Origin of the sequence: Xenorhabdus siamensis, assembly GCF_037996745.1 — a bacterium.
Lineage (GTDB): Bacteria > Pseudomonadota > Gammaproteobacteria > Enterobacterales > Enterobacteriaceae > Xenorhabdus > Xenorhabdus indica.
In genome coordinates this window covers 1-115,343 of record NZ_JBBMXE010000001.1, presented here as the reverse complement: position 1 = coordinate 115,343, position 115,343 = coordinate 1, and the positions used below count along the sequence as shown (strand labels likewise).

The window sequence follows — 115,343 nt, the reverse complement described above, 5'->3', positions numbered from 1 at the left end:
GCGCGAGGTTCGAAGAAGATAGACCAGTGGTGTAATTGTAGCTTCCAGCTAACGTCAATATCTTCGGTAATCATATCATTGCTCCAATAGCCGACATCAGCAAGGGCGCGGCGATTAAAGGCGGCAACAACGCCAGAAACGGTAAATACCTGACCATAAACCCGTTGGGTACGCTTGATTAAGCCAATGATAGAAGAAAACTCACCTACTTGAATTCGGCCAATCAAGGTGGAGCGGGTACGGACACGAGGGTTGCCTGTGACCGCACCAACACGAGGGTGATCGATCATGGGTTTTACCATCCATACTGCTGCGTCGCGATCTAGCAGAGCATCGCCGTCAATACAGACCAGATAATCACTGTTGGCAGCGGCAGCTCCTGCTTGAAGCGCTGTAGCTTTTCCCTGATTTTGTTCTAAGTGTATTACTTTCAAGGCGCTATGCTGTTTGGCCATCTCATTGAGTTCATGGGCAGTACTGTCGGTTGAACCATCATTGATTGCGATCACTTCAATATGGGGATAACGCTGGTTTAATGCTGCCTGTAATGTTTCGCGTACATTTGGCCCTTCGTTATAGCAAGGGATCAAAATAGATATCAGGGGTTCCCCCTCTAAGTGGGGAGGGACATCGTTTTTTTTCCAGTGTCTTTCACGGTAGAACCAGAAATAAATCCCTCCTGAGATCCAGATAGCAGACATGAATAATGGCCAGAAAAACACAAAGTGCAGCATAACCTGACCTGTAAAGGTTATGGCGATACCGACCGGAATGCTCAATACAATGCAGAGCACAATAAAAGCAAGAATACGATCAATCATTAAGTGGATACCATTCTGGAGAAAGAACAGGACGGATTTTGTTCATTTCTGGTTGATTATTAAGAAAGTCATCAGGGTAGTAACCAAAATTTTGTGCGCCATTCAGTTGTAATTGACGCATCCATTCAGCCATTTGTTCGCCTGATATCGCTCTTTTATTTAATGGTTTTCGCCAGTCAACAGCCTGAAGCTCAAAAACTGTTTTATCCAGTGCTTCCGGGCGTTGAGCAACAGTTTTCACTAAACGGGATAGCCACTGATTGCTTTCTGATAGCGGTATTTTTTCCATTAATGGCATTGCCATTGGTGCAACCCAATCATAATGGGCAAGAAAATCATCCAGATTTTGAGCAAACCACTCTTCACTCTCTGGCTCCAGAATAGGCAGGGCGAAAATATTACGTGCTGTTTTTACCTGATAACCACGGACTGATTTAACAGTTTGAGTCAATTCTTGCGTGAACTCAGTCAGATATCGGCTCTTGAAACGGCTCCAACGGGCAAACTGTTCCGGATCCTGACGAATTTCGGCAACAGATGCCGGAAAACCAGCCTGTTGATAAACGTTAATTGCGTCAGGACTGGCATCTTCAAAGTCTGACATGACAGCATCATCGTGATACAACACACCCTGAAATATGGAATGAGCAGCTAAGTCCTGGTAAATCTCTTTAATCCTCCGGCGGTTTTCCGCGTTATAAGGAGATAAACGACGATATTGTGTTTTACTCACAGATAACTCACTGTTCTCTTCGTTATAGCTTGTTACGCGAGGTAGTGAAGGTTCTAATTCAAATGCCAGAACTGGCATCCACGCATAAACATCAATATTCAACCGGCTGTGTAATTGCCAGGAAACCCGGTTAAATAAATCTGCCCGCATCGGTAGCCAGCGGTTAGGGAAATAAAGCTCATAGATATTGCCATCGCCTTTAGGATCGGCAAATGCTTGCAGAAAGACAGCATTAACACGGAGATCAGCAACACGTTGTACTAGCTGATCGAGATTGCGCGCTTGTTGAATAGGGTCAGGATCATACACATAATCCAGATCAATATGGGCAATGCGTAAGATGCGTTTATTTTGAACCTGAATCACTTGCTCAGCGAACTCTTTTAACGTTGGGTTATTAGTGAGCAATATGCGTGGAATGTTATTTAAGTTTTCTGCCTTGGCCAGTCCATTGCCGAGTGTCAGTGCCATTTTATAACCATGACGTTTGGCAATATCCAGAGTAACGCCGCTATCAATGCCGTAAGGCCAAACCCAGACGCGTGGTTTTTTGCCTGTGGCAGAAACGATTCGCTGTGTGATTGTGGCGACATCCTGTTCCATGCGTTGACGGAATTTCTGATCGCTTTCATATTTACCTGTTTTGGGATCATAGATTCGGATAGCGGCGGCTGGCTCGGTATTACCTTGTGGGTTACCAATAGCACCATAGTGGTGTTGATAGGTATGAGAAGCAATCTCCACCAAACCAGAACGGGACATCTCCGCAATTTGTTCCCAGGTCGTAAAGCGTTCCCGTGATACCTTCAAGCCACCAAAATTTACTGGCTTTCCTGCGGGAACATCAACCCAAATGCCGACTGGTGCCAGAATTGCAGGCCAGTTATAGGCTTTCAGCAAGGGAAAAACTCGGTGATAAAAACTGCTGTAGCCATCATCAAAAGTGAGCAGCACCGCTTTTGGGGGTAATGGGGTTCCTCCCTGATTGGCAACGAGGATCTGATCAACGGTAATAGGTTGATAGCCATTTGCGCGTAGCCAGGCAAATTGTTCGTTTAGCGCACTGGTACGAACTGACATAAATCGTTGATCAGCTCCGTCATCTTCAACATCATGGTAAGCCAGTACGACGAAACCATTATGAGGCCAGGGGCGCTCATTCATGGACAAAGGGCGCTCCGCTGGTGGAACGAACTCTGGTTTTTCAGCATAGGCCATTATACTGAGTTGTGGAATAAACAGGCTAACCAGTAAAGCTGAAATCATTAACCAATAGCGAATTACGTTGAAAGTCATAAAAAATCCTTTAGAACCGATAGATCAAATCAAAAGCAGCTTGCAGGTTTTTTTCACGTTTACCGTCATAAGGGCGTTTATCCAGCGTGATCCTCACGCCTGCATCCACAACATCATTCCACTTAATACGTTGCCCATAACTCACAGTCGTTATCAGACCCCCGCCATACCCGTTCTGCCAGTATTCACCGATACCAGCCGTGAGCTGCTGACTCCAAACGGTTTGGTAATGCCGATACATGATGTGGTCGGCTTCCAATGCCGGCAGGAAAGTAAGATCATTTTTTGGATTGAAATAAGGGGTATTTTGTTTGCTGTTATGCGTCGTACTGATTTCCAGTGTGGCATCGAGTTTCAGGTAAGGTGCTGTGTAGATGCGTTGCATACCGTCAATCGCATATGCAAAGCGATTATTGCCATCAGAAAAAAATGAAGGGGCAAAACGAGCTGTCCACTGGCTGCGCTCACTGTGTCTCCAACGGGTATAAAGTTGCCCGCCATTAGCGTAGATCTTATTGGTTAATGCCCGTAAAGGAGTATGACGAGCCAGTCGTTCTGCTGAACCTCCCAGACGCCATTGGTCATTTAAATCATACCATCCGGCAAAACGCAGACCGACTTTATTGCCGTGACGATAATTACGGCCAGAAACTTCGCCTTCCAGCCAAATATCCCGTGCCCGCCATTCGATACCCCCACGTAAATCGCGGTTTAAACCACGGCCTTCACTGAATTGGCTGCGGTTATAAGCACCGCCAGCAAACAAGCGCCAATTATCATGAATAGGCGGGCTATAAATGACAAGATCAATGTCTGAACTACGTTTACCACTCGTAGGACTGTCCGAATCAATACCCTGATTAACTTTGACACGCAGTTCTGACATGTGATGAACATTGCGCAGACGATTAAAACGTTTGGCCGGCATATTTTCAGGGGCACGGGTGATAACATCATCAGACAGCAGATCGACTTGTCGCCATTCTTGTAATGCTAAAGCGGTATAGCCTTGCTGAATTTCCAATGACAAATTACGGTGATCAAGACCCTCGATTTGTTTCAGTTCACTTTCTGCCTGACGTGGCCAACCACGATCCAGCCAGACGGCAGCCAGATCAATACGTAATTTCTGATTACCAGGAGCGGTACGAGCCAAATGTGTAAAACGTCTTTCTGCTTCGGGAAGATCTTCATGCAGTTGGGCTGATTCAGCCAAAAACTGTTGTCCTTGCAACCAGTTATCGTTAGGTACCCGGATTGGAGAGCCGTAAACATTCGTCATATAAGCATTACGTTGCTTGATATTAGTTGCCAGTTGTTGAGCTTCATTAAGGTGTTCACTCTCCACATCAGCATAAAAAAGAACGCTATCATCTTCCTGTGTAATATGGTGCATTGGTGTTTTTTTATCTGGATATTTTCCATTTGGATAATTCAGTGGACGCAGGATATCCCTTGCTTTATCTGGCTGACGAAGATTCAGATAGGCAGATGCAGCCCATTTATGCGCATAATTCGGTATAACGACGTTTTTTTCTGTCTGGGAAAGTTGTTGCAGGCGTAAATACTCTTCAATGAGTTCCTGAGTCTGGAAACGGGCAAGCAGTGCGCCGAGGCGATCAATACGGACACGTCGATAGTCTTGCTGGGCATCCGGCTGTTTCCGCCATTGATTGAGCATATGTTCATAGCGGGCAAGTGCTCGATCAGCGATATCAAAGCGTTCTTTTTCACTACGGTTGGGGATCATTGCAAGGCGAACTAACTCTGCCGCAGCGTCAGCTTCCAGTTTGCGTTGTTGGCCAGGGGATAAGTGTAATTGTGTGGTGTGTTTTTGTTCCAGTAGCCAGGCCGGACCATTCACCTGATTGTTTTTCAGACTGAACAGATAATCATGGATTATGGCCTTATCTTTGGGGAAATGTTCATGGGCGATAGTGAGCATCTGCATGGCATCCCATGAGCGCCCGGCGGCTTGATCTACATAGGCCATTAAACGGTAATTAGCGGCACTGGGTTGATGGGACAGTAAATTTTTTGCCAGGCGACGGGCTTCACTGTCTCGCCTGGCATCTGCCAACGTCATAATCAAGCCCGCTTTTATAGCGTGGTTGTGTTTTTCAAGAATTGAAGCCAGATGCCATAATTGAATGGCTTGATTCCACTGGCGCTGATTGCGATAAGCGCGTGCGGCAGCGGCGATCCCTCTGGCTGGTAATTCCATAGCATGATAGCGTTGCCAAAGATTAATCACTTCATTGTCATGACCCGCCCAGCTTGCGATTTGTAACCAATCAGCTACCTGAGAAGGAGAGAGTTTCCGCCGTTTTTCTTCTTGACGAATATATTCAAGTATGGGGATGGTATTGCCACTTCTGGCTTGTTGAATTAATGCATCATAATCCGCTGTCGCGGTCTCTGTTGTTATTAGGCAACTTAGTGATATGAATAACGATAACAGACTATACCGATATCTAAGAAAGCCTATCGGCCTAAAATAAAGATATAACACGGCATCCCCTTTTTATACTGCTTATTTATTTAAAAAACAGCAGAATCAGACGAAATAAAATTGAATTTTGATTAGGAAAAGCATTTTGTTTCTTCATTTTGGAAGAGGCAAAATAATACGTATTGTGTGACTTTATATCAATGGGTATTTTGTGAAAAACAATAGACGGAACATCAAGGAATATTGTTTCTTGATTTTATTATAAGATTAATAAGTAATACCTTATTGTTATTTATTTATATAAAATAAAGGTATTATATTTTAAGTTATTGTTTTTAATTATTTTTGGGAGTTTTCTTATAGTATTTTCAATTTAATATTTATGAGTGAAATTAACCACAATAAAAAATGTTAATTATGAGTGTGAATATTTTTCATTTCTGATATTTTGGGTGATTATTATCGGTGGGTGATTTGTTTTTTAAAAATTACTTTTGGGTTTTAAGAGTGATTTTATTATCTTTTTGTAAATAAGAATTATATTTTAGGTTTTTAGTGGGATGAAATTCATAAAAATTAAATTAGTCATTTTTCTGATAACTAATTTTGGTATGTTAGCCTTGCGTTGTTTATTTTTAGAAATAATATTCTATCGGTGTCAGTAATATCATATATGATGTTGATTTGTTTAAGTAAAATGTAATTTTATTGATTTGAGCAATAAAAATAGACAATAAAACAGTAAAAATGGTGAAGTTATCGTTAGATACTCAGATCAAAACCAATCGCATAAACAACCAGATAAACAATAAGTACTTTAATAATTTCTGCCGACTCGTATAATTTTGCGTTTTATTAGGTTATTAATGGGGGAAGTTTGTGGATCAGATTGCCAATATTATCGCTGATATATGCAAAATTCTTAATACCAAAAATGTTAGCGAAGTTGGTATTCAGTCGTTCTGCTTTTCGCTTCCAGCAATCAGTGATACTGATTGACTGGAATGGCTGGCAGTTCAACCTCATTATTCACAGTTCAAACCACATTCCAGACATCGTATGCAGCGGTATTGAATGTAACTCGGCAAATGAATAAGTTCTTGGAATAATGTCAATTACATGGCATTTCTTTGAGCTATAACAAAGAAGGCGTTTTTAAGAGAATAAGCGTGAAGAATGTCTTATATAATTTATCCTATTTTTAAAAGAAGTTTTTAAACACTCTATGTCAAACAGCGCACTGAACCGTCGTTGGGCGGAACTTTTACTGGAAGCACTGACTCGTCATGGTCTGCGTCATGTCTGTATTGCCCCTGGTTCTCGTTCCACACCATTGACACTTTCCGTTGTAAAAAAAGCGGCCGCAGAGAACGGTAAACTGATATGTCATACCCACTTTGATGAAAGAGGGCTTGGTCATCTGGCGCTAGGGTTGGCAAAAGCAAGTCAGGAACCCGTTGCTGTTATTGTGACGTCAGGAACCGCAGTGGCTAACCTGTATCCTTCTCTGATTGAGGCCGGATTAACCGGTGAGCGCTTAGTTTTTCTCACTGCGGACAGGCCACCGGAATTAATCGATTGTGGTGCGAATCAGGCTATTCGCCAGAGTAATATTTTTGCCTCACATCCGGCTCAAACACTTTCTCTACCACGACCGACTACCGATATTTCAGCCAGTTGGCTGGTTTCTATCGTTGATAATGCGATGTCAAATTTGAAGCAAGGAGGGTTGCATATCAATTGCCCTTTTGCTGAGCCGTTATATGGTGACGATGAAAAATATCAGGCATGGCTGCAAACGCTAGGTAATTGGTGGCAAGGCCACCAGCCGTGGCTTAAGCAATCAGTCACGCATGTTATTGCCAAAGTAGCGGATTGGGATTGCTGGCGGAAGAAACGCGGTATTGTACTGGCAGGAAGAATGGGAGCCGAAGAAGGGAAACTTGTTGCACAGTGGGCGAAAGAAATGGGCTGGCCATTGATTGGAGATGTGTTGTCTCAAACAGGTCAGCCTTTGCCTTACGCTGATTTATGGCTGAACCATCCCTGTACGCAGGAAATTCTGGCAAAAGGGCAGTTGGTTATTCAGTTTGGCTCCAGTCTGACCGGAAAAAGATTATTGCAGTGGCAGGCCAAATGTCAGCCAGAAGAGTATTGGATTATTGATCCTATAATGGGAAGGCTTGATCCCGCTAATCATCAGGGACGCAAGTTTACCTGTTATGTGGCTGATTGGTTACGGGAGCATCCCGCTCAAACAGAGATGCATAAGGTTTTTGAGACGGAGGTTCTTGGGACGAAAGTTGTTGAGACGAAAGTTTCTTGGGCGAATGAACTGGAAATTTGGTCTGAAAAAGCATTCGGCTGTATTAGCGCACAACTGGATGGAAAATTCAGTGAGGCCGCGGTTGCTCATCAGCTACATCAATTATTACCGCAGCAAGGGCAGTTATTTGTCGGCAATAGTTTGATTGTCCGTTTGATTGATGCATTAGGACAACTCCCTGTGGGTTATCCGGTTTACAGCAATCGTGGTGCAAGTGGAATTGATGGGTTAATAGCGACTTCTGTCGGTGTGCAACGGGCGACCAGTAAACCGACTTTAGCGATTATTGGCGATATTTCCGCGCTTTATGATTTGAATAGCTTAGCTTTATTGCGGGAAAGCGCTTCACCTATGGTGTTGTTTATCGTAAATAATAATGGCGGCCAAATTTTTTCATTACTGCCTACGCCACAGGAAACACGCCAGCGTTTTTACTGTATGCCGCAAAATATCAATTTTAACCACGCTGCCGCCATGTTTGGCTTGAATTATCGCGCGCCACAAAGCTGGTCTGAATTGAAACAGTCGGTTGAACAGGCATGGCAGCGGAAAACAGCAACAATTATTGAACTAATCGTGACAGATAACGAAGGTGCGGTATGCCTGCAAGAGTTGCTGAAACAGGTGACTGAACTATGAAATTAGCCGGTCAGATAGTCAATGCAGAGGTAGTTAATGTAGATCGAAAAAACACATGGTTGGTTTGGTTGCATGGTCTGTTGGGATGTGGCAATGAATGGTTGCCCATTGTAAATGACTGTAACCAATATGCTTCTTTAGTGATTGATTTACCTGGTCATGGTGATTCTGCCGATATTACGGCTGTGGATGGTTTTGCAGAGATGAGTAAGCTATTGAACGAAACTTTGCTTGCATACCAGATCCATGATTACTGGCTAATCGGCTACTCACTTGGTGGGCGGCTTGCTATGTACTATACAGTTCAAAACCAGGCAGTTCAAAACCAGGCAACTCAAAACCATACGATTCACAGTCACCAAAAAGGATTAAGGGGAATAGTGGTAGAAGGGGGAAATCCGGGGCTGTTTTCTCAGCAGGAGCGCGATGCCAGATTGTTGCAATGACAGGCATTGGGCCCAACGTTTTCGTGAAGAATCCATGTCGGCAGTTTTGGCTGACTGGTATCAACAACCTGTGTTTGCTGATTTGTCACCGGAACAGCGCCTCCGTTTTATTCATCTCCGCAGCCGAAACAGAGGCTGTAGTATTGCCGACATGTTAGAAAGTACCTCACTTGGGTACCAGCCTTGGTTAGTGCCTGCTTTACAAAAACTGGCAGTGCCTTTTATTTATTTATGTGGTGAACACGATCAGAAATTTAAAGAAATAGTGAAGCAGTATGCATTGCCATCAAAAATAATTCCCCAGGCTGGACATAATGTTCACAGCAGCAATCCTGCGGATTTTTCTGCCGCAGTGAACCATTTTTTATCACTTTTTGGTTAAGGAAGTTCAATAATGCTCTATCCAAGCGAAGAAAAATTATATTTCCCGATTGAATGGCAAGATTATTCCAGCGGGTTTGAAGATATTCTTTATCATAAATCTCCAGACGGTATTGCCAAAATCACAATTAATCGTCCGCAAGTGCGTAATGCTTTCCGTCCTCTGACCGTTAAAGAGATGATTCAGGCACTGGCTGATGCCCGTTATGACGATAGCATTGGCACAATTATCCTGACAGGAATGGGAGAAAAAGCATTCTGTGCGGGAGGCGATCAGAAGATCCGTGGCGATTATGGTGGTTATAGAGATGAAGGTGGAGCACATCATCTGAACGTATTAGATTTTCAACGCCAAATCCGTACCTGCCCAAAACCAGTTGTTGCTATGGTTGCCGGATATGCTATCGGTGGAGGGCATGTATTACATCTGATGTGTGATCTGACCATTGCAGCAGATAATGCAATTTTTGGTCAGACAGGCCCCAAAGTGGGTTCATTTGATGGTGGCTGGGGAGCATCTTATATGGCGCGGATTGTGGGGCAGAAAAAAGCCCGTGAAATCTGGTTCCTGTGCCGCCAATACAATGCTCAGGAAGCGCTTGATATGGGGCTGGTCAATACTGTTGTTCCTTATGCTGAGCTGGAAAAAGAAACAGTACGCTGGTGCCGTGAAATGTTGGAAAACAGTCCAATGGCATTGCGTTGCCTGAAAGCTGCATTGAATGCGGATTGCGATGGTCAGGCTGGTTTGCAGGAGTTAGCGGGAAATGCCACCATGTTGTTCTATATGACTGAGGAAGGGCAGGAAGGACGTAATGCATTCAATGAAAAACGTCACCCTGATTTCAGTAAATTTAAACGTAATCCATAATGCGTACAGCAACCTTATATCAATACAGCCTGCCTATGGAGGCAGGTGTTATCTTACGTTACCAGCGTCTGAAAACCCGTGATGGTTTTTTAGTGCATGTGCAGGAAAATGGTAACCATGGTTGGGGAGAAATTGCCCCATTGCCGGAATTCAGTCACGAAACGCTTGAACAAGCCGGCTGTGCTGCGGTGGAATGGTTAACACGCTGGTGTCAAAACGAAACAGGGCAAAATAAAGAACCAGAGCAGAGTGAATTACCTTCTGTCGCATTTGGTATCAGTTGTGCTCTTGCTGAATTACAGGGCGAACTTCCTACAGAGGCCAATTATCACAAAGCACCATTATGTACGGGGGATCCTGATGATGTGATCTTGCGTCTGGGAAAAATAGCCGGGCGGAAAATGGCTAAGGTGAAAGTCGGGCTTTATGAAGCCGTACGGGATGGCATGGTAGTTAATCTCTTACTGGAAGCATTACCCGATCTACAACTGAGGCTGGATGCCAATCGCAGTTGGACGCGCGCGAAAGCTGATGGATTTGCGAAGTATGTTAATCCCGATTATCGGCAGCGTATTGCTTTTCTGGAAGAGCCTTGTAGAACCCGTGAAGACTCACTGGCATTTGCTCGTGAGACAGGTATTGCCATTGCATGGGATGAAAGTGTTCGTGAAGCAGGTTTCACAGTAGAAGCCTGGGAAGGTGTTACAGCTATCATCATTAAACCGACGTTGGTGGGGAGTATTGCCCGTTGTCGTCAATGGGTCACTGAGGCTCATCAAGCCGGGTTGGATGCGGTGATAAGTTCAAGTATTGAAAGCAGTTTTGGTCTGACACAACTGGCCCGTTTAGCATATTGGCTAACACCAGAGACACTGCCAGGGCTGGATACGCTCGATCTGATTCAATCGCAACTTATCCGTTGCTGGCCAGACAGTGATATTCCTTGTATGGAATTAGATGAACTGGAAGTGATGTGGAGTTATGAATTCATTAGTGTCGTTTAATCAATGGCCATGGCATCACTGGGCGGTCTGTTATCCAGAAAAACAGGCAATTTGGTTGTGTGACAACGCAGTAACCTGGCAGGAATTGGCAACAAAAATTGACACTATTGCGGATTGCTTCCGGCGACAGGGGGTATCACAAGGTGATGGTGTGCTCCTAAGAGGCAAGAACAGCGCAGATCTCTTGTTGTGTTATCTTGCTGTTCTGCAATGCGGTGCAAGAGCCTTGCCGCTCAATCCTCAGCTTCCTGAATCGTTGTTAATAGAATTACTTCCTCACCTAAATCTGGCATTTGTGGCTGATTTTACCGGCTTACCTATATCGGTCATTCAGGCAACGGAACTCAACTGGCAAGCAGAGTTTACATTTATGTCCGGTAAAAAAGTGTCCGGTGAAAAAATGTCAGGTAAATGTGTTTCATGGGATATCAATCGTCCGGCCAGCATGATCCTGACTTCAGGATCTTCCGGGTTGCCCAAAGCAGTGGTGCATTCTATTGGTGCTCACCTTGCCAGTGCACAGGGCGTCCTTTCACGCATAGATTTCCAGCCAGATCATCGTTGGTTGCTGTCGTTGCCACTATTTCATGTCTCTGGTCAGGGAATACTTTGGCGCTGGTTATTGAAAGGCGCAGAATTGGTGTTGCGGGATATGTACTCGCTGGATAAAGCCTTATCGGGTTGCACGCATGCTTCATTAGTACCGACTCAACTGTGGCGCTGGCTTTCCCAACCTCGTAACTATGAGCTGACTTTGAAAGATGTGTTATTAGGCGGGGCAATGATACCGTTGGAACTTATTCAACAAGCTGAGCAACTTGGGATACGCTGTTGGTGCGGTTATGGATTGACTGAAATGGCATCAACAGTCTGTGCAAAACGCGCAGATGGCTTAGCGGGAGTAGGAACGCCGTTACCGGGAAAAGAGATCCGTTTGTTGGATGAGGAAATACAGATCCGGGCAGACAGTATCGCTATGGGTTATTGGTTTGATGGGAAGTTAAAACCATTAGCCAAAGAAGCAGGCTGGTTTTCCACCCGTGATCGGGGTGTTTTTAAACAGGGCGAATTGTGTATTTTGGGACGTTTTGATAATCAATTTTTCAGCGGTGGTGAAGGTATTCAACCGGAAGATATTGAACGTATTATTAATCTGCATCCTCAAATCCAACAAAGTTTTGTTGTTCCGGTGCCTGACACTGAATTTGGGCATCGGCCTGTTGCAGTGATCGAAACAAACGATTCTCAACTTACAAAAACACTTATTAATTGGCTTTCTAATAAACTTGCTACATTCCAACGACCTGTAGCTTGTTATTTGTTACCGGAACATTTGAAAAATGGCGGGATAAAAACTTCACGTCAACAGATCAAAGAATGGGTACTGAAACGATCCAGTGTTTACATATCTTGATGAATCTAAATAGTTTATTACATTCATAATCTATAGTGTTTATTGGATTTAAGTAAAATGGCTCACGAATATTAATATTAGCAACTACCATAATTACTGATTGAGAAGAGATATATATGAAAGGTTTTATTGCTATCAGTGCAGCCAGCTTGCTCTTTGTGGCAGGTACTGCAAATGCAATTTCTGTGAATATAGAAGCAGGAAAACACTATACCAGCACATCTGCGGGGATTGGTGATAAAAATGCGGGATTGTCCCTCAATGGAAATTGGACTCGCAGTGATCATAATGGCCAGTTAGGGAGCTTGGGGGCTGCTTTTGCTTTGCCAATTGGCCCGATAACAGCAAGTGTTGGTGGTAAGGCTCTCTACTTGTCACCAAAAGTGGGGAAAGATGGCACTGCATTGGCTGGTGGTGTTGGTCTCAGTTGGGAAGTAATGCCTTCTTTGTCATTATACGGTGAGGCTTATGGTGCTCCATCGGGTTTAACTTCTGGCATTGATTCTTATACTGAAGCAACTGGTGGCATCCGTTATACTCTCTTTAAACCAATAACCATTAATGCTGGTTATCGGGTTATTGATTTGAAAGGAAAAAATGGAAATCGCAATAATAAAGTATCAGACGGTTTTTACATTGGAGTGGGTGCGAGTTTCTAACATATTTTAAATTAGGGTTATCCGCACCATTAAAGGTGCGGATAATTTTATTTACCCCACTTCTGGCAGTATACCAGTGACAATCCCAATCTGAATGGCAATTACAGTAAGGCCACAAAGAAAAACCAATATCAATGCGGGGTTGCCACCTTTGACACGATATCCACCCTGATTTTCTTCACGGCTGCGCCAAACCAACAGGCAAGGAAGCAACAGAGCCAGAATAGACAGAGCAACAGCAGCGAATGTCAGCGCCATAACAAAGTTAGGGTAAAACAGGGCGCAAAGCATGGGGGGAATAAAAGTCATCAAACCAGTTTGCAAACGTCCTTTGGCGTGGTTACGGCGTTTTAGCAGATCAGCAAGATAATCAAACAAACCGAGTGAAACCCCAAGGAATGATGTTGCCAGTGCAAGGTCGGCAAACAGGTGGACAGCAAGTTCTACTTTTGGTGAGGCAACAACTTCTCTGACTGCTTGCAATAAGCCGTTTAAACCAGATTGTTGTGCAAGAATACCGACAAAGGTGTTGGAGGAAATGGCTCCAAGAGTAACCAATTGCCACAGGATGTAAGCGCCTAACGGGATAGCACTACCGATGATAAATATCTTCCGGAGCTTATTTGTATCTCCTTTCATATAGGAAACAATACTTGGCACACTTCCGTGAAATCCGAACGAAGTAAAAATCACCGGAATAGCAGATAGTACAAGACCTTTTTCTATTGGCATGGATATTAAGTTGATTTTATCAACATGAGGCATCATTACACCTAGTACAACTAGCAGAAAAATGATTTTGGCGGTAAACAGTAGGCGATTAATTAAATCAACAGATTGCGTGCTGATACAGACTACACCTCCGGCAACTATCGTAAACACGATGATCCCGGTAGAGACAGTAATTGTTTTATCCATCCAGGCGGAAAGGCTGACAGCCAACAATTCACCTGCGCCACTGATATAGGCTGTTGTCAGGGCATACATCAGAAATAGCATACTGAAACTTGTTAACGCCTGTCCGCCGATCCCCAAATAGCGTTTGGCAATGGTGCCTAAGCCTGTATTGAATTGATTATGTTGATAAACTTCTACCAGCAGAAGTGCAGTGTAACTCATCAATGCCCATAAAGTGATTAACATGGCGAGTGTTGTTCCAAAACCTACACCTGCCGCAGCCAATGGCATTGCTAGCATCCCAGCTCCAATCGTCGTCCCGGCGACGATAAAAATACTGCCAATAGTACGATTCTTCACGTGATCCTCGTCTCTGAATATGTTGGAAAAATAGTTATAAGACAGGCAGGGTAAAGGATTGATTTATGGCTGTCAAACTTATAGTACACAAGATGTAAATAAATAATTACACTTTATGCCAGTGGAAAGAAAACAGTGAAAATGGATAATTTCTTATCGTTATTTGTGGGAGCATGATTTGGATGGAAAAGGGTAGTATTTTGGCGGAAAGATGAATTTCAAAGGTAGTTATTATCTTAACTTGTCATAATCGGGTTGCTACTGCTTTATATATCTGCTCGATAGTTCATCCTTGTTGCTAAAATAATTAGCTCTGGGATCCCTGTGTTTTTAGCCTTATGTTTGCATTTCGTCAGTGTTCGGTTGAAAAATTGAACCTGATAAAGAAATTAGAAAAAACAAAAAAGAAAAAACCCGTTATCCTGAGATAACGGGTTATTCTTATATGGTGCCGGCTACCGGAGTCGAACTGGTGACCTACTGATTACAAGTCAGTAAGTTTAACTTTAATATATTGATTTAATTGAACATCATCACTCTATAATTCACTGTTGTGACATGTAAATACCTGATAATGGCACAATATTGACATATGGTGTGCCACAAAAATGACACACGACTCGGATACGATAATAGGGCAAGGAAGAGATAGATAACGCTTCTCTGATTCGGCCTGTTGCTGTAGCTCCTCCGGTGTCGGCGGGGGGGTATTAACCAGCTTCGGGTATCCGTCTTTACCTGGTGCCCACCGTTTTCCGGCAGGGGCATTGATAAAACTTAGGTACTCTTCCTCACTGATTTCAACCCCATCGTCCGGCCACGAACCCGCATCAATATAACGTTGCTTAAAATCAACAGGGTAAAATGAGTTCGTTGTTGTGCTATAAACATATTCCAATGGCATTTAACACCCCACGACATAAATCATTGGTTGGTATTCGCGTCCGTGCCCTCTGCTATCCACTATCTGTAACGCAATGGTAACCGACGACTGGTCCCATCTGATAACTTGCCAAAATCCGTCAGCGAAATGATCAAGTCCACTGATTTTAGTCGACACTTGAACATTCAAAATGCGTGTTGGAAACTGTATGGGTAATGCAACCCGCATTGAACCTTCACCTGTTGCGGGATCTCCCGTTATCCATGCCGTTATGACCCCCGTATTGGGATTTTTAATCCAGCCTGCGGAATTCAACGAGACAGAATCACTCACCACTTGCGAAAACCATCCCTGCCATGTATGCCCCTTATCCCACGATTGCCGAACAGCGACTTCCCCGGCGTGTGATGTATAACGCTGGGTAATGATTGAATGATCACCCTGCACTTCCAGTATACCGAAGTTATACAATCCAACAGGAAAATCGGGAACCTCGTCAACACGTGGAATATTTACGATTGCGAATCCCGTTGATGAAAAATGCTGAAAATGATGTTCACTATTCACGACTCCCAATGCATTAACACTGACGGCAGAGACATCATGTGCCATTAATTGGATATCTGCGGTCAAGGATTTTCCATTAATTTTCCGGCTATTGGGCACCGCGTTGCGTGCCAGTTCGACGGTTTTTTCTAAACCGAGGTTGTTCACAAACGCCACTTTATCCTGAATATCCGCGCCGTTCTGGACTTTAGACAAACGCATATCCGCATTGTCATTCGCCTTGCTTGCTAAGTCGAATACGGTCTTCACTGCCTTTGGTGTTGCAGCCTGCGATTCATTGGGGCTGTCAGTTGCATTACTGAGTTGAACAATACCTTTTTGGGTGACCGAGGCGTCGTTTATATGAACCGTTGAAGCCATGTCGTAAACCGCTTTGACTGCCTTAGATGTCGCAGCTATGTTTTCTGCGTTACTGTCTATCGCATTACTCAGCTTTGTTATACCTGCCGTGTTCAATGACGCCGCGGGTACAGAGGATTCTACTGTTGTCTGTAACGCACTCATTAATCCCGCTTGCAAGTTTTTCAAGTTACCGTCATCTAACACATCCTTACCTGTGGTTTCTGCAATAAACTGTGCCACTACCGTAGCTATAGCGCTTGCCTGCCGCCACACTTTGTTAAGTTCCTGTGACTTCGCAACCCCGGAACCGAACCCATTAGTGCGTGCAGCCAGCCTTGCATATTCCGCATTGGAAAGTACATTCGCGCCGTCTGCTATCCCGAACGGCAGAAACTCATTCTTTACCATGGTTTCCTCATAGTGTTATCGCCCGTTGACTGTGGGCGTCACGTGAATTGAAAGAAAAAGATTTTGTTGAAGATAAAAAACGAAATGGAGGAAAGGTCAGTTTCGTGCTTATTTTGGCGGTTCGGGCCATGCGATATCGGGGGCAGTGGAACAGTCTACCCGGTTGAGCAGGACACGGTATTTTTTCCATATTCTGAGCTTTGTAACTTCTTCCTCTGTTTGCATCTCTAAATCAACCGCATCTTGAAGCGGCGCTATCTTTGTAGTTGCTTCCGCAATGCGTGTTTGTTTTTTGCTTTCCGCTTGTGCGATTAATTGCTCATGCGAGGGAGGCGGAATATCCGCCCACTCAGGCAACCCTTTTTTGTTGGCTACTCTCACTTTTCCATCATTGCTTCTTGAAAACTCAAGAAAAACATCCTCACCGACCACCTTTGCATCATCCGGACCCTGCATCAATATAATTCTGTTCCATAAAGACAGGGTAAAAAGAATTGGTTTTTGCACTATAATAGTAATCCATGATTAGTATCCTATCGCTATAATCTGGGGGGCGCAAAGGCCTTGTTCGCCTGTACCGAACCATTGCGGAAACAGGGTGACGCTAAAGTTCGTTGTACTTACCGTTTGAAACATGGTGTCTGAATGTATGTTGCCATTGCCGACGGTGCTGACAGTTGCTATCAGAAGCCGATTTGGAAAAGGAATGGGTAACGGCAGCGTAAAAGGCCCTTTCGCCTCCGTTTCACCGTACCTATCCCCATTTACCCACTGGATGATGAGTCCGGTATCACCACATTTCCACCATCCTGATGCTGGCGTACCCGCGGTATTTTTCCTCCCCACTAGCGGAACCCATTCCCACCATGTATGCCCATTATCCCACGATTGCCGCATTGCTACTTGTCCGTGATGTGACGAGTAACGCTGGGAAATAACGATACCTCCATTCTGCGTTTCCAGGATACCGTGTCCGTACAAATAACCCGAAGAAATTAGGGGGAAATCTGAAACAGAAGATGTATCGGGAACCTCTACTTTATAGAAGCCGCTGGATAAGCAATCCTGAAAACGGCCGCCATTACCTATTGTGCCCAGCGCATTAACACTGACGGCAGAGACATCACGTGCCATTAATTGGATATCTGTGGTCAAGGATTTTCCATTAATTTTCCGGCTATTGGGCACGGCATCACTGGCCTGATTGACCGTATCCCGTAAGCCCAGATTATCCACAAACGCCCCCTTATCCGGGATATCCGCCCCGTTCTGCGCTTTGTCGAGGCGGCGGTTGGCGTTGTCGTTGGCATTAACCGCATTTTGATTTGCGGTGTTGGCATTGGTGAGCGCATTTTCGGCTTCTTTCAATGCCTGATTTGCAGTAGCAGAGACCTGCCGTACCGCTTTCGGTGTCGCCGCCATATTCTCTGCATGGCTATCTGTGGCATTACTCAACTTCGTAATGCCGGCTGTGGTAAGTGATGCAGCGGGGACATTAGCGTTAACCGTTTCCCTTATCGCATCGAGTAACCCGGCCTGTAGCGTCTGTAAGTTGCCATCGTCTAACACGTCTTTACCTGTCGTTTCCACAATAAACTGTGCGACAGTGGCTGCAATGACGGACGCCTGCCGCCAGACCTTATTCAGTTCCTGTGATTTCGCTACACCCGAATTGAATCCGTTAGTACGGGAAGCCAGTTTGCTGTACTCGTCGTTGGTTAAGACGTTTGCCCCGTCTGCAATGCCAAAAGGCAGAAATTCGTTTTTTGCCATAGTGTCCTCATAATCTGACGGCCCATCCGCCGGTATCAAAACCCGCGATCACGTCATGTTGAATGTCAAAGCCAAACAGCCCACAATGGGCTGAATTAATGTAATTATTTACGCGTACCGCTTCCGGCTTGATATTCAGGTAGCCTTGCCGGATAACGGCTTTAATAACTTCCGGAATAACACCCCCGGTCATAAACACATCCATTGTCATATTCTGGTTATCCACGAAAAACAACGTGGTCTTGCTGTCCGGTAATATCCGCTGATAGATGCTTTCCAGCATTTCACCGGAACCGTCCCAGTGATTGGCTTCAATTTTCACCCGCAGCAAGGTGCGGTAAGTTTCATCATCCAGTTCAGTAAAACCGCTGTCACTGTCATATTTTCGTTTCCAGCTTCCCTGATCGAACCCCACTGCCTCGGTATCCAGCGAAAAATACACACCGACAATCGGGGTCTTCACATAACGCGACAGACCTATCCATTCCCCGACTGCATCCAGTTGTACACCGACAGCCTTGTCCAGCGAGAACGCTTCGTTAAGTTGCAGGGTGGACTGGGTAATGTCTGACATTAAACGGGTGATGAGATTAACGTGGGCGACGAATTTAGGTGAATCGCGGTGTTGCGGGGTGATGAGTTTTAAGTAATCTCTCATGTTATCACCAGTTTGATACTTTCCGGTCGGCAGGTCACGGCCTCATTGAAACGGGTTTTCAGGTTACCGGTGACCGCGCTTTCCGCCGTGCGCCCGATTTTGATGTCTGTAATATCGTAGGTCTTGCCTTCTTCATCACCGGATAAGTTAGCCGGCGTAAACAACCTGGTCAGATAAACACTGTCCCCGATATGTATCGCGTTAATGTGATCGGCTACGGCTGTTTTAATCCGGTCACCGACCAGTGTGGTGTAACCGTCAAAAGGTATAAGATGAATTTCAATAAAAACAGCCACGTCTGCCGGACGGGAAAAGCGTATCGGGTGGGGGATTTGGTGGCGGTCAGCCACTTTAATCACCGTATCCCCGAACGTGCCACCGCCTGGCGTTTTCTTCAGGGCTATAGTCCTGGCAATCGTCGTCGCATCCCCCCCATCCACAATGAGCGCGATAGCGTGGCCGGGTATGCCGTACTCATTAGTCTGCCCGGTGTCATTTTCAAAACCCCTTAAGCGGGAAACACCGGGTATCAGGCTAATCGCCCCTAACATCCCATCCAGTACGGTACGCGAGGGCAGCGCCACCGATTTACGCTGACGTATTCGCAAGTCTGCATCGGTTTCAATGGTGCGGCCAGGTGTCGCCACGGAATGGTTGGTTACTTTCTGCCAGCCTCGTGTGGGCGTCCCTATCTCAGCAATATCCCCAATGGCGGCAGTAATTGATCCCTGAGTTTGACAGGTCGCGGTGACCGTCACGGTGCCGTGGGTGCCGACAGTGACTATATCCGGCAGTCGCCATGAATACCCCTGCACATCGCGTACCATACCATTTTTGATGACCGTACCGACCTGACCGATAAGTTCCACATCACAGGTTGACCGGGTTGAACTGTGCCGCGACATACCATTAATGGCGACATTGTTTGAGAGTGCCGCACCTGTCGCTGTTGAGGGACTGAACGAATTATAAGTGGCAATAACCGTATTGTTTGCATCATGGATAGCCTGCGCGTAAATTGCCAGCATCTGCCCGTCTTTACTGTCCGGATCAAGGTACGCATCCTCACCGTAAATCTGGCGAAAATAGCCTGTCAGCCGTTCTAATATGGCCGGGTAATCAGGCGCAGTGATGCCGCTCGCGGTAATTCTGGCCGCAAGCCCTAACGTATCGAAATTAAGCATAAGTTACCGCTCGCTGGTGACTGTGGTTCTGCCGTAACGGGTGTTAAGCGTGGCTGTAAGAGTGATTTTCCGGGTAGTGGGGTGACGCAGGGCCTCCAGAGTGATAATTTCTGTCACGCCCTCAGTACCCAGAATACGCTCCTGAAGCGCCAGTGCACTGGTGTAATTTTTCGCTAACACGGCCTCCCGGTAAGGTGTGCCTTCTTCCACATCCAAAAACCAGTCCCCGCGCCATAAATTCAGCCGGGTTTTAACGGCCTGTGCGACGGCTTCCGGGGAATCAATCAGAAACGTGTTATCGCCCTGACCGAAGCTGTAATCGCCGTCTATATCTTCCCGCCGATATCGCATTATTGCGGCCCTCCTGTGGTGTCACCGCCTGATTTAACGCCGCCGTGCGTGTGGCTCATCAGGCTGATACCGCCTGCGGTAACATCGTTTCTGACTTTTACCGGGCCATTCATCGTCGCTTCACCCCCATTAGATCCCATGCCTTGTGACAGATTGCCGTTAATGATCACATTGCCATTTAACACAATGGTCGGTGAAGTGATCTCCGTGCCTTTGTTAGCGGTGGCGGTCAGTTTGCCGGGGGTTTTGACCGTGATGTTATGGTTATCAGGGTTCAGTTCAATAAATGCCGCGCCATCATCCGTACGCAATTGAGCAGACTGAGTACTGATATTACTGATTCTCTGCGCCTGAGACTGCGGGCCAACAATGGCAAAGCCATCAGATAAGTGATGCTGGCGCGGGTCTACGGGTTCCTGTATCCCGCCGTTCTGCCACCAGTAATCAATGCAGCGGTCCGCAAACACCACCAGGCACTCATCACCCGGCTTAATTGGAAATGTCAGCGTCACCCCGCCACCGCGAGGAAAGATTACCGGGACATCCACCAGCAACGGTAATGCCACTGACTCGGTATTTCCTTCACTGTCAGTCACTTTCCAGCGTATCGCGGGTTGTGCTGTCACGGTCACGGCATCGGGATCGAATGACTGGATAATGCAGGGAATAGAGACATATAACCCTGAACTGACCGACTCTTGCATCAGTAAGAACGGCGTCTCAGGGTGATTCATACGTTCAAAATGAGTGATCATTATCGGGTATCCGTAGCTAGTGCTGCCTGAGTCATAAGTGTTTGGTCTGATTTAGCGACGCAAATTAAATCCATGTAGTACGCCTTCTCGCGGGTATCGCCGAAGTAGCTGACGTTTATCACGACATAATCGCCATCAGTATCAAAGGCGGCGGGGATCTCGTTAGGGGCGTTACTCGATGCGATAGCACCCGTAGACTTCCCTGTTTCATTAATCGAATTATTATCCAGCCGGATTAAAGTACCGGGGCGGATTTTCGGGTTAATCAGGCATTTCACATTGATGCCTGCACCAATCGTCTGTTCGGGCATCCCGATTAGCCCGGTATTGTGATTCAACACCACCGCCTCGGTGAGATAGACTCTCTTCGGGATAACGTGACACTGACCGTCCTCATAACGCCATTCGGCATTATTCTGTTTGGCGAAAATATTCATTTCGTCGCGGTGCATACCGAAAATAACCTTACCCCGTGGCGCTACGTTCAACTGAAATTCCGGGCGCATCCCAAACGTAATGCCGTACTTTTCAATATCCCGCATCAATAGCCTGTCTATATCCTGCTGCGTATAACCCGCCGATATGGTGATATTAACCGTCGCATTATTGTATGCCTGATCGCCATCCCCGGCCTGTATCACTACATAGGTATCGGTCGGGCTGTCACGTCCGGTATAGGTGTACTGGATTTGCCCGGAAAATATCTGACCTGAGTTGTCTTTGTACCCGGCTGAGAACTGAATAATCTTGTACTCGTTCTTGCGGATCTTGTTGCGTGTTTCATCGTTCAGGTTATAGATTTTGAAGATACCGGTTGCCGGGTAGGCAAAAGAGGGGCGGGTAATATTGAATTTAATTTTCAGTTCCGAGAGGTCAAGGCCTTCCCCTTTCTCATCCGCCACAATCAGCTTGCACTCGCGAATCCATTGTTTTGACATAGTGACTCCGTATATAAAGAAAAGCCCCATCACGGGGCTTTCTCTTGGTTGCTCTCTTTCTTTACCACTACAACAAACGCATGGATCAGCGCGACTATAAAAAGCAAAGAGCCATACACCCACCAGATGAAAAAACTTCGCCCTCTGGAGTTAGCTAGCGCCGCTGGAATGAGACCGAGCAAAGCTAGCATTAAGATGTCCGCGAGAGAAAAACCTGTCATATATCAATCATCCTTCTTAGCACTGCCAGTTATCATACTTACTGCACGAGCGATGCAATACGGAACTACAGCACATGCAACCGCAACGGCAGCGCCCGCAGCTTCTTGCGGGGCACTTTCAGCCACGGTTAATGCTGGTATCAACCCTATCATTGCACCCGCAACCGAACAAATAATTACCGCAAGCCATAATATACGCATTCTTGATATTCCATTTATAGTTACTGATTTATGAAGTATAGCTTGTCGTTTTTACCTAACTCTTCCCTGTTTGTCTCATTTTTTGGATTATCACTGTAAAAAATTAATGAACCGTTAAAACCTAAATAGCGGTGCTGTTCCAGAATATCCACGCCGAAAACTAGCGGCAACCCTGATACAATCGGCTCGCTATTTGGGTGCATGATGTCCAACACCCATCCGGCACAATTCCGCCACTGTAACCGCATTCGGTAACTGATACCGCCTAGCTGGATATCGAATTGTTGATTTTCAGTGTGTAAAGGTATCTCAACAAGATTCATTGGCTTCCTCCCAACCAGTCGCCCAGTTTTTCGAACTTATCTTTGAACCATTGTCCGCCACCGCCTGTACTTTTATCTAACTTAACTGCCAGACTCTCTTTCTGTTTTGGTACGACTGGTGTCTTGGTTCCTTTATCAGCAACAGGGCCAGTCTCCAGTGGCGCTTTCATTCGCTCCGGTGGTACTGTAACCCCTTTGACCGTTTTCGTTTCAACAATAATCACTTCACGCAGGGTCAAAGTGACCATCAGGACGTTTTCAGAAGTTTTATCCGTAGTCACTTCTATGGCACGGATCAGCATATTTTTATACTGGCGCTTCCCTGTGGTGACGTTGAACGGCTGCTTTGAGGCTTTCAATGCTAGTAACTGCTGATAGACGGCTTTGGGGCTTGAACCAAGTGAACCACTTTCACCCAGATCAAATATGTCAATCAGCGAGCCGCCACCCGCAAAGCCCAGTTCCATTGTTACCTCTGACGGCTTGTCATACGCATGATCACTGATAGCGGCTCCTCGTTGTACCGGGTGCTCGGTAATTTCAGCAGTATCCTGGTGCTTTTCTGAAATCACCACACTGGGAACTATCATTCCAATTTTTCTCGTCCCCTGAGAAAATAACATTGATAAAATATCCATCAGCCCACCTTCGTTTGCAGATTGCGTACCAGTATGGCGTTACTGCGCTGTACCGTTTCGCCCGTTAACGCCGCCGCTTCATACGGTGACTGAACCCCGGTGACATGAATATTGTAAGTGGGGGCAATCGTTGTTTGGTTCTGTGCCAGTGATTGTGCCGCCCGCAGATATTCCGGTGTATAACTGCTATGACTCAGCATATTCTGGATATTAGGCATGGCGTTCTCAAACATGCTCAGATCGAAATCAATCCCTTTATTACCGGGTTTAGGTGCTCTTGCCATGTGACCTTTAACGCGAGGAAGGTAGTTCCGAGTTTCTTCCGGTAGGTTACTGATACCATACTTAAGAACCTTTCCTATACCCCAGTTATACGCAGCCAGCATTCCATCTACACTACCCGTCTGCTTAAATAACTGACTAAGATACCGAGCCGCAGCTTCTGCTGATTTATACGGATCAAAAACATCATTACCTATTAACCCTTGTTCTTTGGCTGTATCAGGCATAAACTGGAACATCCCCTGAGCTTGCTTGCCAGACCTTGTAACCTTACCAATCGCGTTAGGGTTTCCCGACGATTCAGTCATAGCGATACCATGTAACAGACCGGGTTTATGACCATATTTCTTTTCTAGCATAGCAAAATAGCCGGACATTGATTCGAGCAGTGGCTTTCCCTTCAGCGATGTTTTCTTATCATCTTTTCCTTTGCCTGAAGCAAATTGCTCATCAAGAATTTTATTGGCTTCATCTAGTGTGAGTTCTTTGCTCTGAACTTTGAGTCGTAGTTGGTCTAGGTATGGATCCCCTGTTGGGATATCTATGGTTGTATCCGTGAAGCGATATCCCTTATGTTGATTGGCCCATTTATTCTCTACACCTAATGCCTGTCCAACATCACCTACTGTTCGCTTAATACCTTTAGTGGCAGAATTCAAAGAAGATTCGGCGCTGGCTTTTATATTGTCCCAATCCGAAACCACATACGCGCCATAAGCTAACAAACCTGCTCTTCGTAACAACTTGGTTAAACCGCTTGAACTTACTGCTTTGGTTACTTTCCCTAACGTACCTAATATACTGGTTAACCATTTACCAGCGAAGAATATCGCAAATCCCCAAAAGATATTTTCCCATCCGCCGACCGAATCCTTAATCTCTAACAGCCAGTCTTTAATTTGCTTAATACCTTCCTCTAGCTGCTTAAGCGTACCTTCCCATTTACTCCAGTCAATCAGGCTTTTACCGCCTTCTTGCCATGTTTTGTAGTCGTCATAGAGTAAGAATAAAGCAGCTAATAACGCGGTAATAATACCGATAGGCGAGAATAGGAATTTCTGGTTCAACGCCCACCAAGCAACAGCGATTGCGCCAAAGACTTTAATCAGGTCTTTACTGCCATCGTCTAATCTTTGCCACCAATTGATAATATCCTGTATGCCTTGCACACCCCGGTAGACCATTTGCCCCAGCACTTCGGACATGGCGAGGATGGCTTTCGTTACGGACATAATGACTTTTTCAATAGTGGGCCATTTATCCAATATGAGTTTGGTGAGCTTTTCTATGCTGGGCGTTAAGACTCTCGACAGTTCCCCGCCGATTTTATCCTTACCTGTACCAATGACCGTTTTTAGCTTGTAAAACTCAGTCATAAAGGCGTTGGCATGTTTCGCGGCGGAAGTAGGGTTATAGCCCATCGTGCGCATGATTTGACGGTAGTCAGCCGCATAGCCACCCATACCACGGCGCATAGCAAGCATGGTATTTTCATCAATACCGAGCATATTCGCGTACTGATTGGCCCGGTAGTTTGGCATCCCTGATAAGCGCTCCCCCACCAGCGCGACTAACGAAGCCGTATCCCTGAGCTGTCCGTTGGTATCACGGGTCTGGATACCCATATTACGCAGGAAGCCTTCACCGCCCGGATTGTTACGTAAGAACCGGGCTACATTCTCCAGAGAAGCGTTCAGCCCCTCGACCGTCCCCCCTGCCTGTGTCACGGCATAACCTAACGTCTTGATTTGTTCCGCTGCACCGCCTGTGCGTTGTGCCTGCCAGTAAAGCTTATCCAGATTGGCCGCCACCTGCGCCGTAAAGCCCACGACTGCCAGTGCCGCACTTTCCACGGCAGCACCCAGTTTTAAAGCATTGGCGGTAACCCCGGACAGCACCGCACTGAATTTTTTTGAGTCAGATTCTTTGACATCAAAACCGAGTGAGATCAAAAATTCTTTAATCACTTCTGCGTTAGTGTTGCTCATCTCTCCACCGTGCTATCAGGGCCTCATTTTCAGCGTCTACATCCAGCGCATCATTCATCAGGGCGATATCGGCCAGATCGATATCCCCGTTCTTTAATGACTGAAAAGTACACATACCGTGGCGAACCGGACGCATCAGGTAATAGCGTCCGTCAGGAAGGGTTTCTAAATCGAGACTGGGTTGTCCGGGAATGACGCTTCGCTCTCTGGCAGAACGGGAAAAAAATTCCCCAGTGCATCCTTAATCACCTGACCGACGATTCGCAGTAATTCCATGCCGTTGATGTCATCAAACATCAGTTGCCCGCCTGCATAGACGGCTGACCAGACACCCCCGGCTTCCCGGCTCACGACCGAGAGACAGATATCGTTAATCTCATAGCGGGACTCTTTCCCCAGTGAGCGGATACCCCCCACCAGCGGCGTGATCAGATCGGCCATATCCTCCAGCGAGAAGATGGGTTTGCCGTCTTCATCCACACCGGAAGGTTTCAGGTTTTCCCAGATGCCTTTTAGTGCCGGCACCACCGGGATTAATGCCACCGCTAAATCCTGTTGCTGAAAGGCGTTTAGTTTACCCGCGCGGTATTTTTTACCGCTGATTTCGAATTCCATATTATCCCCTGTTAAAATGTACCCAAGATGGTATCGATTTTGCCGCAGTCAAATACCCAACTGTGCGTGTTACCGACTTTGGCGTTGGAAATATCCGGTATTTTCTGGAACGCAACAGAACGTGCGGCGATGGTGTCCCCAGAGACTTTGTTACGAATCAGTATCGCGTTATTGCCCCATGTGGCTGACGAGAACTGCTGCGCGTTATACATCATCATCAGTCTGGCATTGGCGGGTGATGTTTTCAGTAAGGTTACGGTAATCGTGCCCCCTTTGCCTGCATGTAAAGAGTGCATCACTTCACCGTCTGCACCAATGGTCATGGTGTTTTTGGCTTCAATCATCGCCACCACGATCCCCTCTTCTGAGGTCGCCGCACCATTCCCCAGATCGACCGAACCCCCGACTCCGGTTATCGTGGCGGACACGTCGATAAATGAATAAGTATTCGCCATGTTATTACCTGTTTACGTTAATAATGACATCAGCGAAGTGCACCGCACCCGCCAGTTTGATAGCGCATTGAATCACCGGGGCTTTACGTTTTTCGCGTTCGGCCTGTACCTGTTCCGCAATTGGCTGCGCGTAGGTGTAATAGCCTTTGGTCAGCATCTCGCCGCGATTCAGTGCCCCGAAGCTGTCGCCGCCCCAGACCCCCGGCGCAATCAGACCGTTAGTGACTCCCTGCGACAAAGATTGTTCGACGTTCACCAGCAGTTGGGTCACGCCCTCATCGGTCTGGGGAATTTTGGTGGTACTGGTGTACATCAGGTTATACAGGTTGGTCTGGACATAGTTTTGTAACCAGTCCAGCCCGTGACGCTCGTCAATGAACGTGCCATTTGCCATCACCCCCTCCTGCACAATCGCGGTGTCGTTGTTGTAATGGACAAAGACGTTACCGTTTTTGGTTTTCAGTGCATTGGCCTGTGTTGCTGTCAGCAGTTCAGCCCGGATCGCCGGTTCCTGTTTAAATTTTAGGGTGATAGTGGTGTTATTGCCCTGAAAGTTGACCGTAAACAGGCGGCCAAACAGAGACGCAATAGCATAAGGCTGTGAAGAGTATTGCCAGAGAGTACGGCTCAGGAAAGCGCCCTTAAGCTGAGAGCCTATGTCCGTATCCACATCCGTATCCAGTACATCGGTTTTGGTGACCGTGTGGCCGTAAATACGGGCAACCGAAGCTGACTCAATATAACGCCCCACCTTCATCACATCGCTGTCAGACAGGGTATTGTCGGCAATCACCAGTCCGTACCAGGCGCTTGAGGTTTCACCCAGAATTTTGACGGCGTGTTCAATGGGTTCCGGGTTGGTCGGGTCAATCGCTGTCGCGCCAGAATCGGCATCCAGTTTCAGCAGATCACCGATATAAGCGCCACTGTCAGCACGGGTGACATAACCCAGTCTGCCCGACATTTGCAGTGAAACAGTGAAACGAGACGATATGCTGTCCCAGCGCACGGTAGCGTTTTTCAGCTTCTCGGCTACGCGTTCAGCGACGCCATGCAAATTGGTTTCTTTGCTGAAATCAATGCCGGTGATCGTGGTGTCTTTGCCGTCAATGACCAGTCTGAATGAACCGTCAGTCATCACCGTAAAGCGGCTCATTTCTTGTTCAGTCCGGTTGAGTACCGCACCGCGTAAAGCCGCCAGTACCTGTTCTTTCGCCCATCGCCCGATATACAAATCGACGGGTTGCGGTGACTGAGAATAATACAGTGTGGCCGCCTGATACTCTGGGGTATCCATGCCGAAATCGGCGCCCACCCCTTCGATATCGGTGTAGTAACGCAGCCGTTCGTGAGCGTTAATCACGTCACTGGATCCGACAATCAACAGCGAACCAAAATTCCGGCCCGATGCTGCACGGGGTGCCATGTTAATTTTGACATTAACAATGCTGGTAATGGGTAAGCCCTGCATAGGGGTTAATCTCCAAAGAATTTCACGGGTGTTTCCACCAGCGATTTGATGCTATATTCGCGCACGATTTTTCGGCGTAACGTCACGGTTACGTCATAACGGCGCTGCCATTGGTTGTTGATAAGCTCAGGTGCGGGCTGTATCCGTCCGCAATGCTGAAAGGTCAGCCCTGTCCGCGATAACTCATCATTGTTCTGGGTGATAAACAGGCCATCGCGGAACTGGGTCGCAATACGCTGTCCCGAAGGACCATAAAAACAACACAGGATACTGAGGGTTTCGTGTGACCATTGCTCGTGATGCTGATCGCTCAACTGAATGGCGGCGGGATTGGCTTCTTCCCGGATAGTCATAATGCCAAACGCACACCAGCTACTGCCTGCCGGGGGAATTTGCGGCTGTGGGTCAGTCCAGCGCGGGAATACCGTTTTAGCAGGTAATCCTGATACCGCCCGTATCCAGCGGCTGAGCACCCGCTCCAGTGCCTCATCATAATCTGGTGACGCACTGACAGGGGTCAAATACCCCGGCGTGTTACTGACGTTGCTCAACAGGTATCCCTCCGTCAAAATTCATGAGCTCACAATGAGCTTGAACAAAGCCCGATCCATACGCGGTGTAGGGGTCAACGAACGTCACCCGGTATTGCCGGCCCTGATAGGTGACGATATCGGCATCCAGTCCGGGTTGCCCCTGTGTCAGGCGAAATTGCGTCACAATCAGAATAGCCCCGCTAATCGTCTGCCCGGCTTCCATGCGGCGAGCCTCCAGCGCCCGATCGACTGTCACTACCCCCGCAAAGGGAATAGCCTGTGCGGTATTGGTGGTAATTCCGTCATCATCTGTGGTCTGGGTATTCCGGTGACACACCAGCGAGGTATCGACAAAATCCGGATCAAGCAGGATATCGCTTACATCAAGGAATGGCATTATTCCCCCTTATTTCTGATTACATAGGTGATGGATTTCAGTAAGCTGCCAGTGTCATAGAGCGGCTTCTCACCGGGCATATCTTTTGCTTTGCGGCGTTGCAAAGTGGCCTCAGAGAGAGGGTGCAGCCGATCACCGTCGCTGATAACCTTCTTTGCCCCATTGGAGGCCACCATACCCGCCCGTTCCATTTCCCGCTGTGCCGCCTCAAACTTCCCGATAATGCCGTGTTCTGCCGCCGCTTTAAGATGCTCAGTGATTACAGATTGTGTATCCTCAATGCCCATTTCCAGAAAGGGCCTCGGCGGTAAGGTCACGGTCTTGCCGCCTAGCTTGACCGTGCCGCCTGTCGATTGCAGATAACCAATTTCAGCGTTATTGATTACCTCTCCCTTGCCCCGCTCTGAACGATTGGACGGGATACCCACCAGCACATCCATCTTGCTCAGTTGATTTAAGGCGGATAACACCGCGGCGGCATTGTCCTTTGTGATTTTGAGTCCGCTCATAACAGTTGCCTCCCGCCTGCCCCGAACATTGACCACCACCAATAGAATTCACGCCCGTAAGCGGTGTTATTCCAGAACCCGGCATCAGGGTTAATGACCCCCGATGTGTCATAACTTACTGAAACCTTATCGACGGATTTCGATGAGACGATGCCACCACCCGCACTGTTTACGCCGCCACCCATCGCTGAACGGGCAATAGCTTTACCTCGCAGCTCAACGTAATGAGCCGTGAAGAGTTCAGCTAAGTAAACAAACTGGTCGCCGTGCCTGTCTTGGTCTAGCAGGATGTCAGCCTGTCCGAGATAGAACTGAATAGCGGTATCGGGGTAACGAGTGGGATCGGTAAATTCAGGGAAGTCAGTACGGAATTGCTCAACTGTCGGCAGAAGACTGTTTTTTGCCATTGGTCTTCCCCTTCTTATCATCCTGCTTTTCAGTGTCATCCAACGAAGTAGCGTAATAAGAAAAGGCCCAATGCTGAATCACGTCATCGTCAAACGCATGAATGCCCGGCGATAACTCCACATCCTGACCACTTGGAAAACTCAGTGTGGCATGCTGTGTCACCATATATCGTTTCATAGGAACCTCAGTAAAGGCGGGAATACCCGCCATTTGTTACGCTACAGGGATATCCAGATAGGCGATGGTATTCGCATAAGGAACCTCAACCTGACCCAGTTTGCCGTAGTACGTGGTTAACTGATGCAGACCGCGATATTCCAATGGAGTACTCAGTAAAGGTACCATCGGGAAGCGGATATATTTCTCTTCCTGCGTATAGGCGATCATGCGGTTTGCGCCACCTGCGCCACGCTTGGAAGCCCACTTCATGGAAACAATCTCCAATGGGTTACCGTTTTCCTGAAACGCGATACAGTTAATTTTCACGTACTCCAGTACGGAAATGTTACCGGCTTCTGAGATTTTCATGCTTGCTAACAGACCGAACAACTCAGGGGCCAGACCAACTTTGCTGGGGCACAGTGCATACCCCGAAGCAACCCACGCATCCGTTAACAGCACGTTGAAATCAGCCACGATATCATCAGGCTTACTGTTCTTTGTCCATGCCGCCGCTGCCGCACGAGGCTTAACCTGCGTGAGATTCAACAGCCCTGTTACGCCTAAATCGGCATCCCCGATGTAAACCTGTTCATCCACGTCCATATTCCACTTAAGCAGCATGGCTTCGTATTTCTGTGAGTCGATAGGGCGACCGACCTGTTGCGCCGCTGCCAGCTCTGGCAATGTCCAGCCCAGCTCCATACCCCACAAGGTGAGTGGCTGCGGTGTTTTCTCAATGCTCAGACTGATGCCGGGTATCGCCGTGGAGTTCTTGCCAATCCAGTTTTTACCGTGCGGGTTAATTCCCCCGGTCGCGGCAAGGTCGGAGTTTGTGAAGGAACTGACTTCATCAGCAATGGATACATCACTGCGCAGTGGCATATCCCGCGTCCACTTGTAGGATACCAAAGGCAGATTCAGTGTCTGATCGAGGCGCTCCAACTCTCCAATCAGAAAGATACCCGCAGAATCTACGGTAGCTTTATCAATAGTAAACATAGTAATCCTTAGATGTTGTAGGCAATTTCAATCGTGCCAGTGGCATCACCCGGCCCCATGATTTGAGCCTTGGGTAATTCGGGGGTGTTGGTGGCGGTAGCATCCGGTGTTAAGACAAATGACCCTAGCGGACTGTCTTTTTGCTCACCTGCGACTCGGACATATACCTTGCCGCCTTTCTTGGCCTTTTCTGCCGAACCTTTCACAGTAACGGTCATATAACCGCGTTTCAGGATATCGCCGGTAATGCCAGATTTGACGCCCAGATATGCCATATCAGATTGTGATTGCACGGGGTAAGGGCGTACCAGAATGCCTGCAACTTGTTCTACGCTGTCCCCGTCTTCTAATGGGACGAACTTATCGCCGTGGTATTTCCCCACCAGCCCGTAATGAGCAAATACTTTTACTGTGTCGAGCAAAGCGGGTTCGGTGGTCAAATCGCGCAAACGGGTGACCGCACCGGGGATACCCATCGGCATCCGGGTTAAATATGCTGTTCCTGCCATTGTTGTTACCTTATCAGTTGCGTTTCCAGAATTCGGCGTACTTCTTATTCAGTTCAGCCGGTGTACTGTAACGTGCGGCGCTATCTCGCGTCGGGGTTAGGGGTTTGATGTGGTTTTTTGCCTTATTGACGGCAACTGCGCCATTGAAGACCGCATCAACCGTAGCTTTCGGCACCTTACTGTAATCTTGAATGCCGAATGATTTCATGTAGGCACTGTCGCCAGTGCGGATAGCATGGTTCAGCACCTGACGTTTCAGGCCCTTATCGCCTGTGGGTTTAAAGCCCGGACAGATGATTTCCGCATCCGCAATAATGTAACGACGGTAAGCGGCATCACCAGTGACTTTCCGGTCTTCCTCTTCGTCTTCATCCCCTGTTTGTTTATCAGGGTCATCAGTATTGCTATCGCCCGTTTTACTGCCCAAAGCCTCAACCTTAGCAATTAGCGCCTTGCCCCATTCCGGGATATCGTCATCGCCCGTGGCTTTCTCCGGCTCTTTCGGGGTATCGTCGGTAGTTGTCCGCTCAGCCGTGGGTAATGCTGTAGCCTGTGCGGGCGTATTCATATTGATAGTGACGCCCGGAATCGACGCCATGCCATCAGAGGGCAACTCCGGGGCGTTGTCAGCCAGTTGTGCCAATGTATTACTATCATTGGTTTTCAGGGCATTCACGACTTGCTTTAGCCAGTCTTTCATACTCGTTTTACCTTTCTTAGTGGTGGGGGCTGAATCCCCGATTGAACAACGGGAACCCGCACGCCCTTTATCAACAATAGCGAGGTGGTTTCCGGTGATATGATATTGTTTACCCTTGCCGGGTGAGATTTGTTTGTACTGGGCATCATAGCCACAACTGACCTCAGTGATACCTGCCTTGACTGCATCAATGGCTTCCTGACGTTTAATCAGGGCATCCGCTATCAGTAAATCCGCCTTATCGCCCGTACCTCGCCGGACGTTCTGGATATGACCATGGGCCAGTGCTGAGAAGTTGGACGGGTTGACGAACACAATATTTTTGTCTGCGTCCTCTGGGTGTCCCAGTGTGACCGCGACCCCCTCAAAAGAGGCCATCGTTGCCGGTGAGAACACTTCATCTTCGGTGCGGTAAACGGTGACCAGTCCATCAAAGCCCCCTTCAAGGCCGATTTCTTCCGGCAAATAGGTTTGTGCCCCTGTACGTGCAATGGGGACGTCCTTACAGAGCAGTGAGCCATCCGCCATCTCATAGCGGGTTTCGCCCAGTTGCGTAGTGAAAAAGTATTTCATGCTATGTTCTCGGTGCGGGTACGTGAACTTCCGGCCAGCATTTGCAGTTAGGCAAACAGCCCGCATGTCCTGTCATGCCGTCCAGCGTGGGCGGATCTTCCCATCGCACAAATTTATCGCGCATCTTCTTGTGTGATGGTCGGGTGCCTGCGCCTTCAATGCGCCACCAATACCCTTCGGAACCGATGGATAGCGCTCTTGCCTGCGTTAATGCGCCCGTGGCTCTGCCGATTTCGGTACGGGCGATCATGCGTGCCCGTCCGGCTGCTACCACGCCGGATTGCATAATCATCTGGTAGAGGGCGGCGGGTCGCTCACCATTGATCACCGCCTGAATGGCGCGAGTCTGAATATCCCTGACCCGTTCAGCCGCTTCCAGCGGTAACGACTTCATGAGTTGAATCTGACGATAGACAATATCCTGTGCCACCTGACCGATCGGGGTGTTGCCGACCACATCACGTAATCCTGCGGAAATGGCATTAGAAACTGAGCGCCATTGGTCCCACTCTTCCCTTTCGACCTGCAAGAACATCTTATTCCCGACTAAATACGCCCAGTCATCAAGGGCCTGTGAATACTCAATCAGACGCCCGATTATCTGGTCAGCGCTGGCCTGTGAACCATCGTAAGAGTCCTTGACCAGATTGTTTATCTGGCCGGCTATCGCCAACAGGCTGTTGTGATACTTCATTTCCGAGTGGCGGCGCTGTGCCGGTTTCAGATTCAAACTCCGCATACTGCGTTTTTGCTTCCTCGATATCCTCATCAGTGATTGATCCTCCTATGCCGATGATATCCGCCAGATTACGTAAATCTGACATGGCGGCATGTATCGGCAATATTTGTCTGTCCACCAGTGTACCGATGGCAGTAGCAACGTTGTTTGCCATTGTGGAGCGGTCAGTATCTGACATCTCCCACAGCTTGTTAAATTCGAAGGTGAAGTCATCCGGCAACGGTTCGCCAAACAGTGAACGGTGGGAAATATCCAGCAACCAGCGAAGAGGGCGACGCAATCTCCGCTCCTGCAAGGTATTCACCCGGCTGTAGTAGTTCTCCAAGTCGCCATCGCCGGTACTGAACCCAGACGGGGACTGTCCAAACAATCTCACTAATGGAATACCCGTTGCTCCAGAGACCTGTTCGGCAAAGCGCAGAATGACATCCGCAATACCTGCGAATGAATAGCTGTGAGTCTGGAATTCGTCCTCTTCATCCATGATGGTCATGCCTTCGATGGTCTGGAATTCCCGTATCATATCAATATGTCTCATCAGGCCATCTTCCAGTGTGCCGCCTGTGGCGAGGATTGTACGTAATCCCTTAATACTGTAGGTACGCAAGTGAGCCTTGTGTATCAACTGGGTTGTGCCTACCGTGGCAGTATCAAATGCTTGTATGCGCTCATAGATCCGTTCAACAACTGACATTCCCCAACCATTCTCGGTTCTCGCCTGTTGCCGAGGTAAGGTTTCCCCCTCCATACGAATGATGCGGGAGTAATGGATTTGCCACTGTGGTAGCCCTTGCTGGTCACCGATCACGGTATAAAACTTGGGCTTACCAAAATAAGGCCCGTACTCATCAATCAGGTCATTGTATGAAGGGGTTACTGTCCAGCGGTCGAGGCACATCACGCCTTTGAACTGGCCTTCCTTGATGGTTTCCAGGTTGAGCGGTGTTGCCATGTCCTGACCATCAATCATCAGCACCAGCAAGGCACCCCCGTAAAGCCGGGACCATTTCAGGGTGTTATTGAGTTCATCCCACAGACCGATATCTTCCCACAGGGTTTCAAGTTGCCCTTTGGCATCCGGTTTCATGCGGGAACTGATCGTAATCCCCTTGCGGGTCATATCATCCGCCATCGCATCCACCGCCGCCCCCACAAGAAAGGAACTGCGATAAGCAAACTCAATTTGTGTTCGGTTGCGGGAAACGTAGCCCGGTAAATAGGTTCCCCCGGTCTGAATGTTGGGGGTATAGCTCCCCAGTTTGGCAGTAAAGTTATTATACCCGTCAGCATTCCTAACGGGCTTTTGTGCGCCGTTACGGCGTTGTTTACGGGCCATCTCTACCTCATAGATAATTTGTTAAAAACCGGGCCTATTTAACATAATGGCACTTATGCGCACCGCCGATTTTCAACTCAAGCAAAATGTCATCTCAAGCAGGTAAAATCCTTACTCTTCTGCCTGATTTTAGGGTGATTATTTGTGACTGATTTGTTAACAAAATCCCGAAAACTATTTCGAGGGGATTTGGGGGTGAAAGGCTTATTTATCCCTGTTTTCCTATTGCAGCCCAAATACCTAAATCGCCCACACTGGTAATGTAACCATCCAGTGAATAGCGTACCGCATCCCAACAGTGGTTATGCTTATCCAATACCACTGGCAAGACTTCCCCCGTCAGACGATCAGTCTTGTAGGAATACAGCCTGGCTTCTTCCAGCATATGCTTACAGCGTGGGTGAATAATAATTTCCTCAAACCCTTTCAGATAGGTGATGCCATCCTCGACACTGCCGGGCCATTTCGTCGCGCCATCAATCACAAATCCCTGCCTCGACAGATAGCTGATCGTCTCCGGCCGGCTATTATCGCCGTGAATAGGCCACTTACGGGATAGTGGTATGGAGTCGTAGAACTGAGGCAACTCATCCAACTCCACTCCGACCCCGTAGGCCTCATATTCGATATACAGCTTGCGGTCGAGGATAAAGCACCGGATTAACGTACTGGGGTCGTTGGCAAAGCCGAAGTCAGCGCCAAAGAACAATCGGTCAGCCTGCTTCCACAGATCATCCGGGAATATGGCTTCACGGTACTTGCCAGAGAAGATAACCGCCTCACTAATGGATTTAGGCAACCCTAACCAAATATGCTCATAGGCTTCATAATCTACCCGCTTGCAGTACTCCATTTCATGCCGGAGTACATCGGGGAAGAATGAATTGTCGTTGTAATTCACCTTACGGATAATAACGCCACCATCAGGTGGATCGGACTCATGGCGCTTCATTAGCTGATAGGTCGGGTCTTCTTCTTCCCGTGGGTTATAGGATACCCACACTTCCGATTGACTGGCGCGCACGGTGGGACCGAGGATATCCCAACTGTCCTGAGAAACGGTCTGCGCTTCCTCCACCCAACAGATACGGATACCGTGCATCGATTTGATGCTGTTAATGTTGTTACGCAATCCCTTAAAGGTGAAGCGAGTGCCGTTCAGCCCTTCAATCTCATTATTCTTGACCCGGTAGAAATGGGATAAGCCGAGGCTGTATATCTCCGATTCCAGTAAGGCCAGTACCGAATCATTGATGGAGTTCTGGAACTCACGCGCACAGAGAATGGTCATGGGTTCAATCGCACCCAACAATACCAATGCGCGGGCAATCTCAACTGATTTACCCCCGCCACGACCGCCATAAGTCCAGCGCCAGCGTACCGAACCGACTGTTTGGTCATACAGTACACCCGGCACCCAGTCACTACTGAACGCATAGAGGACGCCACTGATTATTGTTGGGTTGTCACCTTTCCCGTGCGCAGTTTATCCATGTACGCAGCCCACGCATCAGGCGGGCAGTTTGCCGGGGTAACAATGCAGACCTTACCGTAACTCAATCCCGCCAGATCAACATTCACCTCAGTTTTGTTAGAAGACATGTCAATGCCAGTCAGTTGTGCAGCGTTCTTGATATTCGGTGCAACCTGTCCGAATTTTTTGGCGCCCAGCGCTGCTTTGGCTGATTTAAAAGAAAGGTCAGCAAGGTCTTTCGCTGTGAAGGACACTAGCAGCGCCGCTTCTTGTCTCAGATCCCGAATACGTCTGCGCACATCCGGTCTGCGCATCAGGACAGCGGCTTGCGCATCAGCCCGGTTAGGTGAATAACCTGCGCAAATGGCCGCCTCTTTCTGCGGCATACCCTGAACGATGTTATGCGCAAACTGTTCATGTTGTTGCTTCAAAACACTGTCGTTTTCTTGCGCTTCTTCCTGCGCAGCTTGCGTATGAGTATTTTGCGCAATATTGGAAGTCTTCTCTGCTTGCGCAGTTTTGCGCACTCCATTTTGCGCAGCGGGTTTTCTTATATATCTACGCGCAGTTGCATATTTTAGTCCCTGCGCTTCACACCACTCTTTAGGAGTGACGCCCGTTTTGGCATGTTCGGCGAGGAACTGGTTTTGTAATGCTCCCCAGTCCGGTTTAGCCATTGTCCTGTTCCTTACTCATTAACATGGAATAGCCCTCCGATAAGAGGGCTATGCGATGGAAACAAAACCACCTCATTTAGCATAATCAACTGCGCTGGTTGATATAATCCCGACAATTTTTGCACGGTGGTTATATAAAATGCTGAAAAAACATTCAGAATGTAACTTATCGTCCAATATTCGCAATTTCCTGTTTACCGCCTCCAATCAACTCGAAACCCATCCGACCGAGGTCATCAATCAACTTTTCGGCTTTATCGAGGGTAACCAAGTCATCTTGTCGTTTTCTTAACCTGCGCCCTGCATCAGAGGAGTCTTCGTCAGATGTCCTTCTTGCCAGAACAAGCATGTCTTGCAGTTGTTGGATAGTAAATCCGAAGCCAGATTTAGCTTCCAGTTCCGTCATGTGGTCGAACACTTGAGCTTGCAGCTCATAGCTGTAACTCATTGCCATCAGACAGGCTTCACGTTTGGGGAATCGATAGCATGGAAGCTCTCGACCAGTGCTATCTTTGTACTGAGCCGAAAATTTGGCTGAGTGTTCTTCCCCTAATACTTTCGGGACTTTCTGCAAAATGCTTATGTTGCAATCGAGTGTATTTCTTACAGGGAAACGTTAATCCTTCCGCCTCAGCTTTTGCCTTGCGGTCAGCGTTAATGTAATCCACCATCTCCAGACTGGTCATGGTAGGTGCTTCTGTGACAGGCAAGTTTGTTTTCTTGGTTGTTATTAACGTCATAGGGTTTAGTTCCTTTTAGTGATAAACCTTGCGCTCAGGAATAACCAGCCCAAAGAGGGTTAACCAGACCACTACTGGTATTCCTCAAGGCTTATCCTGAAAGGTTCTTTGGTGTTTATGCTTCGAGCGAGAAGCGGTGAAATTCAGAAATAAAAATGCCACCAGCCGTGTGCGTTGGGTACGCGATGGGAACGGGTGGCAGCATGCGTTATTCCTGTAGCCACTCAGGGAATGGGTACGGGAATAAAAGGCCTGCTTTTAGCCACATCAGGCGAGGTGGTTTCCTGCTTTCCACAGTCAAGGAAAACTGATAAGTTGGTTATTCCACAGTCAAGTGAGGAATGCTATTAATGAGCAAGATTGGTTTTAAGTGTCCTGGCTGCCGTAAGGATCTCGTTGTACGCTCCAGAATCGATATCAAGAAGGTAGACGATATCAACGGCACCAAGTGCTCTTCTTGTGGTAGAACAATTAGTAAAGATGATATTGCTAAACAGGTTGGTGATCTCGTTAAGAATCGACTCAGGGATGCCTTCAAGAAAAACGGTTTTTAGTTCATCTAGTTTTTTATCTAACTCGCTGGTATCAAACTTTATTGATGCCAGTATTGGTGCTTTCATTTCTCCCTCCTGCATTCAGTCTTTATATAATCCTGCAAGTACTTAACCTGTCGCTCGTTCTCCGCCATCATTTCTCTGAGACGGTAATAATCTTGTCGAGCTGATTCGGTAAGTTGTGGGGTTCCTGCATCGCCCACGCTGGAGGAGGTAACGGTTTCAGACACGGGACAGGTGGCTTTGATGCGCAGCTTGCGACGGCCAGCGGCAACATCAGCCCGAAGAGTGTCAATTTCAGTCCTGGCATGGGCGAGTTCCTGCGTGTGTTGGGTGTCGAGTTCGTGGAGTTGTTTGATGCGCTCTTGCTGCTTATTTATCACAATGACCTGTTCGTCATACAGTCGCTTTAACCTACGGTATTCTTCGGCCTTGTCCTGATACTCACTGTAGTAGAACCAGAGCAGGCCAGAGACAATCACCAAAGCACCGAGAGTGAAGTATTGGCTGTTGAGTTTCATCACTATGAATTTAACCTTATTTGCTCTTCTATCAGTGGGTTGCGATAGTTTTTATCGAAAATGCCTTTTAACGCCTGTTTTCTTTGTTCACGATCCCACCCCATTGAAATAAGAACGGTATTTGCCCGCTGTAATTCAGTAATGGCTTTAATCTGCCACTCAGTCAGGTAATCCCTGATTGCTTCGCTTTTACCAATGTCATTGGTCTTCTTAAACTTGGCTGATTTCATGCCAAGCACGATGTCATTAATCAGGTCGGCTTCATTACTGTAATGAAAATGCTCCGTTTCTTTCCCATCCTGTTTCCGGCTATTTTTGATAGCATCGGTCATAGGCCGATACTCGACTCTGGCTCTTTCCCGTTCCAGTTGAATTTGAGATTCTTTTGTTGCCTTTTCACGAAACTTAATGAAACTGTCAACCAAGCGCACTTGTCCATCACGGGCTTTTTCGCCACCAATGAACGGCATAGCAATCAAGAAGCCACGTTCAGTTAACTCATAGCAGGGTAATTCTTTGTTTTGTTTGCTGATATATGAGGAGGGCTTGAAATCAAGCTCTCCTAAATGACTGCTTTCTATCAATCCCCTCACGCTCTGTAAGACGTTTTTATGATCTCTACCAAACTCATTAGCGATAACATCTGTTGTGACTACAGGCTGGCCGTTGGATTTTTTAACTAAAAGTCTCATCTTGCGTCTTTCCTATAGAAATAAGAGCCTGCTGACGTAGAAATATCGCCTCATGAAAGGTCGCCACCTGGCGATATCTCTCAGGCTCTATTTCTATAAGCTCATGATTGGATTTAGCGCACGTCAGTACGCAGATAAAAGAAGCCCCGCATTTGCGAGGCTCAGGATTCAGAGTAAGCTGTAGGCTTTTTCAAACGTTGCCTCAGAATACGGTTGCCTGCCGTTCTCGTGCCGGATAATGGCTTTTGATAGTCCAATCAGCGTCGGTTTATTCACTTCAATCTTTTCGAACTGATCTACATTGAGTGCCTTAGCCACACTGTTAATATAGGCAGTGGTGTTATTTTCCGAGTCTGGCGCATAGCGGTTGATGATTTTAGAGACGCTGTTGTGCCCGCCTTTATGGTAATTACACAGCAACTTCATCAGTGCCCGAATACCATATTCCGGTGATTCAAATCGGCAGAACCGCTTTTCAATCTTCGGGTCATGCTGCAATTGACCTTGCCACTTATTCTTCGGGTTATGATCAATATTGCCGGGGTTGTTATTGCGAATGCCTCTGGTCATCAGATTCTTCCCCTTTGTTGGTCAGCTCTTACGAATAATTTGATTACTCGATAGCGACTCTCAAAGTTAAATAATGCGCACAAGTACTCGGAATAACGAATTTCTTCACGGGTATCCTTATCGTTACGCCAATAACCACGCCATTTACGCAATAACCAGCGGCGACGATTTTGCTGTATAAGTTCTTTCGCATAATGAAAGCTCGCACCGAATACTGATTCACTGTTTTGGCTCGTCAATTTTTACCCCCGCCCTTTTCTCTGCCATCTTACGCAGCAATTGACCAATGAAGTCTGTACCCAAATAACCAATCACCACACTGCCGATGTAGGCCAAGTCGGGATTCAGACCAATCAGATTTAATACATCACGAATGAACCAAGCGAACATGGCACAAATAAAGGCGTCGATAGAGACCTTTACCCAGCCGACACCGTTGTAGCGACCTCGGAAAAATGCCATTGTTCCGGCGAGGGCAGCGCCGATGCCTTGCTCTTTTATCGAGGCAAGCAAGTCTCCGGCTTGTACCCATAAATCAGGATTTTCTTTCATCTTCATAATCCACCCCATTGAGATAATGGGCGTCCGTGGGGTGAACGAGGGTTACCCCGGTGAGTTGTTGTTAATAGGGAAGGCTTAAAAGTTAAGCGGGTTTACTCATGTTCTTATCATAAACAACGATTCAACTGATTTTGTCGTTGTGCCCGATTGATGATTCGCACTCAGGCTACTGGTTAAACCCGTTGACCAAAGGCAATCAAAATCATCCGGTGCGGTATATTCGCTGACAAAGACCGTACAGCGGTTTGATAACTCACGAACCCAATTCCAGAACTCAGCCGTGTTAAAGGCATCGCGGTATTGCCGCGTGTTCGCATAAGGCGGGTCGCAGTAGACAACTGCGCCATCCGGTATATTCAGCGCCTTGTAATCACTGCATAATAATTGCACGCCATCCAGATCACTTATCTGCCGCTGAATATTGTTGATAGCCTCCGCTTGATAATCACGAATACCCCCGGATTTGATCTGCGTGACTCCCGCGAACCCATCGAACCACTTACCCGAATAACTACAATTAAACCCGACCCAGCCAGTTAAGTGAGGAATGTCGGTTTTATTGTCTTTTATCGCGTAATACTGCTCGCGGGATACCTGCTCCGGCGGTTGCCAGCCGGATAACAAGGCTCCCCACATTGCCATCAGGTATTCATGTTTATCCGCAGCAATAACAGGTCCAGCATGTTTGGTGTTGATGTAACTCGCCATGTTCATACCACCAGCGAATGGCTCAACATAAACCGTATCTGTCGTTAAATGCTCCAGAATGAAGGGGGCGATATGTTTCGCGATACGGGATTTACTCCCCATGTATTTCACCGTTTCGCCTCCCTCTCTTGTGGTTCGTCCAGAAAACAAAAAGCCCCGCGAGTGCGAGGCCTTGAATTGTTACCGGTTACGGTCGGCTGGATCAGGTAATTTCCGCATTCACCCCACAGAACTTTATCATATAGGCGTCTGGTGTCCTTGCTCTTTCGCTTCTTGCGAAGAGCATACCTAAAATATACACTTCCATAACTTATTTTCAAGTTATTTTCGAAATATTTTTTATTTCCACTCCTTTTCCTATGCGCTCTTTAGCTATTTCGTCCTGTAACACCATATAGACTTTTGCATGAAATAAACTAATGCACCATTTCACCCGATCAATGCATTGCTTAATGGTCAGCCACGGTGCGATATCACTCTGCATATAATTTGCGCCCAGAAAACAAAAAGGCCGCCGTAGCGACCTTGAATTTATTCCGTTATCGGATAGTTTTATCTGGATAATATTTCGGACAAAGATAAGCATTGCTCTGTAGTTAATTCAAATGTCACTATTTTATTTCCCATATGTGACACCTGTATTTCCTTACCTTCACCGCTGTCAGATATGATATTCAGCTCATAAATCGATGGCTTACAAAGTGTAATTCCATCTTCTTTTAAAACTGTCTTATTAACGAGGTTACTCATGGGAATACTCTCCGAGTTAAATAATCTGTTAGATTCGATCCCTTTATGGAAAAGACTCAAATCCGTACCCGATGAAGTGGAGCAGCTAAAACAACGTGTTGCTGAACTTGAAGCCTACATACAGGCGAAACCTGGTGATAAATGCCCTAAATGCGGAATGATGAACTATAGCCTTGATAGAACAGAACTCGATCCTACATTCCACGATTTAGGCGTCCAAAGGGATGTATATTTGTGTTCAAAATGTGGTTATGAAACATTCAAGCAACGCTAAATTAGAAATCTCCCTTATTTAGGGGGATTTTAGTCATCACAAAAGGCCACGCATTGCCCAGCCTTAACTGTATGAATTTGTTCCGTTACCGGATTTCCGGTATCGCGATTTGAGCTAATCGACATCTTTCATGGGTGTTCTCTATACCAATCCGAGGTGTTGCTCGAAATGGTCAAGATTGCATGTAATGCATTGATTTAAAAAGATATAGGGTGTTGACCGATACTGCTTGAGTTGTAAACGCTAAGTTGACAACGGGTAGATATAAAAAAACCCCGCCGGAGCGAGGTCTGAAATTAATAAGTTGTGTGACATTGCTATCACTCTTATCACAATAGCAGTATTTTTACGTACGTAAAGTCATTTTAAAAATTACTGCATAATTGGTTTTGGTTGATGTTCACTGGCTCTATCTGAACATATTTGTCCATTTCCAATGTGACATCTAGCATCATTAGCATCCCTTCAATGACCCCCTCGGCTTTTTGTAATTTCTTCCCAATGTACCCATCAGAACAATGATGCTCATACGCCAATTGCATAAACGTCTTACCGAATACGTAATAGTCGAAGAGCAAATCATGCGCATCACTATTTTGCTGGTTTAGCTTTGCCATACAGTTTGAAATAATTATTCCGTCATCCTCACAACACTGAGTACGGGATTTGATTTTGTTAGGTATTAATCCCTTGAACCCGGCAGCAATGGGCGGCCAGTCAACACTCTCGCTATTATCCGCTGCCCATGCGCCCCATCGCTCCATGACTAATTGAATATCACGCATTATGCTACCTCCCGCGCTCGCAATTCCTTGAGCCTCTGTCTGTACTCCTCCTTAATGACCTTACATTCCTCAATCGTCCAGCGGTGACGATCATGGTTGGATTCGACGGCTTCTACCTCTGCCAGACCAATACGGCTGATTAACTCCACCCTGTAAGGAACAATATTCCCGGATTTATGCTGGTTACAGACAATGCATTGGCGATGAATATTACGTTCATCAAACCTCAATTGAGGGGCTGCTAATGTGGTTCGATAATGACCAGCATCCCATTGAGAAGATACAAACGTGCCACACGAGACACACGGCAAATCGCGGTCTCGTTCTCTGATATAGGCATTTACGGCTCGTTGGGCTTGTTGTATCCAGTAACTGCGGGGTTTTACTGCTAACTTGCGGGATTTGAGTTTATCGCGGGCTAACTTTTGCTTAATTTCATTATCTTTCTTTCGTCGTCGTTCCAGTTCCTCTCGCTTTCTCTGCTCTAACTTTTTTCCTCTGGTTATTGCACACTGGATTGAGCAGGTATTTTGTAATTGCCGTTCTGGTTGATACTGCTCGCCACATTCTTTACATTTCCTTTCCCTTAATCTTGCCACCTTATCCCCCTAAAGCCAGTCCGATAATTAGCATTGCAGCCACCCAAAACCCGATGAATATGAGGTATTTCACTGTTCTTTCCTTCTTCCCATCCAATTTCTAACAGTCATCCCGCACTGCTCTCTACAATAGAACTCCTCACCATAAACAATAACCTTGTGAGCCCAATTGAGTGATTTCTTACTACCTATTAATCCAGCGGAAGCAATAACAATACCGCCAATAAAAACTCGTAACCGTTTGAAACGAATCGAATCGTTAATTTCTGGATATTTCACCGTTCCTGCTCCTGTTTGAGTTTCATATACTCGCTGTCATCTGGCACTGTCACGAAACAACCAATACCCACAGCCCACTGTTCAACCTGCTCCATGAATCGAAACATCTCGCCAGTGTCCAGTTTGGATGTCTGGCGGAGTGTCCTAACACGCTCAGGCTCCTGAGTTCTGGCATCAATGCGCTCCACAACCTCGTAGCCGAGAAATGTGTGTTTCATCATCTCTTTAACTTCATCTGGTGAAAATTTCGCCCCGTTAGATTTCAGATAACGACTAATCTCGCCAAACCACATATGTGCAGTCGCGTTCTGAGATAACGAGCGTTTGTTTTTCCACGGTTTGATGATGAGTCGGTGAGGTTGGTTTGTTGCGAGAACTTCTTTGAGTTGTTGCCATGCGGCTTGTTTGGTTGATTCATGGAAGATAAAATCACATTCCATCTAACCTCCTATAATCCCTCGAAAATAGCATCCTCTTCTTGCCATTTCAGTAGATCACCCTTAGTACATCGCGGGTGACACGGCGGCTCAACTCTCGATTTGTAACCCGCCCACCAATACCAACCGCTGCGATGCTCTGCTGTGCCGCATTTTTTACAGATGTGAACCCGACATATTGTTGACCATTGGTAATTATGGCCTGCTGAATTGTTCAGTCGTTCAATTGCATTTCTACCCATCGTTATTTGCCCTCTGGTTCCATACCTTGACCGCATCGCTCTTCAGCATCTTGCCAACAACCTGAGCAGGACAATCTTCACAATAAATCAGGGTGTGCCTTTTCCCGTCTGTGTAGAACCAACTCCAGTCTATGTTTTTACTACCACAAAATGGACACGGCTTAAGTTCGTCTGTCATTTTGCCTCCAGTAGCTCATCCCACTTAATCCGCAATGCTCTGACTCTCAGTGCACACGCTTCCATTTCATCAAGTAGTGAAAATATAAGCTCAAAATCATATTGTTGTTTCATCTCAAAAGTCCTTATGGTGGGGTTTCAAATTGAATTTACGCCTGATTTCAGCAAGATGATTCAGAGCGCGTTCTTTGCTGGTCGGAATATGTGATTTAGTCAGCTGAATTCTGGGTTCTGGTATTTTTTCGCCTGCCAGAATCCGCTTCGCCATCGCCTTTAATTCATGACTACAGAGTTTTTTTACATCTGAATTGGTTAGGTTCTGATATATCATCTCAGAATAAATTTTTGTCACCATCCAGTAACAGGCGTTGGACTGCCATTGATAATCCCCCCAGCCACGACGCTTACAGTAATCACGGAACATGTCGTACAGCTCATCTTCGGTGGGCAGACCAACTGCGATAGCCTCTCCCTGTTTGCACCATTTCACGAACAGTCCGGGCGAAGGCCAGAACGGGGATTCATTAGCACGAGCCTGACGCATTCCCGCAGACAGTTGCTCTTTGGTGCGAATACCATTCTCAGCGAAGGCGGCGATCCATTGTTGTTTAGCTAACGTTTCGTCCGATTCGTTTCGTAGATTAGTTTGCGTCGCAGCAGGAAAAATCTGTTTCAGTTGTCTAAATAACGCATTAACCAATCGCTCGGCATTCTCGTTCACCACTGGCTGGTTGTTCGGCTGACGATCCTCTGACAGTCGAGACAATGCCGCACCATCACGATTAGCGATGGCGTTAACCAGATTGTGATTCATAGAAAGTCCTCCCATGCCTCAGCAGTGTTCCAGTTGCTGGCTGACTCTGCGTTGGGGTTGGTGATCTGCTTCCGGCTGAATTGCTGGTTGTTCTGGTAATTCAATTTCTGACTGGCAGTAATAAACCAGTTTTTCGGCTTGCCAGCCTGAAATTCGATATCCAGCCGTTGCAGTTGAATATCCAGATCGATGTGAGGAAAAATCTTTTTCCAGTTGTCATAGTCTTTTTGCCTGAGTTTTATTACTTCCCCCTTGAACGAATATTGACCTTCCCTACGAGGAGCTTTAGCGACTTTCGCTATTGTTTTAATAGGTTCATTGACTGGATCAAAAGAGTGACTGGTTCTGGGTGCAGAATTTTCACTAGGGGGTGGTGCAACAGTTTCACTAGGGGGGTGCAATTCTTTCACTACCCCTAGTGCAGAATTTTCACTAGGGGGTGAATTTTTTGCACCATCTAAATCTAAGATATAAACATTAGACGAATTCCCTTTCTCACCCGTCCGGTAAACTTTTTTCACCAGACCTTGCTGGCATAAATCATCAATATGGTTAATGACACTTCTGCGGCTTATTTCACACTGATCAGCGATATGCTGGTAAGAGGGAAAACATTCGCCTTTATCATTGGCATTATCAGCCAGCTTAAGTAATACCAGCTTCCTTGAAGGATTACCGACTTTCATCTGCATGGCCTTAGCCATTAAAATCATGCTCATTTTTCTTATTCCTTGATTGTGACCTTCACCAAGGCTTGTAATTATTCAAGTACGTAAAATTCCTAAAGTGAAATTTCGTTTAATAAATAAATAAAAATATCAACTATCCTGAGATAGATGATGATTAATAAACACGAGCTGGCATCATGATGATCAGCCTTTACGGGCGTAACTCCCCGATTGCCTGAGTTTTACTCGGCGCGATTTCAGTTTGCTAGGGTCACACCAGCAGCCTGTCGTGAGGGTAGATTGTTAAAGATCAATAAATCAGGCGACAGACTCGCCAAATAGTTCAGATAAATCAGGTCGTAATTGATGCGCTGGAATTACTCCATTTGTTGCACGCTCAATACGAATGGCATTTGTGGCAGATGGTTTTCTATGTCCATGTAACCAAGCCCAAACTGAAGGTTGTTTAACGTTACATATGTCAGCCAGTGCTTTCTGACTGCCAACCATGCCAATAGCCTTCTCGATCAATTTATTTGTCATAAATAACCTCAGCTTTTGGAATACGCAAAATAATAGCTAAAGATATTTTAAAAGTAAACCTTTGGTTATTTGACGATGTATAGTCTAAGCTATAAATTGTGCAATTATGAATAAAATGACATTTGCAGAACGGCTAAAACTAGCCATGAAAGAACGTGGATTTACTCAGGCTTCACTCGCTGAGGCTGTTGGCATGTCCCAACCTAGCATTTGGAAGCTGACATCTGGTAAGGCTAGTAGATCTCGGCATATAGTTGAAATTGCGAAAACCCTAATGGTTGACCCAGAGTGGTTAACAACCGGCAGTGGATCAATGATGACTAACGCAGAAGAACAAATAAATAATGATGAATACACGTCACAAAATAATAAAGTAATAAAACAATTCAATAGCAAAATAACCTCGCGCTCTTATAAAGTTGATCTATTGGATATTCAAACGAGCGCGGGGCCCAGTGTAATGGTGAATTCTGAATTTATTGAAACTATATGCTCTATTGAGTATACCGACGACGAAGCTAGAAGGATATTTGGCGGAATACCCGCTGAATCGATAAGAATGCTAACCGTCAGTGGAGACTCAATGTCTGGAACATTTGAGCCAAAAGATCAAATTTTTGTAGATATAACAAAGAATTATTTTGATGGTGACGGTATATATATTTTTATATTTGAGAGCGAACTTTTTATTAAAAGATTGCAGCGCCAGTATAAAAAACTAGCAATAATATCTGATAATCAAAAATATGAAACTTGGTATCTTAGTGAAGAGGAGGCTCAAGAATTATTTATACAAGGAAAGGTAATGGTAAGCCAATCAATAAATTATAGATATCACGGCTAGAACCACACAGAATTAACCGAGTAGCCCCGAAAGGGGCTTTTTTGTACCCAAAAATCCGACGCATATCACATATCTATATTCCAATAAAAAAATATTACCTTACCTATCAATCAATTAATACATTTCTCTATTTTTTTTATAACCTAAGCTATTTACATAAAAAATAACTTTAGCTATATTACTCCCATCAAAGGCACAAAGCCAACGATAAAGCACCACCCGCTCTTTAACAACATAGACCCACGACAGGCAACTGATAAGCCCTAGCAAATCGAAATAGCGCCGGGAATGATTCTTAGGCAATCGGGAAGCGCAGGAGCGAATTACCCCGTAAAGGCGTACTCATCAGAATGCAATGTCGTTATCAACCAAAAGGAAAACTAATCATGCTTTAGCAAAGCGGATAGACCGCAAGCGTAATGCTTTGATGATGCGGTAGTGACGCATCCCTGAGTAGCCAAATGGTTAGCCTGTGTAGCGACGGGTCAAGGTTCATAGATTACAAATAGCTCCGATAAGCAGCAAGAAAGCCAGACTTGCATCGGTTATAGCTGAAAGAAGGCACTCAAGGGCATGAGCGCGACCACTGCGAGAGTGTGGTTCAAAGTGCAGTTGGCTTTGAGGTGTGGTGTTCATCGCCATAGCATCAAAACCAATTAACGGGGAAACATTTATGTACAAAGATCATGTGTATGGGAACTTCGATAAACTGGAAAGTGCTATTGATAACGCGATTAATCAGGCGCAGAAGCAACTACAAAAGCAACGGAAAAAAGCATTCTGGTCGAACCGCGAACCCAAATCACGCATTACCAAACAGGAACGCGACACTATTAACGCATTAACCAGCTTCATTACGGCAGTTAGCGACGCTCCATCTAAAAAATCAGTTTCAACCAAAACTAAATCCCGCCGTAGATCGGAGTCGGGTGAGGTTACTGCGAGGGTATAAAGATGAAAGATAAAAAAGTATTACAAATAAACATCATTAAAACTGATATTGGTAAGTGTTTTATTGCCAGTGGTGATAATCCTAATTATAATCATCATTATATGCAAATAGATAAATTATTTTTTGATGGTCAGAAACCTAAACGAACCTTTAGAGAAGGTTGGTTCGAAATATCATCATATCCAAAAAAAGTAGAAAGACTGATTACTGGTGAAAAACAAAATAAACGATTTAAATTAAAAGATAAAGAAATTGTAAATTCAAAGTTACCATTAGAAATTATGTATAGTGATATTCATAAATTTGATGAATCTATATTAGATTCTCTTTATTCTATAACTTATGATATTGTTCCAGATTATTTATTATCAATTGATGTTGAATTTAATTTATTATGTGAGGTTGATAATTTTAAAGATGCTCCTGAATTTAATTATCCAGCGGGTAAAAAAATGGATTTTTTAAACAATCAATATAATGTAACAAATTTGAATATAAAACATTCTCTTGTAGATCGTATTATTCTCCCTGCCCCATTATTAGCTAATAGTCCATGTGAAATATCATCAAAAGAGATGTATGATCTTGTACGTCAGCACGTTAAGGATAATATAAATCCAGAGCTTGCTAGAATAACTAGTGATTATGATTTCTGTTTTGAGGTTAAAAAGATAATACCCTTACTCGAACCTCACACATACTCTTATCGTGATGTTTTTGCCAGAACTAAAAAGCAAAGACAGAAGCTGCATTTCAAGACAGTAAAATCAAAAGATATATCCATTTACGAAATGACTCACGAACAACAGAACTACAAGGGCTACACAGCCATCAAGGGTTTCTCTGCAAGTAATGAGTGGGAACTAAAAGAAATGATTGATAATTTCTTATCGGAGTTGATGAACACTATCAATGCACCGATTGAACAGTGCCCTCATTGCAACGGAACGGGTTATCTACAAAACGAAAAGTAGTAACCAGCTCATTTCCGAGTGGGCTGTGGTGAGTTAATTATTACAGTGAGAAATTGGATCTGGAGATAAATATGACCAAACACCTTAATATTTTAAAAGCATCACTCGCGAAAAAAGAAACACTATTCTATGAACGACTGCAAGATCACTTCGATACAGTAAAACTAGCTAACGGGCAGCCGCTTAACGATAAACGCAATGGAAGAGCTACACTCAATAAGTGGGAAAAGCAAAGCGATTCTTTGCGAAATCTGAATGAGAGTATTCAGAAGACAAAAGAAGCAATTGAGAGAGAAGAAAACAAAATAGCATCCGCTAAATTAGTTAATCTTCCTGCATACATTGAAAACGCAATTGAGGCAGGATTAATCACTCAGTGGCGTAAACATCCAAGATTCTTTTTTGTTAATGGTGTGAAAGGAGCGCGCATTGTTTTAGATGAAAAAACGGGTGTTATCGCCTATCGATATTTAAGCAAGGTTTCTAAAGAAGAATATCCAATGTTCAGAGACGTATTCAATAGCTTATATAAGCAAGCCACTGAGCACCGGAAAAGTAAAGAGCCTAATTAACCAGCCTCGCCAACGCGGGGCTTTTTATTACCTGAATATGGGAAAACAATAATGACCGAATTTACACTAACAATAAAATTGATATCAGATGGCAGCGACGAAGTAAAATTGAGCACTAAAAGTAATTTGCAAGGCTCGCCTTCCGTATATTTTGCGCTGTTTATTAGATCATTTAAGGAACAAGTACAAAACAGTTTGCAGGGGAAAGCAGAAGTTGCCTCAGAAATAGCGCAGTTAAGCCAGCGAATTATCAATTGTGATTGCGATGATACTGAATAACAGGAGGGTTTATGGAGTGGATTAAATGCAGTGATAGGTTGCCTGATTTAGATACTCCAATTTTTGGAGGTTGGTTTTATAACGGCCATTTCTATTGGGATTGCTATGTCAGAGTGTATGTCGATGATGCTGAGGGCTGGATTTGGGCTCGTGTTGAATATATAGGTTCCGATGAATGGTTGTGTGACGATGAATATCAAATTACCCACTGGATGCCATTACCAGAACCACCGAAAGGAGCATAGTGATGTTAAGTAATAAAAAACAGGAACTCGTTTCAAATGCTTCTAATTATTTTAATGAACTGGGTATTAATCACACCATTGATGTTTGTGGAACTATAACGATACAAACAAAGCGGGGGAAAGTTATTTATTACCCAACAAAAGATAAAATCCAATATAAAGAAAAAGTAACCAAAGGCAGAATCAATAACGTTAAAAATTTGGTCGAGTCACTATAATTATCCGGCGAAATAGCCCCGTCAAAGAATAAACTGGATGAGATGACATTACGTGATTATTTTGCAGCTAAGGCAATGCCTGCAATTATTCATCGTTACGATGGTATGAGCTTTGGTGGGGATAAAAATGCACCTGAATATATAGAGCTAGCCGAAGACGCATATTTCATTGCAGATTGGATGTTAAAAGTACGGGAGAATAACGATGACTAAACACATTCACGCCGATTTAATATCTGAGTACGCAAGGTTGGCTCAGATTACCGATAAGCCGTGGGAGCATTTTGAAGTGCGTTATCTTGATAGATGGATTCCTATGTATAGTAAGGAAACTTTCCTTTCATCCAAAAAATACAGATTAAAACCCTCAACTATCGAAATCGGGAAATATGATGTTCCTGAGCCAGTTAGAGAGCCGCTGGAAGAATGTGACGAATACTATTGTCCTGATATAAATACATTTGGAACGCCAGACGCAGATTCTCATTGTTGGGGAGAAAGCATTGGTAATGATATGGCTAGATTATCCAGCGGCCTAATCCACCTCGACCGCGAATCTGCCGAACTGCACGCTAAGGCACTAATTTCTCTGACTGCAAAATGATTCCCGATAGTTTCTATTACTAATTTCCTCAATCGGTAAACCCTACAGCATTTCCATCATCACTCTGTATTCACAATAAGAGGCCAACAAAATGACAAATGAATTAGTCGTTATCGATCAGGCAACGGCGCTAGACTTATTCACTACGCCTGACAAAGTACAGCAGGTAATTGAACACATCAAACAAAAATCCAACGAAGAGCGTATTGGATTGAGCACTGATGTATCCGTCGCAAAAAATAGAAAAGCCCTTACATCGCTTGCCTACAAAGTCACGCAAACAAAAACCTACATCGACAAAGTCGGGAAAGAAGTTGTTGACGAATTAAAGGCGTTGCCGAAAAAGGTCGATGTCGCACGTAAATTATTTCGTGATGAATTGGATGCATTGAGTGATGATATTCGTCGGCCTGTCACCGAGTGGGAAGAGGCTGAAATATCGAGAATTAAAGCCGAGGAACTGGCTAAACAGATCGCGCTGGATTATGAAGATGCGTTGCAAATGAATGAGCTGTATGACCTGAGAAAAGCAGAGGAAGAACGCAAACGCAAAGAACACGAAGAAGAACTCAAGCGCCAAGCAGCAGAACAAGCGCGAATTGAAACTGAACAGAAAGCACAGCGTGAAATTGAAGAAGCAAGACAGGCAGCGGAACGCGCTGAACGTGAAAAACAGGAAGCCATTGAACGGGCGCTCCGTGAAGCCAAGGAAGCACAGGAGCGTGCTGAAAGGGGAAAGCAGGCTGCTGTTGAAGCGGAACGGCGGAAATTAGAAGAGGAAGAAAAAGCACGTCTGGCAGACATTGAGCGTCAGAAACAGGAAGAGCTAAACCGTCAGGCCGATAAATCACATCGGAAGGCAATAAATAACCAAGCCATGCAAGATTTAATTGCCGCTGGCATACCTGAAGAATATGCCAAGGCTTGCGTAGTAGCTATCGCCCAAGGCTCTGTGCAAAACGTCAAAATCACCTACTAACCCCTTACTCGCCAACACCAGAAAATAACAAATCGTTTTTACTAACGAAGGGTTTTTACATGCGTAATAACATGCACGATGAATGCGCGGTTGTCCCCGCAAAACCACAAGCTATCAGAAATCGGCGCGCAAGGAAGCGCCGTATCGCCTTATTCCTTATTTCAATTGTTGTGTTTATTCCGGTTTAACGGAGGTCAAGATGAAAGTATTAACACCAGCGGTTATTACCCGACAGTACTGTGCCGGGATAAATGAAGTTTCGTTCCCTGATGGAATTAACCGTATTGATGGAAGGCTGGAAGAAATCCTCAACGCCAGTCAATGGTCAATGAATGAGTTAACAGAGTATCTCATTGAAGGAGACTTATTGGACAGCTTCATGGAAGAGCTAGAAAAATTACGGAAGAAAGTAGCATGAGATACGACACTAATGAAACCTATTGGGATAACCGCCGTAATGAAACCGACGATATTATTACGGCGGCAGCCTGTCAGGAAAGGATCGAAAAAGAATTCGACGACGAAGTTGAGAAAATTGTCTTAAGTTTTATCGACAACTCGCTACCTGAGGGGGCTGGCAAAGTACTTAACCCTATCTTCAAAAATAACCCGTCTGCGTGGGATATTTACGTAGAGGCCTTAAATAAAATCGTGTTGATAGGTCTGGAGGATAAATTAATAGGGAGGGCAGCATGATACCCGGTATTTATTACGACATATCCAATGAGGACTATCACAAGGGCGAAGGGGTGAGTAAGTCGCAGTTAGATATTATCGAACAGGCCCCCGCCGAACTGATATGGCAACGGTCTGCCCCTGTTGATGAGGAAAAAACAAAATCGCTGGATATTGGAACGGCTTTGCACTGTCTATTACTAGAACCCGATGAATTTGAAAATCGTTTCGCCATTGAGCCTGAACTTGATAGGCGCACAAAATCGGGCAAGGAGGAGGCGCAAACATTTAATCTGGCTAATCAGGGCAAGATAATTCTGACTCACGAAGAAAACAGAAAACTACTGATTATGCGTGACAGTGCAATGGCGCACCCAATAGCTAAATGGTGTCTGGAGTCCGTCGGTCGAGCAGAAAGCAGCATTTACTGGAATGACAACGAAACAGGTGTTTTGTGCCGCAGCAGACCAGATAAACTTATCGAAGCTCATCACTGGATAGTTGACGTGAAAAGCACCGCTGACATGGAAAAGTTCGAGAGAGATTTTTACAAATACCGCTACCACGTACAGGATTCATTTTATTCTGATGGTTACAAAGATTTGACCGGAGAAATGCCAACATTTGTTTTTCTTGCTGTCAGCACCTCAGTCAATTGCGGTCGTTATCCCGTCAGAATTTACATTATGGATGAGCAAGCCAAATCAGCAGGACGTGCAGCCTACCAGAAAAACCTGACAACCTATGCCGAGTGTCTCAGGACAGATGAATGGCCAGGCATTAGAACATTATCACTGCCTTATTATGCTAAGGAGTTAAGAAATGAGTAATACACCGCCATTAGCGCAAGCTGATTTACAGAAAGCTCAGTCGCAGACCAAAGTTGCAACCACCAAGGATCAGGAGCTCATTCAGTTTATCAACAAACCCAGTATGAAGGCGCAACTTGCGGCTGCTTTGCCTCGCCATATCGCACCGGACAGGATGATAAGAATTGTCACCACTGAAATAAGAAAAACACCCGCACTGGCTAATTGTGATATGCAAAGCTTTATCGGGGCAGTCGTCCAATGTTCTCAGTTGGGATTAGAACCCGGTAATGCACTGGGTCATGCCTATATTTTACCATTTGATAAAAAACAAAAAGAAGGTAATCGGTGGGTAACTGTCAGAACTGACGCTCAGTTAATTATTGGCTACCGGGGAATGATTGATCTGGCTCGTCGCTCCGGTCAGATAGTCAGTATTTCCGCTCGCACAGTCAGGAGTAGCGATAAATTTCATTTTGAATATGGACTCAGTGAAAATTTAACACATGTTCCGGGTGAAGATGAGGATGCGCCAATCACTCATGTTTACGCAGTAGCCCGGCTAAAAGATAGTGGTGTTCAGTTTGAAGTCATGACGTTTAACCAAATTGAGAAAGTCAGAACGCAAAGTAAGGCCGGCAGCAATGGGCCGTGGGTATCTCATTGGGAAGAAATGGCGAAAAAAACCGTGATTCGTCGCCTATTTAAATATCTACCTGTGTCTATTGAAATGCAAAAAGCTGTCGTTCTGGATGAAAAAGCAGAAGCGAATATCGATCAAGAGCATGCTGCAATCTTTGAAGGTGAATTCGAAGAGGTACAACAAAATGACCGAGGAACCGAATAAACATTTTGAAGGCAAGCCATGTAAATACGGGCATACATTGCGATATATAAAACACAACAGATGCAGATGGTGAAAAAGTATGGTACGCCCTATTTCGGAGGGGCATTTTGTACAGACAGACTAAAACTTAGGCCGTTTAGAGATTATTGCAATGATAATTTTGGGAGGAATAATTATCAGACATGGATAGGTATTCGGGCAGATGAGCCGCGGCGATTAACTCGTAAAGATGGCGTGAGTTATCTGGCTGATATTTCAGACTTTGACAAACAGGATATTTTAGATTGGTGGAAGAAGCAGATATTTGATTTGTCAACGCCAGAACATTTAGGGAATTGCATGTTCTGCATCAAAAAGAGTATTAAAAAATTAGGGCTAGCCTGCCAAGATGAGCCGGGGCTAAAATTATTTTTTGAACATACGTGTATTACCCCTTCTTATGTAAGGGACGGTCATAGGAAAACCCCCAAAGAAATCATGTATCGAGGGCATATGTCTCTGGATGGAATAGCCCGAATGTATTCAAATACAGATTATCAAAATCTGTATCGGGAAATGGTTGCGGCTAAGCGTTTTGATACCGGTTCCTGTTCTGAGTCCTGCGAAATATTCAGTTAAGTCTATTTTAACCCCAACTCTATAACTGCTCTGCTGTGCGGCGGGAGGTTTATTATGTCTGAAAAAATAGTTATGTACGACTCACCAGAAGCGGCACAAATTAAAACCGTTACTGGTTGGGTGTGTCGTGATGGTCGATTTTGGGCTAATGATGAACATATGGCCCGTTATTCTGGCTCGACTCATCACAAATGCAAAAACAATCCAGAACATCCCGTCGTTCGCAAAGGAGGTTATTGCGAACCCTGCTGGGAGAACCAGCTGGAAGCAAAGTTTAATGCAATGAAGCGTAAGCAGTGGGATTGGAATACACCACTTGTTATTTTCGGCACTGACCAATATTTCTGGGATTCAGATGATCTCTATGACTATTGTGACGAGCATGAAACAACCCCTTCAGAATTACAGCTCGTTATCTGTGAACCGAATTACCCCGATGAAATAAACGGTGAGGACTATTTTTCTGACATTTTGCCAGAAGATGGCGAATTGCCGCATGAATTACGACAGGCCTTCGATACCCTGAATGCTGTTATTCGTAGTAGCAATCCGTTGTCATGGTCAGAGGGCCGATATGCAGCAATAGTTTCTGACTCTAAGGAGGCTGTTCATGCAATACACCCCGTGGAACCCTAACCCCAAAGCAATTCAGCGGGTCAATGATCAATTGCCAATCCCAACTAAATGTCACTACTGTCACGGATTGGTCACCATAGCCCATTACGAAGAAGTGTTTGGGCGTATCCAGAATAACAACAAATGGCCCTGGTTATATCTGTGCACTTCATGCGGTGCACGAGTCGGTATGCACCCTTACACCGATATTCCATTGGGCTATTTGGCAGATGAACAGACACGGATAGCCAGGCAAAGCAGCAAGGAAAAATTTGAACAAATGCGGCAAATCAGGAACTGGGAACGCCCGGATGCGTACCGATGGTTAGCATGGCAATTAGGTATCAGTTTCAACAAGTGTCACTTCGGCTGGTTCGATACTGAAATGTGCGAGAAGGCAGCGAATATATGCAGGGGGTTTAAATGAGTAATTATTGTGTAAATTGCGGAACCAATAAACGCGGCAGTAAATATTGCCCCGGCTGTCAGGAAGAGGCCTATATCTATAACGAACAATATTTGCAGCGTGAAGAAGATTATTATATCGAGTTCAGCGATGAATTTATGGATAAGGTTAAACAGCAAGAAACTGAGCAATTGACAGATAAAATTAAATATACAGGTGATAATAATGAGCAATGATGTGATTGAGTTGGCGCGGGAAATGAAGCGGCGTAGTGAGGCGGTATTATCAGCATACGCTTGCTTTATGAGATCAAACAGCGATGCTGATAGATGTAAATTCCAAGCAGAGAATGATTATCTTGATTTAATGATAGCACCCAGGAAGTTAATCGCACTTTGCGAGGCGGTAGAAAAGCTCGCTGAATATGAAAATATGGAGCCTGTGGCGTGGAAATATAATATTAGAATTATGGATGAGCTATATGCTGAGATTAGCGAAATTAATCCACAGGAAATAGATTGGATGGGAGTTGAAGATATTATACCTCTCTATCGCCACCCAAACAAATAACGAGAATAGCCATGAATAAAGAATTAATTGAATTCAGAGCAGAGATAGAAATAACTGATTTCCCCAAGAACAAAGATGGTCAAGGGGTAGCGTATGGGAAAATATTTCATGACAGCAAGAAAGCATTCCCTGATGGCAGTGAAATAATTACTACGTTAGTTCAGAACACCGAAACTTATGAAGCTGACGGATATATCAAAACCCAGAATTCAGTTTATAAGATACGTCACTCAAACAAATAACGAGAATATAGCTATGAAACAAGTCCAAGCAATGACGACTTTAGTATTGATTGATGGAGTAACTTATCAAATAGTGTTACCAGAACATATTATCGCAATACAAGCCAAACAAGCATTAATGATAGCTCAAGAGTTTGGCGGTCTCGTTGCTCCATGTAATTTTGCAAATATTGAACCTATGAAAGTAGTTGGGTTGCCATTTAATTGGTAATTAGCAACAAGGATATGGAGAATGAAGACGGACTTCGGAGGCAGTAATACTCCCAAAGAACTGCGTGACCTCTGGCAAACTCCACTTCCGTTATTTAAAGCACTCAACCTCGAATTTAAATTTACTCTTGATGCGGCTGCTTCTGATCAAAATACCCTGTGCGTTCATTATCTCACAGAGCGAGATAATGCACTGGAGTGTGATTGGGAAAGTAACGGCGCTATCTGGTGCAATCCCCCTTATTCCAATATTAAGCCGTGGGTAGAAAAAGCCGCTATCGAGTGCCAGAAGCAATTACAGCCAGTCGTGATGTTGGTTCCCTCTGACACCTCAGTCGGCTGGTTTAAACTGGCATTAGAAACAGTGGATGAGGTCAGATTAATAACGGGTGGAAGAATTTCATTTATTAACGCAGAAACACAAAAGCCAGTGAATGGAAATAACAAAGGTTCATTATTGTTAATCTGGAGATCATTCACTAAACCACGCGGAACAATAACAACTGTTGGCCGGGATTATTTACTTAATGTCGGTCACGAACTATTGAGGAAAATAGCATGAACACACCAAAAATAAAAATCGAAATGACCAGAACCGCAGCGGAAGAATTTACAATTCCACTCTACACCGTCCCAAGTGAAATGCTGGCAGATTTTGTGACAGATAAGATAGTACCAGGCTTGCAGCAAATGGGATTCCCAGAATCGGATATCGAAGTACTCATCACCAATGACTAACGAATTCGAGAATGCAAGGAGGAAGGTGGCGAGGGATTGCCTCAAGGAACTGAAAAAACTCAAACGCCGCACTGATCAGCAAACCAACGAAACACTCACCAAATACCTTTCTCGATTTGAAATCGTAATGTCCAACTATCAAAAGAGTAAGTTCCTGCCAGTGATGTGGCTGAGATATTACGTCGATATGATTGATAAGGAGATGAAATGAAATTCATCATTCGCAGTGCTGTTACGCCATTAGAAAGGCAAGCAGCTAAGGCTGCGTTATCAGAGTATAAAAATAAATATGGCAATTACGGATTATATAAAAAATAGAAACGTACGTTGTTTTAGTAGACGGGAGTAAGTACCCAATAGAGATTTTTAATGGCAATAAGTCGTATGTAGCAACGGTTGTAAACAAAAAGAGAAGGCTATGTCAGATAAAGGAGGTGTGACGTGGATTTAAATGATGAGGTTTTCGATACCAAACATGCTGCTGATTTTTTGAAAAAATCGGTAAGACAGGTAAGAAAGCTTATACATGATAAAAGACTAAAAGCAGCTAAAACTGGCAAGAAAGGAGGAGGTGAGTATGAAATTTTAAAGTCCTCCTGTCTTGAATACGTGATAAATAATCATCACAATGCAGATATGAGTGATGATTGTTCAGTTAAATCAAAGGAGGGATTTGAATGTCAATCATACAACGCAATGGCCTATGGCACTGTGATTTCGTTTCCCCAAGCGGAAAGCGAATTAGGCGCTCTCTTGGAACAGAGGACAAGAAGCAAGCGCAGGAACTGCACGACCAGCTAAAAGCTGAAATGTGGAGAGTAGAAAAATTAGGTGATTACCCGAAAGTAACGTTTGATGAAGCTTGCCTGAGGTGGTTGCAAGAGAAGGAACATAAAAAATCATTGGATGATGATAAAAGTAAGATAGAGTTTTTTTTGTCTTATTTTTCCGGCTGGCAGTTATCAAATATCACTGAGATTGAGATCCTGGCTGCAACAGCCAAGATGACCAATAGAAAATACAAGGAGGTTTGGGATAAAAAATCTGCATCAGCAAAACGTAACGGGATATCAATAGGGCCGTATAAAAGCAAGCCTGCGTCTCAAGCAACAAAGGCGAGGTATCTTTCTTTTTTACGCTCTTTATTCCGTGCAGCGGTCAACGAATGGAAGTGGTTAGGAAGGGCGCCTAATATCAAAGTTCGTCAAAAAAAGGAGATCAGGGTGAGATGGCTTACGCAAGAGGAAGCCGCGAGACTAATAAAATGTATGCCTGATATCATGAAACCTGTTGTCATTTTTGCACTAGCCACAGGGCTTAGGCGTTCAAACATTTTAAATCTGGAATGGTCACAAATTGATTTACAAAGAAAAGTCGCGTGGATACACCCAGAGGACACTAAAGGCGGTAAAGCGATAGGTGTTGCCCTAAATGATACCGCATGCAAGGTGCTACGGGATCAAATAGGGAAACACAATCGCTGGGTTTTTGTTCACACCAAAGCATGGCATAGATCTGATGGAACTCCTACAGCTGAGGTCAGAAAAATGCGGGTTGATGACAATACAGCATGGAAAACAGGGTTGCGTCGAGCGGGTATTGAAAATTTCCGATTCCATGACCTGCGTCACACATGGGCAAGCTGGCTTGTTCAGGCTGGAGTGCCTTTGAGTGCATTGCAGGAAATGGGGGGGTGGGAGTCAATTGAGATGGTGAGAAGGTATGCGCATTTAGCCCCTAATCATTTGACAGAGCACGCTAAAAAGATCGATGCCCTGATAGTCAGTCATGACACAAATATGACACAAGCGACTATCAGGGTATTCGGGTCAACGTCATAACACGTTGATTTTATATGGTGCCGGCTACCGGAGTCGAACTGGTGACCTACTGATTACAAGTCAGTTGCTCTACCAACTGAGCTAAGCCGGCGAAATTTGGCGGAAGGATAGAGATTCGAACTCTAGGATGGTTTCCCATCGGCGGTTTTCAAGACCGCTGCCTTCGACCGCTCGGCCATCCTTCCATGGCGCGAGATTATGCCTATATCTCTGGTATGTGTCTAGCCCTTAAAAAGGAAAAATTATGATTTTTTTACTGGTTGCTCAATCTTCGAACGCTAATGGCCTTTTTATCCGCTAACCTGCTAGTATTATCACAGCTCAATAAATTAGTTAACTTCGAATTGATTTAAAATTAACCATAAATATATCCACATTAAAGGCAGCCATCCAAAGAATGTATAAACAAGCATCTATTAAGCCATCTGTCGTTCCCCGTTTTTACGCGCTGTTTATTATTTTGCTTTTTACTTCCCTATTTTTATTCGGGTATAACTATTTTGACAGTTGGCTGACGGAGAAAAAATATGCTATCAGTAGTGTAACGGCCAAGATGCGATTGCAGATCGAAGATTATCGTTATCATGCTGGTCGTATCTTTGAACAGTCTAATATTCAGCTATCCTCCTCACAGGAAGTAGCTTCACCGTTAGAATTGCGTCCTAATATTTATTGGCTGGAAAGTCATAACAAAAATGTCGATGCAATTGTTTTTGGCCGTTACAACGATTCAAGTGTTCAACTGGCTCAGAGGTTATCTAACTATCTTGAAATTCTCTGGGGATCACGTAATGAATATGAATCCATGTATTATCTCAATGGAAAGGATAACAATTTACTGTTGGTGACCACACATCCTATTTTAAAACCGGAAATCAGGTTCAAAGAAAGTTATCTGACTTTAACTTCTGACATTAAGCGTTCTGAAATGTTGGCACAATCAATAACATTGGATGAAAAGGAAAGTATTTCTTCCATTCACGTATTACGTGGTGAGAATGTTTATTACTATACTTATAAAGCCGTGTTCAATTCACCAGGGCAATTAACTACGGTTATTGCCTTTGATTTACCTATTAATAATCTTTTGTCGGTTGATATGTTGCCAGCAAATTTTCGGTTGTATCCGAATAACGAATATGAGATTGAGAAGACAGATAAAGTTGATGTTTCGTTAACCGGTTTTTGGCTGGAGTTTTCTCAACCACTTAATATTATTCAATATAAATTGGTATATCAGGTTCCTCTAAAAGCACTTATTGTGGATTTCTTGATACGAAATATTTGGTTATTGCTCTCGATATTGATTTTCTTACTATTTTCATTCAGTGGATTACTTTATATCCGTCGTCAATATATCACTCCTAATGCATCAATGGATCAAGAGCTAAAAATCAAAGATTCTCTGGGGAATGATATTATTTCTAATATTCCTATCGGATTATTGGTTTATGATTTTATATCAAATCGGTTGATCAGTAGTAATAAGATTGCAGAGAAACTGATGCCTTATCTTGACTTGGGCAAAGTTAAAATCATGGCAGAACAACATAATGGCGTCATTCAGACATCCATTGAAGATGCGGTTTACGAAGTGAAAATGTATAGCAGTAATTTATTGCCAGAGACTTATCTATTCTTATTGCAGGATAGAGATCAAGAAGTGATGGTCAGTAAGCGGTTACAACTTGCTCAACGAGAATATGATAAAAATGTGTACGCCAGGCGTTCAATGTTGCAGAATATTAATTCTGAAATAAAAAAGCCGATTCAAGAGTTGAGTGATATAGCTATCCAATTGAAAAATATATCACAAGATGAAAATAAGTATGACTTACTGGATAAGTTACTGCTTAAATCAGAATTCATCACAGAGTGGATTGAAAATATTTCTTTGCTCAGTGAGTTAGAATCTGGTGATTGGCAACCAGCTAATGAAGTATTTTCTTTATCTTCACAATTAGAAAATATATTGAAACTATCGCTGCCGACACTAAACTCTAAAGGATTGAAGATTTATTATCATTTTAATATTTCTCATGAGTCAGTGTTTTCTGGCGATGGAATAGCATTAAATAAAATAGTTTTGCTATTATTAAATTATGCTATCACGACAACCAGTTATGGTAAAATATCCCTTAGTGTTAATAGTTCTGGTAAATACGACAATCATATACAGATTGAGTTGATTGACAGCGGTTCAGGTCTTAGTGATAAAGATCTTGCCAGCTTAAATTATCCTTTTTTGAATAAATTGGCAGAAGACAAATATTATACAAATTCTGGATTGGTTTTTTATTTATGTAACCAATTGTGCCAAAAAATGGGGGGGAGTTTTGAAATTAAAAGTAAGCAGGGATTGGGGACACATTACATTGTTAGTTTACCTCTTCCTCAATACGGTGAACATGTTGAAACCCCTCAGTTATTGGAAGGTGTTATAGCACTAATCGATATCAATAACCCCGAAATTAAAAAAATAATCCATAATCATCTTGCTAATTATGGAGCAATATATTCTGACAAGAGTACAGAGAGTGTTACGGAAGAATACGATATCATTCTTACTGACAGACAGTACAAAGTAGAAAAGCCAACTATATTATTAGTAGGTAATTTGATAGGGTTTAAGAAGATGAGACCTAGTTTGGTTCAGTGTAATTACAATTTTGCTGGTGCTGTTATCAATGCGATATCGTTACTGATTGAAGAAAATTTCAGTTTAGTTGAATCCGAAGAGGTTTACAGGAGTCCAAAACAAGAATGTGATCTTGTTGAGAATGTCGATAGTAATATTTGTAATACCCTCAAAAGTTATCAAACACAGTTAGTAGGCAGTAATTATAAGAAATTATTTGTAGAGACAGTACCGATAGATATTACTAAACTGTATACTGATATGGAACAATATGACTTGATATCACTTTCGCAAACGGTACACCGCCTTAAGGGTGCGTTTGCTATGTTAGACTTTGAATTGCTCAAATCATCATGTGAGGCGTTGGAACAACACATAGCAGACAATAATGAAGTAGAAATCAAAAGTAGCATCAGCCGTATTGATTCCTTTGTCACAAAGCTGTTGCAGCCAAGGTAACCAATAATATGAATAACCTTAATGTCATTATTGCTGATGACCATCCCATTGTTTTATTTGGCATCCGCAAGTCACTTGAACAAATTGAGTGGATTAATGTTGTCGGTGAGTTTGAAAATTCGACTACACTGATTAATAGTTTGCCACATATAGAAGCAGATGTTCTCATAACGGATTTGTCAATGCCCGGTGACAAATATGGTGATGGCATCACCCTGATAAAATATATTAAACGCCATTATCCGACACTGGCTATCATCGTTCTTACGATGAATAATAATCCGGCTATTTTAAGTGCAGTACTTGAACTTGATATTGAGGGGATTGTGTTAAAGCAGGGAGCACCAACAGATTTACCTAAGGCACTTACTGCACTGCAAAAAGGGAAGAAATTTACACCTGAAAGTGTTTCTAAATTGTTGGAGAAAGTTAATGCTAACGGTTATGGAGATAAACGTTTATCTCCGAAAGAGAGTGAAGTGCTGCGTTTATTTGCTGAAGGCCTTCTTGTTACAGATATTGCTAAGAAGCTTAATCGCAGTATAAAAACCATTAGTAGCCAGAAAAAATCAGCGATGATTAAGCTGGGAGTTGATAACGATATTGCATTACTTAATTATTTATCTTCAGTCACTATTGATAATGATGTGATTAAATAACCAATAGTTATCTTTTCTGAGTGTAAGATCGGTAATTAAAATTACCGATCTTATATTATAAAATAAGCACTATCATCTAATTCAATTGATTATGCTTTCAGAGACCATTTTCCTTGTTGATGAACTATAGTCTGGTATCTATCAGGTAAATATTCTATTAATGTATCTTTCAGTTTTGTTAGTGATACAGGTTTCAATAGACAATAATCCATGCCGACATCGACACAACGTTGTCTTTCTTCTGCCATTGCATTAGCTGTGACACCAATAATTGGTTTATTATACCCTTTATTTCTTAAATATTTTGTGAATTCATATCCATCCATATTTGGCATATTAACATCTGTCAGAATAATATCAGTTGTATTATTTTCCAGATGTTCAATCGCATCAATACCATCGTTGGCCATTTCTGTCTTGAATCCTAGCGAATTTAATTGTTCGACCAATAAATGACGATTGATGGGATGATCGTCAACAACTAAGACTTTAATTGAATTTAATCTATCATCTGTTTTGATAGAGTTTGTCGAAACGGGGGATTGGAGTGTATGATGATTATTGGATAACAAATCATCAATGAAATAAACAAAATCACTGATTTGGTAAGTGTTATGTAACCAGTAATTACTTTGAATTTTTTCTGGTGAACCAATATGGCTCTCTGATATTTCAATAAAATCACGAACAGCAATATCCAGCTCAATAGGCTGGTCACTAATCAATAATTCAGTACCGTCGATTTGACTTTCATTAAACGCAGTAATTTGAAAATGTGCTCTTGTCAAAAGATTATATAGATATTCTTCTAAATAATCATTACGAACAGCCAATATAATTTTCTGTTGAGTATGGTTTGGAGAAAATGTGTTAACACGATATTTTTCCTTATCGTATTTTGCATTATATAGAGGAAGCCGGATAGAAAAAATGCTACCAACGTATTGTTGTGATACAAATTCAATATCACCATCCATAAGATTAATTAGTTTTTCACAAATCGCTAGACCTAGCCCTGTACCTTGTGATGCATTCTCTTTATTGGCACTGGTCTGAAAAAATGGTTCAAACAATTGCTCTTGTAATTTATGCTCGATTCCTAATCCTGTATCTTTAATACTGATATATAAGTAGCCATGTCTCACTGTAATGGATATGACAATACAGCCAGTTTCTGTAAATTTAATGGCATTATTTAATAGATTAGAAATAATTTGTTGCAATCTTACCGGATCGTTATTCATATAATCAGGAACATCTGGGTCGATGTAACAGTAAAATCCCAGATTTTTTTTCGTTATAAGAGGAAGATAGTTTGAGATTACATGCGATATGACCTCTTTACAGCTAAATTCTTTAACATCAATTTTAAGTTGGTTAGATTCTATTTTAGAAAAATCGAGAATATCGCTAATGATTTTCAACAATAGTGATGAGGAGTTATTCATTGTTGATAATAACCGTGCAGCTTCTGATGCTAATGGATAAGATTGCAATAATTCCAGATTTCCAATGATGCCATATAGTGGTGTTCTCAATTCATGGCTAACGGTTGCCAGAAACATTGATTTCGCCTGGTTGGCTTGTTCTGCGGCTGAAGCCATCTCTTGTAATGATTTCTCCATCTTAGCACGGGTACTGATATCAACCAGAACACAGATTGCCACTTCCTCATTGCGATAACGCGAATGTACGAAGCTAATTTGTAGATGATTATTATTACTAGTAACAATATCAATATAGCTGCTGGTTTTATCACAAATGATATCAATGATACGTTTTTGATCTTCGAGCGTCAGCATTCGAGTATAGTTATGCGCAAGTTCATTACTCAGTATATTAGCACCATCACTGATCCGTAAAATGCTAATGCCAACAGGAGCAGAGGCAACGATTTTATGATTGAATTGTTCGTGTTCTTCAAGGCGGAGAGCATTATTTTCAGCAGGGGAAAACATTTTACGTTCGAACAACCAAATGAAAGAAAAGATCAGAATTGCAGAGATAGTATTTAAGACTAGGCTGTTAATGATTTTTAACTTGAACTCATTAAAAATATTTTTCAGAGGCAGAGAATATATAACACTGAATGATGATGGAGCCAAACGCCTTTTTAACACTAAGTGACTATAATCTTCATCATAGCCAAAGTAAGGGATTTGTACATTATAACCTACGGGATAAGATTTATTATCATTTTTAAAAGGATAATGTAACACAGGCTTATTATGCTGGTTAAGTAATGTCAGCGTTGCATTTGTATTAGGTCTTTGTAAAAAGGTTTCCAATCTAAGAGATTGTTCGACTCCTATCATTGCGACCATTTTTCCATTGCTATAAATAGGAGAAAGAATATAAAAGCTACCACTGGCTGGGGTTGTACCCGCCGCGAGCCAATAGACACTCTGCTCTTTTCCCTGTTGTTGCAGGAATACTAACTGGCGATAATTTTCATAAACCATCTTTTTTAGCGTATCAGGCTCTGTTATTGCACCACGAATTGGAAAATTCACCATGCACGTACTTTGGATGTCTACCAAAAAAATTTGATTTACTCCCTGTGGCATCACAACATTATCTTTCCAGAAAAAGAACAGATCATTTAAGGCATGTAAATAATTATAAGGTTCATTACGTAGTAGTTCACAATTTGAGTTCATATTCAAAGGCGTATACAGAAATTGTGAGTTATTATATGATGGGTTAATAGTCAGCGTTTTTTTATTCTCTTGTGATAAATATTTCTCTGCCATATATTGAAGGTCGTGTAAGGTATTAGTAGTTTCCCGCACGTAAGAGAACATTATATCGTAGTCAGAATTATATTCTTGACGGATGTCTGATTTAGCTTTATTAAAAAGATTTGCCAGATAAAAACTGGTTAATAAGGCACCTAATGCCCATAACATAAAACCAAGCACCCGAAAAAGGTAGCGGGATATCTTTAGTGATGTTCGGAATGAAGATAGATATCTCAAGAGGTCGCCTGATAAAAAACGTGATTAATAATAACTGGTAACAGCATATACTAGTGTAGCAGGGAATACAAAGCAGCATTTTATACCTGGCATTCTTTGAAAAAAATAGTATAAAAAAGCAGGCATTTTAATGCCTGCTTTTTTAATACCTTGTGGGTTTTTCAGATTTGCAGCTTTATTAGCTGCAATCCGAAATTCATTGAGTATAATTTTATGGATGAATCAGGAAAAGGCGAATATTATTCCTGATCTTCTGATTCATTACTTCCTTCATCGATGGAAGAGACTGCTGTATTGCCATCCTCTTCATCATCAGGTTCAGCAACACGCTGCAAACCCACGACTTTTTCATCATCTGCCGTGCGGATTAAGGTGACCCCTTGAGTATTACGTCCGACAGTACTGACTTCAGAAACACGAGTGCGAACCAGTGTTCCCGCATCAGTAATCATCATGATCTGGTCAGTTGGTTCAACCTGAATTGCGCCAATCACGTTACCGTTACGTTCACTGACTTTGATGGAGATAACACCTTGGGTTGCACGAGACTTCGTCGGATACTCTTTCTGGGCAGTACGTTTTCCATAACCATTTTCAGTGACTGTCAGGATTTGACCTTCTCCACGAGGAATGATCAGAGAAACAACTTTATCTCCTTCTGCCAGTTTGATACCGCGGACGCCAGTTGCAGTACGCCCCATGGCGCGGACGCCTTTCACCCGAACCGTACCATCTTCCAGTATCTCTTCCTCTTCTTCAAGGAAGCGGACAACTTTACCCTGTGCAGAGAATAGCATAACTTCATTGCTGCCATCAGTGAGGTCAACGCCGATCAGCTCATCTCTTTCATTCAGATTAACTGCAATGATACCAGCACTACGCGGACGACTAAATTCGCTGAGTTTAGTCTTCTTGACAACCCCACTTGCTGTCGCCATGAATATGTTCAATCCTTCTTCATATTCACGAACAGGCAGAATGGCCGTAATACGTTCGTCTTGTTCCAATGGCAGCAGGTTAACTATGGGTCGGCCACGGGCGCCACGGCTGGCTTCTGGCAGTTGATAAACTTTCAGCCAGTACATCTTGCCTTTGTTGGAGAAGCAAAGAATAGTATCGTGGGTATTGGCGACCAACAGACGTTCAATGAAATCCTCTTCTTTAATACGTGCTGCTGACTTACCTTTACCGCCACGGCGTTGTGCTTCGTAATCAGACAATGGCTGGTATTTCACGTAACCCTGATGGGATAGTGTTACCACAACATCTTCCTGATTGATCAGATCTTCAATATTGATATCTGCGGAATTCTCAGTTAATTCAGTACGACGTTTATCTTTGTACTGTTCTTTGATAGCAAGTAACTCTTCCCGAATGACTTCCAGCAAACGTTCCGGGCTTTCCAAAATGAACAACAGTTCAGAAATGACTTTCAACAGTTCACGATATTCGTCGAGCAGTTTTTCATGCTCCAGACCTGTTAATTTCTGTAAACGCAGATCCAAAATGGCCTGTGCTTGCTGTTCGGTCAGGTAATAATTACCGTTATGAATACCAAATTCTGGTTCCAGCCATTCAGGACGTGCAGCATTATCACCAGCCTGCGCCAGCATTGCTGCAACATTGCCTAATTCCCATGCTTGAGAAATGAGGCTTGCTTTAGCTTCAGCAGGCGTTGGAGCCTGGCGGATCAGTTCGATCACAGGATCGATATTCGCCAGTGCAATAGCCAGTGCCTCAAGGACATGGGCGCGGTCACGAGCTTTGCGCAGCTCAAAGATTGTTCTGCGAGTGACAACTTCGCGGCGGTGGCTGACAAATGCAGAAAGAATATCTTTCAGGTTAAGTAGCTTAGGTTGTCCTTGATGTAGAGCAACCATATTGATACCGAATGAAACTTGCAATTGGGTGAGTGAATACAAGTTATTCAGGACAACCTCACCGACAGCATCGCGTTTCACTTCGATAACGATACGCATACCATCTTTATCGGATTCGTCACGTAATGCACCGATCCCTTCAATACGCTTTTCCTTCACCAGTTCAGCGATTTTTTCGATCAAGCGTGCTTTATTTACTTGATAAGGGATTTCATTGACGATAATGGTTTCACGGCCATTTTTTTCATCAGTCTCTATTTCTGCACGAGCCCGGATATAAATTTTACCCCGACCGGTACGGTAGGCTTCCTGAATACCACGACGCCCATTAATAATGGCCGCTGTTGGGAAATCAGGCCCTGGGATATATTCCATCAGGCCTTCAATACTGATGTTTTCATCATCAATATAGGCCAGACAGCCATCAATCACCTCAGATATATTATGAGGTGGGATGTTAGTCGCCATGCCGACCGCTATCCCTGATGAACCGTTCACAAGTAAGTTAGGAATACGGGTTGGCATTACATCGGGAATTTGCTCTGTACCATCGTAGTTAGGTACAAAATCAACAGTTTCTTTTTCTAAGTCCGCCAGCAATTCATGGGCTACTTTTGCCATGCGTACTTCGGTATAACGCATCGCAGCCGCAGAATCGCCATCAACTGACCCGAAGTTTCCCTGGCCGTCAACCAGCATGTAACGCATGGAGAATGGCTGCGCCAGACGTACAATCGTGTCATAAACAGCGGTGTCGCCATGTGGATGGTATTTACCAATCACATCCCCAACAACGCGGGCAGATTTTTTATAGGGTTTATTCCAATCATTTCCCAATACATTCATCGCAAAAAGTACACGGCGATGTACTGGCTTCAGTCCATCTCGAACATCTGGCAGTGCACGTCCAACAATAACGGACATCGCATAATCCAGATATGAGCTTTTCAGCTCTTCTTCGATATTGACCGGGGTGATTTCTCTGGCAATGTCGCTCATGGAGCCACTGTCCCTCATACTCCGAATTCAAAGGCTTAGAATTATACCACAAATTGACAGTTTTATAAAAACCAGATGCGGGTATTTCAGGATTAAGATGTGTATAATAGTTTATTATCACACATCCCCATAATACTGTTACATTTTCTGTGAACCAGCCTCTAGGAGCGATATTGCTGATGAACGCTAAAACCCCCGATTCACTCATACAATCACACGCCAATGTGGATCAACAGGAAATCGAAAAATTTGAAGCCGTTGCTTCCCGATGGTGGGATCTTGACGGTGAATTTAAACCATTGCATCGTATTAATCCATTGCGTTTGAACTACATCCTGCAACGGGCTGAGGGGCTTTTCGGTAAGAAAGTATTAGATGTTGGATGCGGTGGTGGGATCCTATCAGAAAGTATGGCTTGTGAAGGGGCGGACGTGACCGGTCTGGATATGGGTTTTGAACCACTACAAGTTGCCCGGCTGCATGCGTTGGAATCTGGTATATCAGTTAAATATGTGCAGGAAACGGTAGAAAGCCATGCTGAGCAACATCCACATTCCTATGATGTAGTAACCTGCATGGAAATGCTTGAACATGTCCCAGATCCAGAATCTGTCGTTCGTGCGTGTGCCAAATTAGTTAAACCTGGTGGTCATGTTTTTTTTTCAACCATTAACCGCAATCGAAAAGCATGGTTAGTTGCTGTTATCGGTGCAGAGTATATTTTAAATATGGTGCCAAAAGGGACACACGATGCGAAAAAATTTATTCGTCCCTCAGAGCTGATTGGCTGGCTGGATAAAACCTCGCTAAAAGATCAACATATTATCGGTTTACATTACAATCCGTTAACAGATAAATTCCGCCTTGGACACAACGTGGATGTGAACTACATGCTTCATACCCGATCAGCCTAACAGAATCAATTAAGGGATTAATAAAGCAACAAATAGATCTTATTTTTAAGATTTTATTTTGGGGTTTTCGCCGATAGGTTTGCGAAAGTAACATCAAGTAACTACGCAGGTTATCGGCTTTTCGGCAAAATTAATCCTCAAGTTATCCACAAAACTTCCTGATCTTGTACACTTGATAAAACGCGAAATTAACATTATCTTGTTATTACAGTTTTATTCACCCCCTATATATTGTGTTTCTGGACGTTTCACTGCTACTAGCTCCCAACGGATTCTCAGTCATCTTGAGGGCATCGTGCTATCAACGATCAGGAAAGGCAATTATAGGTGAAATACGAAAAGAGAAGGTGTATTTCCTCATGAACCAGAGTCTGCTAGTAACCAAGCGTGATGGACATAAAGAACAAATTGATCTTGATAAAATTCACCGGGTTGTCACCTGGGCTGCTGAAGGTCTGAAAAATGTCTCAGTGTCACAAGTAGAACTGCGTTCCCAGATTCAATTTTATGATGGCATTAAGACATCTGATATCCATGAAACCATGATCAAAGCCGCGGCAGACCTGATCTCAAGTGATGCTCCGGATTATCAGTATCTGGCCGCTCGTTTAGCCATCTTTAACCTGCGCAAAAAGGCTTATGGTCAGTTTGAGCCGCCTGCGTTATATGACCATGTTGTACGTATGGTTGAGTTAGGTAAATATGACAAACATTTGCTCGCAGACTACTCCAAAGAAGAATTCGAGCAAATGAACAGTTTTATTGACCATCTGCGTGATATGGATTTTTCCTATGCAGCGGTTAAACAGCTTGAAGGAAAATATCTGGTACAAAACCGTGTAACTGGCGAAATTTATGAAAGCGCCCAGTTCCTATACATTTTAGTTGCGGCGTGCCTGTTTTCCACTTATCCGAAAGAAACGCGCCTGGGTTACATTCGCCGTTTCTATGATGCGGCTTCTACTTTTAAAATTTCGTTGCCAACACCAATCATGGCAGGGGTTCGTACTCCAACCCGTCAATTCAGTTCCTGTGTTCTGATTGAATGTGGCGATAGCCTTGATTCTATCAATGCAACATCCAGTGCGATTGTCAAATATGTTTCTCAACGCGCAGGCATTGGTGTGAATGCTGGTCGTATTCGTGCAATGGGTAGTCCAATTCGTGGTGGTGAAGCTTTCCATACTGGCTGTATTCCATTTTATAAGCACTTCCAGACAGCAGTGAAATCCTGTTCTCAGGGGGGCGTACGTGGTGGTGCTGCGACGTTGTTCTATCCACTGTGGCATCTGGAAGTAGAAAGCTTGTTGGTACTGAAAAACAACCGTGGTGTTGAAGGTAACCGTGTTCGCCATATGGATTATGGTGTGCAGATCAACAAACTCATGTATGAGCGTTTGATCAAAGGGCAGGAAATTTCTCTGTTCAGTCCGTCTGATGTGCCTGGTTTGTATGACGCTTTCTTTGCTGATCAGGATGAATTTGAGCGTCTGTACACTCTGTATGAAAATGACAACAATATTCGTAAACAGCGCGTCAAGGCAGTAGATCTGTTCTCTTTGATGATGCAGGAGCGTGCTTCAACTGGACGTATTTATATCCAAAACGTTGACCATTGTAATACACATAGCCCGTTTGATCCGGCTATAGCACCTGTTCGTCAATCTAACCTGTGTTTAGAAATTGCACTACCAACCAAGCCATTGAACGATATTAACGATGAAAACGGCGAAATTGCACTGTGTACGTTGTCTGCTTTCAACCTTGGCGCTATTAAAAATCTAGATGAGTTGGAAGAATTGGCAGATTTGGCTGTCCGTGCACTGGACTCTCTGCTGGATTATCAAGACTATCCGATTGTTGCTGCCAAGCAGGGTTCAATGGGGCGTCGTACACTTGGCATTGGCGTAATTAATTTTGCTTACTATCTGGCGAAAAACGGTGTTCGTTATTCTGACGGTAGTGCCAATAACCTGACTCACAAAACATTTGAAGCCATTCAGTACTATTTGTTGAAAGCTTCTAATACGCTGGCTAAAGAGCAGGGAGCATGTCCGTGGTTTGGTGAAACTACTTATTCGCAGGGCATCCTGCCGATTGATACGTATAAAAAATCACTGGATGCATTAACCAGCGAACCGTTGCATATGAATTGGGAAGCATTACGTAGCGATATTCTGCAATACGGTCTGCGTAACTCAACTTTATCAGCACTGATGCCATCAGAAACATCCTCGCAGATTTCCAATGCGACCAATGGCATTGAGCCACCGCGAGGCTACGTCAGTGTTAAAGCATCAAAAGACGGTATTTTGCGCCAGGTTGTACCGGAATATGATCGCCTGAAAAGGTCTTACGAATTACTGTGGCAAATGCCTAGCATTGATGGTTATCTGCAATTGGTGGGCATCATGCAGAAATTTATTGATCAATCAATTTCTGCTAATACTAACTATGATCCGGCGCGTTTCCCTAATGGCAAAGTTCCGATGAAACAATTGCTGAAAGATTTACTGCTCGCCTACAAATATGGTGTGAAGACACTGTATTACCACAACACCCGTGATGGTGCGGAAGATGTTCAGGATGATTTGGAAGAGGTTGTTGAATCTGCTGATTCCGATTGTGAAGGCGGCGCGTGTAAAATTTGATTTGAGGAAACTATGTCCTATACCACTTTTTCACAAGTAAAAAATGATCAATTACAGGAGCCGATGTTTTTCGGCCAGTCTGTGAACGTAGCACGTTATGATCAGCAAAAGTATCCTATTTTTGAAAAGCTGATCGAAAAACAGCTCTCGTTTTTCTGGCGTCCAGAAGAAGTTGATGTATCCCGTGACCGCATTGATTTCAATGGGTTGCCAGATCACGAAAAGCATATTTTTATCAGTAACCTGAAATACCAGACATTACTGGATTCTATTCAGGGGCGTAGCCCGAATGTAGCATTTCTACCATTGATTTCGATTCCTGAATTAGAAACGTGGGTTGAAACATGGTCGTTTTCAGAGACAATCCATTCGCGCTCTTATACGCATATTATCCGTAATATTGTTAATGATCCTGCGGTTATATTTGACGATATCGTGGCAAATGAGCAGATCTTGAAGCGTGCGAAAGACATTTCGAAGTATTACGACGATCTGATTGAAATGACCAGCTACTATCATCAATTAGGTGAAGGTACGCATAGCGTTGCTGGTCAAGAAGTAACAGTTAGTCTGCGTGCGCTGAAAAAACAGCTTTATTTATGTTTGATGAGTGTTAACGCATTGGAAGCGATTCGTTTCTATGTCAGCTTTGCATGTTCATTTGCTTTTGCTGAACGTGAATTGATGGAAGGAAATGCGAAGATAATTAAATTAATCGCCCGTGATGAAGCCTTGCATTTGACAGGTACTCAACACATGTTGAACTTGCTGCGTTCTGGTCAGGATGATCCTGAAATGGCAGAAATTGCCCAAGAGTGTGAACAGCAATGTTATGACCTGTTTGTGCAGGCGGCAGAGCAGGAAAAAGAGTGGGCGGATTATCTTTTCAAAGATGGCTCCATGATTGGTCTGAACAAAGATATTTTGTGCCAGTATGTTGAATATATTACCAATATTCGCATGCAGGCAGTGGGCTTGGAGTTGCCATTTGAAACACGCTCTAATCCAATTCCTTGGATTAATTCGTGGTTGGTTTCTGATAACGTTCAGGTGGCTCCACAGGAAGTCGAAGTCAGCTCTTACTTGGTCGGTCAGATTGATTCGGAAGTCAATACTGAGGATCTCAGCGGTTTCGAACTCTGATATGGCTGATTACAAAGTTACCCTGCCGTCTGGGCAGGGATTATCTCTCTATTATTCTTCCAGTTTGCACAGTAACTTGTTGGAAGCGTTAGAACAAGGCAAAGTTCAGACTGAATATCAATGCCGTGAGGGGTATTGTGGTTCCTGTCGGGTAAGACTAGTGAAAGGGAAGGTAGGGTATCCTTGTAAGCCGTTGGCATTTGTTAATGATGGTGAAATCTTACCTTGCAGCTGCTATCCCCTTTCTGACATCGAAATTGAGCTGTAATTCATTGATGGATGACAATTATCATCCCAACAGACAGAATTATTCATCCTTTCTGCTTTGTAATATTTGTAATATCAAGCTTGTTTTTAATTGTGAACATATCAGAGTTATAAGTTGATATGTTCACTTATTTATTCTTTTATCTGCTGATCTAATAAGAAAAAAATTGTGTGGTGACATATATATACAGAACATCAATTTTTTCATAATTTTAATTTAATCTGCTTCTTTATTGATTCTTCCTATCTGATCTGGTATCAAGTATATAATTATCTATATACCTTTGGGTTCATTCCTTTGCTATTGTATTACCTCTTGAATCTTCTGCTATATATATCAGAAAAGTGATTTTAGCTATTTCAGGGAATATTGACTGAATATAAATATGTTATAGATTTCAAATAACTATTTATAGAAATTCTGGAAAATAAAAGATAAATATAATTTACTCAATATAATCTAATCTATAGGATAAGCTAAGAAAAATGTAAGGAGCATAACCATGTATAAAATTGATTATAATTCGTACCGTTCAACTAAAAGTTTTAACCGACGTCCTCGATTTTTAGTGATGCACTACACTGCCTTAAATTTCAAGAAATCTATTGAGGCATTAACAGGAGAATCAGTTAGTGTGCATTATTTAGTACCTAACCCAGATGATCAAACCTATAAGGAAGCAGGGTTCGAGGGAGTACGTATATTTAATTTGGTTGATGAAATTGAAAGAGCCTGGCATGCGGGAGTCAGTAGCTGGTCAGGCCGAAGCAATTTGAATGATACAGCTATTGGCATTGAAGTTGTTAATGAAGCCAGTGATGATTGTGGCGTCATGACCTTCCCACCGTACCATCCGGATCAGGTTAATGCAATTAAAGAGCTGGCAATTAATATACTACAACGATATCCAGATATTACTCCAACTCACGTTATCGGGCATTCTGATATTGCTGTGGGTAGGAAAAGCGACCCAGGCCCTGCTTTTCCCTGGAAAGAATTATATGAAGCAGGGGTTGGTGCATGGTATGACGAAGAGACTAAACAAAAGTATATTGAAGAGTTTGAGCAATCTTTCCCTGAGAAAGATAAGATTTTAAAGAAATTCAGCCAGTACGGTTATGATATTTCTGGAGCAAATGAAAAAGCTGGATATCAAGACTTGATTAAAGCATTTCAAATGCACTTCCGTCAATCAAACTATGACGGGTGCCCAGATATAGAAACTATCGCAATTATATATGCTCTGGTTGAGAAATATTTCAATAAGTCATAGTAATCTATGTTATTAATATTGGGTGATGCTATATAACCATCTAAAATATAAGTAATAATTATAATTAATTACCCTGATAATTACCTTTTGTTAAACACAATCTTGATGAGTTTTAAGATGCAGCTAATGGTAAAGAGTAGTGAAGCCAGTAAAGCAACAATCTGGAAGACAGAGAGGAAAAGTGTTTTGCCGTGTATTATCAGGGGATCTTTTTTGTTGGCATTATTAATTGAAAGAAATTATATCTTTCTGATGTTTTGGTTTCTACCTTGCTCTTTGATGAATGTTCATCTAATCTAAATGTTTTCCTTTAGGTAACTTATAGTTGATTAATCGTATAATTTTTTTATCTGTTTTTTTACTATTCATTACAAAGGCTGTTTGATGCAAAGATTGTCAGGAGCTTAAAATGGGAAGACTGTTGGCTATCATTGTTGTGGTGATGGGGGGAGTAGCGATGATATGTAATATCGCGGAAGCAAAATCACCTCATGATGGCGAGTACTTGTGTAGGGTAAATAAAGAATTAAATGATGCTACTATCAAAAATGATGGAATGTACTTTTTTCCAACTAATCAGGATACTGTTAGAGTTTCCTATAAAAATGCAAGCTTTATTATTCATGAAACAAAACCAGAAGTCTTTGTTAGCCCTACATTAATGCCTATAACCCAATTTGGAATATTAAATAAAAAAGAACTTTTAGAGATAGGTGAGAATACCTTAATATATGGTGGAAAAAGTCATGGATTAGGGTATTTTAGGCCAGGTAAAAATGAATTTTTTATTTCTAAAATAAACATCCCTGGTATAAAAGGTGCCTATATTTTATCTTTAGAATATTGTGTGAAACAGACATAATAAACATCAAGAGGATTATTTATACCATAATGCTTCCTTAAAATATATTATCAAATCTATCAACTTAATTATTTTTTATTCTATATCAATTGTACTGACTTTATCAGGCTGAATAGCTATATTCCTTGAAGGAATATACTCATTTGTTGTTGTATGGTTCAGGGTATTTAGGGAATACCAAATAACGAAAAGCTTTGTGCAAGTTGGCTAATATACGAACGAGGTTAATAAAAAAGCCAGTTATTGTGTCTGAACTGGCTTGCCTTCTCTGTGCTAACATAGCTTTTACATAAAGCGTTTTGTTGACAGACGAATGACGACGCAATGTACATTAGAGAAGAAAGATTTTACAGATTTCATGATGATTTTCCTTGAGAATTATAAATTGTGATTTACTTCACGAAAATCTAGATTCTGTGAGGCATTTTATGCTCAAAATGAAAAGAGTCAAGATATTTATTAAATTATTTTTTTAAAATTTAAAAAAATTTTGAAATTTAATTTAGTTTATTGAAAATAAAGATATTTTTATTAATTAGGGAAGGGGTATTCAGTCTATCTTGCTGTTTTTTATTGTTCGTATTGTGATATGTCCGTAGGAATTTTTTGCTGTCTATACTTTATCCATAGGGTGTGATGATAAGCCATACTATTGGAGATAGCTTGTGGAGATAAGTGAAAATGGCATCAATAAGATAAAAAGTTATGAGGGATTGAGATTAAAAGCATATCCTGATCCTGCTACTGGGGGGGAGCCTTGGACAATTGGTTATGGACACACAAAAGGAGTTGAGCCAGGGCAAATGATCACAAAACAACAAGCAGAGGCACTGTTACGTGAAGATTTAAGTCCTATTTATGATGTATTAGGACAATATGTTAAAGTGCCTTTAACACAAGGGCAATTTGATGCTTTATGTTCGCTTATTTTTAACGTGGGAATTGGAAACTTTATTCATTCGACTTTATTGAAAAAATTGAATCAAGGTGATTATCAAGAAGCTGCACAGGAATTTCTGAAATGGGATAAAGTTAACGGGAATAAACTATCAGCCTTACTTGCCCGTAGAAAATCTGAACAAGAAATGTTTTTATCGTAAGTTTGTTACTAAGAATACCAGACATGATAAATAATAATGATATAAAATTTACAATAATAACATTTTATTAATCAACATAATCTATCGATGAATTAACCTGATATTCACTTCAGTCACTAGCATGTGCTGGCAAAATACCAGCACATAATTACTGTTTACCAATATTATTTTATTTCAGTATCAATAACTTGATAGAAAGCATTAGCTGTATCATCGATTGTCCAGATGCCAAGAATAACATGGTATCCTGAGCGTTTTGGTACTTCACACGTTATATTAACTTCTTTTGATGGGCGTTTTCCATTATCCTCTTGTGAACAGAAAGGAGTGAGATCAAATTGTGCACGAGTAAGAGGCTTATTAGGATCCCAATTAGGTTTAGTAATAAAGAACTGCCATGAAGTTGTGCTGTGCTGCGCAGTTAAATGCCATTTAAATACATTTTCGCCTTTGTTGATAGGGACATGATGCCAACGATTTTTACTTTGTTCATTGAGTTGTTTAAACTGTCCAACACCTGCACTGGCAATTTGACCATCAGGAGGCCCAGCTTCAGGAAAGCCCTTTGGACCTTCAACAGATTGTGGTTCATACATAACAGGCCCACAATTTTTATTGATACCTTTTTTACATAGAAGAGCCCTACTTGGAGGGCTCTCTATATATCCATGGCGACTTTGGGTTTCAGCATTAGCAGATAATGGGATTGTGCATAAGGCCGTCAATCCCACTAAAAATAATGACTCTTTAATGTTCATGATTGAATTTCCTGTTTTTTCCGTACTTGACTGTAAAATAAGTAAATTTACTAATATTTATTATATTAAGTAGATTTTATGAAATTAATTAATCTAACATAATGACATACAAATGTTTATAATAAAATTATTAAGTTATAAATACTTAATTTATGATAGAAGTATAACAGAAAGAAATCCGATAGATAAAATTTCCTCTCTGGAATAAGGAGGGGGGAAGTGAAATGAGAAGAAAATGAGAGTATGCGGAGAAATAAGTAAAGGTTTGAATAAAAACCAGTAAAATTATAATAGGAAAACATACAATATAGAAAAATCTTATATTTTTCAAAAATCAATTAAATATGAATTAAGTTGTAACAATAGTGTTGATCTTAGTGCTGATGTCAGAAATGCTTATTACCAAAATTCGTCATAGTCAATGGGAAAGGTTTGGGCGAGTGATTAATACATATAGAAGATATGAATATAATAGAAAGCCGGATTAGGCCTTCTATTTGTATTTAGATAATTTTTTCTATTCGGTAGAGTAATTTTTTAAAAAGCAAATCCCTTAACCTATTAATCTGATATTTAGGTTCTTTTTTCTTTAATAAGTGACGATAATTTTCTCTTAGTCTTTTTTGTTTAATTCTCTCTTTTTGTAAAGTTGAAGAAACACTATTGGAATCTCCATTAAATACCATGGAAGGTAATAAGCAGTACACATTAACAATTCTTTGCATTCTAAAAACGCCCCACATGTCGCACTCCCACTTTAGTGGAGACATTCTTCTGATTAATTGTCTAGCTGATTTGTTGTTTATTACATAACCATACGCCCCAGATGCTTCATAAATAGAATGAATGTCATATTTTTTTGATTTTAGTTTAATATTCTTTATATAACTTTCTGGTGGTGATAACAGAAAGACATTTGGTTTTCTCACATTGTCAATCAACTTTATTTCGTTTAATGCATTTATCAGATCTTGAGATAATATCGCATCATCTTCCAGTATTAGTGCATGTGGGATATTCTCATCTACTATTTTCTTATAAATAAGCAAATGACTTAGTGAGCAACCTATTTCTCCTTTGGTTAATTTACATTCAGGATAATCATATACTATTTCAGAAAGATAAGTATCTGACAAGCCAGAACCGTATACCGCGTCTATAAACTCGATATTTAAATTCATATGGATTCTTTTATGGTTGAATAATCAGGAAGTTGCTTCCCATTTACAATTTCTTGCAATTTATTAGATAAAGTATCTATATTATTTAAAGGATATAATTCTCCATTTATACCATCTTTAATTATATCAGATGGTCCTGTTTGACAATCTGAGCTAATAACATATATTCCATAGGATATTGCTTCACATAGAACCATCCCAAAGCCTTCATAAGATGAAGTTAGCAATAAACAGGTTACATTTTTAATATTTTCTATTATATATTCCCAGGGATTTTTTTGCCATCCATGCCATTTAATTTTATCCTCAATTTTAAGATTATGTGCTAATCCCTTTAGTTTGGCAATTTCGTGGATATCGCCAGAGCCAACAATATTTAATAACCAATTTCCTTTTATTTCAGAAAGTGATAAAAATAATTCTTTTAAATTCTTTTGCCCATCGAAATTAATTCTGCCTAAATATAAAAAATAATGTTCGTTTTCTGAACGACTGATTATTTCATATTTTGGCGTGATAGGATTATAAATAGTATACACAGTATTGGGCTTAGCACCCATATCGTAAAGCTGTTTAGAAATTCCTGAGCTTATGGATAAGTGCTCATCTGCTAATAACGTATATTCTATTTTATAGAGCCCATGCAATGTGAAATGATGCCAAGAAAAAATTTTCGTATTTTTAAAACAAAATCTTCTTGCCCATAGGGATATGTAACATGTTAAAGAATCGTAAGAAATGATATTTTTCGGTTTGTGTTCTGATATTAACTTTGACAATTCATATGCAAAATGTATTCTTCTTAATTTTGTGTTTCTAATATTCGATTTAATTCGAATGAATTTTTTCTCACCAAGCCATTGATCGTCAGGATTTTTAAAATTATCCTCAAAAAATACGAATAATATGTCATAATCACCTTTATATGATGACATTATTCTATGAAAACTATTAAAAACAGTTTCCATTCCACCGAACCCGCCTACATTATACCCGGCAATAAAAATTTTTTTCGGATTCATTTTCATCTCAATAAGTTAAACGTGTACTATTATAGGGAGTATACATTATTGCGTTTGTAGGTATCTATTCATATTCTGTTCAAACAGTCAAATTTGATGTTCCTATTCCATTAACAGAGTCGCTTGGTGTGCTTATCGACTTCACTTTCATTAATGGAGTCGGAGGTCACTTATCACCGATATTCTGTTATGGTATGAAAATTGGTTAGTAAAGGTGAATAATTAGATAGTTTTTTTAATACATCTCAAATCGAAATAATTAAGAAAACCAACAAGAAAAAAGAAGTTCCACACTTCTTTGACCAGTAATAAAACTTCTCTTAAAATTAGTGCATTTCTGCTATTTCCCGCCGATCATTTTACACCACGAAAATTTCACCCATAAAAAAACCAACCGTAAAAGGTTGGTTTTTCTGGGGAAATTTGGTCGGCATGATAGGATTTGAACCTACGACCCCCGACACCCCATGACGGTGCGCTACCAGGCTGCGCTACATGCCGATGACTTTGCTTATAGTACCTTTTTTTATCCGCAAAGCAAGCCCCTTGTTTAGTGAGTGATTGATTTTTAAACAATTAGTCTGCTAAAAATCGTTTAATTTCAGTTAGTATTTGTAACAACTGGGTCAGATTAGGTTTGGTATTTTGGATCTCATTGCCGTTTAGGTCATACAAATGGTATTCGCCATTCTTGGAAAGGTAGATTGTGTTTTGGTCTGTTGTCACAATTAATGAACCATTTTCACCAGTGATCAGCCAAGGAGTATTTCTTTGAGCTCTGAAAAGATCTTCTCCTTGCGAATAATCATCGGGGATATTACTGACATGCAATAAACGTTGCATTAATGTTGTCATAATATCCTGATGGCCAGTCAATTTGTTAATGGTTTGTGCCGGTGTGTCTGGCCAATGGATAATCAATGGAACGTGCATCTGTTGACGATTAAATTTATCGCCTGTAAACCATTTTGGTGGAGAATTTGTAATGGTGCTGCCATGTTTAGCAGTAATAACAATAATAGTATTGTTTAAGGCACCTTTATGTATCAAGGTTTCCAGAACATGGTTGATTTCAATATCCAGTGTTTTCTTGTCAACTTTATCTGATGAAGGTGGAATACCATTCAAGTTTAAGAATGAAAACCATGGAGTTGTGTTATTACGCAAATTTAGCCACTGTTGCCATTGTTCTAAGGTTAAGCTGTCATTGGGTTTGTCAACGTTGGGGAGTGAATAGTCAGTTAAAATCGCTTGGCGGTAAAGTGGGGTTTTGAATCCATCTGATGAGTATAAACCAAACTGATACCCTTGATGAGTCAAGGCATCTATAAGTGCCGAAGATTTTCTGCTGTAAAGAATACCATCCAGATAGCCAGATGATATGCCGTAGAATAATCCGAATAACGCAGTATCGTTCTGCATACCAGTGCTAAAGTGCTGGGTGAACTGGATGTTATTTTTTGTGAAGCGTTCAAGGAATGGCATCTCATTAGCGGTAATGTCATCATTATTCAAACCATCTACAACCAATAACAATAAATTATAACCGCGTCCGCTATCACGGTAAGATAACGTATTCAATGGATATTCAACGGTTAGCGCAGAAGGATTGCCTTGCTGGCTTATACGACGCTGGTACTCTTGTTTATCCAGCAGACCATGCTTTTCAAGAAACTTACGGGCTGTCATTGGGTATGAAAGTGGTAAGTTCGAACGTTGCATGGTAATAGGCCGATAAAAATTGGCATCTGCCCAGATATACATCATATGAGAAGCAACAAAAGCTGTGATAAATACAGCGGCTAATGGTTTGCCGAACTTTTGTCGATTCAGGCTGCGCAATTTTTGCCAACTCCACGTACCGTATAGCATCTGTACCAAAAAAATAACTGGTATGCAGATGAACATCAGTTGCCATTCTCTTGCCCGTTCACCTTGTTCTGGGTTGGTTACTAGATCCCAAACCAGTGGTGTCAGGTGTAGGTGAAAACGCACATAGATGGAGGAGTCAAGTATCAACAGTGTTAACCCTGCTGTTGCCACGGTGGCAGAAAGGAATCGTAGCAACCTCTGTGACATAACAATAAATGTCAGCGGGAATAACACCAATAAATAAATAGTGAAAACAATGAAGCTGAAATGACCGAGCCAACTGACTAGCGCATAAATGCGACCAAACAGTGAACCCGGCCAATCCGATGCAAATAAATAGCGACTGCCCAGCACAAGACTGAACATAATATTGAACAGAGCGAACCAGTGTCCCCAACTGATCATCTGAGAAACTTTTTCGCGGTAATGCTGGCGGCTAGTCACCATATTTTCTTACGTTAATTTTTTAATGGAAAAATTAATGCGCTTTATCTTCATTGATTGAAGATTGTAACGCGTGTGCAAACGAGTTTGCGATATGTCTGCGTTGGGCAGGAGCAATACTCGTGTTGATTAAATTTGTGACCATATTGCCTAAAACCATTAATGAAAGATCGGTAGGAATATGGTTTTTCTCGAAAACATTTACCAGTTCAGCTAGTAAATGTTCAACTTTTTCATCGCTGTAGCGAGAAGATTGTGGCATGACTCAAATATCCTGAATATACAAAGCCTCATATATTACCGTATAGAGGGGGTATTTTCTGCTTTTTTATGACAATTTAATTTCTTTATTGTGCAAATTGTTGTCATGCTTTTAGCTGTTGCATCATTTTAGTCTCTGAAATGAGTAACGTTAACAATTAAATTGTGAACGCTTTTCCATCATTGGGATTTTTGGTTGCAGCAGAGGGGTAACAGTGTTTGAATACGCCGCTAACTGCAAGGCCCAGAAGGTCAACGCTGTAAAAGGAGTATAAATAATGAGTCTGGAAATTACCCAGATCGCGTTACATCAGTTGATTAAACGTGATGAACAAACACTGGAAGTGATTTTGCGGGATTCTCTGCTGGATACTAATGAGGTAGTGGAAGAGATGATGGCAGAATTACATCGTGTGTATAGCGCTAAAAGCAAAGCTTATGGTGTGTTCAATGATGACAGTGAACTTGCAGAGTCACTCCGTCATCAACGTAAGGGGAATGAAGATTTTTTAGGTTTTAGCCGAGCTGCAACCGTTCGTTTGAAAGATGAACTGACAAAATACCCGTTTGCAGAAGGTGGTACTGTGTTGTTTTGTCAGTACCGATATTTAGCTGTGGAGTATTTGTTAATTGCGGTTCTTAACAGTTGTAGTAGCACTTCTGTCAATGAAGAGTTAGATGTAAATACAACGCAGTATCTTGATATTCCTCATGCTGATATTGTTGCCAGAATTGATTTAACTGAGTGGGAAACTAACCCTGGCTCTTGTCGCTATTTGACTTTCCTGAAAGGGCGGGTAGGGCGCAAGGTTTCTGACTTTTTCATGGATTTTCTGGCTGCCAGTGAAGGAATGAATACTAAAGTACAGAATAAAGGGTTATTGCAAGCAGTAGATGATTATTGCAAATCCGCTCAGCTAGATAAAAATGAGCGACAAGCCTATCGCCAACAGGTTTACAGTTATTGTAATGAGCAACTACAGGCGGGCGAGGAGATTAAATTGCAGGAACTGTCGCAAGAATTACCACCATTGGGTGAGCATAACTTCCAGCAATTTTCACAAGATAAGGGATACGAGTTGGAAGAAAGTTTCCCAGCAGATCGCAGTACATTGCGTCAGTTGACCAAGTTTGCTGGCAGCGGTGGCGGATTGACAATTAATTTTGATGCTATGTTACTCGGAGAAAGAATTTTCTGGGATCCGGCAACAGATACATTAACGATTAAGGGAACTCCTCCAAATCTGCGTGATCAACTGCAACGCCGTGGCAGTGGTAATCACTAAAATATTTCGATTCTAAGTTTGAAATAGTTATAAACGAAATGGTAAAAATAAATAACGCCGCAAATGCGGCGTTATTTACTCGGCGTCCCGATAAAAGCTCGATTGTGGCTAATTAAGCACGCAGGAAATCAATGTGCGTCAGTTTAGGTTTAAACGGATGACGCTGTACTGCCTGCACTTTAACTTTAGTTTCTTTACCATCAACAACCAGAGTCAGAACTTCGTAGAATTCTGGCTTGCTTTCGTGGTTGATAACTACATCGTGATCCAGTTCGATAGAAACTGGCTCTTGGTTACCACCATAAATGATTGCTGGAAACTTGTTAGCTCTGCGCAGGCGGCGGCTCGCACCCTTACCCTGCTCTTTACGTACTTCTGCATTAATAGTTAACATTATTTTTTCTCGATAAAAGAAGAAAATAAATCCTGCTACAGGCGACCCAGCAGCAGGTTCGATACTTGGCTTAACATTATGGATTACGCTAAGCGGGCGGCATTTTAACGAAAAACCTATATGACGGCAAATAGAAAGTACTTTGTTGTGAGTAATTACACTGCTTAATACAGGTCGTCAGCCCGTCGGAAGCGGCCTTGATAATCAAAAATTTTTTCCCGGATCTGCCAGAACTGCCCTTTTTTTCGTGCAACAACAAAATCAGGGTGTCGTAGTAAAGGAAGTTGATGAGCAATATCTCTAGCTGTTTTCCACTGTAAAGGAATGCCTGGTGCTCGTTGATGATGGCGCACAAATTGCAGTTCAAATACTTTTTTTTGGTCAGGCGTTGTCAAACGGAATAATTCAGATACGTTTGCCCCATCTTCATCGTAATAAGTAATTTTGAGCCATTCGCCTTTATTGTCGTTACCCGGCGTTAATTGCATTCCACCACAACGTAGTACAAGAGCATCTTTGAGTTTAAGGGCTGCTTTCAGCATATCATCAGGGTCGACCAGCACTTCTTGACAACGATGGCAACGTCGGGCTGCGATATCGTTTTCTGCTCCGCAATGCGGGCATGATTTGAAACGAAAGCGAAAATCACATTGGTGTCTTTTTCCTGTTTCGTCTTCTTCCCATCCTTGGCAACGGCGTCCAAAGTGTTCAATGATATCACCCTCTGCGGTGCATTTTCCCCAGAAGGTATTGGCAAACTGACAGATTGGGCAGAATACTTGCACAGGCTGATTTTGTGAACTGGGTTTATGGCTGCCGACTTCAGGAGTATAAAGGTCGTGAGGGTTGCCCGCATAGTCTAAAATTAGGCACTCTTTCTTATCAGGAAACAAGCGTAATCCACGGCCGACAATCTGCTGATAGAGGCTCACGGACTCTGTTGGACGCAATATCGCAATGAGATCGACGTGAGGTGCATCAAACCCTGTTGTCAGAACAGCAACATTAACCATATAGCGTAGTTGCTGTTTTTTGAAAGCGTGGATCAGAAGATCCCGTTCAGTGCTCGGTGTATCGGCGCTGACTAATGCTGCCTGTCCTGTGGGAAGTAACAGGAAAATTTCTTTTGCATGTTCAACTGTGGCAGCAAAAATCATTACACCCTTCCGATCTGCTGCATATTCAATGATCTGCTTGACAATGTGTGGCGTAATACGTTTCTGTCGTTTAATTTCCCGACTCAAATCAGCTTCATTGAAAATGCCTTGCTGGCTGGTACGTACTTGACTGAAATCATATTGCATTATGGGCATATCTAACCTTTCTGGAGAAACCAGAAAGTGGTGTTTGATCATATAACGTAATGGAAGTTCATAAATACAGTCACGAAAAAAGCAATTTTCATCACCACGTATCATGCCATGATAGTGATACTGATAAATCCAGCCAACACCTAAACGGTAGGGCGTTGCGGTTAAACCCAGGATCCTGATCTGAGGATTATTTTTCTGGAGTTGCTGGATAATTTGCTGATATTGACTGTTTTCATCATCATTAATCCGGTGGCACTCATCAATGATTAGCAGTGAGAAGTTGTGATCAAAATGGTCTAAATTGCGGGCTACAGATTGAATGCTGCCAAAGACAACTTTTCCTTCACTCTGCTTTTGATGCAGCCCGGCAGAAAAGATATCTGCTTTCAGGTTATAAGAACAATATTTACTATGGTTTTGTGCAACCAGTTCTTTAACATGTGCCAGTACTAAAACCCGGCCGTGAGCCAGTTTAGCCAGTTCAGCAATGACAAGACTTTTGCCTGCACCAGTAGGTAAAACAATAACTGCGGGTTTTTTATGTTTGCGGAAATGACGAATGGTCGCATCTACCGCTTCTTGTTGATAAGGGCGTAAAGTAAAAGCCATTGTTATGTTACTGTCACGAAGATCGAGTAAAAGATGGTTGATGGAGAGGATAACATTTTTCCTTCAACCTGCCGACGAGAAAATATTATCAGGTTCAGTGTGCTATAACAGATAGTTTATGGTTATTATAGTTATTTGATCTACTATTATTCTGCAAATTATCTGCTTAATTTTGTGTTCAAAGTGGCTTTGAAATTGCCTGTCATATCAGAGGCGTTTTCATATTTATTTTTTGTTAGGTATAACTATTCATGCGATTGGATAAATTTTTATCACAACAATTGGGTATTAGCCGTAATGATGTCGGGCGTGAATTACGTGCTGGGCGAGTTACTGTTGATGACGAAACCATCAAAACAGGGGCATATAAGTTGAAACCTGAGCAGGTAGTTGCCTACGAAGGAACAATATTGGAGCAATTGGACGGTCCACGTTATTTTATGTTGAATAAGCCACAAGGGTATGTGTGTTCGACTGATGATCCATCAAATCCAACTATTTTGTATTTTATTGATGAGCTTGTTGCCCATAAACTGCATTCTGCAGGGCGATTAGATATTGATACTACAGGCTTAGTATTATTGACGGATGATGGTCAGTGGTCACATCGTATTACTTCACCCAAGCACCATTGTGAAAAAACTTACCTTGTAACACTGGAACACCCAATATCAGAGGATACTGAGGAAAAATTTCTTGTAGGTGTTCAACTGAATGGAGAAAAGACACTGACAAAACCGGCAAAATTAGAGCTCATTGAGCCTCAGCTTGTTCGTCTGACTATCAGTGAAGGACGATATCATCAGGTAAAACGGATGTTTGCTGCCGTGGGGAATCATGTTATTAAGCTTCATCGTGAACGTATTGGCGAAATTTATTTGGATCCCAAATTAGGGCCAGGGGAATATCGAGCGTTGACGGAACACGAAATTAAGAGCATACAAATGCCAGTAGCTTAATTTTTTATCTATTCATAGTTGTTTTGGGAAAAAAGCGTGCAACAACAACGATTATCCTATTTGGGATTAGTCCTTATTCTTGGGCTGCTCTCTATGTTAATGCCATTGGCAATTGATATGTATTTGCCAAGCATGCCAACAATAGCCATTGATTTTGGTGTCAGTGATGGCAAAGTTCAAATGACATTGAACAGTTACATGCTGGGGTTTGCTATTGGTCAAATAGTTTATGGGCCAATGTCTGATAGCTTGGGACGTAAGCCCGTTATTCTAGGTGGCGTGATTGTTTTTGCAATATCATCTGCTGCATGTGCTTTGGCACAAAATATAGGTACTTTTATTTCCATGCGTTTTTTGCATGGTTTTGCTGCGGCATCGGCCAGTGTTGTGATTAACGCTTTGATGCGTGATATGTTCACGAAAGATGAGTTTTCACGCAGTATGTCGTTTGTGACACTGGTAATGATCATAGCTCCGCTATTAGCTCCCATGTTAGGTGGGATGGTGATGGTATGGTTCAACTGGCATGCTATTTTTTGGTCTATCACAATTGCTGCGGTAATAGCTGCATTTTTATTTGCTGTTTTTATCAGGGAAACACTACCTAAAGAGAAAAGGCTGCGTTTCAATCCAAAGGTCACTTTAGGGCAGTTTGTTATGCTGTTTAGGCAGCGCCAAGTGTTGTGCTATATTTTGGCAAGTGGTTTTTCTTTTGCCGGAATGTTTTCTTTTCTTAATGCCGGGGCATTTGTTTATATCCAATTAAATGGTGTTCCTGCACAGCATTTCGGTTATTACTTCGGATTAAACATTATCTTTATGTTTATCATGACAACCATCAATAGTCAGTGTGTCCGCAAATATGGCGCATTAAATATGCTGAATTTTGGCATATTTATTCAATTCGTTATGGGGTTATGGTTGTTATTCAGCACTATGTTTGATTTGGGTTTTATTTCTTTGGTGTTGGGTGTAGCAATTTATATCAGCAGCATTTCTTTGATTACTTCCAATGCGATGGCCGTTGTGTTGGATGATTACCCTCATATGGCTGGAACAGTAGCTTCATTATCTGGAACCATACGTTTCAGTATTGCTGCCTTGGTTGGGGCAATTTTATCTTCTGCTCCTGAAAAAAGTGCTTGGCCAATGGTTGGTTCGATGGCCTTGTGCGTAATATTAGCGATGATATTGATTGTTTATGCACGCAAAGCTAAGACATAAAATAATCAAAGAAGCCATCTGTATTTTCAAGTGGCTTCTTACTTTTTTTCATGTCTATATCGTTGCTGGAGCTTATAGCGATATTAAGTGTACCAATACCTCAGTTTTCTTTTCTTAGAAAACAGAGCTCTTAGAAAACAGAGTTCTCAGGAAACATCATTTCCATCCGTAAAAACCCAGAAGAATTTTCCTATAAATTAAAAATAGTTTGTTTATTGGATAAACAGAAAATACCGAACGATTAGCAGGAAAATATCGATGCTTGTTAATTTGATGATATCAGCCGAATCCTCTGTGTTGGTTTTTTGTTAACTTTAAAATGTTAAATATATGAACCCAGAGGATGAATAGTGTGTTGATAATTAACATTTTGTAAAACAAGGATATTGTGAGATCGCTATTGTGTAGCACAATTCATGAAAACATAAATTTGTAAATAAAATTTGAACATAAAGTTGCTGTTTTGCATAAAAATAAGTTGAATTTTTTACCAAAACAGTATAAATATATACAAAGTGCGAGTTTGATCTCATTTTTTTCCCAATTGAAGATGAAAAAAGTGTGATATTGTAATTTTTATTTTAACTTTTTATTTACTTTTTTGTTGGGTGGTTATTCGGTTTTGACGAGTCGATAGCCTACAGTTGGTGGTTAGATGTATTAATGTTGTTTCTGATAGGAATAATACGTGAATAATATCCAACTTTCGGTAGTACACAGACTGCCGCAAAGTTATCGGTGGTCATCTGGCTTTGTTGGCACAAGAGTTGAAATCTTGCCAGAGGAAGAGGCAGATATAGGGAGTAGCCTGATGGGGCTGAAATTGTTAAGCCATGAAGGCGAACATGCATGGAGTATTTTGCGTGATATAAATCAGTCTATTTCTGATATGCAGATAGTAAGTGCGGTAATTGAGTGGGAAGGTGAGCCATGTTTGTTTTTTGCTCGAGAGGATGAAAGTGCTGTGATATGTCGGCTCAAGACATTAGGTGCTGCAATTGCGGAAAATATTACTGCATTTTACCCACTTTAATAAATAATAGCCGGATAAAAAACGCTTCCTAATGGAAGCGTTTTTTATATCTGCAAGGGAAAAATAGGGAAAGAGAAGTCAGGTTCAGGATTATATCGAGGCGTTAATGTTGTCTGATAAAATACGTCTGGCACCATAATAACGCTTGCTCCAGTAGGTATCATTTAATCTGGAAACAATGACTCCACTGCTGGTTGATGCATGTACAAATTGGTTATTACCGATATAAATGCCAACGTGACGCCTATAAACACCTGTTTTGAAGAGAACTAAATCACCCGCTTTTAACTTGGAACGGCTGACTGTTTGGCCTATCTTCTGTTGCTCCGAGGTAGAACGTGGTAATTCCATACCAAATTGATCATGAAAGGTGCGCTGGACAAAAGCTGAACAATCAATGCCACGTTTGTACTTCCTCCAAGCCGATAGGCAACGCCTTTCCAATCTGCATATTGGTTAAGGAGCTTGGATTTAATATCCAGATTTTTAACTAAAGTTTCAAATTCATCCTGAGATGTTTGCAGTAGAAAATGCTTTTGACCATTCACTGTATGAGTTTCAGTGTTTTTACTACGTATTTGGGAATCTGGAGAACTACATGCGCTCAGTGCCACTGCCGCGATAATTGCGGGGATTAACCGCAATATATATCTCACTATTGGTTGAGATTTGACCATTATATTAATTTTCCCTTGCAGTCCTTAATGTGACTTATCGCCGTCATTAAAATATTAAACGCCTTAAAGACTAGTAGAATATGGCGAATTGACAAACTTTCTGTCCCTAAAGTGTGTGAAGCCACACATTTTATTAATATCTTTACAAAACGATTATTTTAATAAAAGGACTTGCGAAAGGGTACAGAAATTATGAGAAAAAAGCGAGAGATAAAAAGAGTTATTTACAAAAAATTAGATTATAAACTAAGAGGTTAGAATGATCTTGGTGATTTTATTCTCATTCGAGAAAAGTTGTGTGGTAACGGGGAGATAGATCACATCTCCCTATTAATATCGTTTTAATGAGTACGGCCGATATGAGGTAATTTTTTATCTAGCCATGCCGCCATAATGTCACTGAGTGGTGTCAATAACACCCAGCTCATTCCAATTAATGTCAGTGATAATGAACCGACAGCAATGTCTGTAAACCAATGAGCACCTGCCATGATACGGGGAAGGGCAAAAGTGATCATAATCAGTAAAGCAATGAAGAACGCTCTGCGAGAAATATAGCGAAGAATAAAGCAACTAAAAATGAGTAGCATCAAACCATGATCCCCCGGAAAACTATCGCCGGAAGCATCTTTAGTATGCAAACTTGTCATTTCATTTACGCGGTTGACGTTTTCAAATGTTAACGTCGGGCTTGGACGGCTGACGGGGATCTGATGGCCGATCTGATTTATGATCACTGCGGTTATTAACATAACCAGACCAAGCATAAAAAGACGGCGTTTTCCTGCATAATCTTGTTTGCGAAATGCGCTGTAGTAAAGTAGTCCCATACATAAGAGTGATATAGCATCAAATGCCCTCACATTTACGATAGCGACAAATAACGCAAATTTTGAATTTGGCAGCAATTTTTCATTAAAGTAATGAAAAATGGCAGAATCAATGTGAAACCAAAAGCCGTGATTCTCAGGTAAATACCATGAGAAAAACAAGGCGATACCGAGCAGATTGAGTATAAGTATAGCAAGTGGATGGCTACGGGTCATGGGTTACCTATCTTAACGCGAAAATGGATTTTGGTAGTCAAATTGGTTGATGGTGCACTATAGCAAAATTTACAGAAAAGGGTAATCGCCCAACGGTAGAGTATGTAATCAGCAGAAATACCGATAGCCATCATCCTTTACGTTATAATTTTGTTGATTTTTATCGCCATTTTTATGGTTATTCTTTGTCCACATAACTAGCTATGTATATTCGGCCCTTGTCAGGTTGTATCTTGAAATTTATGGATACATTCATATCATTTATTAGTTATCATCAATGTTATTATCATATGAATAATTGTGAGCTATCGAAAAAATAGCTAAATCATTAATACAGTACCGATAATATATATTTGGTGCAATTATTGGGCTCTAACTATTATTAAATAACTAAAGATTGATTTTTTCATATCCTAATTTGATAGTATATTATGTCGAATTGTGGTCGTGATAAATAAAACATATAAAGAAATTGTTTCATTTTCCGTTATATCGTTATATAGATAGCTCGACGTTAAGCCATTGTCTGGTTTTAAAATTGGCATGGGGTTAAAACCGAAAAAAGGTAATGATACCTGTTGTGGAGGTTAACTGCTTATGTTACAAGATATAATCATTTTTCTGTTTATATTTTTATCTTATCCTGCGATGACCCATTACCCTCCGGATTTTAAATCTGGCATCCTTCAATCTTATGGTGCTATTGTCGATCCTCTTCGTCAGCGAACATTTTCTTGCATAACTAATTTAAAGACCATAATGACTAATTTTAAACTTTATTTGTGATTTAACTCAAATAATAGTTTTTTATAACAATATTAAATTAATAAAATTAACATCAGTTTTTTAGCTATAAATTCACCTTTGATATAAATCAATAAAAGGTATTAATGTCGTATTTTTTACATGAAATATTTATTATGGAGATTGAAGGAATAAAAGGTAACTGAGTTTTGTTAATGGAAAAACGAAAGTGAGGTGACCATGCAAAATTATCTTAAACTATTAATTAGCTGTTTGTTGTTTTCATGGATTTCTTATGGATATGCACAACCTATAAGTGGGCAGATACAATTTTCAGGCGCTATTGTTGATCCGGGATGTCAAGTGGTTGTATCAAATACTCAGGCTAATATCTCCTGCTATCGATTAGGAAAAAATATCACTATAAAGCAAATTGTTTCAATGTATAAAACAAAAAAAACAGGAGATGTCATACTTCCCGGAAATATAGGGGTTTCCAGAGTGAAGTGGATTGATAATAAAAAACGTTTGGCGATTATTCATGTTGATTATTTTTAATTTAATTTGGTAATAAGCTGCTCTTTTATCGAATAAGAAAAGAGCAACTTATATATACGAGGGTATAGAAACTACAGAATTAATCGCAACGTCCCATATAACGGCGTTCTGCAATATGAATACGGATTTTTTCTCCTGAACTGAGATATTCAGGAACTTGGATAGTCAATCCTGTACTCATTCTGGCTGGTTTTGTGCGGGCACTGGCCGATGCACCTTTAATTCCCGGTGCGGTTTCTTCAATAATCATATCGACAGTTTGTGGTAATTCCAGAGCGAGTAGCTGGCCATCCATTGTCATGACTTGCATTCCTGGCAGACCTTCATCTGGAATGAACAAAAGTTCTTCTTCAATTTGCTCTTTCTTAAAGTGATAAGGGGTGAAGTCCTCATCATCCATGAAGATATATTCGTCACCATCAATATATGAAAAACTGACACTGCGGCGGGTTAATGTAATTGTTTCGAGAATATCATCACCTTTGAAACGTTCTTCCACTTTTTGACCAGTGCGAATATCAGTAAAACGCATCTTATACAGTGTGCTGGCACCACGTGCGCTGGGTGATTGAATATCGATGTCTTTGACTAATAATAACTTTCCGTTGTGGCTGATCGCGGTTCCGCGTTTAATTTCATTGGCTTTAGCCATAAATACCTTCCGTAAAAACAGGGTAATAGTGGAATGAATGTTAAGGTGGCGACAAAACTACTCGCAGTCAGTGAATTAGGCAAGAGATGAATGAAAGCCCCGGTTAAAATACCAGGGCAGAGGGAAACTAAAAGTCAGCGGTAGGCAGGTAACAGATCAAATAAAGAGAAAATATGAACTACTGCATTTATTAAACCAAACAGGATAATAAATGTTATTAGGAAGTTACCACCGGGGGTACGATAGGTGGCTTGTGGATAACGCTGGCGGCTGGCCCGGGCCATAAGTGCTGGTACGATAATGGCCCAAATAGTTGCTGCCAATCCTGCAAAACCAATTGCATACAGGAAACCATTTGGAAAGAATAATGCCAGTACAGTAGGCGGAATAAATGTTACTAAAGCCGTTTTTAAACGCCCCGTTTTGCTGTCATCGAATCCGAAAAAGTCAGCCAGATAATCAAATAAACCGAGAGATACACCTAAAAATGAGCTGGATAATGCCATATATGAAAAGGCATTCAATAGCTGGTTTATTGTTGCATTGTCGGATGTACTATCCATTTGGTTCAGTAAGTCACTAACGTTACCGCCATCAGCAATAATCTGTTTGAATGCTTCACGGGGAATATTTCCCTGAATGGCATACTGCCACAAAATGTAGATAGTCAATGCAATCAAAGAGCCATAGAGCAAACTGCGTGCAACGGCTTTGACATCTTTATTATAGTATTTTACTAATCCCGGAACGTTGCCATGATAACCAAATGACGTCAGTAAATATGGCAGAGCCATGAAAGCATAAGGTAAGTAACTGGTTTCAGTATTTGCATGATCAAACAAAATAGCAGATTTAACTTCCGTAAACATACCTCCCACTGACATGATAAATGTGATTGTCATGCCACCGATTAAAATAGTGCTTAAGCGATCGACTGCTTTGGTTGATAACCAAACAATAAAGGCAACAATAAATGAGAAAATAAGACCTGTCCCGGTTTGTGACAAGGGAATAATATCTTTTAAGTTACGCAGAATAATTGAGCCACCGGCTGAAATATAGGCGTAAGTCAGAATATATAAAACAAAGGTAATAGATAACCCTGTGAGTGTATTCCAGCCTTTACCCAGTAAATCTTTTGTAATGGTGTGGAAACTAGCTCCACTGGGGTAATTCATATTGGCTTCTAAAATCATCAGACTGGAGAAATAGATACAAACCCAGGTGTATACCAGCAAAATTATCGATCCTGTAAACCATACCCCAGAGGTGACAATGGGAATGGAGAACATACCGGCACCGACGGCAGTACCAGCAATGATCATAGCTCCGCCTAATATGGAGGGGCGTTTCAAATTTTGCGTTACCTCAATGGTCATTATAGACTCCTGATGAATCAGTGTTACCTTTGTACTAGCGCGACGATACATTAATGAATGACATGTGTAAACAGTTATTTATGGGAATGTGCAAATAACGGTTGCCTTATTCTGTATACATTGAGAGAGAATCAATTTATCAAACAGATATATAGAATTTTTTCTCTTGCCACAGTTTAATGGCAGTACGACTGGCTTCGAAATGAGGTTCGGGAAGATTATTGGGATCGCACCAAATTAATTGGTCACATTTTTCCGGCTCCATTAAATGCGGCTCTCCACCGGAATGATGAGCCAGTAAACAGACAGAAACCGTATGTTTTCCTTCATCATGATAGGTCTGGATATTATTGCAGATCCCATAAACATGAGGATTTTGAATGGTTATCCCGATTTCTTCTTGAATTTCCCGAATAGCACACTCTTCAAAAGTTTCACCGTGATCAACATGGCCACCGAATATTGACCAGTATGGGGCGTGTTTTCCTATCCGTTTTCCCAGCAAAACTTCCCCTTTATCATTAATAATGATGACACCAACTCCTACAACAACTGACATGCGTTACTCCTTTTTTTATGAATTATCCACGTTGTGGAAGAGAAATTTCAAATTAGATGTGGTGGCTTTTTCGTCATTTGCCAAAAAATTTTCTGTCGGGCGTATTTTTACTCTTGGGATTGAGGTAATACAATGATCGTTCTAATAGTAATTTAGACTGAAACGATTCAATTTTGATGTTATAAATAGTAGAAGAATTTTAATATGATTTATGATTATTTATTCAGGAGAAACTGGGCAAGATGAGCCGTCGAGTTGCCGCAATAACTTTAAATCCAGCTTATGATTTAGTTGGCCTGTGTCCAGATATTGTTAAGGGAACCGTTAATCGCGTAAAGACAGCGGGGTTACATGCTGCGGGTAAAGGGAATAACGTTGCTAAGGTACTACGCGATTTAGGCATTGATGTCACAGTCAGTGGTTTTCTGGGAAAGGAAAATCAGGAAGGTTTTCAACATTTTTTCAATGAGAACCAAATGAACAACCGTTTCCACTTAGTTTCTGGCAGAACACGTATCAATGTGAAACTGACAGAAAAATATGGTGATGTAACGGATTTTAATTTTTCTGGTTTCCAGGTAACAGAAGAGGAGTGGAATCAATTCATTGATGATTCTCTTTCATGGTTAGGGCAGTTTGATATGGTTGTGGTTAGTGGCAGCTTGCCGGAAGGTGTTTCTCCAGAGTCTCTTACGGACTGGATGAAACGATTACAGCAATGTTGCCCTTGTATTATCTTTGACAGTAGCCGCGAAGCATTTGTGGCTGGGCTTAAGGCAACTCCCTGGTTGGTAAAACCCAATCGTCATGAATTAGAAACTTGGGCGGGTAAACCTCTACCTGATTTAGATAGCATAATTGATGCGGCTCATGCATTGCGTCATAAAGGGATTGCGCATGTTGTTATTTCATTAGGAGAGCAGGGAGCATTGTGGGTTAATGCTTCTGGTGCATGGCTGGCAAAGCCACCATATTGTGAAGTGATCAGTACGGTTGGTGCGGGAGATTCAATGGTTGGTGGGCTGGTTTATGGCTTATTGATGCGTGAATCCAGTGAACATACATTGCGTCTGGCAACCGCCGTCTCCGCACTGACGGTCAGTCAGCCAAATGTAGGGATCAGAAGCCGAACTGAATTGGCATCAATGATGTCAAGGATCCAGTTGACTTCTGTCAGGCAATCAAATTTGCTGTGATTTCAACCAGGCGATTTCTTGATCCCAAATGTCTGGATTGATCGTTTCAAGTACCATCGGAATGCCATTGAAACGGTTATCCTTCATAATATAGCTGAAAGGTGTTTTACCAATGTTTCCTTCACCAAGGCTGTGATGGCGGTCAACACGGCTGGAGAATTCGCTTTTGGCATCATTAAGGTGCATGGCTCGCAGATATTTGAATCCCACAATTTCATCGAATGCTTTAAATGTGGCATCGCAATCTTTCTCAGTACGTAAATCATAGCCTGCTGCAAAAGCGTGGCAGGTATCAATGCAAACACCGACCCGGCTTTTATCTTCAACACCCTCAATAATGGCAGCTAATTGTTCGAATCTAAAACCAAGATTGGTTCCTTGTCCGGCAGTATTTTCAATCACAGCCGTTACACCTTGTGTTTTGTCTAACACAATATTGATAGATTCAGCAATACGCGCAAGGCACTTATCAATATCAATTTTATTAAGATGACTGCCGGGATGAAAGTTAAGTAAATCAATATCTAACAGTTCACAACGCTGCATTTCATCAAGAAATGCAGCGCGGGATTTTTCCAGCCCTTCTGCTTCAGGGTGTCCCAGATTAATCAGATAACTGTCATGAGGAAGAATTTGTCGGCTGCCGTAGCCGTAATGCTCACAATTAGCTTTAAATTTATCAATCACTTCTGTTGATAAAGGTGGGGCATTCCATTGGCGTTGATTTTTCGTGAACAGTGCAAAAGCGGTTGCGTTTAATTCATGAGCTCGAATTACAGCTTGATCAACACCACCAGCCGCACTCACATGGGCTCCAACAAATTTCATATTTTTCTCCTGTTTTGTTTCATTAATTATGCATTGTTCTTATTGTTAATGAAATTCTGTAAGGCATGAAACCAACATGAGCCCAAAGAGTAGAGTAGTACCTGAAATATAAAGCCGAACTTTTGGGCAAATAATGTTAGCCAAATAAAAGATGAATGCTTTTATTGATGATTAATCCCCCAACCATCAACCAGATAAACAAAAGAAAGGCTAACAAAATAGGTTTGGTACCAGCCTGACGAATTGCGCTGGCATGGGTTGTTAAACCTAAAGCAACCATAGCCATCGTTAGCATGAAAGTATCAACAATAATAATATGACTGACAATGGATGCAGGTAATAACTGGAGAGAATTGAAACCTGCTGTAACAATAAAAAATATCGCAAACCATGGAATGTTAATTGACGCTTTTCCATGATCGTTGGCACAGTTTTTAGCTTTTGTACGGCTAATATAACCAGAAAGCAGTAACAAAAAGGGAGCCAGCATCATGACGCGGATCATTTTGCTGATAACGGCTGTATTTTCAGCATCATTTCCTTGTGTATGACCAACAGCAACGACTTGGGCAACTTCATGAATGGTAGAGCCGGAAAACATGCCAAATTCTGTTCGGGAAAAAGAGAACCATTGATGTTGGATGTTAAGTTGATAAAACCAGGGATAAATAAAGATGGCAAGTGTGCCGAATATCACAACTGTAGAAATGGCAACGGTGACTTTGTCGGAAGAGGTTTTCACGACAGGTTTAGTAGCCATAACCGCAGCGGCACCACAAATGCTGCTTCCTGCGCCAATCAGTATGATTGTCTGGCTATCCATTCTGAAAAAAACGTGCCCAAGCCATAACGCAATAAAAAAAGTGGAGGATAGCATAATGACATCAACCAAGATGCCTGTTACTCCAACATCGGTGATTTGCTGGAATGTCAATCGAAAGCCATAAAGAATAATACCTGCTCTCAATAGATAGTGTTTAGCGAAATGGATCCCTTTGCCACAAGTTGATTTTAATAAAGGACATAGCACGTTTCCGACAATAATCCCCAGCAAAATCGCGATGGTCAAAATACTGAATCCCAGATTGGTAAACCATGGGATATGACTCAGATAAATGGCAATTGTTGTCAGTATTATTGTTAATACAAATCCGGGAATGAAATATAGTGCAGGGTAGCGGGTAGCTGTGCCAGTTACATCAATTCTACTTTCAGGCATTATTGCCACTCGTATTACTTATGTATTTTAGGAATAAGCATATAGCAAATAATTTAATTATTAAAATTGATTATTTTTATATGTTTAACCAGTAAATTGGATTAACTGAAGGTGACTTTTGTTAAGTTGCGTAATAGTGTCTAAAATCAAGATTATCTTATCATTTTATTTTTTGCTTCCCGCGAGGCCATATGCGTATCACTCTGAGACAGCTGGAGATTTTTGCAGAAGTTCTGAAAAGTGGTTCAACGACACAGGCTTCTCAACAATTAGCGTTATCACAATCTGCCGTAAGTGCTTCATTAACAGATCTTGAAGGGCAGTTGGGTGTACAGCTTTTTGACAGAGTAGGAAAACGACTGGTTACTAATGAACATGGTCGTTTGCTCTACCCTAAAGCATTGGCACTACTTGAACAGGCTGGTGAGGTGGAGCAGCTTTTCAAATTGGACTTGGGAGCATTGCGACTGGCAGCTAGTAGTACGATTGGTAACTATATGTTGCCTGAAATGCTGGCGAAATACCGTCAGGATTATCCAGATACACCGTTGGAATTGAATATCAGCAACACTGAAGATGTTATAAAGTCGGTTGTGGAATTCCGGGTCGATTTGGGCTTGATTGAAGGATTGTGTCACAATCCTGAATTAATTAGTCAACCGTGGATGAAAGATGAACTGATTGTTTTCTCTTCACCAGCAAGCCCACTGGCGAACGTTAATTTGACGGTGGAAGATCTGATTAAGGCTCCCTGGATATTAAGAGAGAAAGGCTCAGGAACAAGGGAAGTTCTCGACCATCTTCTGTTTTCGCAGATGCCCCGGTTCAATATTGCAATGGAATTAGGCAATTCGGAAGCGATTAAACATGCCGTTCAGTATGGAATGGGAATTAGTTGTTTGTCGCGTCGGGTTATTCGGGAACAATTACAGAATGGCACATTAATTGAATTAATGATACCGGGGCTACAACTTTATCGTACTCTTTATCTGATTTATCACCGCCAGAAACATATGTCTAACGCGTTACAAAAATTATTGAGCTACTGTCATTAGCATCAATTTAATGCCATATGGAATGACATATAATCGTGTAGCTTATAATTGGCGGCTGATCATGAAGGTATCTTATAACCTTCAATCGCCGCTATTCTGGAGACAAAGATTTGTTACAATTCCGCACTAAAAATTATTCTCGATGATATAGGAATAGAATGTCTCAAGAACAAAGCATGCCACGGGATCAGGCTCCAAGAATCCTGCGCCGTGAATTAAAAGCACGACATATGGCGATGATTGCCATTGGTGGATCAATTGGCACAGGATTGTTTGTTGCTTCTGGAGCGACCATTTCGAAAGCTGGCCCAGGTGGGGCTCTGCTTTCATATGCGCTGATCGGCCTGATGGTCTATTTTCTGATGACCAGCTTGGGTGAATTGGCTGCTTACATGCCTGTATCAGGGTCGTTTTCCACCTATGGTTCTAAGTATGTTGATGAAGGCTTTGGTTTCGCATTAGGGTGGAACTATTGGTACAACTGGGCTGTTACGATAGCAGTTGACCTTGTTGCCGCTCAATTGGTGATGGGATATTGGTTCCCGGATGCGCCGGGCTGGATATGGAGTGCTTTATTCCTTAGCCTAATTTTCCTGTTGAACTTTATTTCAGTTAAAGGATTCGGAGAGGCGGAATATTGGTTCTCTCTAATCAAAGTTTCTACAGTTATTGTTTTCATTGTTGTCGGCATTCTGATGATTGTCGGTATCATGAAAGGGGCTGGAGGCGCTGGCTGGCATAACTGGACTATTGGCAATGCACCATTTGCTGGTGGGTTTGCGGCCATGATTGGGGTGGCAATGATTGTGGGTTTTTCATTCCAGGGGACTGAACTTATTGGTATCACAGCAGGGGAATCAAAAGATCCCGCGAAAAACATTCCCCGTGCTGTACGTAAGGTATTCTGGCGTATCTTATTATTCTATGTGTTTGCCATTTTAATTATCAGCTTAATTATTCCTTATACAGATCCGAGTTTGTTACGTAATGGTGTGAAGGATATTAGTGTCAGTCCATTCACATTGGTATTTGAAAATGCGGGGTTATTGTCAGCCGCCGCCGTGATGAATGCAGTAATCTTAACTGCTGTATTATCTGCGGGGAACTCAGGAATGTACGCTTCAACCCGCATGTTGTTCACATTGGCACGAGAAGGTAAGGCACCTAAGATTTTTGGTTCTCTGTCGAAAGGCGGTGTTCCACGTAACGCGCTTTATGCTACAACTGTGGTGGCGGGATTATGTTTTCTCAGTTCAATGTTTGGTAACCAGACGGTATATTTGTGGTTGTTGAATACCTCAGGTATGACTGGTTTTATTGCATGGCTTGGTATTGCGATTAGTCACTATCGTTTCCGTAAGGGCTATATTGCTCAAGGGCGAGATCTCAATGAACTGCCATATCGCTCCGGCTTTTTCCCTATCGGGCCGATTTTTGCATTTATCCTATGTTTGCTGATCACATTGGGCCAGAACTATCAGGCATTCCTGCAAGATACTATAGACTGGTATGGTGTTACGGCGACTTATATCGGCATTCCATTATTCTTAATTATTTGGTTTGGTTATAAGCTGAAAAAGAAAACGCGTTTTGTCAAATACAGTGAGATGGAATTTCCATCATTAAAGAATACAAATTATGAATAAATTGTTAATAGAAAACCGATAGAATGGAGCTTTTTTATTAATATATTATTATTTGTATTTTACAAAAACTGCCTGTTCTGTGATGGAGTCGGCAGTTTTTATTTTTTATAGAATTAAAGCAAAATTATAACAATTAAATTTCGGATATATCGAATCAGTCGCATTGATAATTATTCTTATTTGCTTTATTGTTAACAGCAAAATTATTGCATGAAGAGGCTAACTAAAGTGAAGTTTGGATTTCAAACAATCGTGAAAGGCGTGAGTATCAGTCTATTGGCAAGCTCTGCGATGATGACAAGTTTTGCATCTTGGGCTGAAACAGTCACGGATGTTGCTGGACGTACTGTGGAAGTGCCTGAAAAAGTCAATCGTATCTTGTTGGGTGAAGGTCGTTTATTCCATGCAATCGCATTATTAGAAGGAGATAAACCTCTGGCTCGTATCGTGGGTTGGCAGGGGGATTTCCGTAAACTTGACCCACAAACTTACTCTATTTATAAAGCCAAATTCCCTGAAATTGACAATATTCCACTGATAGGTAATACCAGTGCTGATAGTGTCAGTTCTGAAAAAGTGCTGACATTGAATCCTGATGTGGCTATCTTCGGTTTGTCTGGTCATGGTCCAGGCAAAAACAGTGAATTGGTTAAACAATTAGAAAAAGCAGGTATTCCTGTTGTTTTTGTTGATTTCCGTAATAATCCACTGAAAAACACACTGCCGAGCATTCGTATGTTAGGTAAGGTGCTGCACCGCGAGGAACAAGCGAATGCTTACGCTGATTTTTATGAAAAAAATCAGAAACGGGTAACTGATATTACTGACCGTATACCAACAGAGCAAAAACCTTCTGTATTTATTGAGCTGAGAGCAGGCTCCATCGAAGATTGCTGTGGTACAGCAGGCAATGGCAACATGGGGAATTTCATTGATCTGGCTGGTGGTAAAAATATCGCTAAAGAGGTTCTGCCAACCCCACTGGGTACAATGAACCTGGAAAAAGTGATTGCTGTTGATCCTTATATTTACATCGCCAGTGGTGCGCAAGATCCAGGTGAGAAAAGTGAAGGTATCCAGATGGGCGCTCAGACTTCCGCAGATATTGCCCGCTCAGGGTTGAAATCTATCACTGAACGCAGAGGTATCAATAACCTAACCGCAGTGAAAGAAGGTCGTACCCATGCTATTTGGCACCATTACTATAATTCACCTTATAATGTTGTAGTTACCCAAGTTTTTGCTAAGTGGTTCTATCCTGAAAAGTTCGCTGATTTAGATCCACAGCAAACATTGAAAGAGATTCACTCTAAATTTTTAGCTATTGAACCAGCAGGCACATATTGGGTCAGTGAAAAATAAGCAGTAACAGGTAATAAAAATGAGCGTCACTACCGAGCCTATGCCAATGGTGAAACAACAAGGTGAATGTGATATCAAAGCACACTATCGTCACATCCTGCATCGACGTATTGCATGGATTTTGTTGATAGTTTTGGTTATCAGCATTTCTTTAGTATTAGATCTTACAATGGGGCCATCAGGGTTATCTTTGTCTGCTCTCTGGCAAACACTGATTTCGCCGGAGAGTATGGATGCAGGAACCCGGGTAATTGTCTGGGATATTCGATTACCTTATGCCTTGATGGCGGTAGTGGTTGGCTTGTCTCTGGGGCTGGCGGGAGCTGAAATGCAGACCATTCTGAATAACCCGCTGGCCAGCCCATCTACATTGGGCGTTACCAATGCCGCTTCTTTTGGTGCGGCATTGGCAATCATATTAGGTATTGGTATTCCCGGTATACCTGATCAGTGGTTTATCTCTGTAAATGCTTTTATTTTTGCTCTGTTGGCTGCTTTGATGCTTGATGGGATTACACGTTGGACAAAAGTTGCCACTTCTGGTGTGGTGCTATTTGGTATTGCAATGGTATTTACCTTCGAGGCGCTGGTTGCCATGATGCAGTTTATTGCGACGGAAGATACCTTGCAGGGGCTGGTTTTCTGGACAATGGGTAGTCTTTCAAAGGCAACATGGGTCAAACTGGGTACTTTGCTGCTGGTATTCTTGATGCTTATGCCTGTTTCTATGATGAATTCCTGGAAACTGACCGCTTTGCGTCTAGGGGAAGATCGGGCAATTAGTTTTGGTATTAATATCCGTCGTCTCCGTTTGGGCACTTTGTTACGTATTAGTATTCTGACCGCACTGGCGGTGGCGTTTGTTGGGCCGGTTGCGTTTATTGGTCTGATTGCTCCCCATATTGCCAGACTGATGTTTGGTGAAGATCACCGCTTCTATTTGCCAGCGAGTGCCCTGATAGGTGCACTGGTACTGTCAATGGCGTCTATCGCGTCCAAGAATCTGATCCCGGGTGTCATCATACCCGTGGGAGTTGTGACATCTTTGGTTGGTGTTCCTTTCTTCTTGAGCATCGTGTTACGCCATAGGGGGAGTGTATGAATCAGGGATTGAAAATCAGTCGATTCACGGCGGGTTACCTAAAGCATCCTGTTATTGAAAATTTGGATGTAAGTCCACTACCGCGTGGCAAAATTACGGTATTGCTCGGGCCTAATGGTAGCGGAAAATCAACGTTATTGCGCTCACTGGCGGGTTTAAATAAAGCCAATGGCGCTCTGCTGCTGGATGGGCAGGATTTAATGCAGATGGATTTTGCCCAACGTGCCCAGAACGTAGTTTATTTGCCTCAATCATTGCCTGCGGGAGTCCATCTGCATGTGCTGGAATCTGTGATTGTTGCTCAACGGGCATCAGGTGGTGTGAGCAGTGACCAGTGTGAACAAGAAGTCATGGAATTGCTGCGTCAGCTTGGAATTGAGCATTTGGCTTTAAGTTATTTGGATCAATTATCCGGTGGACAAAAACAATTGGTTGGTTTGGCTCAATCCTTGATAAGAAAGCCGACATTATTATTATTAGATGAACCGTTAAGTGCGCTGGATTTAAATTACCAGTATCACGTTATGGATTTAGTCGCACGTGAAACACGTCGCCGTAATATTATTACTGTTGTTGTTGTGCATGATATTAATATTGCACTGCGTCATGGTGACCATATATTAATGTTGAAAAAAGGTGAATTAATTTCTGAAGGCTTACCTGAACAGGTAATAACACCGGACAGTCTGGCTCAAGTATATGGTGTTAAGGGCAGGATAGAACATTGTTCTCAGGGAATACCTCAAGTATTAATTGATGGCCTCGTAATGGATTTGGCTGGTTAAAATAATAAAAAGCATAAGTTGTTTTATTTAAATTGAAGAGCAAATAAAAAGATAACACTGGTAGGGATAAATTCTTATCCCTGCATGTTGAGTTTATGTCGATTATCCAAATTAAATAGTTTTATTTTCCAACTTGGAGAATCGGGAATGGTCGTTTTTGCAAAGAAAAAACTCGTCTTAGGCATTATTGCTACTGTTTCATCCAGCGTTGTTTTGGCTGCTAATGCAGCTAATAATGGCGAAGATAAAATAATTGTTACCACTGCTGCGGGTTTCCAGCAAAAAATTGAAGATGCGCCAGCCTCCATTTCGGTGGTTAGTCGTAAACAGTTGGAAACCAAAGCTTACCGTGACGTGACGGATGCATTGAAAGATGTTCCGGGAGTCGTCGTTACGGGGGGCGGTAGCAGCAGTGATATTAGTATCCGTGGTATGTCATCACAATACACAATGATACTAATTGATGGTAAGCGTGTTGACACTCGCAGCACTCGTCCAAACAGTGATGGTTCAGGTATTGAGCAGGGATGGCTGCCACCGCTGGCATCAATTGAACGTGTTGAAGTTGTACGTGGGCCAATGTCTTCCCTTTATGGCTCCGATGCAATGGGCGGTGTTATCAATATCATTACTCGTAAGGTTCATAAAGAGTGGAATGGCAGTTTACGTGCAGATACTACCCTGACTGAACGTACAAAATCAGGTAATAGCTACCAAACCAGCGCTTATGTTGCAGGACCGTTAATTGATGGTTTATTAGGATTAAAAGTGACTGGCCTGTTTTCTCACCGTAATGAAGATAAATTTATTGATGGTTATAGAAAACAAGAAATGCGTAATGGTGCGGCGACTTTTTCTTTAACACCAAATGAGCAAAATAGCTTTGATTTTGAAGTCGGGCGTTATGAGCAAGATCGTGATTCAACAATTGGTAAAACTCGTCCATGTACGAAAAGATCTTGTGAAGATAACACCAGCCGTTATGCGCGTAATAATTACTCGATAACACATAATGGTGTTTATGACTTTGGCACAATGACATCTTATATTCAGCGGGATGAGTCGAAGAACCCTGAACGTGAAATGAAATTCGCAGATACTATTTTTAATAATCAAACCACATTTACCTTAGATGATCATACAGTAAGCGTAGGAGGACAATATCGTTATGAAGACCTGCGCGATAATGGCAATAAATCGGCGTCTGAAAACGGTACAAATACAAATAAGCTTACTCGCTGGAGTTGGGCGTTATTTGCTGAAGATGAATGGCAAATCATCAATGACTTCGCTCTGACGGGAGGTATTCGTCTAGATAAAGATCAACTTTTTGGTGCCCATGTAACCCCTCGCTTATATGGCGTCTGGCGTGCCGATGAGCAATGGACAATTAAAGGTGGTATCACTACAGGATATCGCTCACCTAACTTGCGACATGTTGCGCCTAATTGGTTGCAAGTGACGGGAGGGGGACGTAGCAATGGCGTGATCGAAAGTGATCCAAAACTGAAACCAGAAAAAAGCATTAATGAAGAAATTAGCGTGATCTGGAACAACCAAGAAAATTTTAATGTGGGTATCACAATCTTTAATACAAACTTTAAAGATAAAATCACTGAATTTAACATTTGTAAATCACTTGTATCTTGTAAATCAATTGGCAAGGGTGATTATGATTTTGTTAATGGAAGAATGAACGTTGGTAAAGCGAACATTCGTGGTATAGAGACGACCATAAATTGGGATATCAGAGAAAATCTATCATTGGCAGCAAACTATACTTATTCCTATTCTAAGCAGAAAACGGGCAAGTTTAAGGGCCAACCGTTGAATAAGATGCCAACACATATGGCTAATGCAACCCTAAACTGGCAGACATTGCCAGAAATGGAAACATGGGCTCGTATTAATTTCCGTGGGAAAACAAAGAACTTTCAGTACCGTTCATCAATAGGAAGTGGTACACCTTCCTATTCTTTTGTTGATCTGGGTATGACTTATAGTCTCACGAAAAATTTGAGAGTATTAGGTGGTGTCTATAACGTCTTTGATAAACGTGTGACGGATGAAATCCACGGAGCTACTCTTGACGGTCGCCGTTACAATATCGGCATTAATTATGACTTTTAATTAACATTTCGATTTATATTAATTAAAGTTATTATTATCGATTAAATGTAATATTAAATCTGCTCTTTATCGTAATTATGACTAAGAGCAGGTTTTTTTTGATATCATGTTTGTTATAATTAAATAGCAAATAATTTACTTCTGTGCTAAAAAATTATTAACTGCCAATCAAAGGATATGATAGCATCACGTTTCTGAACTCCTTCAGTAAGAAGAAATTCCTGTTTACTCTTTTGTATTGTAAAAAATAATGAATTTTTAGTGTGATAGCCCTTGCTATTTCTGGACTTGAAGTGCAAAATGCGTCCACTAAAAATAACTGGTGCGTAATTATGCATCAGTTATTTTTTTTGCATTGAGTTATTTTTTACAACACCAAGAGACCGGATATTCTCCGGATCGATACTGACCATAAGCAGCTACTAATGAAAAGAGCTGCTGTATTGAGGAACACAAATATGGAGCAATTATTCGCTTTTGCACTTGTGCCAATTGGCGCTCGCTGCTGCAATGACGATTATGGGGCGCGGACCTCTGTCAGTTTGCTATCTTCCAACTCTTTTTTCTTTTCTGTTTATAGACAGATGCGAAGTCTACCCAGTAACTATCGATTAAGTAGTTGTAGTAATACCCAGATCGAAGTTATGGGAGGTTTCGCTCATGTCGCATAATACTACAGCCACTCTCGGTACTGTTCAGGAAAGTGCCAGCAATCGTGTTCAACTGAGAAGAACACTGACTTTATTTCAAGTGGTCATGATGGGGCTTGCCTATATACAGCCAATGACTATCTTTGATACCTTTGGTATTGTTTCCAAATTGACGGATGGGCATGTTGCAACATCTTATGCTATCGCGTTGATTGCAATTTTATTTACAGCTTTGAGTTACGGGAAACTGGTAAAAAGATTCCCGTCAGCAGGTTCTGCCTACACTTACGTACAAAAATCAATGAATCCCCATCTTGGGTTTATGGTAGGTTGGTCATCTTTGCTGGATTATCTGCTTATGCCGATGATCAATATCTTGCTGGCAAAAATTTATCTTCAAGCCATTTTCCCTGGTATTGATCCTTGGGTCTTTGTGGTTGGTCTGGCGGTGTTAATGACCGTTTTCAACCTGAGTGGTATTAATGTTGTTGCTAATCTCAATGGTCTTATTGTCGTTGTTCAGATTGCCGTTATAGTTGCGTTTGTTGGTTTATTAATACACGGCATACATAGCGGTGAAGGTGCAGGAACACTATTTAGTGCCCGGCCATTTACATCAGAAGAAGCGAAATTGATTCCAATGATTACCGGGGCAACGATACTTTGTTTCTCATTTCTTGGTTTTGATGGCATCACTTCTCTGTCTGAAGAAACACCTAATGCAAGCAAAGTGATCCCGAAAGCGATCTTCCTCACTGCATTGATTGGTGGTGTTATCTTTATTGCTGTCTCTTATTTCTTACAGCTCTATTTCCCAGATGTTTCCCGGTTTAAAAACCCGAACGAATCTCAGCCAGAAATTATGCTGTATGTTGCCGGTGCTCTGTTCCAGGCCATTATCCTGGTGTTTTCTTGTGTCACTGTAATGGCTTCTGGTATGGCGGCACATGCGGGCGTGGCTCGTTTACTTTATGTTATGGGGCGCGATGGTGTATTGCCAGAGAAAATATTTGCCTATGTTCATCCGAAATGGCGCACGCCTTCAATCAACGTTATCTTGGTTGGGATAGTTGCCTTATCAAGTGGATTTTTAAATCTGGTAACGGCAACGGCATTGATCAACTTTGGGGCATTGGTTGCATTTACTTTCGTAAACTTAGCAGTAATTTCGCAATATTACGTTCGTGAACGACGTAACAATACTCTGAAAGACACTATCAATTTCCTTTTGTTGCCATTATTTGGTGCAGCAACAGTAGGGGTATTGTGGACAAATCTGGAAGCAAGCTCTATGGAGTTGGGTCTGATTTGGGCAGGTATCGGTCTGCTTTATATGTTCTTCCTGACTCGCAGCTTCCGGCAGCCTATGCCACAATTCAGTGAATCTGTATAAAAGTCATTGTTATATTATTTTTTTTAAGAAACAGCACCTTTGAGTGCTGTTTTTTTGTCAATAATAAATTAATTTTAATTAAAAAATAACCAATATACGTCATATAATATGATTAAACTTTGTTCTTAATAATCTCATTAAAGGTATTTCCGTTTGATTCTACATTAAGGTAAGAAAATCATTATGAATGATGTTAAGACTCCTCAAAATCAGCAATTCATTGCAATTCTTACTCATATTGTGGGTTCTTCTCATATTCTCACTGAACCACAAAAAACAGAACGCTATCGCAAAGGCTTTCGTTCCGGGCAAGGAAATGCCCTTGCTGTCGTTTTTCCCGGCTCATTGTTGGAGCAGTGGAAAGTTTTCAAGGCATGTGTAGAAGCAGACAAAATTATTTTAATGCAGGCTGCTAATACAGGGTTAACGGAAGGCTCTACGCCCAATGGTAATGATTATGATCGTGATATTATCATTATCAATACACTGAGAATGGATAAAATACAGATTCTCAAATCTGTCAATCAGGTCATTGCATTCCCTGGTAGCACATTGTGGAATCTGGAAAAAGTATTAAAACCGCTTGGCCGTGAACCGCATTCAGTAATTGGTTCTTCCTGTATTGGTGCATCGGTTATTGGTGGAATTTGTAATAATTCTGGTGGCTCCTTGGTTCAGCGTGGGCCTGCTTATACCGAAATGGCTTTATATGGGCGTGTGAATGAAAAAGGCGAAGCCGAGCTTATCAATCACTTAGGTATAGAATTGGGAAACTCGCCAGAAGAAATCCTGACCTGTTTAGAAGAACGACGTTACCGTATTGAAGATATTCAGCAAAATAAAAGAGTCGCTTCTGATCATGAATATACCCAGTGGATTCGTGATATTGATGCGGACACCCCATCACGCTTTAATGCTGATGAACGCAGGTTGTTTGAAGCCTCAGGTTGCGCAGGTAAATTGATTGTTTTCGCCGTTCGTTTAAATACCTTTGCGGCAGAACCTTCGACACAAGTATTCTATATCGGGACTAATCAACCGGGAGTTTTGACAGAATTACGTCGGCATATCTTATCGAGTTTTCAGCACTTGCCGGTTGCTGGTGAATATATGCATCGGGATATTTTTGATGTTGCCGAAGTTTATGGCAAAGATACTTTCGTTATGATCGATAAAATTGGCACTGATAAAATGCTAAAGTTCTTCAGCTTAAAAGGGCGAATGGATACCATTTTCGGCAAAATTCCTTTTTTGCCAGCACATCTAATGGATCGGGTAATGCAGGGACTAAGCCGTTTGTTACCTTCACATTTACCCGCGCGTCTGAAAGCGTATCGGGATCGTTTTGAACATCATTTACTATTAAAAATGTCTGGTGAAGGTATAAAAGAAGCGAATGAATGGTTAGAGGGCTATTTTAAACAGGCAGAGGGTGAATATTTTGTCTGTACCCCAGAAGAAGGTGCTAAGGCTTTTTTACATCGCTTTGTGGCAGCAGGAGCCGCTATTCGGTATCAGGCAGTGCACAGCAACGAAGTAGAAGATATTTTGCCGTTGGATATTGCTCTCAGACGTAACGATCGTGAGTGGTTTGAACATCTGCCGCCAGAAATCAATGATGCACTGGTACATCGTTTATATTACGGCCATTTTATGTGTCATGTATTTCATCAGGATTACATTGTTAAAAAAGGTAGAAATATTAAGGTATTGAAAGAGAAGATGCTGAAAATTTTAGACCAGAGAGGAGCAGAATATCCTGCTGAGCATAATGTAGGTCATTTGTATACGGCTAAGCCCCAGCTTAAGCAGTTTTACCAAAAGAATGATCCGACTAATAGTTTGAATCCAGGGATTGGTAAAACATCTAAGCTGAAAAATTGGGGTGAAGAGTGTGGAGGTCAATGTTTTGATAAATGCTCTGATCATCAGCATGACTAGAGTCATCGTACAAGGATTGAAAAAGACAAAACCTGAGTTCTGTCTTTTCCTGTTTTAACTGAAATTTATTCAGCCAGTTGAACTGCATAGTCGATCAATGCCTTTAATTGACGGCATTTCTCTTCATCAGATTGGTGTTCAATAAAAAGTTGTTCAATAGTTGCAAAATATTGGGTGATATTTTCTTGTGTCAGTATCTCCCGGCGGTGCTGCAACCAACGTTGTTGTTCATCATAATCCAAAGTTGCCGGATAGTTTCTGGCGCGATAACGGAACAGAAGTGCTTTAATGCGTGTATCTTGAAATGTTAAATCCAGCGCAGGCAGATTTTGAGGAGTGGTTTCACGAATAATTTCCATCGCAGTTTTATCAGCGTCGCAGAAAAAGCCACTATATAGCTTAGCATCAACATTATCGGATTCTGGAAATTCCTCTGGATGAGAAAATAATTCGACCACTTTTTCCCTGATTTGTGGATTACTACGTAAAATAGCCAGATTTTGTGCACATTGGTTGCGATCTAATCCAACCCGCTCTGCATCTTGGGGGCGCAATGTATTTTCAGGCGCAATAATCGGGCATTTATTGATATGTACCAGTTTGATGGGAACAGGCGCTTGATCTGGCTGTAATTCATCTCGTCGGGTATACAAGCGTTCACGTAATTCATCTACACTAAGTTCCAGCAGAGGTGTGATATCACCAGCCAAATCACACATGACAACGGCATTACGGTTTGTTGGATGCCAGGCCAAAGGTGCGATCAGGCTAATATTACTACGTAAAGCGCCAAACATGCCTGATACATGTACCAGCGGTTTCATTTGTGGAATATCAATCTGATTACTGATTTTTTGTTTATTTCTTAACTGGAAAAAATAATCGAACAGCTTAGGTTGTGCCTGTTTAATCAGTTTCGCCATAGCAATAGTGGCGTAAACATCTGACATAGCGTCATGGGCCTGAGTATGTTCGATGCCATTGGCTTTTGTCAGATGTTCCAGCTTAAAGCTAGGTAACCCCTCATCATTTTCTGGCCAGATGATCCCTTCTGGGCGCAGGGCATAGCAGGCACGTAACACATCAAGCAAGTCCCAACGAGAATTACCTTTTTGCCAACTATAGGCATAAGGATCGTAGAAATTGCGATAAAAGATATTACGGCTGACTTCATCGTCAAAACGGATATTGTTATATCCGAGGACACAGGTATTGGGTTTACTGAATGCAGCATGGATCAAGCGTGCAAACTCTGCTTCATTAACCCCTTTATTCAGCGCTAATTGGGGAGTAATTCCCGTAATCATGATAGCTTCAGGATCAGGGAGATAATCATCAGCAGGGGCACAGTACACCACTAATGGCTCTTCAATGATATTAAAATCACTGTCAGTACGAACTCCTGCAAACTGCGCAGGACGATCTAAGGCAGGATGTTTACCGAAGGTCTCATAATCATGAAAGTAGAAAGTGGGGGTTTTATCGTTACTCAAGGCAATTCTGCATCCATTGGTTGTTGGTTTAACTAATCAGATTTCAATGTATTATTCTTGTCTATCAGTCATGCTCATATCATTTGAGTGGTCTTACCCGCGGTAAGTTAGTTTGTCATGTGGCTAGATTAAAGATATGGTAACCCATAGGCTCATTACGTCAATAAATTATCGAAACTGGCTTGTCTATGTGTTGCCTGAAATTGTATTGTGTAGTCAGCATAAAAAATTATCGGTCTAATTAAAGAAAGGTGTAAAAAATGGACAACGCGAATAAACCGACATTCCATAATGTATTAGAGTTTGTGCGTATCTTTCGTCGCAAAAATAAATTACAACGAGAAATCGTAGACAATGAGAAAAAGATCCGCGACAACCAAAAGCGTGTATTGTTACTGGATAATCTGAGTGATTACATTAAACCGGGAATGTCAGTTGAAAATATTCAAGGAATTATCGCCCATATGCGTAGCGATTATGAAGAGCGAGTTGACGAATATATTATCAAAAATGCTGAGTTGTCTAAAGAACGCCGCGAATTGTCCAAAAAGCTTAAGGCAATGGATGGCGGAGTGAAATAAGATATCGACCACGCCGGAAGGCGTGGTTACTTTATCAACTCCAGTGAGGTCTTAGTTCAGGATCGACCAAAGCGTAAATCTGGTAATAAGTCTCTTTATCCTCAGCCATATGTGCCAATTGCAAAGCGACATCCTCACGACTCACCATACCGTGAATTTCCCCCTGATAACGTTGGCAATGTCCTGTCCCTGCTTGATTAGTCAGACCACCGGGACGAATAATTGTAAAGTCTAATGTACTGGTTTGCAGATAACTTTCTGCCAGTGATTTGAGCCTGACTGATTGACCGAATAATGATTTGGCACGTGGTGATAAGGTGTGCCAACTATCACCACATCCTATGGATGTAACCAAGAGCATGCGTGAAATTTGAGCTTTTTCCAACGCATCTATGATGGCAATATTGCCGTAGTGATCTGAATTACCTCCCCCGATAGTTGAAAAAACAATGGGATTTTCTCCGGCATGTTCAATAGCTTTTTCTATACTTCGGCTGTCACAGGCATCACCTTGTATCACATTCACACCTATTGAGCTTAGTTTAATAGCCTGTTGTTCATTACGGATCAATGCCGTAATCGAACGTTTTTGTTTTAGTGCGATACCGGTTAGATAACGTCCGATACCTTTACCCGCACCAAAAATTAACCAAGGTTTCGTAGACGAAATTTTATTCATAATAATTTACCGTTTCAAATGATAACTATCTGAGTTTATTGGAATCAGAGTTCAAAGAAAATGAAACAGACGACTTTTGTTGCGTGAACAAAAAAAGTATCCCCCGGCTATGCCCTGTCTCTTGATCACATCTATAGCTCAAGAGACTGTGCAAGCAAGTAACCCTCAAGGAGGGTTTGTAATATGAACCATCCTTCCCATAGCCTTTCCCATCCTACTCGACCATTACGTTTTGATGCAAGCTTGCCGAGGTTAATATAGGCCCAGTAGAGGCTTGGGGCTTTCTTCGGTGGTTTCGATTTGTTTTGCTTTGACCACAGTAAGTTCCACGCTAGCGGACTCAGGATCATTTCACAGCTCTGCTTTTCTGCTTCCTCTTTATTAAGCCCCAGATAGCGCAATTGATGAAGACGGACTGCAATAAACGCGAGTATCACTACCATGCGTTCTAAATTCTCTTTGCTTTGCATGCGTAACTCTTCAACCTGAGTGCCACCGCTTTTCCACGCTTTGTGAAATTCTTCAATCAGCCACCGTTTTTCGTAGTAATCGAGAATACGCTGGGCATCTTCTTTTGTTTTCACGGGTTCTGAGGTCAGAATGTGCCAGCTCAAGCCATCATGATTTCCCGTTTCTTGACAACCGACATAGTACAGTGGGACGCCGTCACCGGTTTTATTCGCCGGGATTTTTACGGTCACCGCCGCATAACGCACTTCGCAGTGTGCATCACGCGCTTTTCGCCCGCCTTTTTGCCTCACTTGAACCGTTCTCGTATCCGCATACACCAAGGCGCCACTGTAATGATAAAGCTTGTCGCTGCTTTCTTCTATGCAACGGCTTTGCATAGAGCGAACGACAAAGCGCTGATGATTTGAGACCTTATAGGTCAGGTACTCGATAATGTCTGCTTCCCGGTCACAGACCGAGATAACTTTTCGCATGTCAGCACCGAGGCGGGCTTCCAT

At 42.4% G+C, this 115,343-nt stretch carries 129 protein-coding genes, 3 tRNA genes and 3 pseudogenes (1 of these 135 running past the window's edge); 62 read left to right on the top strand and 73 right to left on the bottom strand.

The genetic code is table 11. The features are described 5' to 3' along the window. The 3 genes in view from pgaC to pgaA are tightly spaced (at most 10 nt apart) and all read right to left on the bottom strand, a layout consistent with a single transcriptional unit that may run on beyond the window. On the bottom strand, positions 1-821 hold the 5' portion of the coding sequence (gene pgaC, locus AAC852_RS00660) for a poly-beta-1,6-N-acetyl-D-glucosamine synthase (RefSeq protein ID WP_340619360.1). 505 nt of this gene lie to the left of the window's left edge; 821 of the gene's 1,326 nt are visible here — the first part of the coding sequence; the start codon lies at positions 819-821; its stop codon lies off the left edge, out of view. Further along, entirely contained in the window at positions 814-2,850 is a 2,037-nt protein-coding gene (gene pgaB, locus AAC852_RS00655; protein WP_340619359.1) for a poly-beta-1,6-N-acetyl-D-glucosamine N-deacetylase PgaB, read from the bottom strand. The genes pgaC and pgaB overlap by 8 nt, the downstream gene beginning before the upstream one ends. A 10-nt stretch (positions 2,851-2,860) precedes the next feature. Beyond that, positions 2,861-5,362: a poly-beta-1,6 N-acetyl-D-glucosamine export porin PgaA gene (gene pgaA, locus AAC852_RS00650; RefSeq protein WP_340619358.1), complete on the bottom strand. Its 2,502-nt coding sequence runs from the start codon at positions 5,360-5,362 to the stop codon at positions 2,861-2,863. A 1,165-nt stretch (positions 5,363-6,527) separates the two neighbouring features. Here pgaA and menD point away from each other — a divergent pair. The 7 genes from menD to AAC852_RS00620 all read left to right on the top strand — a co-directional run bounded on the left by menD (position 6,528) and on the right by AAC852_RS00620 (position 13,042). Beyond that, positions 6,528-8,267, top strand: coding sequence for a 2-succinyl-5-enolpyruvyl-6-hydroxy-3-cyclohexene-1-carboxylic-acid synthase (gene menD, locus AAC852_RS00645; RefSeq protein WP_340619357.1), 1,740 nt, complete (start codon positions 6,528-6,530; stop codon positions 8,265-8,267). Beyond that, entirely contained in the window at positions 8,264-8,713 is a 450-nt protein-coding gene (locus AAC852_RS19875; RefSeq protein WP_422824241.1) for an alpha/beta fold hydrolase, read from the top strand. Before menD ends, AAC852_RS19875 begins: the two co-directional genes overlap by 4 nt. Next, on the top strand, positions 8,694-9,095 hold the full coding sequence (locus tag AAC852_RS19870; RefSeq protein WP_422824240.1) for an alpha/beta hydrolase family protein: 402 nt from the start codon (positions 8,694-8,696) through the stop codon (positions 9,093-9,095). The genes AAC852_RS19875 and AAC852_RS19870 overlap by 20 nt, the downstream gene beginning before the upstream one ends. Positions 9,096-9,107: 12 nt before the next feature. Next, on the top strand, positions 9,108-9,965 hold the full coding sequence (menB, locus tag AAC852_RS00635) for a 1,4-dihydroxy-2-naphthoyl-CoA synthase (protein WP_340619356.1): 858 nt from the start codon (positions 9,108-9,110) through the stop codon (positions 9,963-9,965). Next, a complete protein-coding gene (gene menC, locus AAC852_RS00630) occupies positions 9,965-10,969 on the top strand; it encodes an o-succinylbenzoate synthase (protein WP_340619355.1) in 1,005 nt (334 codons plus the stop codon). The genes menB and menC overlap by 1 nt, the downstream gene beginning before the upstream one ends. Then, positions 10,947-12,383 (top strand): o-succinylbenzoate--CoA ligase, encoded by a 1,437-nt coding sequence (gene menE, locus AAC852_RS00625; protein ID WP_340619354.1) that lies wholly within the window; start codon positions 10,947-10,949, stop codon positions 12,381-12,383. The genes menC and menE overlap by 23 nt, the downstream gene beginning before the upstream one ends. A 116-nt stretch (positions 12,384-12,499) precedes the next feature. Beyond that, positions 12,500-13,042: a YfaZ family outer membrane protein gene (locus AAC852_RS00620; protein ID WP_340619353.1), complete on the top strand. Its 543-nt coding sequence runs from the start codon at positions 12,500-12,502 to the stop codon at positions 13,040-13,042. 51 nt (positions 13,043-13,093) lie between these two features. Here AAC852_RS00620 and tyrP read toward each other — a convergent pair whose 3' ends face one another. From tyrP to AAC852_RS00465, 31 genes and pseudogenes are all read right to left on the bottom strand, one after another. Beyond that, entirely contained in the window at positions 13,094-14,239 is a 1,146-nt protein-coding gene (gene tyrP / locus AAC852_RS00615) for a tyrosine transporter TyrP (protein WP_340619352.1), read from the bottom strand. 598 nt (positions 14,240-14,837) lie between these two features. Beyond that, the gene (locus tag AAC852_RS00610) at positions 14,838-15,203 is read right to left on the bottom strand and encodes a tail fiber assembly protein (protein WP_340619351.1); all 366 of its coding nucleotides are present in this window, start codon (positions 15,201-15,203) and stop codon (positions 14,838-14,840) included. Further along, positions 15,204-16,499 (bottom strand): tail fiber protein, encoded by a 1,296-nt coding sequence (locus AAC852_RS00605; protein WP_340619350.1) that lies wholly within the window; start codon positions 16,497-16,499, stop codon positions 15,204-15,206. It lies immediately after the preceding gene. Between the two features lie 108 nt (positions 16,500-16,607). Continuing rightward, the gene (locus tag AAC852_RS00600) at positions 16,608-17,006 is read right to left on the bottom strand and encodes a tail fiber assembly protein (RefSeq protein WP_340619349.1); all 399 of its coding nucleotides are present in this window, start codon (positions 17,004-17,006) and stop codon (positions 16,608-16,610) included. A gap of 18 nt (positions 17,007-17,024) precedes the next feature. Beyond that, positions 17,025-18,272, bottom strand: coding sequence for a phage tail protein (locus tag AAC852_RS00595; protein WP_340619348.1), 1,248 nt, complete (start codon positions 18,270-18,272; stop codon positions 17,025-17,027). Positions 18,273-18,279: 7 nt separating this feature from the next. Continuing rightward, positions 18,280-18,930, bottom strand: coding sequence for a DUF2612 domain-containing protein (locus AAC852_RS00590; RefSeq protein ID WP_340619347.1), 651 nt, complete (start codon positions 18,928-18,930; stop codon positions 18,280-18,282). Beyond that, positions 18,927-20,114: a baseplate J/gp47 family protein gene (locus tag AAC852_RS00585; RefSeq protein WP_340619346.1), complete on the bottom strand. Its 1,188-nt coding sequence runs from the start codon at positions 20,112-20,114 to the stop codon at positions 18,927-18,929. Before AAC852_RS00585 ends, AAC852_RS00590 begins: the two co-directional genes overlap by 4 nt. A 3-nt stretch (positions 20,115-20,117) precedes the next feature. Beyond that, on the bottom strand, positions 20,118-20,465 hold the full coding sequence (locus AAC852_RS00580) for a contractile injection system sheath initiator (protein ID WP_340619345.1): 348 nt from the start codon (positions 20,463-20,465) through the stop codon (positions 20,118-20,120). Continuing rightward, entirely contained in the window at positions 20,465-21,220 is a 756-nt protein-coding gene (locus AAC852_RS00575; protein WP_340619344.1) for a phage baseplate assembly protein V, read from the bottom strand. Before AAC852_RS00575 ends, AAC852_RS00580 begins: the two co-directional genes overlap by 1 nt. Continuing rightward, positions 21,220-22,158: a phage protein gene (locus tag AAC852_RS00570; protein WP_340619343.1), complete on the bottom strand. Its 939-nt coding sequence runs from the start codon at positions 22,156-22,158 to the stop codon at positions 21,220-21,222. The genes AAC852_RS00575 and AAC852_RS00570 overlap by 1 nt, the downstream gene beginning before the upstream one ends. A 224-nt stretch (positions 22,159-22,382) precedes the next feature. Then, positions 22,383-22,580, bottom strand: a complete 198-nt coding sequence (locus tag AAC852_RS00565) for a hypothetical protein (RefSeq protein ID WP_340619342.1) — start codon at positions 22,578-22,580, stop codon at positions 22,383-22,385. A gap of 20 nt (positions 22,581-22,600) precedes the next feature. Beyond that, positions 22,601-22,903 carry a phage baseplate plug family protein gene (locus tag AAC852_RS00560; RefSeq protein WP_340619341.1) on the bottom strand — a complete coding sequence of 101 codons (303 nt, stop codon included), beginning with the start codon at positions 22,901-22,903 and terminating at the stop codon, positions 22,601-22,603. Continuing rightward, a complete protein-coding gene (locus tag AAC852_RS00555) occupies positions 22,900-23,541 on the bottom strand; it encodes a phage baseplate protein (RefSeq protein ID WP_340619340.1) in 642 nt (213 codons plus the stop codon). The genes AAC852_RS00560 and AAC852_RS00555 overlap by 4 nt, the downstream gene beginning before the upstream one ends. Beyond that, positions 23,541-25,811, bottom strand: a complete 2,271-nt coding sequence (locus AAC852_RS00550; RefSeq protein WP_340619339.1) for a lytic transglycosylase domain-containing protein — start codon at positions 25,809-25,811, stop codon at positions 23,541-23,543. The genes AAC852_RS00555 and AAC852_RS00550 overlap by 1 nt, the downstream gene beginning before the upstream one ends. After that, positions 25,798-25,947, bottom strand: a complete 150-nt coding sequence (locus AAC852_RS00545) for a DUF6889 family protein (protein ID WP_209028292.1) — start codon at positions 25,945-25,947, stop codon at positions 25,798-25,800. The genes AAC852_RS00550 and AAC852_RS00545 overlap by 14 nt, the downstream gene beginning before the upstream one ends. A gap of 29 nt (positions 25,948-25,976) precedes the next feature. Continuing rightward, a complete protein-coding gene (locus tag AAC852_RS00540) occupies positions 25,977-26,426 on the bottom strand; it encodes a phage tail assembly chaperone (protein WP_340619338.1) in 450 nt (149 codons plus the stop codon). A gap of 11 nt (positions 26,427-26,437) precedes the next feature. Next, positions 26,438-26,881, bottom strand: a complete 444-nt coding sequence (locus AAC852_RS00535; RefSeq protein WP_187650784.1) for a phage structural protein — start codon at positions 26,879-26,881, stop codon at positions 26,438-26,440. Positions 26,882-26,885: 4 nt separating this feature from the next. Beyond that, on the bottom strand, positions 26,886-28,352 hold the full coding sequence (locus AAC852_RS00530) for a DUF3383 domain-containing protein (protein ID WP_340619337.1): 1,467 nt from the start codon (positions 28,350-28,352) through the stop codon (positions 26,886-26,888). Positions 28,353-28,357: 5 nt separating this feature from the next. Continuing rightward, positions 28,358-28,903: a phage neck terminator protein gene (locus tag AAC852_RS00525; RefSeq protein WP_340619336.1), complete on the bottom strand. Its 546-nt coding sequence runs from the start codon at positions 28,901-28,903 to the stop codon at positions 28,358-28,360. Continuing rightward, positions 28,887-29,282, bottom strand: a complete 396-nt coding sequence (locus tag AAC852_RS00520; RefSeq protein ID WP_340619335.1) for a head-tail adaptor protein — start codon at positions 29,280-29,282, stop codon at positions 28,887-28,889. The genes AAC852_RS00525 and AAC852_RS00520 overlap by 17 nt, the downstream gene beginning before the upstream one ends. Continuing rightward, complete coding sequence (locus tag AAC852_RS00515; RefSeq protein ID WP_340619334.1) at positions 29,282-29,791, bottom strand: phage virion morphogenesis protein; 510 nt, start codon at positions 29,789-29,791, stop codon at positions 29,282-29,284. The genes AAC852_RS00520 and AAC852_RS00515 overlap by 1 nt, the downstream gene beginning before the upstream one ends. Beyond that, positions 29,788-30,198: a DUF4054 domain-containing protein gene (locus AAC852_RS00510; protein WP_340619333.1), complete on the bottom strand. Its 411-nt coding sequence runs from the start codon at positions 30,196-30,198 to the stop codon at positions 29,788-29,790. Before AAC852_RS00510 ends, AAC852_RS00515 begins: the two co-directional genes overlap by 4 nt. Then, complete coding sequence (locus AAC852_RS00505; protein WP_340619332.1) at positions 30,167-30,376, bottom strand: STY1053 family phage-associated protein; 210 nt, start codon at positions 30,374-30,376, stop codon at positions 30,167-30,169. The genes AAC852_RS00510 and AAC852_RS00505 overlap by 32 nt, the downstream gene beginning before the upstream one ends. 36 nt (positions 30,377-30,412) lie before the next feature. Then, positions 30,413-31,360: a DUF2184 domain-containing protein gene (locus tag AAC852_RS00500; protein WP_340619331.1), complete on the bottom strand. Its 948-nt coding sequence runs from the start codon at positions 31,358-31,360 to the stop codon at positions 30,413-30,415. 8 nt (positions 31,361-31,368) lie between these two features. Then, a complete protein-coding gene (locus AAC852_RS00495; protein WP_187650776.1) occupies positions 31,369-31,869 on the bottom strand; it encodes a structural cement protein Gp24 in 501 nt (166 codons plus the stop codon). A gap of 13 nt (positions 31,870-31,882) precedes the next feature. Beyond that, complete coding sequence (locus tag AAC852_RS00490; RefSeq protein WP_340619330.1) at positions 31,883-33,142, bottom strand: DUF2213 domain-containing protein; 1,260 nt, start codon at positions 33,140-33,142, stop codon at positions 31,883-31,885. A 1-nt stretch (position 33,143) separates the two neighbouring features. Then, entirely contained in the window at positions 33,144-33,677 is a 534-nt protein-coding gene (locus AAC852_RS00485) for a phage head morphogenesis protein (protein ID WP_340619400.1), read from the bottom strand. A gap of 70 nt (positions 33,678-33,747) precedes the next feature. Next, entirely contained in the window at positions 33,748-35,217 is a 1,470-nt protein-coding gene (locus tag AAC852_RS00480; RefSeq protein WP_340619329.1) for a DUF1073 domain-containing protein, read from the bottom strand. A gap of 208 nt (positions 35,218-35,425) precedes the next feature. Beyond that, positions 35,426-36,634: a PBSX family phage terminase large subunit gene (locus tag AAC852_RS00475; RefSeq protein WP_340619328.1), complete on the bottom strand. Its 1,209-nt coding sequence runs from the start codon at positions 36,632-36,634 to the stop codon at positions 35,426-35,428. Between the two features lie 35 nt (positions 36,635-36,669). Then, positions 36,670-37,368 carry a terminase small subunit gene (locus AAC852_RS00470; protein ID WP_340619327.1) on the bottom strand — a complete coding sequence of 233 codons (699 nt, stop codon included), beginning with the start codon at positions 37,366-37,368 and terminating at the stop codon, positions 36,670-36,672. Between the two features lie 166 nt (positions 37,369-37,534). Continuing rightward, a pseudogene (locus AAC852_RS00465) lies at positions 37,535-38,108 on the bottom strand (Rha family transcriptional regulator). A gap of 341 nt (positions 38,109-38,449) precedes the next feature. Here AAC852_RS00465 and AAC852_RS19865 point away from each other — a divergent pair. Then, positions 38,450-38,662 carry an ECs_2282 family putative zinc-binding protein gene (locus AAC852_RS19865; RefSeq protein ID WP_420856083.1) on the top strand — a complete coding sequence of 71 codons (213 nt, stop codon included), beginning with the start codon at positions 38,450-38,452 and terminating at the stop codon, positions 38,660-38,662. Between the two features lie 62 nt (positions 38,663-38,724). Here AAC852_RS19865 and AAC852_RS00455 read toward each other — a convergent pair whose 3' ends face one another. The 8 genes from AAC852_RS00455 to AAC852_RS00420 all read right to left on the bottom strand — a co-directional run bounded on the left by AAC852_RS00455 (position 38,725) and on the right by AAC852_RS00420 (position 42,464). After that, positions 38,725-39,183, bottom strand: a complete 459-nt coding sequence (locus AAC852_RS00455) for a lysis protein (RefSeq protein ID WP_340619399.1) — start codon at positions 39,181-39,183, stop codon at positions 38,725-38,727. A 2-nt stretch (positions 39,184-39,185) separates the two neighbouring features. Further along, a complete protein-coding gene (locus AAC852_RS00450) occupies positions 39,186-39,875 on the bottom strand; it encodes a Rha family transcriptional regulator (RefSeq protein WP_340619326.1) in 690 nt (229 codons plus the stop codon). Between the two features lie 168 nt (positions 39,876-40,043). Continuing rightward, on the bottom strand, positions 40,044-40,445 hold the full coding sequence (locus tag AAC852_RS00445) for a structural protein (RefSeq protein ID WP_340619325.1): 402 nt from the start codon (positions 40,443-40,445) through the stop codon (positions 40,044-40,046). After that, positions 40,445-40,684, bottom strand: coding sequence for a hypothetical protein (locus AAC852_RS00440; protein WP_340619324.1), 240 nt, complete (start codon positions 40,682-40,684; stop codon positions 40,445-40,447). Before AAC852_RS00440 ends, AAC852_RS00445 begins: the two co-directional genes overlap by 1 nt. Continuing rightward, positions 40,665-40,997 carry a phage holin, lambda family gene (locus AAC852_RS00435; RefSeq protein WP_422824243.1) on the bottom strand — a complete coding sequence of 111 codons (333 nt, stop codon included), beginning with the start codon at positions 40,995-40,997 and terminating at the stop codon, positions 40,665-40,667. Before AAC852_RS00435 ends, AAC852_RS00440 begins: the two co-directional genes overlap by 20 nt. Before the next feature lie 105 nt (positions 40,998-41,102). After that, positions 41,103-41,816: a DNA adenine methylase gene (locus AAC852_RS00430; protein ID WP_340619322.1), complete on the bottom strand. Its 714-nt coding sequence runs from the start codon at positions 41,814-41,816 to the stop codon at positions 41,103-41,105. 214 nt (positions 41,817-42,030) lie between these two features. Beyond that, entirely contained in the window at positions 42,031-42,198 is a 168-nt protein-coding gene (locus tag AAC852_RS00425) for a hypothetical protein (RefSeq protein ID WP_340619321.1), read from the bottom strand. 68 nt (positions 42,199-42,266) lie between these two features. Continuing rightward, entirely contained in the window at positions 42,267-42,464 is a 198-nt protein-coding gene (locus AAC852_RS00420) for a hypothetical protein (protein ID WP_340619320.1), read from the bottom strand. Here AAC852_RS00420 and AAC852_RS00415 point away from each other — a divergent pair. Continuing rightward, on the top strand, positions 42,463-42,738 hold the full coding sequence (locus tag AAC852_RS00415) for a hypothetical protein (RefSeq protein WP_340619319.1): 276 nt from the start codon (positions 42,463-42,465) through the stop codon (positions 42,736-42,738). The genes AAC852_RS00420 and AAC852_RS00415 overlap by 2 nt on opposite strands. Before the next feature lie 365 nt (positions 42,739-43,103). Here AAC852_RS00415 and AAC852_RS00410 read toward each other — a convergent pair whose 3' ends face one another. From AAC852_RS00410 to AAC852_RS00375, 9 genes are all read right to left on the bottom strand, one after another. Next, on the bottom strand, positions 43,104-43,523 hold the full coding sequence (locus AAC852_RS00410; RefSeq protein ID WP_340619318.1) for an antiterminator Q family protein: 420 nt from the start codon (positions 43,521-43,523) through the stop codon (positions 43,104-43,106). Further along, positions 43,523-44,122, bottom strand: coding sequence for a recombination protein NinG (locus AAC852_RS00405; protein ID WP_340619317.1), 600 nt, complete (start codon positions 44,120-44,122; stop codon positions 43,523-43,525). Before AAC852_RS00405 ends, AAC852_RS00410 begins: the two co-directional genes overlap by 1 nt. Positions 44,123-44,191: 69 nt before the next feature. Continuing rightward, entirely contained in the window at positions 44,192-44,401 is a 210-nt protein-coding gene (locus AAC852_RS00400) for a hypothetical protein (protein ID WP_340619316.1), read from the bottom strand. After that, the gene (locus tag AAC852_RS00395) at positions 44,398-44,841 is read right to left on the bottom strand and encodes a YbcN family protein (RefSeq protein WP_340619315.1); all 444 of its coding nucleotides are present in this window, start codon (positions 44,839-44,841) and stop codon (positions 44,398-44,400) included. The genes AAC852_RS00400 and AAC852_RS00395 overlap by 4 nt, the downstream gene beginning before the upstream one ends. Before the next feature lie 8 nt (positions 44,842-44,849). Continuing rightward, complete coding sequence (locus AAC852_RS00390) at positions 44,850-45,080, bottom strand: hypothetical protein (protein ID WP_340619314.1); 231 nt, start codon at positions 45,078-45,080, stop codon at positions 44,850-44,852. Continuing rightward, the gene (locus AAC852_RS19860) at positions 45,073-45,258 is read right to left on the bottom strand and encodes a Lar family restriction alleviation protein (RefSeq protein ID WP_422824239.1); all 186 of its coding nucleotides are present in this window, start codon (positions 45,256-45,258) and stop codon (positions 45,073-45,075) included. Before AAC852_RS19860 ends, AAC852_RS00390 begins: the two co-directional genes overlap by 8 nt. A 114-nt stretch (positions 45,259-45,372) precedes the next feature. Beyond that, entirely contained in the window at positions 45,373-46,071 is a 699-nt protein-coding gene (locus tag AAC852_RS00385; protein ID WP_340619313.1) for a replication protein P, read from the bottom strand. Further along, a complete protein-coding gene (locus tag AAC852_RS00380) occupies positions 46,068-46,790 on the bottom strand; it encodes a helix-turn-helix domain-containing protein (RefSeq protein ID WP_340619312.1) in 723 nt (240 codons plus the stop codon). The genes AAC852_RS00385 and AAC852_RS00380 overlap by 4 nt, the downstream gene beginning before the upstream one ends. A 267-nt stretch (positions 46,791-47,057) precedes the next feature. Further along, positions 47,058-47,282 carry a transcriptional regulator gene (locus tag AAC852_RS00375; protein WP_340619311.1) on the bottom strand — a complete coding sequence of 75 codons (225 nt, stop codon included), beginning with the start codon at positions 47,280-47,282 and terminating at the stop codon, positions 47,058-47,060. Positions 47,283-47,388: 106 nt separating this feature from the next. On the opposite strand from AAC852_RS00375, the gene AAC852_RS00370 reads away from it, so the two are divergent. The 29 genes and pseudogenes from AAC852_RS00370 (at position 47,389) to AAC852_RS00240 (ending at position 60,520) form a co-directional block, all read left to right on the top strand. Further along, a complete protein-coding gene (locus AAC852_RS00370) occupies positions 47,389-48,126 on the top strand; it encodes an XRE family transcriptional regulator (RefSeq protein WP_340619310.1) in 738 nt (245 codons plus the stop codon). 673 nt (positions 48,127-48,799) lie between these two features. Beyond that, the gene (locus AAC852_RS00365; protein WP_340619309.1) at positions 48,800-49,078 is read left to right on the top strand and encodes a hypothetical protein; all 279 of its coding nucleotides are present in this window, start codon (positions 48,800-48,802) and stop codon (positions 49,076-49,078) included. A 2-nt stretch (positions 49,079-49,080) separates the two neighbouring features. Next, a complete protein-coding gene (locus AAC852_RS00360) occupies positions 49,081-50,052 on the top strand; it encodes a hypothetical protein (RefSeq protein WP_340619308.1) in 972 nt (323 codons plus the stop codon). Between the two features lie 71 nt (positions 50,053-50,123). Then, the gene (locus AAC852_RS00355) at positions 50,124-50,624 is read left to right on the top strand and encodes a hypothetical protein (protein WP_340619307.1); all 501 of its coding nucleotides are present in this window, start codon (positions 50,124-50,126) and stop codon (positions 50,622-50,624) included. 51 nt (positions 50,625-50,675) lie between these two features. Further along, positions 50,676-50,903 carry a hypothetical protein gene (locus AAC852_RS00350; protein ID WP_340619306.1) on the top strand — a complete coding sequence of 76 codons (228 nt, stop codon included), beginning with the start codon at positions 50,676-50,678 and terminating at the stop codon, positions 50,901-50,903. Between the two features lie 11 nt (positions 50,904-50,914). Next, positions 50,915-51,148, top strand: a complete 234-nt coding sequence (locus AAC852_RS00345) for a DUF551 domain-containing protein (protein WP_340619305.1) — start codon at positions 50,915-50,917, stop codon at positions 51,146-51,148. A 2-nt stretch (positions 51,149-51,150) separates the two neighbouring features. Beyond that, entirely contained in the window at positions 51,151-51,366 is a 216-nt protein-coding gene (locus AAC852_RS00340) for a hypothetical protein (protein ID WP_340619304.1), read from the top strand. 42 nt (positions 51,367-51,408) lie between these two features. Continuing rightward, the gene (locus AAC852_RS00335) at positions 51,409-51,579 is read left to right on the top strand and encodes a hypothetical protein (RefSeq protein WP_340619303.1); all 171 of its coding nucleotides are present in this window, start codon (positions 51,409-51,411) and stop codon (positions 51,577-51,579) included. Next, positions 51,572-51,970 (top strand): hypothetical protein, encoded by a 399-nt coding sequence (locus AAC852_RS00330; protein ID WP_340619302.1) that lies wholly within the window; start codon positions 51,572-51,574, stop codon positions 51,968-51,970. The genes AAC852_RS00335 and AAC852_RS00330 overlap by 8 nt, the downstream gene beginning before the upstream one ends. Positions 51,971-52,061: 91 nt before the next feature. Further along, on the top strand, positions 52,062-52,949 hold the full coding sequence (locus AAC852_RS00325) for a cell envelope biogenesis protein TolA (protein WP_340619301.1): 888 nt from the start codon (positions 52,062-52,064) through the stop codon (positions 52,947-52,949). A 59-nt stretch (positions 52,950-53,008) separates the two neighbouring features. Next, positions 53,009-53,137 carry a hypothetical protein gene (locus tag AAC852_RS00320; RefSeq protein ID WP_340619300.1) on the top strand — a complete coding sequence of 43 codons (129 nt, stop codon included), beginning with the start codon at positions 53,009-53,011 and terminating at the stop codon, positions 53,135-53,137. Between the two features lie 11 nt (positions 53,138-53,148). Next, a complete protein-coding gene (locus tag AAC852_RS00315) occupies positions 53,149-53,367 on the top strand; it encodes a hypothetical protein (protein WP_340619299.1) in 219 nt (72 codons plus the stop codon). After that, positions 53,364-53,645, top strand: coding sequence for a hypothetical protein (locus tag AAC852_RS00310; protein ID WP_340619298.1), 282 nt, complete (start codon positions 53,364-53,366; stop codon positions 53,643-53,645). The genes AAC852_RS00315 and AAC852_RS00310 overlap by 4 nt, the downstream gene beginning before the upstream one ends. Next, positions 53,642-54,454 (top strand): PD-(D/E)XK nuclease-like domain-containing protein, encoded by an 813-nt coding sequence (locus AAC852_RS00305; protein WP_340619297.1) that lies wholly within the window; start codon positions 53,642-53,644, stop codon positions 54,452-54,454. Before AAC852_RS00310 ends, AAC852_RS00305 begins: the two co-directional genes overlap by 4 nt. After that, the gene (gene recT, locus AAC852_RS00300) at positions 54,447-55,280 is read left to right on the top strand and encodes a recombination protein RecT (protein ID WP_340619296.1); all 834 of its coding nucleotides are present in this window, start codon (positions 54,447-54,449) and stop codon (positions 55,278-55,280) included. The genes AAC852_RS00305 and recT overlap by 8 nt, the downstream gene beginning before the upstream one ends. Positions 55,281-55,340: 60 nt before the next feature. Then, a pseudogene (locus tag AAC852_RS00295) lies at positions 55,341-55,898 on the top strand (phosphoadenosine phosphosulfate reductase domain-containing protein); the annotation flags it as partial. 54 nt (positions 55,899-55,952) lie between these two features. Then, entirely contained in the window at positions 55,953-56,534 is a 582-nt protein-coding gene (locus AAC852_RS00290) for a hypothetical protein (RefSeq protein WP_340619295.1), read from the top strand. Continuing rightward, the gene (locus AAC852_RS00285; protein ID WP_340619294.1) at positions 56,509-56,940 is read left to right on the top strand and encodes a zinc-finger-containing protein; all 432 of its coding nucleotides are present in this window, start codon (positions 56,509-56,511) and stop codon (positions 56,938-56,940) included. The genes AAC852_RS00290 and AAC852_RS00285 overlap by 26 nt, the downstream gene beginning before the upstream one ends. After that, complete coding sequence (locus AAC852_RS00280; RefSeq protein ID WP_340619293.1) at positions 56,937-57,155, top strand: hypothetical protein; 219 nt, start codon at positions 56,937-56,939, stop codon at positions 57,153-57,155. The genes AAC852_RS00285 and AAC852_RS00280 overlap by 4 nt, the downstream gene beginning before the upstream one ends. Next, positions 57,145-57,489: a hypothetical protein gene (locus AAC852_RS00275; protein ID WP_340619292.1), complete on the top strand. Its 345-nt coding sequence runs from the start codon at positions 57,145-57,147 to the stop codon at positions 57,487-57,489. Before AAC852_RS00280 ends, AAC852_RS00275 begins: the two co-directional genes overlap by 11 nt. A gap of 11 nt (positions 57,490-57,500) precedes the next feature. Further along, a complete protein-coding gene (locus AAC852_RS00270; protein ID WP_340619291.1) occupies positions 57,501-57,731 on the top strand; it encodes a hypothetical protein in 231 nt (76 codons plus the stop codon). Positions 57,732-57,744: 13 nt separating this feature from the next. Further along, positions 57,745-57,942: a hypothetical protein gene (locus AAC852_RS00265; RefSeq protein WP_340619290.1), complete on the top strand. Its 198-nt coding sequence runs from the start codon at positions 57,745-57,747 to the stop codon at positions 57,940-57,942. Positions 57,943-57,963: 21 nt separating this feature from the next. Next, entirely contained in the window at positions 57,964-58,503 is a 540-nt protein-coding gene (locus AAC852_RS00260; RefSeq protein ID WP_340619289.1) for a phage N-6-adenine-methyltransferase, read from the top strand. Next, on the top strand, positions 58,500-58,679 hold the full coding sequence (locus AAC852_RS00255; protein ID WP_187649613.1) for a hypothetical protein: 180 nt from the start codon (positions 58,500-58,502) through the stop codon (positions 58,677-58,679). Before AAC852_RS00260 ends, AAC852_RS00255 begins: the two co-directional genes overlap by 4 nt. A 25-nt stretch (positions 58,680-58,704) precedes the next feature. Beyond that, complete coding sequence (locus AAC852_RS00250; protein WP_340619288.1) at positions 58,705-58,890, top strand: hypothetical protein; 186 nt, start codon at positions 58,705-58,707, stop codon at positions 58,888-58,890. Beyond that, complete coding sequence (locus tag AAC852_RS00245; RefSeq protein WP_340619287.1) at positions 58,887-58,997, top strand: DUF4060 family protein; 111 nt, start codon at positions 58,887-58,889, stop codon at positions 58,995-58,997. The genes AAC852_RS00250 and AAC852_RS00245 overlap by 4 nt, the downstream gene beginning before the upstream one ends. Then, the gene (locus AAC852_RS19855) at positions 58,994-59,119 is read left to right on the top strand and encodes a DUF4060 family protein (protein ID WP_422824242.1); all 126 of its coding nucleotides are present in this window, start codon (positions 58,994-58,996) and stop codon (positions 59,117-59,119) included. The genes AAC852_RS00245 and AAC852_RS19855 overlap by 4 nt, the downstream gene beginning before the upstream one ends. Before the next feature lies 1 nt (position 59,120). Next, complete coding sequence (locus AAC852_RS20125; RefSeq protein ID WP_338114336.1) at positions 59,121-59,480, top strand: helix-turn-helix domain-containing protein; 360 nt, start codon at positions 59,121-59,123, stop codon at positions 59,478-59,480. Beyond that, entirely contained in the window at positions 59,363-60,520 is a 1,158-nt protein-coding gene (locus AAC852_RS00240) for a tyrosine-type recombinase/integrase (protein ID WP_479715104.1), read from the top strand. The genes AAC852_RS20125 and AAC852_RS00240 overlap by 118 nt, the downstream gene beginning before the upstream one ends. Before the next feature lie 15 nt (positions 60,521-60,535). On the opposite strand, the gene AAC852_RS00235 is transcribed toward AAC852_RS00240, so the two are convergent. Together AAC852_RS00235 and AAC852_RS00230 are read right to left on the bottom strand one after the other, a co-directional pair. Further along, positions 60,536-60,611, bottom strand: a tRNA-Thr gene (locus tag AAC852_RS00235). Between the two features lie 6 nt (positions 60,612-60,617). Then, positions 60,618-60,705 (bottom strand) — tRNA-Ser (locus AAC852_RS00230). A 212-nt stretch (positions 60,706-60,917) separates the two neighbouring features. Here AAC852_RS00230 and rcsD point away from each other — a divergent pair. Together rcsD and rcsB are read left to right on the top strand one after the other, a co-directional pair. After that, positions 60,918-63,617: a phosphotransferase RcsD gene (rcsD, locus tag AAC852_RS00225; RefSeq protein WP_340619285.1), complete on the top strand. Its 2,700-nt coding sequence runs from the start codon at positions 60,918-60,920 to the stop codon at positions 63,615-63,617. An 8-nt stretch (positions 63,618-63,625) separates the two neighbouring features. Continuing rightward, a complete protein-coding gene (rcsB, locus tag AAC852_RS00220) occupies positions 63,626-64,276 on the top strand; it encodes a response regulator transcription factor RcsB (RefSeq protein WP_038261116.1) in 651 nt (216 codons plus the stop codon). An 89-nt stretch (positions 64,277-64,365) separates the two neighbouring features. On the opposite strand, the gene rcsC is transcribed toward rcsB, so the two are convergent. Beyond that, positions 64,366-67,254 carry a two-component system sensor histidine kinase RcsC gene (gene rcsC, locus AAC852_RS00215; RefSeq protein WP_340619284.1) on the bottom strand — a complete coding sequence of 963 codons (2,889 nt, stop codon included), beginning with the start codon at positions 67,252-67,254 and terminating at the stop codon, positions 64,366-64,368. Positions 67,255-67,493: 239 nt separating this feature from the next. After that, entirely contained in the window at positions 67,494-70,133 is a 2,640-nt protein-coding gene (gyrA, locus tag AAC852_RS00210; protein ID WP_340619283.1) for a DNA topoisomerase (ATP-hydrolyzing) subunit A, read from the bottom strand. A 179-nt stretch (positions 70,134-70,312) separates the two neighbouring features. Between gyrA and ubiG the strand changes: the two genes are divergently transcribed. The 7 genes from ubiG to AAC852_RS00175 all read left to right on the top strand — a co-directional run bounded on the left by ubiG (position 70,313) and on the right by AAC852_RS00175 (position 78,344). Then, positions 70,313-71,047, top strand: a complete 735-nt coding sequence (gene ubiG, locus AAC852_RS00205) for a bifunctional 2-polyprenyl-6-hydroxyphenol methylase/3-demethylubiquinol 3-O-methyltransferase UbiG (protein ID WP_340619282.1) — start codon at positions 70,313-70,315, stop codon at positions 71,045-71,047. A gap of 359 nt (positions 71,048-71,406) precedes the next feature. After that, positions 71,407-73,698 carry a class 1a ribonucleoside-diphosphate reductase subunit alpha gene (gene nrdA / locus AAC852_RS00200; RefSeq protein ID WP_340619281.1) on the top strand — a complete coding sequence of 764 codons (2,292 nt, stop codon included), beginning with the start codon at positions 71,407-71,409 and terminating at the stop codon, positions 73,696-73,698. Between the two features lie 12 nt (positions 73,699-73,710). After that, positions 73,711-74,841, top strand: a complete 1,131-nt coding sequence (nrdB, locus tag AAC852_RS00195) for a class Ia ribonucleoside-diphosphate reductase subunit beta (RefSeq protein ID WP_340619280.1) — start codon at positions 73,711-73,713, stop codon at positions 74,839-74,841. 1 nt (position 74,842) lies between these two features. After that, entirely contained in the window at positions 74,843-75,109 is a 267-nt protein-coding gene (gene yfaE / locus AAC852_RS00190; protein WP_099135702.1) for a class I ribonucleotide reductase maintenance protein YfaE, read from the top strand. A 502-nt stretch (positions 75,110-75,611) separates the two neighbouring features. Further along, the gene (locus AAC852_RS00185; protein WP_340619279.1) at positions 75,612-76,382 is read left to right on the top strand and encodes an N-acetylmuramoyl-L-alanine amidase; all 771 of its coding nucleotides are present in this window, start codon (positions 75,612-75,614) and stop codon (positions 76,380-76,382) included. 409 nt (positions 76,383-76,791) lie between these two features. Further along, on the top strand, positions 76,792-77,244 hold the full coding sequence (locus AAC852_RS00180; protein ID WP_340619278.1) for a hypothetical protein: 453 nt from the start codon (positions 76,792-76,794) through the stop codon (positions 77,242-77,244). Positions 77,245-77,909: 665 nt separating this feature from the next. Beyond that, positions 77,910-78,344 (top strand): lysozyme, encoded by a 435-nt coding sequence (locus AAC852_RS00175; RefSeq protein ID WP_340619277.1) that lies wholly within the window; start codon positions 77,910-77,912, stop codon positions 78,342-78,344. 164 nt (positions 78,345-78,508) lie between these two features. Here the strand turns inward: AAC852_RS00175 and AAC852_RS00170 are convergent, their stop codons facing one another. The 6 genes from AAC852_RS00170 to AAC852_RS00145 all read right to left on the bottom strand — a co-directional run bounded on the left by AAC852_RS00170 (position 78,509) and on the right by AAC852_RS00145 (position 83,883). Then, complete coding sequence (locus AAC852_RS00170) at positions 78,509-79,102, bottom strand: lytic polysaccharide monooxygenase (RefSeq protein ID WP_340619276.1); 594 nt, start codon at positions 79,100-79,102, stop codon at positions 78,509-78,511. A 503-nt stretch (positions 79,103-79,605) separates the two neighbouring features. Next, on the bottom strand, positions 79,606-80,283 hold the full coding sequence (locus AAC852_RS00165) for a glycosyltransferase family 25 protein (protein WP_340619275.1): 678 nt from the start codon (positions 80,281-80,283) through the stop codon (positions 79,606-79,608). Then, on the bottom strand, positions 80,280-81,305 hold the full coding sequence (locus AAC852_RS00160; RefSeq protein ID WP_340619274.1) for a glycosyltransferase: 1,026 nt from the start codon (positions 81,303-81,305) through the stop codon (positions 80,280-80,282). The genes AAC852_RS00165 and AAC852_RS00160 overlap by 4 nt, the downstream gene beginning before the upstream one ends. A 424-nt stretch (positions 81,306-81,729) precedes the next feature. Further along, positions 81,730-81,806: transfer RNA gene (locus AAC852_RS00155), tRNA-Pro, on the bottom strand. Positions 81,807-81,881: 75 nt separating this feature from the next. Then, complete coding sequence (gene yejM, locus AAC852_RS00150) at positions 81,882-83,624, bottom strand: LPS biosynthesis-modulating metalloenzyme YejM (protein WP_340619273.1); 1,743 nt, start codon at positions 83,622-83,624, stop codon at positions 81,882-81,884. 31 nt (positions 83,625-83,655) lie between these two features. Further along, a complete protein-coding gene (locus AAC852_RS00145) occupies positions 83,656-83,883 on the bottom strand; it encodes a YejL family protein (RefSeq protein WP_099134811.1) in 228 nt (75 codons plus the stop codon). Positions 83,884-84,160: 277 nt separating this feature from the next. Between AAC852_RS00145 and yejK the strand changes: the two genes are divergently transcribed. Further along, positions 84,161-85,168: a nucleoid-associated protein YejK gene (yejK, locus tag AAC852_RS00140; RefSeq protein ID WP_340619272.1), complete on the top strand. Its 1,008-nt coding sequence runs from the start codon at positions 84,161-84,163 to the stop codon at positions 85,166-85,168. A 112-nt stretch (positions 85,169-85,280) separates the two neighbouring features. On the opposite strand, the gene rplY is transcribed toward yejK, so the two are convergent. After that, positions 85,281-85,562, bottom strand: a complete 282-nt coding sequence (gene rplY, locus AAC852_RS00135; RefSeq protein WP_340619271.1) for a 50S ribosomal protein L25 — start codon at positions 85,560-85,562, stop codon at positions 85,281-85,283. Between the two features lie 164 nt (positions 85,563-85,726). Next, complete coding sequence (gene radD, locus AAC852_RS00130; protein ID WP_340619270.1) at positions 85,727-87,484, bottom strand: DNA repair helicase RadD; 1,758 nt, start codon at positions 87,482-87,484, stop codon at positions 85,727-85,729. A gap of 251 nt (positions 87,485-87,735) precedes the next feature. On the opposite strand from radD, the gene rsuA reads away from it, so the two are divergent. From rsuA to AAC852_RS00115, 3 genes are all read left to right on the top strand, one after another. Then, positions 87,736-88,443, top strand: a complete 708-nt coding sequence (gene rsuA, locus AAC852_RS00125; protein WP_340619269.1) for a 16S rRNA pseudouridine(516) synthase RsuA — start codon at positions 87,736-87,738, stop codon at positions 88,441-88,443. A gap of 36 nt (positions 88,444-88,479) precedes the next feature. Further along, the gene (locus AAC852_RS00120; protein WP_340619268.1) at positions 88,480-89,667 is read left to right on the top strand and encodes a Bcr/CflA family multidrug efflux MFS transporter; all 1,188 of its coding nucleotides are present in this window, start codon (positions 88,480-88,482) and stop codon (positions 89,665-89,667) included. Positions 89,668-90,355: 688 nt separating this feature from the next. Then, the gene (locus tag AAC852_RS00115; RefSeq protein ID WP_340619267.1) at positions 90,356-90,700 is read left to right on the top strand and encodes a YejG family protein; all 345 of its coding nucleotides are present in this window, start codon (positions 90,356-90,358) and stop codon (positions 90,698-90,700) included. Between the two features lie 90 nt (positions 90,701-90,790). Here AAC852_RS00115 and mepS read toward each other — a convergent pair. Together mepS and AAC852_RS00105 are read right to left on the bottom strand one after the other, a co-directional pair. Beyond that, a pseudogene (gene mepS, locus AAC852_RS00110) lies at positions 90,791-91,377 on the bottom strand (bifunctional murein DD-endopeptidase/murein LD-carboxypeptidase). A 341-nt stretch (positions 91,378-91,718) separates the two neighbouring features. Further along, positions 91,719-92,423 carry a phosphatase PAP2 family protein gene (locus AAC852_RS00105; RefSeq protein ID WP_340619266.1) on the bottom strand — a complete coding sequence of 235 codons (705 nt, stop codon included), beginning with the start codon at positions 92,421-92,423 and terminating at the stop codon, positions 91,719-91,721. Positions 92,424-93,407: 984 nt separating this feature from the next. On the opposite strand from AAC852_RS00105, the gene AAC852_RS00100 reads away from it, so the two are divergent. After that, positions 93,408-93,725, top strand: a complete 318-nt coding sequence (locus AAC852_RS00100; protein WP_340619265.1) for a type 1 fimbrial protein — start codon at positions 93,408-93,410, stop codon at positions 93,723-93,725. 79 nt (positions 93,726-93,804) lie between these two features. On the opposite strand, the gene yeiP is transcribed toward AAC852_RS00100, so the two are convergent. The 3 genes from yeiP to AAC852_RS00085 form a co-directional block, all read right to left on the bottom strand. Continuing rightward, a complete protein-coding gene (gene yeiP / locus AAC852_RS00095) occupies positions 93,805-94,377 on the bottom strand; it encodes an elongation factor P-like protein YeiP (RefSeq protein ID WP_047679688.1) in 573 nt (190 codons plus the stop codon). 134 nt (positions 94,378-94,511) lie between these two features. Next, the gene (mtr, locus tag AAC852_RS00090; protein WP_340619264.1) at positions 94,512-95,756 is read right to left on the bottom strand and encodes a tryptophan permease; all 1,245 of its coding nucleotides are present in this window, start codon (positions 95,754-95,756) and stop codon (positions 94,512-94,514) included. Between the two features lie 139 nt (positions 95,757-95,895). Further along, a complete protein-coding gene (locus tag AAC852_RS00085; RefSeq protein WP_340619263.1) occupies positions 95,896-96,315 on the bottom strand; it encodes a nucleotide triphosphate diphosphatase NUDT15 in 420 nt (139 codons plus the stop codon). Between the two features lie 242 nt (positions 96,316-96,557). Between AAC852_RS00085 and fruK the strand changes: the two genes are divergently transcribed. After that, positions 96,558-97,511 carry a 1-phosphofructokinase gene (gene fruK, locus AAC852_RS00080; protein ID WP_340619262.1) on the top strand — a complete coding sequence of 318 codons (954 nt, stop codon included), beginning with the start codon at positions 96,558-96,560 and terminating at the stop codon, positions 97,509-97,511. On the opposite strand, the gene nfo is transcribed toward fruK, so the two are convergent. Beyond that, on the bottom strand, positions 97,497-98,339 hold the full coding sequence (nfo, locus tag AAC852_RS00075) for a deoxyribonuclease IV (protein ID WP_340619261.1): 843 nt from the start codon (positions 98,337-98,339) through the stop codon (positions 97,497-97,499). The genes fruK and nfo overlap by 15 nt on opposite strands. 136 nt (positions 98,340-98,475) lie before the next feature. Continuing rightward, positions 98,476-99,558, bottom strand: coding sequence for a YeiH family protein (locus tag AAC852_RS00070; protein WP_340619260.1), 1,083 nt, complete (start codon positions 99,556-99,558; stop codon positions 98,476-98,478). Positions 99,559-99,749: 191 nt separating this feature from the next. Between AAC852_RS00070 and yieE the strand changes: the two genes are divergently transcribed. The 8 genes from yieE (at position 99,750) to dld (ending at position 111,622) form a co-directional block, all read left to right on the top strand. Further along, on the top strand, positions 99,750-100,613 hold the full coding sequence (gene yieE, locus AAC852_RS00065; RefSeq protein ID WP_340619259.1) for a DNA-binding transcriptional regulator YeiE: 864 nt from the start codon (positions 99,750-99,752) through the stop codon (positions 100,611-100,613). Positions 100,614-100,771: 158 nt separating this feature from the next. Further along, positions 100,772-102,259: an amino acid permease gene (locus tag AAC852_RS00060; RefSeq protein WP_340619258.1), complete on the top strand. Its 1,488-nt coding sequence runs from the start codon at positions 100,772-100,774 to the stop codon at positions 102,257-102,259. A gap of 228 nt (positions 102,260-102,487) precedes the next feature. Continuing rightward, entirely contained in the window at positions 102,488-103,621 is a 1,134-nt protein-coding gene (locus AAC852_RS00055; protein ID WP_340619257.1) for an ABC transporter substrate-binding protein, read from the top strand. A 19-nt stretch (positions 103,622-103,640) separates the two neighbouring features. Further along, positions 103,641-104,723 carry a FecCD family ABC transporter permease gene (locus AAC852_RS00050; RefSeq protein WP_340619256.1) on the top strand — a complete coding sequence of 361 codons (1,083 nt, stop codon included), beginning with the start codon at positions 103,641-103,643 and terminating at the stop codon, positions 104,721-104,723. Beyond that, entirely contained in the window at positions 104,720-105,508 is a 789-nt protein-coding gene (locus tag AAC852_RS00045) for an ABC transporter ATP-binding protein (protein WP_340619255.1), read from the top strand. The genes AAC852_RS00050 and AAC852_RS00045 overlap by 4 nt, the downstream gene beginning before the upstream one ends. A gap of 147 nt (positions 105,509-105,655) precedes the next feature. Next, the gene (locus AAC852_RS00040) at positions 105,656-107,638 is read left to right on the top strand and encodes a ligand-gated channel protein (RefSeq protein WP_340619254.1); all 1,983 of its coding nucleotides are present in this window, start codon (positions 105,656-105,658) and stop codon (positions 107,636-107,638) included. A gap of 660 nt (positions 107,639-108,298) precedes the next feature. Further along, positions 108,299-109,681, top strand: coding sequence for an APC family permease (locus AAC852_RS00030; RefSeq protein WP_340619253.1), 1,383 nt, complete (start codon positions 108,299-108,301; stop codon positions 109,679-109,681). 183 nt (positions 109,682-109,864) lie between these two features. Beyond that, positions 109,865-111,622: a D-lactate dehydrogenase gene (gene dld, locus AAC852_RS00025; protein WP_340619252.1), complete on the top strand. Its 1,758-nt coding sequence runs from the start codon at positions 109,865-109,867 to the stop codon at positions 111,620-111,622. Between the two features lie 65 nt (positions 111,623-111,687). Here dld and sbcB read toward each other — a convergent pair whose 3' ends face one another. Then, the gene (gene sbcB, locus AAC852_RS00020) at positions 111,688-113,115 is read right to left on the bottom strand and encodes an exodeoxyribonuclease I (RefSeq protein ID WP_340619251.1); all 1,428 of its coding nucleotides are present in this window, start codon (positions 113,113-113,115) and stop codon (positions 111,688-111,690) included. A 260-nt stretch (positions 113,116-113,375) separates the two neighbouring features. Between sbcB and tmaR the strand changes: the two genes are divergently transcribed. Next, entirely contained in the window at positions 113,376-113,696 is a 321-nt protein-coding gene (tmaR, locus tag AAC852_RS00015; RefSeq protein WP_340619250.1) for a PTS system regulator TmaR, read from the top strand. 34 nt (positions 113,697-113,730) lie between these two features. Here the strand turns inward: tmaR and AAC852_RS00010 are convergent, their stop codons facing one another. After that, on the bottom strand, positions 113,731-114,375 hold the full coding sequence (locus tag AAC852_RS00010) for an SDR family oxidoreductase (RefSeq protein ID WP_340619249.1): 645 nt from the start codon (positions 114,373-114,375) through the stop codon (positions 113,731-113,733). Positions 114,376-114,506: 131 nt separating this feature from the next. Next, positions 114,507-115,343 (bottom strand): IS4 family transposase (locus AAC852_RS00005; RefSeq protein ID WP_340619248.1); only part of this gene is annotated, 837 nt, incomplete at its 5' end.

Bases quoted from the DNA above. Each gene is read 5' to 3' on its own strand.
- AAC852_RS00470 (WP_340619327.1), bottom strand. From the start codon at position 37,368: ATGGCTAAACCGGACTGGGGAGCATTACAAAACCAGTTCCTCGCCGAA.
- nfo (WP_340619261.1), bottom strand. From the start codon at position 98,339: ATGAAATTTGTTGGAGCCCATGTGAGTGCGGCTGGTGGTGTTGATCAA.
- AAC852_RS00045 (WP_340619255.1), top strand. From the start codon at position 104,720: ATGAATCAGGGATTGAAAATCAGTCGATTCACGGCGGGTTACCTAAAG.
- AAC852_RS00520 (WP_340619335.1), bottom strand. From the start codon at position 29,282: ATGCCATTCCTTGATGTAAGCGATATCCTGCTTGATCCGGATTTTGTC.
- AAC852_RS00420 (WP_340619320.1), bottom strand. From the start codon at position 42,464: ATGAGTAACCTCGTTAATAAGACAGTTTTAAAAGAAGATGGAATTACA.
- AAC852_RS00160 (WP_340619274.1), bottom strand. From the start codon at position 81,305: ATGAATCCGAAAAAAATTTTTATTGCCGGGTATAATGTAGGCGGGTTC.
- nrdA (WP_340619281.1), top strand. From the start codon at position 71,407: ATGAACCAGAGTCTGCTAGTAACCAAGCGTGATGGACATAAAGAACAA.
- AAC852_RS00605 (WP_340619350.1), bottom strand. From the start codon at position 16,499: ATGGTAAAGAATGAGTTTCTGCCGTTCGGGATAGCAGACGGCGCGAAT.
- AAC852_RS00490 (WP_340619330.1), bottom strand. From the start codon at position 33,142: ATGAAATACTTTTTCACTACGCAACTGGGCGAAACCCGCTATGAGATG.
- yeiP (WP_047679688.1), bottom strand. From the start codon at position 94,377: ATGGCTAAAGCCAATGAAATTAAACGCGGAACCGCGATCAGCCACAAC.
- AAC852_RS00565 (WP_340619342.1), bottom strand. From the start codon at position 22,580: ATGCGTATATTATGGCTTGCGGTAATTATTTGTTCGGTTGCGGGTGCA.
- AAC852_RS00390 (WP_340619314.1), bottom strand. From the start codon at position 45,080: ATGGGTAGAAATGCAATTGAACGACTGAACAATTCAGCAGGCCATAAT.
- AAC852_RS00280 (WP_340619293.1), top strand. From the start codon at position 56,937: ATGAGTAATTATTGTGTAAATTGCGGAACCAATAAACGCGGCAGTAAA.
- AAC852_RS00010 (WP_340619249.1), bottom strand. From the start codon at position 114,375: ATGAATAAAATTTCGTCTACGAAACCTTGGTTAATTTTTGGTGCGGGT.
- AAC852_RS00290 (WP_340619295.1), top strand. From the start codon at position 55,953: ATGTCTGAAAAAATAGTTATGTACGACTCACCAGAAGCGGCACAAATT.
- tmaR (WP_340619250.1), top strand. From the start codon at position 113,376: ATGGACAACGCGAATAAACCGACATTCCATAATGTATTAGAGTTTGTG.
- AAC852_RS00380 (WP_340619312.1), bottom strand. From the start codon at position 46,790: ATGAGCATGATTTTAATGGCTAAGGCCATGCAGATGAAAGTCGGTAAT.
- AAC852_RS00340 (WP_340619304.1), top strand. From the start codon at position 51,151: ATGTTAAGTAATAAAAAACAGGAACTCGTTTCAAATGCTTCTAATTAT.
- AAC852_RS00320 (WP_340619300.1), top strand. From the start codon at position 53,009: ATGCGTAATAACATGCACGATGAATGCGCGGTTGTCCCCGCAAAACCA.
- AAC852_RS00185 (WP_340619279.1), top strand. From the start codon at position 75,612: ATGTATAAAATTGATTATAATTCGTACCGTTCAACTAAAAGTTTTAAC.
- AAC852_RS00385 (WP_340619313.1), bottom strand. From the start codon at position 46,071: ATGAATCACAATCTGGTTAACGCCATCGCTAATCGTGATGGTGCGGCA.
- AAC852_RS19865 (WP_420856083.1), top strand. From the start codon at position 38,450: ATGCTATTAATGAGCAAGATTGGTTTTAAGTGTCCTGGCTGCCGTAAG.
- AAC852_RS00335 (WP_340619303.1), top strand. From the start codon at position 51,409: ATGACATTACGTGATTATTTTGCAGCTAAGGCAATGCCTGCAATTATT.
- AAC852_RS00590 (WP_340619347.1), bottom strand. From the start codon at position 18,930: ATGAGAGATTACTTAAAACTCATCACCCCGCAACACCGCGATTCACCT.
- AAC852_RS00145 (WP_099134811.1), bottom strand. From the start codon at position 83,883: ATGCCACAATCTTCTCGCTACAGCGATGAAAAAGTTGAACATTTACTA.
- rsuA (WP_340619269.1), top strand. From the start codon at position 87,736: ATGCGATTGGATAAATTTTTATCACAACAATTGGGTATTAGCCGTAAT.
- AAC852_RS00165 (WP_340619275.1), bottom strand. From the start codon at position 80,283: ATGAATTTAAATATCGAGTTTATAGACGCGGTATACGGTTCTGGCTTG.
- AAC852_RS00535 (WP_187650784.1), bottom strand. From the start codon at position 26,881: ATGGCGAATACTTATTCATTTATCGACGTGTCCGCCACGATAACCGGA.
- AAC852_RS00555 (WP_340619340.1), bottom strand. From the start codon at position 23,541: ATGGATATTTTATCAATGTTATTTTCTCAGGGGACGAGAAAAATTGGA.
- AAC852_RS00425 (WP_340619321.1), bottom strand. From the start codon at position 42,198: ATGCAGAGTGATATCGCACCGTGGCTGACCATTAAGCAATGCATTGAT.
- ubiG (WP_340619282.1), top strand. From the start codon at position 70,313: ATGAACGCTAAAACCCCCGATTCACTCATACAATCACACGCCAATGTG.
- AAC852_RS00505 (WP_340619332.1), bottom strand. From the start codon at position 30,376: ATGAAACGATATATGGTGACACAGCATGCCACACTGAGTTTTCCAAGT.
- AAC852_RS00070 (WP_340619260.1), bottom strand. From the start codon at position 99,558: ATGCCTGAAAGTAGAATTGATGTAACTGGCACAGCTACCCGCTACCCT.
- menD (WP_340619357.1), top strand. From the start codon at position 6,528: ATGTCAAACAGCGCACTGAACCGTCGTTGGGCGGAACTTTTACTGGAA.
- menB (WP_340619356.1), top strand. From the start codon at position 9,108: ATGCTCTATCCAAGCGAAGAAAAATTATATTTCCCGATTGAATGGCAA.
- AAC852_RS00500 (WP_340619331.1), bottom strand. From the start codon at position 31,360: ATGTTTACTATTGATAAAGCTACCGTAGATTCTGCGGGTATCTTTCTG.
- AAC852_RS00480 (WP_340619329.1), bottom strand. From the start codon at position 35,217: ATGGCCCGTAAACAACGCCGTAACGGCGCACAAAAGCCCGTTAGGAAT.
- AAC852_RS00270 (WP_340619291.1), top strand. From the start codon at position 57,501: ATGAATAAAGAATTAATTGAATTCAGAGCAGAGATAGAAATAACTGAT.
- AAC852_RS00395 (WP_340619315.1), bottom strand. From the start codon at position 44,841: ATGGAATGTGATTTTATCTTCCATGAATCAACCAAACAAGCCGCATGG.
- AAC852_RS00575 (WP_340619344.1), bottom strand. From the start codon at position 21,220: ATGATCACTCATTTTGAACGTATGAATCACCCTGAGACGCCGTTCTTA.
- AAC852_RS00595 (WP_340619348.1), bottom strand. From the start codon at position 18,272: ATGGCAAAAAACGAATTTCTGCCTTTTGGCATTGCAGACGGGGCAAAC.
- recT (WP_340619296.1), top strand. From the start codon at position 54,447: ATGAGTAATACACCGCCATTAGCGCAAGCTGATTTACAGAAAGCTCAG.
- AAC852_RS00510 (WP_340619333.1), bottom strand. From the start codon at position 30,198: ATGGCAAAAAACAGTCTTCTGCCGACAGTTGAGCAATTCCGTACTGAC.
- AAC852_RS00430 (WP_340619322.1), bottom strand. From the start codon at position 41,816: ATGGGGAGTAAATCCCGTATCGCGAAACATATCGCCCCCTTCATTCTG.
- AAC852_RS00545 (WP_209028292.1), bottom strand. From the start codon at position 25,947: ATGCGTCCGGTTCGCCACGGTATGTGTACTTTTCAGTCATTAAAGAAC.
- AAC852_RS00515 (WP_340619334.1), bottom strand. From the start codon at position 29,791: ATGAGCGGACTCAAAATCACAAAGGACAATGCCGCCGCGGTGTTATCC.
- AAC852_RS00495 (WP_187650776.1), bottom strand. From the start codon at position 31,869: ATGGCAGGAACAGCATATTTAACCCGGATGCCGATGGGTATCCCCGGT.
- AAC852_RS00445 (WP_340619325.1), bottom strand. From the start codon at position 40,445: ATGACCAGAGGCATTCGCAATAACAACCCCGGCAATATTGATCATAAC.
- AAC852_RS00325 (WP_340619301.1), top strand. From the start codon at position 52,062: ATGACAAATGAATTAGTCGTTATCGATCAGGCAACGGCGCTAGACTTA.
- AAC852_RS00040 (WP_340619254.1), top strand. From the start codon at position 105,656: ATGGTCGTTTTTGCAAAGAAAAAACTCGTCTTAGGCATTATTGCTACT.
- AAC852_RS00570 (WP_340619343.1), bottom strand. From the start codon at position 22,158: ATGTCAAAACAATGGATTCGCGAGTGCAAGCTGATTGTGGCGGATGAG.
- AAC852_RS19870 (WP_422824240.1), top strand. From the start codon at position 8,694: ATGCCAGATTGTTGCAATGACAGGCATTGGGCCCAACGTTTTCGTGAA.
- AAC852_RS00310 (WP_340619298.1), top strand. From the start codon at position 53,364: ATGAGATACGACACTAATGAAACCTATTGGGATAACCGCCGTAATGAA.
- radD (WP_340619270.1), bottom strand. From the start codon at position 87,484: ATGGCTTTTACTTTACGCCCTTATCAACAAGAAGCGGTAGATGCGACC.
- yfaE (WP_099135702.1), top strand. From the start codon at position 74,843: ATGGCTGATTACAAAGTTACCCTGCCGTCTGGGCAGGGATTATCTCTC.
- AAC852_RS19860 (WP_422824239.1), bottom strand. From the start codon at position 45,258: ATGACAGACGAACTTAAGCCGTGTCCATTTTGTGGTAGTAAAAACATA.
- mtr (WP_340619264.1), bottom strand. From the start codon at position 95,756: ATGACCATTGAGGTAACGCAAAATTTGAAACGCCCCTCCATATTAGGC.
- AAC852_RS00330 (WP_340619302.1), top strand. From the start codon at position 51,572: ATGACTAAACACATTCACGCCGATTTAATATCTGAGTACGCAAGGTTG.
- AAC852_RS00610 (WP_340619351.1), bottom strand. From the start codon at position 15,203: ATGCCATTGGAATATGTTTATAGCACAACAACGAACTCATTTTACCCT.
- AAC852_RS00540 (WP_340619338.1), bottom strand. From the start codon at position 26,426: ATGGAATTCGAAATCAGCGGTAAAAAATACCGCGCGGGTAAACTAAAC.
- dld (WP_340619252.1), top strand. From the start codon at position 109,865: ATGAATGATGTTAAGACTCCTCAAAATCAGCAATTCATTGCAATTCTT.
- nrdB (WP_340619280.1), top strand. From the start codon at position 73,711: ATGTCCTATACCACTTTTTCACAAGTAAAAAATGATCAATTACAGGAG.
- AAC852_RS00345 (WP_340619305.1), top strand. From the start codon at position 50,915: ATGGAGTGGATTAAATGCAGTGATAGGTTGCCTGATTTAGATACTCCA.
- AAC852_RS00455 (WP_340619399.1), bottom strand. From the start codon at position 39,183: ATGAAACTCAACAGCCAATACTTCACTCTCGGTGCTTTGGTGATTGTC.
- yejK (WP_340619272.1), top strand. From the start codon at position 84,161: ATGAGTCTGGAAATTACCCAGATCGCGTTACATCAGTTGATTAAACGT.
- AAC852_RS00370 (WP_340619310.1), top strand. From the start codon at position 47,389: ATGAATAAAATGACATTTGCAGAACGGCTAAAACTAGCCATGAAAGAA.
- AAC852_RS00260 (WP_340619289.1), top strand. From the start codon at position 57,964: ATGAAGACGGACTTCGGAGGCAGTAATACTCCCAAAGAACTGCGTGAC.
- AAC852_RS00485 (WP_340619400.1), bottom strand. From the start codon at position 33,677: ATGTTCTTGCAGGTCGAAAGGGAAGAGTGGGACCAATGGCGCTCAGTT.
- AAC852_RS00415 (WP_340619319.1), top strand. From the start codon at position 42,463: ATGGGAATACTCTCCGAGTTAAATAATCTGTTAGATTCGATCCCTTTA.
- yejM (WP_340619273.1), bottom strand. From the start codon at position 83,624: ATGGTGACTAGCCGCCAGCATTACCGCGAAAAAGTTTCTCAGATGATC.
- AAC852_RS00245 (WP_340619287.1), top strand. From the start codon at position 58,887: ATGAAATTCATCATTCGCAGTGCTGTTACGCCATTAGAAAGGCAAGCA.
- AAC852_RS00550 (WP_340619339.1), bottom strand. From the start codon at position 25,811: ATGAGCAACACTAACGCAGAAGTGATTAAAGAATTTTTGATCTCACTC.
- AAC852_RS00180 (WP_340619278.1), top strand. From the start codon at position 76,792: ATGGGAAGACTGTTGGCTATCATTGTTGTGGTGATGGGGGGAGTAGCG.
- AAC852_RS00355 (WP_340619307.1), top strand. From the start codon at position 50,124: ATGACCAAACACCTTAATATTTTAAAAGCATCACTCGCGAAAAAAGAA.
- AAC852_RS00450 (WP_340619326.1), bottom strand. From the start codon at position 39,875: ATGAGACTTTTAGTTAAAAAATCCAACGGCCAGCCTGTAGTCACAACA.
- AAC852_RS00620 (WP_340619353.1), top strand. From the start codon at position 12,500: ATGAAAGGTTTTATTGCTATCAGTGCAGCCAGCTTGCTCTTTGTGGCA.
- AAC852_RS00030 (WP_340619253.1), top strand. From the start codon at position 108,299: ATGTCGCATAATACTACAGCCACTCTCGGTACTGTTCAGGAAAGTGCC.
- AAC852_RS00580 (WP_340619345.1), bottom strand. From the start codon at position 20,465: ATGCGATATCGGCGGGAAGATATAGACGGCGATTACAGCTTCGGTCAG.
- AAC852_RS00360 (WP_340619308.1), top strand. From the start codon at position 49,081: ATGAAAGATAAAAAAGTATTACAAATAAACATCATTAAAACTGATATT.
- gyrA (WP_340619283.1), bottom strand. From the start codon at position 70,133: ATGAGCGACATTGCCAGAGAAATCACCCCGGTCAATATCGAAGAAGAG.
- AAC852_RS00315 (WP_340619299.1), top strand. From the start codon at position 53,149: ATGAAAGTATTAACACCAGCGGTTATTACCCGACAGTACTGTGCCGGG.
- AAC852_RS00585 (WP_340619346.1), bottom strand. From the start codon at position 20,114: ATGCTTAATTTCGATACGTTAGGGCTTGCGGCCAGAATTACCGCGAGC.
- AAC852_RS00105 (WP_340619266.1), bottom strand. From the start codon at position 92,423: ATGACCCGTAGCCATCCACTTGCTATACTTATACTCAATCTGCTCGGT.
- AAC852_RS00255 (WP_187649613.1), top strand. From the start codon at position 58,500: ATGAACACACCAAAAATAAAAATCGAAATGACCAGAACCGCAGCGGAA.
- rcsB (WP_038261116.1), top strand. From the start codon at position 63,626: ATGAATAACCTTAATGTCATTATTGCTGATGACCATCCCATTGTTTTA.
- AAC852_RS00100 (WP_340619265.1), top strand. From the start codon at position 93,408: ATGCAAAATTATCTTAAACTATTAATTAGCTGTTTGTTGTTTTCATGG.
- menE (WP_340619354.1), top strand. From the start codon at position 10,947: ATGAATTCATTAGTGTCGTTTAATCAATGGCCATGGCATCACTGGGCG.
- menC (WP_340619355.1), top strand. From the start codon at position 9,965: ATGCGTACAGCAACCTTATATCAATACAGCCTGCCTATGGAGGCAGGT.
- AAC852_RS00365 (WP_340619309.1), top strand. From the start codon at position 48,800: ATGTACAAAGATCATGTGTATGGGAACTTCGATAAACTGGAAAGTGCT.
- AAC852_RS19875 (WP_422824241.1), top strand. From the start codon at position 8,264: ATGAAATTAGCCGGTCAGATAGTCAATGCAGAGGTAGTTAATGTAGAT.
- AAC852_RS00085 (WP_340619263.1), bottom strand. From the start codon at position 96,315: ATGTCAGTTGTTGTAGGAGTTGGTGTCATCATTATTAATGATAAAGGG.
- AAC852_RS00050 (WP_340619256.1), top strand. From the start codon at position 103,641: ATGAGCGTCACTACCGAGCCTATGCCAATGGTGAAACAACAAGGTGAA.
- AAC852_RS00265 (WP_340619290.1), top strand. From the start codon at position 57,745: ATGAAACAAGTCCAAGCAATGACGACTTTAGTATTGATTGATGGAGTA.
- AAC852_RS00530 (WP_340619337.1), bottom strand. From the start codon at position 28,352: ATGCAGGGCTTACCCATTACCAGCATTGTTAATGTCAAAATTAACATG.
- rplY (WP_340619271.1), bottom strand. From the start codon at position 85,562: ATGTTAACTATTAATGCAGAAGTACGTAAAGAGCAGGGTAAGGGTGCG.
- AAC852_RS00410 (WP_340619318.1), bottom strand. From the start codon at position 43,523: ATGCGTGATATTCAATTAGTCATGGAGCGATGGGGCGCATGGGCAGCG.
- tyrP (WP_340619352.1), bottom strand. From the start codon at position 14,239: ATGCTAGCAATGCCATTGGCTGCGGCAGGTGTAGGTTTTGGAACAACA.
- AAC852_RS00435 (WP_422824243.1), bottom strand. From the start codon at position 40,997: ATGAAAGAAAATCCTGATTTATGGGTACAAGCCGGAGACTTGCTTGCC.
- AAC852_RS00275 (WP_340619292.1), top strand. From the start codon at position 57,145: ATGAGCAATGATGTGATTGAGTTGGCGCGGGAAATGAAGCGGCGTAGT.
- AAC852_RS00560 (WP_340619341.1), bottom strand. From the start codon at position 22,903: ATGAATCTTGTTGAGATACCTTTACACACTGAAAATCAACAATTCGAT.
- AAC852_RS00060 (WP_340619258.1), top strand. From the start codon at position 100,772: ATGTCTCAAGAACAAAGCATGCCACGGGATCAGGCTCCAAGAATCCTG.
- yieE (WP_340619259.1), top strand. From the start codon at position 99,750: ATGCGTATCACTCTGAGACAGCTGGAGATTTTTGCAGAAGTTCTGAAA.
- fruK (WP_340619262.1), top strand. From the start codon at position 96,558: ATGAGCCGTCGAGTTGCCGCAATAACTTTAAATCCAGCTTATGATTTA.
- rcsD (WP_340619285.1), top strand. From the start codon at position 60,918: ATGTATAAACAAGCATCTATTAAGCCATCTGTCGTTCCCCGTTTTTAC.
- AAC852_RS00375 (WP_340619311.1), bottom strand. From the start codon at position 47,282: ATGACAAATAAATTGATCGAGAAGGCTATTGGCATGGTTGGCAGTCAG.
- pgaB (WP_340619359.1), bottom strand. From the start codon at position 2,850: ATGACTTTCAACGTAATTCGCTATTGGTTAATGATTTCAGCTTTACTG.
- AAC852_RS00170 (WP_340619276.1), bottom strand. From the start codon at position 79,102: ATGAACATTAAAGAGTCATTATTTTTAGTGGGATTGACGGCCTTATGC.
- AAC852_RS00350 (WP_340619306.1), top strand. From the start codon at position 50,676: ATGACCGAATTTACACTAACAATAAAATTGATATCAGATGGCAGCGAC.
- AAC852_RS00285 (WP_340619294.1), top strand. From the start codon at position 56,509: ATGCAATACACCCCGTGGAACCCTAACCCCAAAGCAATTCAGCGGGTC.
- AAC852_RS00305 (WP_340619297.1), top strand. From the start codon at position 53,642: ATGATACCCGGTATTTATTACGACATATCCAATGAGGACTATCACAAG.